At 42.3% G+C, this 84,300-nt stretch carries 69 protein-coding genes, 1 pseudogene and 1 CRISPR repeat array (1 of these 71 running past the window's edge); of the genes and pseudogenes, 49 read left to right on the top strand and 21 right to left on the bottom strand.

Features of this window, described 5'->3' with window-relative positions; translation table 11 throughout:
• The 6 genes from ACEN2L_RS12235 to ACEN2L_RS12260 all read left to right on the top strand — a co-directional run.
• A protein-coding gene (locus ACEN2L_RS12235) for a diguanylate cyclase domain-containing protein (protein ID WP_441744067.1) crosses the window boundary here: on the top strand, positions 1-682 show its 3' portion. It extends 221 nt beyond the left edge of the window; 682 of the gene's 903 nt are visible here — the last part of the coding sequence; its start codon lies off the left edge, out of view; its stop codon occupies positions 680-682.
• Between the two features lie 6 nt (positions 683-688).
• Complete coding sequence (locus ACEN2L_RS12240) at positions 689-1,696, top strand: AraC family transcriptional regulator ligand-binding domain-containing protein (protein ID WP_441744069.1); 1,008 nt, start codon at positions 689-691, stop codon at positions 1,694-1,696.
• 400 nt (positions 1,697-2,096) lie between these two features.
• Positions 2,097-4,232 carry a TonB-dependent siderophore receptor gene (locus tag ACEN2L_RS12245; RefSeq protein WP_441744070.1) on the top strand — a complete coding sequence of 712 codons (2,136 nt, stop codon included), beginning with the start codon at positions 2,097-2,099 and terminating at the stop codon, positions 4,230-4,232.
• 144 nt (positions 4,233-4,376) lie between these two features.
• Positions 4,377-4,661 carry a hypothetical protein gene (locus ACEN2L_RS12250; protein ID WP_441744072.1) on the top strand — a complete coding sequence of 95 codons (285 nt, stop codon included), beginning with the start codon at positions 4,377-4,379 and terminating at the stop codon, positions 4,659-4,661.
• A 5-nt stretch (positions 4,662-4,666) separates the two neighbouring features.
• Entirely contained in the window at positions 4,667-6,283 is a 1,617-nt protein-coding gene (locus tag ACEN2L_RS12255) for a PepSY-associated TM helix domain-containing protein (protein ID WP_441744073.1), read from the top strand.
• The gene (locus ACEN2L_RS12260) at positions 6,280-6,567 is read left to right on the top strand and encodes a hypothetical protein (RefSeq protein ID WP_441744075.1); all 288 of its coding nucleotides are present in this window, start codon (positions 6,280-6,282) and stop codon (positions 6,565-6,567) included. The genes ACEN2L_RS12255 and ACEN2L_RS12260 overlap by 4 nt, the downstream gene beginning before the upstream one ends.
• A gap of 631 nt (positions 6,568-7,198) precedes the next feature.
• Here ACEN2L_RS12260 and ACEN2L_RS12265 read toward each other — a convergent pair.
• On the bottom strand, positions 7,199-7,477 hold the full coding sequence (locus tag ACEN2L_RS12265; RefSeq protein WP_441744077.1) for a hypothetical protein: 279 nt from the start codon (positions 7,475-7,477) through the stop codon (positions 7,199-7,201).
• Between the two features lie 11 nt (positions 7,478-7,488).
• Between ACEN2L_RS12265 and tnpA the strand changes: the two genes are divergently transcribed.
• The 3 genes from tnpA to tnpC all read left to right on the top strand — a co-directional run bounded on the left by tnpA (position 7,489) and on the right by tnpC (position 9,211).
• Positions 7,489-7,800 carry an IS66 family insertion sequence element accessory protein TnpA gene (gene tnpA, locus ACEN2L_RS12270; RefSeq protein WP_441744080.1) on the top strand — a complete coding sequence of 104 codons (312 nt, stop codon included), beginning with the start codon at positions 7,489-7,491 and terminating at the stop codon, positions 7,798-7,800.
• Entirely contained in the window at positions 7,797-8,147 is a 351-nt protein-coding gene (gene tnpB / locus ACEN2L_RS12275; protein WP_441744082.1) for an IS66 family insertion sequence element accessory protein TnpB, read from the top strand. Before tnpA ends, tnpB begins: the two co-directional genes overlap by 4 nt.
• 86 nt (positions 8,148-8,233) lie before the next feature.
• The gene (tnpC, locus tag ACEN2L_RS12280; RefSeq protein WP_441744084.1) at positions 8,234-9,211 is read left to right on the top strand and encodes an IS66 family transposase; all 978 of its coding nucleotides are present in this window, start codon (positions 8,234-8,236) and stop codon (positions 9,209-9,211) included.
• 182 nt (positions 9,212-9,393) lie between these two features.
• Here the strand turns inward: tnpC and tal are convergent, their stop codons facing one another.
• Together tal and tkt are read right to left on the bottom strand one after the other, a co-directional pair.
• A complete protein-coding gene (gene tal / locus ACEN2L_RS12285) occupies positions 9,394-10,353 on the bottom strand; it encodes a transaldolase (RefSeq protein ID WP_441744085.1) in 960 nt (319 codons plus the stop codon).
• Between the two features lie 81 nt (positions 10,354-10,434).
• Entirely contained in the window at positions 10,435-12,435 is a 2,001-nt protein-coding gene (gene tkt, locus ACEN2L_RS12290; protein WP_441744087.1) for a transketolase, read from the bottom strand.
• 543 nt (positions 12,436-12,978) lie between these two features.
• Here tkt and ACEN2L_RS12295 point away from each other — a divergent pair.
• The 7 genes from ACEN2L_RS12295 to ACEN2L_RS12325 all read left to right on the top strand — a co-directional run bounded on the left by ACEN2L_RS12295 (position 12,979) and on the right by ACEN2L_RS12325 (position 22,768).
• The gene (locus ACEN2L_RS12295; protein WP_441744088.1) at positions 12,979-14,673 is read left to right on the top strand and encodes a ribulokinase; all 1,695 of its coding nucleotides are present in this window, start codon (positions 12,979-12,981) and stop codon (positions 14,671-14,673) included.
• Positions 14,660-15,355, top strand: coding sequence for an L-ribulose-5-phosphate 4-epimerase (locus ACEN2L_RS12300; RefSeq protein ID WP_441744090.1), 696 nt, complete (start codon positions 14,660-14,662; stop codon positions 15,353-15,355). Before ACEN2L_RS12295 ends, ACEN2L_RS12300 begins: the two co-directional genes overlap by 14 nt.
• Positions 15,356-15,391: 36 nt before the next feature.
• The gene (gene araA, locus ACEN2L_RS12305) at positions 15,392-16,894 is read left to right on the top strand and encodes an L-arabinose isomerase (RefSeq protein ID WP_441744092.1); all 1,503 of its coding nucleotides are present in this window, start codon (positions 15,392-15,394) and stop codon (positions 16,892-16,894) included.
• 60 nt (positions 16,895-16,954) lie between these two features.
• Positions 16,955-17,557: a beta-phosphoglucomutase family hydrolase gene (locus ACEN2L_RS12310; RefSeq protein ID WP_306021748.1), complete on the top strand. Its 603-nt coding sequence runs from the start codon at positions 16,955-16,957 to the stop codon at positions 17,555-17,557.
• 98 nt (positions 17,558-17,655) lie between these two features.
• Positions 17,656-18,894 carry an aldose epimerase family protein gene (locus ACEN2L_RS12315; protein ID WP_441744094.1) on the top strand — a complete coding sequence of 413 codons (1,239 nt, stop codon included), beginning with the start codon at positions 17,656-17,658 and terminating at the stop codon, positions 18,892-18,894.
• Positions 18,895-18,929: 35 nt separating this feature from the next.
• Positions 18,930-20,861, top strand: a complete 1,932-nt coding sequence (locus ACEN2L_RS12320) for a glycoside hydrolase family 97 protein (RefSeq protein WP_306021746.1) — start codon at positions 18,930-18,932, stop codon at positions 20,859-20,861.
• 26 nt (positions 20,862-20,887) lie between these two features.
• Positions 20,888-22,768 (top strand): family 43 glycosylhydrolase, encoded by a 1,881-nt coding sequence (locus ACEN2L_RS12325; RefSeq protein ID WP_441744096.1) that lies wholly within the window; start codon positions 20,888-20,890, stop codon positions 22,766-22,768.
• 78 nt (positions 22,769-22,846) lie between these two features.
• On the opposite strand, the gene ACEN2L_RS12330 is transcribed toward ACEN2L_RS12325, so the two are convergent.
• Complete coding sequence (locus tag ACEN2L_RS12330; RefSeq protein WP_306021744.1) at positions 22,847-23,794, bottom strand: glycoside hydrolase family 43 protein; 948 nt, start codon at positions 23,792-23,794, stop codon at positions 22,847-22,849.
• A gap of 33 nt (positions 23,795-23,827) precedes the next feature.
• Complete coding sequence (locus ACEN2L_RS12335) at positions 23,828-23,953, bottom strand: hypothetical protein (protein ID WP_306021743.1); 126 nt, start codon at positions 23,951-23,953, stop codon at positions 23,828-23,830.
• A gap of 151 nt (positions 23,954-24,104) precedes the next feature.
• On the opposite strand from ACEN2L_RS12335, the gene ACEN2L_RS12340 reads away from it, so the two are divergent.
• The 6 genes from ACEN2L_RS12340 (at position 24,105) to ACEN2L_RS12365 (ending at position 38,911) form a co-directional block, all read left to right on the top strand.
• Complete coding sequence (locus ACEN2L_RS12340; protein ID WP_441744099.1) at positions 24,105-27,530, top strand: LamG-like jellyroll fold domain-containing protein; 3,426 nt, start codon at positions 24,105-24,107, stop codon at positions 27,528-27,530.
• 100 nt (positions 27,531-27,630) lie between these two features.
• A complete protein-coding gene (locus ACEN2L_RS12345; RefSeq protein ID WP_441744101.1) occupies positions 27,631-30,540 on the top strand; it encodes a TonB-dependent receptor in 2,910 nt (969 codons plus the stop codon).
• A 628-nt stretch (positions 30,541-31,168) separates the two neighbouring features.
• On the top strand, positions 31,169-33,958 hold the full coding sequence (locus tag ACEN2L_RS12350; protein WP_441744102.1) for a TonB-dependent receptor: 2,790 nt from the start codon (positions 31,169-31,171) through the stop codon (positions 33,956-33,958).
• A 186-nt stretch (positions 33,959-34,144) separates the two neighbouring features.
• Entirely contained in the window at positions 34,145-35,482 is a 1,338-nt protein-coding gene (locus ACEN2L_RS12355) for an MFS transporter (protein WP_441744104.1), read from the top strand.
• 18 nt (positions 35,483-35,500) lie between these two features.
• Complete coding sequence (locus tag ACEN2L_RS12360) at positions 35,501-36,445, top strand: glycoside hydrolase family 43 protein (protein WP_441744106.1); 945 nt, start codon at positions 35,501-35,503, stop codon at positions 36,443-36,445.
• 63 nt (positions 36,446-36,508) lie between these two features.
• Entirely contained in the window at positions 36,509-38,911 is a 2,403-nt protein-coding gene (locus ACEN2L_RS12365) for a beta-L-arabinofuranosidase domain-containing protein (protein ID WP_441744108.1), read from the top strand.
• On the opposite strand, the gene ACEN2L_RS12370 is transcribed toward ACEN2L_RS12365, so the two are convergent.
• Positions 38,897-39,811 (bottom strand): LysR family transcriptional regulator, encoded by a 915-nt coding sequence (locus ACEN2L_RS12370; protein WP_441744110.1) that lies wholly within the window; start codon positions 39,809-39,811, stop codon positions 38,897-38,899. The two genes, ACEN2L_RS12365 and ACEN2L_RS12370, sit on opposite strands and share 15 nt — an antisense overlap.
• 109 nt (positions 39,812-39,920) lie before the next feature.
• On the opposite strand from ACEN2L_RS12370, the gene ACEN2L_RS12375 reads away from it, so the two are divergent.
• The 4 genes and pseudogenes from ACEN2L_RS12375 (at position 39,921) to ACEN2L_RS12390 (ending at position 45,164) form a co-directional block, all read left to right on the top strand.
• Complete coding sequence (locus ACEN2L_RS12375; protein WP_441744111.1) at positions 39,921-41,144, top strand: MFS transporter; 1,224 nt, start codon at positions 39,921-39,923, stop codon at positions 41,142-41,144.
• A 32-nt stretch (positions 41,145-41,176) separates the two neighbouring features.
• Positions 41,177-42,220 carry an aldo/keto reductase gene (locus tag ACEN2L_RS12380; protein ID WP_441744113.1) on the top strand — a complete coding sequence of 348 codons (1,044 nt, stop codon included), beginning with the start codon at positions 41,177-41,179 and terminating at the stop codon, positions 42,218-42,220.
• A 672-nt stretch (positions 42,221-42,892) separates the two neighbouring features.
• Positions 42,893-44,518 (top strand): annotated as a pseudogene (locus tag ACEN2L_RS12385) (aconitate hydratase).
• Positions 44,439-45,164, top strand: coding sequence for a hypothetical protein (locus ACEN2L_RS12390; RefSeq protein ID WP_441744115.1), 726 nt, complete (start codon positions 44,439-44,441; stop codon positions 45,162-45,164). The pseudogene ACEN2L_RS12385 and the gene ACEN2L_RS12390 overlap by 80 nt, the downstream one beginning before the upstream one ends.
• A 212-nt stretch (positions 45,165-45,376) precedes the next feature.
• On the opposite strand, the gene ACEN2L_RS12395 is transcribed toward ACEN2L_RS12390, so the two are convergent.
• Positions 45,377-46,414 carry an arabinan endo-1,5-alpha-L-arabinosidase gene (locus ACEN2L_RS12395; protein WP_441744117.1) on the bottom strand — a complete coding sequence of 346 codons (1,038 nt, stop codon included), beginning with the start codon at positions 46,412-46,414 and terminating at the stop codon, positions 45,377-45,379.
• 111 nt (positions 46,415-46,525) lie between these two features.
• Here ACEN2L_RS12395 and ACEN2L_RS12400 point away from each other — a divergent pair, with 111 nt between their 5' ends.
• Positions 46,526-47,551, top strand: a complete 1,026-nt coding sequence (locus ACEN2L_RS12400) for a glycoside hydrolase family 43 protein (RefSeq protein WP_441744119.1) — start codon at positions 46,526-46,528, stop codon at positions 47,549-47,551.
• A gap of 67 nt (positions 47,552-47,618) precedes the next feature.
• Here ACEN2L_RS12400 and ACEN2L_RS12405 read toward each other — a convergent pair whose 3' ends face one another.
• Complete coding sequence (locus ACEN2L_RS12405; RefSeq protein ID WP_306020892.1) at positions 47,619-49,247, bottom strand: sodium:solute symporter; 1,629 nt, start codon at positions 49,245-49,247, stop codon at positions 47,619-47,621.
• A 226-nt stretch (positions 49,248-49,473) separates the two neighbouring features.
• On the opposite strand from ACEN2L_RS12405, the gene ACEN2L_RS12410 reads away from it, so the two are divergent.
• The 3 genes from ACEN2L_RS12410 (at position 49,474) to ACEN2L_RS12420 (ending at position 51,886) form a co-directional block, all read left to right on the top strand.
• Positions 49,474-50,193: a FadR/GntR family transcriptional regulator gene (locus ACEN2L_RS12410; RefSeq protein ID WP_306020893.1), complete on the top strand. Its 720-nt coding sequence runs from the start codon at positions 49,474-49,476 to the stop codon at positions 50,191-50,193.
• Between the two features lie 83 nt (positions 50,194-50,276).
• Positions 50,277-51,056, top strand: a complete 780-nt coding sequence (locus tag ACEN2L_RS12415; protein WP_306020894.1) for an SDR family NAD(P)-dependent oxidoreductase — start codon at positions 50,277-50,279, stop codon at positions 51,054-51,056.
• 116 nt (positions 51,057-51,172) lie between these two features.
• Positions 51,173-51,886, top strand: a complete 714-nt coding sequence (locus tag ACEN2L_RS12420; protein WP_306020895.1) for a sulfite exporter TauE/SafE family protein — start codon at positions 51,173-51,175, stop codon at positions 51,884-51,886.
• A gap of 265 nt (positions 51,887-52,151) precedes the next feature.
• Here ACEN2L_RS12420 and ACEN2L_RS12425 read toward each other — a convergent pair whose 3' ends face one another.
• The 4 genes from ACEN2L_RS12425 to ACEN2L_RS12440 form a co-directional block, all read right to left on the bottom strand.
• A complete protein-coding gene (locus ACEN2L_RS12425; RefSeq protein ID WP_372340886.1) occupies positions 52,152-52,517 on the bottom strand; it encodes an SMP-30/gluconolactonase/LRE family protein in 366 nt (121 codons plus the stop codon).
• A gap of 333 nt (positions 52,518-52,850) precedes the next feature.
• Entirely contained in the window at positions 52,851-54,149 is a 1,299-nt protein-coding gene (locus ACEN2L_RS12430) for a type II toxin-antitoxin system HipA family toxin (protein WP_441744121.1), read from the bottom strand.
• Positions 54,149-54,397: a helix-turn-helix domain-containing protein gene (locus ACEN2L_RS12435; RefSeq protein WP_441744123.1), complete on the bottom strand. Its 249-nt coding sequence runs from the start codon at positions 54,395-54,397 to the stop codon at positions 54,149-54,151. The genes ACEN2L_RS12430 and ACEN2L_RS12435 overlap by 1 nt, the downstream gene beginning before the upstream one ends.
• A 345-nt stretch (positions 54,398-54,742) precedes the next feature.
• Complete coding sequence (locus ACEN2L_RS12440; protein ID WP_441744125.1) at positions 54,743-55,270, bottom strand: hypothetical protein; 528 nt, start codon at positions 55,268-55,270, stop codon at positions 54,743-54,745.
• Between the two features lie 201 nt (positions 55,271-55,471).
• Here ACEN2L_RS12440 and ACEN2L_RS12445 point away from each other — a divergent pair, with 201 nt between their 5' ends.
• The 4 genes from ACEN2L_RS12445 (at position 55,472) to ACEN2L_RS12460 (ending at position 61,286) form a co-directional block, all read left to right on the top strand.
• Positions 55,472-55,876: a MarR family winged helix-turn-helix transcriptional regulator gene (locus ACEN2L_RS12445; RefSeq protein WP_441744179.1), complete on the top strand. Its 405-nt coding sequence runs from the start codon at positions 55,472-55,474 to the stop codon at positions 55,874-55,876.
• 330 nt (positions 55,877-56,206) lie between these two features.
• The gene (locus ACEN2L_RS12450; protein ID WP_441744127.1) at positions 56,207-56,767 is read left to right on the top strand and encodes a hypothetical protein; all 561 of its coding nucleotides are present in this window, start codon (positions 56,207-56,209) and stop codon (positions 56,765-56,767) included.
• Complete coding sequence (locus tag ACEN2L_RS12455) at positions 56,758-58,197, top strand: hypothetical protein (RefSeq protein ID WP_441744129.1); 1,440 nt, start codon at positions 56,758-56,760, stop codon at positions 58,195-58,197. The genes ACEN2L_RS12450 and ACEN2L_RS12455 overlap by 10 nt, the downstream gene beginning before the upstream one ends.
• Positions 58,182-61,286 (top strand): hypothetical protein, encoded by a 3,105-nt coding sequence (locus tag ACEN2L_RS12460; RefSeq protein WP_441744130.1) that lies wholly within the window; start codon positions 58,182-58,184, stop codon positions 61,284-61,286. The genes ACEN2L_RS12455 and ACEN2L_RS12460 overlap by 16 nt, the downstream gene beginning before the upstream one ends.
• Before the next feature lie 430 nt (positions 61,287-61,716).
• On the opposite strand, the gene ACEN2L_RS12465 is transcribed toward ACEN2L_RS12460, so the two are convergent.
• The 7 genes from ACEN2L_RS12465 to ACEN2L_RS12495 form a co-directional block, all read right to left on the bottom strand.
• A complete protein-coding gene (locus ACEN2L_RS12465) occupies positions 61,717-62,067 on the bottom strand; it encodes a hypothetical protein (protein WP_441744132.1) in 351 nt (116 codons plus the stop codon).
• Positions 62,068-62,111: 44 nt separating this feature from the next.
• On the bottom strand, positions 62,112-62,414 hold the full coding sequence (locus ACEN2L_RS12470) for a hypothetical protein (protein ID WP_441744134.1): 303 nt from the start codon (positions 62,412-62,414) through the stop codon (positions 62,112-62,114).
• 88 nt (positions 62,415-62,502) lie between these two features.
• Positions 62,503-63,303 carry an HD domain-containing protein gene (locus ACEN2L_RS12475; protein ID WP_441744136.1) on the bottom strand — a complete coding sequence of 267 codons (801 nt, stop codon included), beginning with the start codon at positions 63,301-63,303 and terminating at the stop codon, positions 62,503-62,505.
• 17 nt (positions 63,304-63,320) lie between these two features.
• On the bottom strand, positions 63,321-63,908 hold the full coding sequence (locus tag ACEN2L_RS12480) for a DNA-binding protein (RefSeq protein WP_441744137.1): 588 nt from the start codon (positions 63,906-63,908) through the stop codon (positions 63,321-63,323).
• Positions 63,909-63,965: 57 nt separating this feature from the next.
• Positions 63,966-64,877 (bottom strand): hypothetical protein, encoded by a 912-nt coding sequence (locus tag ACEN2L_RS12485; RefSeq protein WP_441744139.1) that lies wholly within the window; start codon positions 64,875-64,877, stop codon positions 63,966-63,968.
• Positions 64,870-66,063 (bottom strand): Arm DNA-binding domain-containing protein, encoded by a 1,194-nt coding sequence (locus ACEN2L_RS12490; protein ID WP_441744141.1) that lies wholly within the window; start codon positions 66,061-66,063, stop codon positions 64,870-64,872. Before ACEN2L_RS12490 ends, ACEN2L_RS12485 begins: the two co-directional genes overlap by 8 nt.
• A complete protein-coding gene (locus ACEN2L_RS12495) occupies positions 66,056-66,298 on the bottom strand; it encodes a hypothetical protein (RefSeq protein WP_441744143.1) in 243 nt (80 codons plus the stop codon). The genes ACEN2L_RS12490 and ACEN2L_RS12495 overlap by 8 nt, the downstream gene beginning before the upstream one ends.
• 154 nt (positions 66,299-66,452) lie before the next feature.
• Here ACEN2L_RS12495 and ACEN2L_RS12500 point away from each other — a divergent pair, with 154 nt between their 5' ends.
• From ACEN2L_RS12500 to cas2e, 13 genes are all read left to right on the top strand, one after another.
• Positions 66,453-66,653, top strand: a complete 201-nt coding sequence (locus ACEN2L_RS12500; protein WP_441744145.1) for a helix-turn-helix domain-containing protein — start codon at positions 66,453-66,455, stop codon at positions 66,651-66,653.
• 364 nt (positions 66,654-67,017) lie between these two features.
• On the top strand, positions 67,018-67,749 hold the full coding sequence (locus ACEN2L_RS12505) for a WYL domain-containing protein (RefSeq protein WP_441744147.1): 732 nt from the start codon (positions 67,018-67,020) through the stop codon (positions 67,747-67,749).
• Positions 67,750-68,015: 266 nt separating this feature from the next.
• Positions 68,016-68,276, top strand: coding sequence for a hypothetical protein (locus tag ACEN2L_RS12510; RefSeq protein WP_441744148.1), 261 nt, complete (start codon positions 68,016-68,018; stop codon positions 68,274-68,276).
• Positions 68,277-68,284: 8 nt separating this feature from the next.
• Positions 68,285-71,035, top strand: a complete 2,751-nt coding sequence (cas3, locus tag ACEN2L_RS12515; RefSeq protein WP_441744150.1) for a CRISPR-associated helicase Cas3' — start codon at positions 68,285-68,287, stop codon at positions 71,033-71,035.
• A gap of 454 nt (positions 71,036-71,489) precedes the next feature.
• Complete coding sequence (locus ACEN2L_RS12520; RefSeq protein WP_441744151.1) at positions 71,490-71,768, top strand: hypothetical protein; 279 nt, start codon at positions 71,490-71,492, stop codon at positions 71,766-71,768.
• Positions 71,769-71,824: 56 nt separating this feature from the next.
• Positions 71,825-73,423: a type I-E CRISPR-associated protein Cse1/CasA gene (gene casA, locus ACEN2L_RS12525; RefSeq protein ID WP_441744153.1), complete on the top strand. Its 1,599-nt coding sequence runs from the start codon at positions 71,825-71,827 to the stop codon at positions 73,421-73,423.
• A complete protein-coding gene (gene casB / locus ACEN2L_RS12530) occupies positions 73,420-73,986 on the top strand; it encodes a type I-E CRISPR-associated protein Cse2/CasB (RefSeq protein WP_441744155.1) in 567 nt (188 codons plus the stop codon). The genes casA and casB overlap by 4 nt, the downstream gene beginning before the upstream one ends.
• 36 nt (positions 73,987-74,022) lie before the next feature.
• Positions 74,023-75,057: a type I-E CRISPR-associated protein Cas7/Cse4/CasC gene (cas7e, locus tag ACEN2L_RS12535; RefSeq protein WP_441744157.1), complete on the top strand. Its 1,035-nt coding sequence runs from the start codon at positions 74,023-74,025 to the stop codon at positions 75,055-75,057.
• Positions 75,058-75,066: 9 nt separating this feature from the next.
• Positions 75,067-75,813, top strand: coding sequence for a type I-E CRISPR-associated protein Cas5/CasD (cas5e, locus tag ACEN2L_RS12540; RefSeq protein ID WP_441744159.1), 747 nt, complete (start codon positions 75,067-75,069; stop codon positions 75,811-75,813).
• Positions 75,800-76,471 (top strand): type I-E CRISPR-associated protein Cas6/Cse3/CasE, encoded by a 672-nt coding sequence (cas6e, locus tag ACEN2L_RS12545; RefSeq protein WP_441744160.1) that lies wholly within the window; start codon positions 75,800-75,802, stop codon positions 76,469-76,471. Before cas5e ends, cas6e begins: the two co-directional genes overlap by 14 nt.
• Before the next feature lie 15 nt (positions 76,472-76,486).
• Positions 76,487-77,332 (top strand): KilA-N domain-containing protein, encoded by an 846-nt coding sequence (locus ACEN2L_RS12550; protein WP_441744162.1) that lies wholly within the window; start codon positions 76,487-76,489, stop codon positions 77,330-77,332.
• A complete protein-coding gene (cas1e, locus tag ACEN2L_RS12555) occupies positions 77,332-78,252 on the top strand; it encodes a type I-E CRISPR-associated endonuclease Cas1e (protein ID WP_441744163.1) in 921 nt (306 codons plus the stop codon). Before ACEN2L_RS12550 ends, cas1e begins: the two co-directional genes overlap by 1 nt.
• Complete coding sequence (gene cas2e, locus ACEN2L_RS12560) at positions 78,253-78,546, top strand: type I-E CRISPR-associated endoribonuclease Cas2e (RefSeq protein ID WP_441744165.1); 294 nt, start codon at positions 78,253-78,255, stop codon at positions 78,544-78,546. It begins immediately after the preceding gene.
• Positions 78,547-78,639: 93 nt separating this feature from the next.
• Positions 78,640-79,827: a CRISPR direct-repeat array (repeat unit 29 nt; unit sequence GTGTTCCCCGTATCCACGGGGCTGAACCG).
• Between the two features lie 575 nt (positions 79,828-80,402).
• Here cas2e and ACEN2L_RS12565 read toward each other — a convergent pair.
• Complete coding sequence (locus ACEN2L_RS12565) at positions 80,403-81,299, bottom strand: LysR family transcriptional regulator ArgP (protein ID WP_441744167.1); 897 nt, start codon at positions 81,297-81,299, stop codon at positions 80,403-80,405.
• A gap of 118 nt (positions 81,300-81,417) precedes the next feature.
• On the opposite strand from ACEN2L_RS12565, the gene ACEN2L_RS12570 reads away from it, so the two are divergent.
• The gene (locus ACEN2L_RS12570) at positions 81,418-82,014 is read left to right on the top strand and encodes a LysE/ArgO family amino acid transporter (RefSeq protein ID WP_441744169.1); all 597 of its coding nucleotides are present in this window, start codon (positions 81,418-81,420) and stop codon (positions 82,012-82,014) included.
• 358 nt (positions 82,015-82,372) lie between these two features.
• On the opposite strand, the gene ACEN2L_RS12575 is transcribed toward ACEN2L_RS12570, so the two are convergent.
• A complete protein-coding gene (locus ACEN2L_RS12575) occupies positions 82,373-82,846 on the bottom strand; it encodes a cupin domain-containing protein (protein ID WP_441744171.1) in 474 nt (157 codons plus the stop codon).
• Positions 82,847-83,252: 406 nt separating this feature from the next.
• On the opposite strand from ACEN2L_RS12575, the gene ACEN2L_RS12580 reads away from it, so the two are divergent.
• Positions 83,253-83,876, top strand: a complete 624-nt coding sequence (locus ACEN2L_RS12580; protein ID WP_441744173.1) for a tyrosine-type recombinase/integrase — start codon at positions 83,253-83,255, stop codon at positions 83,874-83,876.
• The last annotated feature ends 424 nt before the right edge of the window (positions 83,877-84,300 follow it).

The following is an 84,300-nucleotide window of genomic DNA, read 5'->3' on the forward strand; positions in this document are numbered from 1 at the left end:
AGTCATCGGTTTAAGCTGCTTTTTATTTTCTGCTTTATTGGATTTGTTTGACGAATTTGTGCATTACCAAGCTGCTGCAGCAGGCCTAAGCGTGATTGAGTCGATGCCTGCTGCCTTTGGTATGGTGATCATGAGTTATGCTTTGTATCAGTGGCATCAAGAACAACTCGCCTTAAATCGCCAGTTGCAACGCCGTGAGCTTGGTGTGCGCGAACATGAGCAAATCGACTTTATTACTCAACTGTATCGTGCTGACTATATGCGCGGTCAAATTGATATGCAGTTACGAACTAAAGATGGCAGTGACTTTTCTATTGTGATGTTGGACATCGATAATTTTGATGCTTTTAATCGGCGTTATGGCAGCAGCGACGGTGACCGATTGTTGCGTGAAATGTCAGAACTGATTTTGATGAATTTACGCAATACTGATTTGGCGTGTCGTTATGCTGGTGACCGCTTTGTTCTTTTATTGCCCGATACGGATTTGGTTGTGGCAGAAGAATTAGCCGAGCAAGTTAAAAGTGCTATTAACCATCTGGCCTTTAAACCTCAATCCTCTAATCAGGCGGTTTATCATAGTGTTACCCATGCCGCCGAAGTGGCGCAGCCAGCAGATGGGGTAGATGCACTCATTGGCCGTGTCAACCAACGGCTTAATCTGACTAAGGAAGGGGCATAAAAGTCGATGTCTCGCCGCCAATTAGTAAGTCTTGAAGATAAGTTTTTACCGGCGCATCAATTGGCGGCAAGCTTGATCGACTTGGCGATGTCGCGCGGCTTAGACAAAAACCGTTTACTGCGAGGCACGCGGATTTTTTATCAAGACATTAAAGGCGGTACTACGCATTTAAATACTGAGCAAATGTTACGTTTAATGGCCAATGCTCGTTCGTTGGTATCAGGCTTTGATTGTTCATTTCAATTGGGCAAACGGGTGTTTCCGGGCAATTACGGTGCTATATCAAATGCCTTATTGCATTGCCGCAATTTACAGGATGCTCTGCGTGTACTGAGGGTTCATGCCCAGCATATTTGCCCGTTTATGCACAGTTACGCTTATCAGGATGAGCAGCAATATCATCTTGTCATCTTTGACGCGGTGGGCTGTGGCGAACAATGGCAGTTTGTGCTTGAAACTTATTTTAGTGCACTGGTGTCTGCAACTAAATTATTACTTGGCCATCGTATCCCTTTTCATTTTGATTTTCCTTTTGCGCGTCCACGCTATATTCAAGAATATGAAACTAATTTGGGCCTTAGGCTCAATTTCTCTCAGTCGCAATTGCGCATTCGTTTTGATTTGGAATGGTTGAAAGCGCCCTTTGCGCAGCAAAGTCAGAGCTTGAAAAGGCATGCCTTACAACATATCAGGCAGCATCAGCCACCTTATCAAGGTTTTATTCAAGCAGTTCGCGACAGTTTGTGGCTCAAACGTCAACAAACGTTACAAGAAACTGCATTATTATTTGCCATGAGTCCGGCAACCTTTAAGCGCAAACTAAACCAACACGGGGTGCGCTTTCAGCAGATACAGGACGAGTTGGGTAAACAGCAAGCCTTGTACTTATTACAAGTACAGAAACGTAATAATGAAGACAGTGCCAGCATGATGGCTTTTTCAGATATTCCTAACTTTCGCCGCGCTGTTAAGCGCTGGACGGGATTAACCCCTAATCAACTCCGTTTAGGCTGAGATTACAACTTCAATAGTGTTGACGTTGACAATGTGCCTAGCGCTTTTTTAAGTATTGAATCTCGAATCCGTGATTTTCTGCCAACGCCCCACATGGATAAACGTAAACTGCAGTGTCAATTTTCATTTAATTTTTCTGCTCATAATTTTGGGGGGAAAATTCGTTTACGACATTTTCAATTAATCCAATTCCATTATTCACAAAAGACTATCTCAAATTAAAAGAAGATTTTAAAACCACCTAGCAGATTTCGGACAGTTAAAGTTCCATCTTACGGATAAGGAGACGGACAAGTCACAATTAAGTGATTGCAAATGATAATACTTATCATTTGCAATCACTGTTTGAGTGTTTATAATGAACGCGTTCTTCAAACACCTCCAAAATTTAGAGAAAACTATGACCTATAAGAAAATCTTTGCGCTATCTCCGATTATGCTGGCGTTGAGCATTCATGCACAAACAGCAGAATCAACCAATAAACAAACAGCCAAAGCCAAAGATGAAGATATTGAAACCATCCGTATCGTAGAAAGCCGAATCCAGCGTGTGAGTTCTGGGGCCACTGGTCTAGGTCTAGACAGTTTTGATACACCCCAGTCGCTGTCGATAATCGAAGGAGACACGATTGCTAATTACAATCTTAATGATATCAATAGTTTATTTAAACAAGTCACTGGCATAAACATTGACCAAACCGAAACGGATCGTACTTATTTTAGTGCCCGCGGTTTTGACATTACCAGCATGCATATTGATGGTTCAGGCATCCCCTTTGGCGATATTTTTGTTGGTGACCTTGATACGGCAATGTATGACAAAGTTGAGTTTATTCGCGGCTCTAATGGCCTTATTACTGGATTAGGCAATCCCTCTGGAACCGTAAATTACGTTAGAAAACGTCCAAGTAATGATACCAAGGCTAGTATGGCTCTTACCTATGGACGTTGGGCCAATATGCGTGCCGTTGCTGATGTATCCACGCCATTAACCGATTCGGGCAGTTGGGCTGCTCGTGCCGTAGTGGTTCATCAAGATAAAGAAAGCTGGTTAGATCTATACAAAAATAATCGAACCGTATTGTACGGTGTGGTTGATGGGCAACTAAGTGATGTTCTTACACTGACTTTTGGTTATACCTACCAGGACAATAACAGTGATGGTGGCACGTGGGGAGCCGTGCCTATGATCTATTCCGATGGTCAGCAAGTGGATTTTCCGACCTCCACAACGACTGCGATGGACTGGACCTATTGGGATACTTTAAATGAAACCGCTTTTGCAGAGTTAAGTTGGTATATCACTGATAATCTCAATTTAACCAGTAAGCTAAATTATATCAAATACGAGGAGGACTCTGAGCTATTTTATGCCTATTCAAATACCGGACTTGATCATGATAGTGGCTTAGGTCTGTTAGGTTATCCAGGCAAGTTCTCTGGCGAAGATGAAACGCTTATCTGGGACAATACGCTGCAAGGTACTTTTCAAGCATGGGATCTGGAACATACGTTCAACGTCGGTATAAGCCTTGCCGATTCAACAACCAGTGATCTTGATTCGGGAGCGCTAAGCGGTTTTGATGTCATGCCAGCTTTTCCTGGATGGAATAAAGCCCAGGTTACAAGACCAACCTGGGCCGTGCCCTATGAAGCAGGTTTTACCGATGTCACGCTGAATCGTTTTTATGGTTCGGTGCAACTGGCCGTGACAGAGAACTTTGATTTGGTCTTAGGAGCCAGCTTCGTTGATTATGAAAATGAAGGAGAGTCTTGGGGGGCGTCAACCTCAACCTCAGAAGACGGGAGTAGCCCATATCTTGGCTTTACTTGGGAAGTGGTGACAGACCTCAATGTCTACGGTAGCTACAGCGATATATACCAGCCACAGTATTATTTGAACGAAGATCTATTACCTCTAGGTTCGGCTGAAGGCCGTAGTTATGAACTTGGTGTAAAAAAACGTTTCGAAAACAACGTTTTAGTAAGTTTCGCCGCCTTTAGAACAGAGCAAGAAAATTTATATGAATTTCTCGGTTATGGCGATGGTGACGGAGTGGATGACGAGGATTATTCGGACGATTTTGATTATGCGCTATACAAAGGTGTCACTGTTGATTCGAATGGCTTTGAGTTGGAAGTATCAGGGCAAATAAACAAGGAATGGTCGCTGCAAGGAGGATTTACCGCATTAAACATGGACGATGAAAACGGCGATGAAGCCCGTACTTTTGTGCCCCGTAAATCCTTAAAGTTGCTCGCGGATTACTCACCCCAGTGGCAAGAAAAACTCAGCGCCGGTGTGTCTTTGCGTTGGCAAAGTGACATGTTCTACGATACAGCGTACGGGCGAATCTCCCAAGATAGCTATACATTGATTGGTGGATATGTGCAGTACAGCGTCAGCGAACAGATTTCACTCAGTCTGAATTTAGATAACATTACCGACGAAAAATACCTCAGCTCGGTGCGAACTGAGCAAGCATTTTATGGCTCTCCACTTAATTACAGTTTTACTATGCGTTGGGACTATTAAGTTCAAATCAGCCCCAACCAGGACTGATCTGAGTAACAGATAGTGTCCTGTTTATTATAATTTTCTGATTGAGTTTAAAAACCGCTCAATTTGAATATCAACCCAGCAACAGGGACGTTGTTGCCAAGCTATTAGGGGAAAATTATGGGAAAGTTTCCGCTGTTTTTTTTTAAAAGCCAACGTTTTTGGTTAAGTGGTCCGGCTACGCTACTGGTGTCACTGTTGATAATGTTAGCCATGGCGGTGTGGTTTCCACCGGGTGCTGGCAAGGTAAATAACATTATGCTGCCACTGGTTCTGCTTCCTCTAATTTGGGCTATTTTATTTTTTTACACTTACCTGACAACCAATATGCGCAAAGCGCAGTGGCTACTTGTGGGGTTATTTGCTGTGAATAGCGCCATTCTTACAGTTAAATTTTTAGGTTAACCTTTATGAATGATCAAACCCCTACGCTTCGTTCAAAAGCGAAAGCTTTACTTAGTCTGCATTCTTGGTCTGGCATCGTTTTGGGAATGTTACTTTACGCTGTGATATTCACCGGCACAGTTGCGGTGGTGGCAGACGAAATCGGAGAATGGTCAAACAGTAATTATCCTCAACACTTAATGCTCACTAGTGACATAGACGCAACGGTTAAACGTCTCTCAGCACAAACACCAAAAGAATACCTAGATGAAATTTCTACGTATGAAAATGACCGTCAACAATTAGTGTACTTTTTTCATACTCACAAACAAAATCCTTCTGGCGACATGGACGAATATGGCGTGCAATACGCGTTGAACGCCCAAGGCAAAATTGTTACTCAAAAAACGGGCTTTGGTAGCGACTTATACGCGCAGGATGATACGTATGCGCTAAGCCGGTTTCTGGTATCTATTCATACTGAGTTACACATTCCTTCTCCTTGGGGCCTTATCCTCACTGGGATTTTAGGGATGGCCATGCTAATTGCTTCAGTATCTGGGTTTATGATGCACCGCCACCTATTTATCGATATGTTTTCCATTCGTAAGCAGCGGGATGGTCAAACTCTCAAACGTGATTCACATACGGTTGCCGGTACTTGGAGTATTCCCTTTGCTATTTTGTTGGCATTTACGGGTAGCTTCTTTAGTTTTTCTACGGCATTCGGCATTCCAGCAATGGGGGTTGTTGCCTTTGGCGGCGACCAAGAGGCGTTAATGTATGCGCTGGTAGGTGAGCAACAAAACAAAAGCGAGGCACCAATGGCGTCAGCTGATTTGAATCTTATGCTCCAAGATGCGGTTCGACGACAATCTGCCGTTCCCTCTTTTTTATCCATTTCACATTTAGGAACCGAGTCTGCCAGTGTACTCGCCTTTTTTATGCCAAATGAAGGCAAGGTGGGATACGAACAATTAGTTTACAACGGAACAAATGGAGATTTTGTTGAATATAAGCCCATAGTGGGCACAGTGCCGTCATTGGGAAGTAATATTTTATCGCTGATTTACCCCATTCACTTCGGCACCTTTGCAGGTTTATTCTCAAAAATCATTTGGATAAGTTTAGGGGTAGCCGCCTGCTATGTCACCATTACCGGACTGCAACTTTATGCTCATAGAAACCAAAAAAACGACAGCAGTTGGCAATGGTTTAGCCGAATGTGTATATGGGGATTTTTGGGTCTTCCACTTTGCTCTTTAGCAAGTGCAGTGGGCTTTTTTGTGAGCGGCTCAATGGCAACAAATCAAAGTATTTGGACCCCATTATCCTTTGTTATTTCAGCCGTCTTAATCAGTATGCTAAGTGTATTCATTAAAAATACTCTCCGCCTGAAAAACCTACTGTTAGCAGGTAATGGCCTAGTTTGTTTACTATTACCTGTCCTTCGATATACCACTTCTGGCATCGGCTGGTTACAGGCATTACACCATCAAATGCTAGCGATGATGTTTGTTGAAATGACCTTACTGTTCTGCTCAGGTTGGTGCTTTTATGCCTTGTATAAATCAATGCAATTTGAAGGGCAAACTAACAATCAGACAGTCACCACGTTTGCTACCCAGGAGACAGCGAAATGAACCACTCTCTGATGACTCTCGCTTTTATTATGTACAGTTTAGTCATCGTTTTTCTCTTAGCTTATACCGATCCTAGGCGTAATAAGCTCTCTAATAAAAACGACAAACTGACTAACAAAAAAATGGTGTTATCCGTGACTGGTCGAAAACTGCTCGCATGGAGTTTAATACTGCCCTTTGTTCCACTTGCAGTTATGGCAAATTATGCAGGTATTTTAATGTACGCTGGGGCCGTTACTGTAATCGGATGGGCGATATCTGAATTACCGACATCTGTGGTTTAAACACAAAACCACAGGGATAATTTTATTGCTTGCTGTAAGATCTTTTAATTTAAAGAGTCAGGTGGCTAAACGCAGCATGGGCTAATGTCATCTTAGAAATCTGCGCTCACTTCGTTTGGAAATTTACTTCGATGAGTAAGCACGACAATGGCGCACCCGGCGAGATTCGAACTCACGACCTCTGCCTCCGGAGGGTACCCCTGCGAAAAGGTGTTAATCGATGTACCCCGGCGAAAAACGCCAAACCCTTGTGAATAAAGGCTTTCAGAGAGTTTTTGTTTGAGACCATTTATCAACGATTAACACCGATGGTCACGGACACGTCACGAAAACGCTTAAAAAGAGTGGTTAAAAATAACCAATATAGACCCCTGCGAAAACATATTTGGTATCTCAGATTATCGAGTTAACTTTCAATAATTAACCAAATAATGGTATTCAACAGATTTTAATTCATTCTTTTTAATGTCTGGAAATGACTAATTCATTTGTTTTCGATTGTAAAAGTGCCACCCAAAAAAATGGTAATATCATCTATTAGGAAACACTGTTTGGGAAACCTGCCGACTAATTTGATGGACGTTTAACGTTCTGAAATGACGTAATATGTTCACTTGTCTGAGTGAAGCAACTATTTAAGTTTCCTCAAGCATTGCCGCGCTTGTTCATCGATGACACTACCAATTTCCTGATTAAAATCTTGTGGTGCAAGCTTAAAAGTCTTGTCTAAAGCTTGTTCCGTTTTATCCAGCAAGTGATCAATTATTGATTGAATAAGATCCTCAAACATACCTAGATACTTTCCATGAGCCAACCAATGACGCTTTTGAATGTTGTACTGTAAGCGTCTAGCAAATGCTGTCTCCTCAATCCATATTTGATTCCGCACAATGTTTTCTTTGATAATCAATCGAGGTCATTATGCGTAGAGAACGTCGAACCACAGAAGAATGGAAAGCTATAATCGTCGACCAACAATCAAGTGGCGTTTCAGCTCGTGAATATTGTGCGAAACACAATATTCATCTTCAAACGTTTTATGCACGCAGAAGTGAAATAAATAAAAAGGCAGTTCAGACGACCAGCAAGTTGGTTAAAGTCCTTAAGTCCAAGTTACAATTAGTATCCACGATGCCACCTCTAACGATTATTCATAATGGGGTGACACTGAGTTTGGCTCAGCCAGTTGAAGCCATATGGCTTGCCGATGTCATGAAGGCATTAACATTATGAAGATGTTTTTAGAGCCTAATGATATTTATTTACACAGCGGCTTTGTGGACTTCAGAAAGTCGATCAACGGCCTGCTTGTTATCATTGAATATGAACTAGAATTATCCCCATTTAATGACGCCCTATTTATCTTCTGCAACAAAAAACAAGATAAACTAAAAATCGTCTACTGGGATAAAACGGGCTTCGCGCTTTGGTACAAAGTTCTGCAAAAACAACGATTCAAATGGCTTAAATTAGACGATCTGAAACACATCAGATTGAGAGAACAACAGTTGCATTGGTTACTAGGTGGCTTTGATGTCATTGGACATCGTACGTTGACTTACACGTCCACGGGCTTATAACCTCAGATCATAAGAACGGGTTAACGATTACGTTTTAATCTACATAAAATCAGTCATTTAGCCGCATATTGAGGTAAATATGCGGTATGAAAAACTTCCCTGAAACCCTCCCTACTGACGTCACCGCCTTGCAAGAAATGGTGGTGGCACTGCGTGCTCAGAACGATGATTTAATAGCCAAGAATCAGCGTTTAAGTGATATGTTCAGGCTGGCGCAGCAAAAGCGCTTTGGTAACAGCAGTGAATCGTATCCAGGACAAGGCGAGTTGTTTATTGAAGCTGAAGAGCTGGTTGAACAAACCGTTGAAGACGATGAAGAAGAAGCTAAAATGTCCCCCCGCAAAAAGGCAAAGCGCGAAAAGATATCTGCCGATATTCCTCGTGAGCGCGTGGTGCACGATATTGCGGATGAAGATAAGTTCTGTGATTGCTGCCAACATGCCTTGCATCAGATTGGCGAAGACACTAACGAAAAGCTGGAGTTTATTCCTGCGCAAGCAACGTTAGTGGGACGTATGGCACACGCCAGACGCAAGTTTACCGATGCACAAAAAGCCATGGGCAAACACAAAAGCGGCAAGGTAGACTGGGCACTCAACCATATTCAAAAGCTGTACCGGATTGAAACCCAAATCAAAGACAAAACCATTGATGAGCGATACCGCATCATGCATGAAGAGAGCTTACCGCTGCTTGCGCAATTCAAAACCTGGCTGATTAAATCTGAACAACAAGTCATCACAAAGAATGACCTCAGTGATGCTATTCAATATTATTTAAATCAATGGGAAAAGTTGGTCCGTTATACCCTTGATGGGAGGCTCAGCATAGATAACAACAGAGCCGAAAGAGCCATAAAACCGTTCGTGATGGGCAGGAAGGCATGGATGTTCTCGCAAACAGCCAAAGGTGCACAGTCAAGTGCCGTGCTGTATTCGATAGTGGAGTCGGCTAAAGCCAATGGGCTGACACCCTATGATTACATTACCCATCTGCTAGCGCAATTTAGTCAGCCAGAGCCTGACATCGAAAAACTGCTACCGTGGAATGTTAATCTAGGCTAGGCGTCTTTGCCGAGACGCTTATGATAGAGGGCTGTATTACTCAATCAGGGAAGGTTGGCTAGTTTGGTTGATTTAAAATGATACTGCAATGGTCCACCCGGCGAGACTCGAATTCAAGACCTCGCCATGCGGAAAGACTCTAACATTTAGTGAGCTCACCACATTTGCCACTGAGGTTGTTATTAAGGGGTATTGAAATAAGTAGATAACATTTCACCTAATGATTCCTGATCAATAGCAAAATTACGAATACCCTCCGCTAATTTTTCGGTCGCCATTGCGTCTTGGTTGTGTTGCCAACGAAATTCACTTTCACTCATTATTTTTGGCGCGGTAAGCGCTACAAAATCGTTTATCAGTTTTTGCTCAAAATGGTAAGAAGAGTTTGACAATTCCTCTAAAAGTTGGGGGCTGATGGTAAGACGATCGCAACCTGCAAGCTCAATTATTTGACCTGTGTTCCGGAAGCTTGCTCCCATGACGACAGTGTTATAGCCATGACTTTTATAATATTTGTAAATACTACTTACCGAAATTACGCCAGGATCCTCAGACGATTCGTAAGTCAGACTAGTTTTTGCTTTGTGCCAGTCTAAGATCCTTCCAACAAACGGTGATATTAGAAACACTTTAGCTTCACAACATGCTCTAGCTTGAGCGAAAGAAAATAACAAGGTTAAATTACAATTTATTCCTTCTTTTTCAAGTGCTTCTGCTGCTTTAATGCCTTCCCACGTTGCAGCTAGTTTAATCAGTACTCTTTCTTTTTTTACACCAGCAAGCTCATACAATTTAATCAGTTTTTTCGCTTTTTCTATCGAGCCTTTCGTATCGAATGAGAGGCGGGCGTCTACTTCAGTTGAAATCCTTCCCGGAATGAAATTTAATATCTCCCTACCAATATTAACGGCTAGTTTGTCTTCAGCTTCTAATATTTGAGTATGTTTATCATCAGATAAACTTTTTGCGTAGTTTACGGCGTCCTCTAATAAGTTTTTATATTTAGATAATTTTGCCGCTTTAAGTATCAATGTAGGATTAGTTGTTGCATCTTCAGGATGATACTTTTGAATTTCTTCGATATCGCCAGTGTCAGCAACAACTGTTGTGACGGTACGTAATACATCAAGTTGATTTGTCATATTTACTTCTTTTTTAATTAGTAGTTTAAAATTTGTGATTGTGTGAGTTGAAAATGGATAAATCTTTTAGTCTTAGCACATTTAAGGCTTGCTCTCTTCGCTAAGCTTAGTCAAAGCTTTAGCAACTAGATTTTCTGAAGTGAGACCAAATTTTACATATAATTGCTCTGCGCTCGCCGACGCGCCAAATTCATTTACACTTAATACGTCGTTTTCGTCGGCCACATATCTAGTCCAACCAAATGAACTAGCCGCTTCAATCGCTAGTCGAGGTTTATCTCCTAACACTTCTTGGTGATACTCATTAGGTTGTGCATCAAATAATGACCAACATGGCAATGAGACAACTGCTACATGAACGCCTAATTTTTCAAGTTTGACTGCTGCCTCGATCGCTATGGCAACTTCTGTACCCGTTGCAATTATTGTTAGGTCTCTTGGTTTCTGCGTTTCTCGTATCAGATATCCACCTTTTGAGACTAAATTGAGAGGTGTATGGGATAGTCTGACTGCTGGAGAGTTTTGCCTTGATAACGCAAATAGTGAAGGGCCTGTTGTTTTTAAGGCTATTTGATAAGCCTCTATAGTTTCAGTTAAATCAGCCGGCCTAAAAACCTTCATACCTGGAATTGCCCTCAAGCTTGCAAGGTGTTCAACTGGTTGGTGAGTTGGACCATCTTCACCAAGTCCAATAGAATCATGTGTCATTATATACAGAACTTTTGTTTGCATCAGGGCAGATAATCGGATGGCATTCCTCATATAATCTGAAAAAACAAGAAATGTACCTCCATAGGGTATTATGCCCCCATGCAGCGACATGCCGTTCATGGTTGCTGCCATAGCAAACTCTCTAACACCATATCTGATGTACCGTCCACTTTTTCCAGGATTAAAAGTACTGTCGGTAGCCGCTGTTTGAGTCAAATTTGAACCTGTTAAATCGGCTGAGCCGCCTATGAGTTCAGGTAAGTTTTTACCAACGACTTCTAGCGCTATTTGACTTGCTTTGCGAGTTGCTAGGCTAAGGAGTTCAGTTGGTAAGTTTAGTTTTGCTGTTTCAATAACGTCATCAAAATTTGATGGGAGGTTCCCCTCCATTCGCCTCACAAAATCTTCTCGGTCGATTTGGGGCATGGTAGCAAGACTATTTTCCCAAGTAATGCGAAGCGTCTGACTCATTGCGCCTGTTTTCCTCCAATCTTGTAATACTTCGCTTGGAATAGAAAACGGCTCTTCTACTAAATTCAAGTTAGATTTAGCTAATCTTGCTTCTTCGCTACCCAAAGGTGAACCGTGAATACCTGCGTTATTTGCTTTGGTTGGAGCCCCATATCCGATGATTGTTTTGAATAAAACAATGGAGGGTTTTGATAATTCTTGCTTTGCTTCTTGAAGCGCGCGGTCGATATCTTCAAAGTTATGGCCGTCAGCTATAATAGTATGCCATCCCATGGCTTCAAATTTTTTATTTGTGTTGTCGGTAAATGCAAGATCTGTATTCCCATCAATTGAAATACTATTCATATCATAAAGCACGTTTAGCTGGCCTAATTTAAGGTGTCCCGCCAAAGATGCAGCCTCTTGACCAACCCCTTCCATTAAACATCCATCCCCAACAAATACCCATGTCCGATGGTTACATATGTGTTCCCCAAACTCATCTCGTAGACGTTGTTCAGCCAATGCGAGACCAACTGCCATGCCTAACCCTTGACCTAGTGGACCAGTCGTTGCCTCTACACCAGGAGTGTGACCTACTTCTGGGTGCCCTGGGGTAATTGAACCTGCTTTTCGAAAGCTTTTTATGTCTTCTAATTCAACACCGTTTACTCCAATAAGATAGAGTAATGAATATAGTAACATCGCGCCATGTCCGTTGGACAAGACCACCCGATCTCGGTCGTGCCAATTCGGCGCGTCAGGATCAAATTTTAAATGATTGCGGTACAACATAGTAGCAATGTCCGCCATCCCTAAAGCAGCACCCGGATGCCCATGTCCGGCATTTTCAACCGCATCGATGACTAACCCTCTAATAGTATTTGATAATATTTGGTAATTAATTTTGTTGTTTCTCATTTGGTCTATTCCGTGAACGAGGTTTAAGTATCTTGTCTGCAAATATCATTAAATGACTTAACACATTTGATTGCTTACAAATGTGCTTTACAGTGACAGCATCTATACGCTTAATTGTAATACAATATTACCATATGATTTGTTTTATTTTTAAATTTAAACTGAAAATTTTTAACATTAGATGCACTTTGCTTTGAAATACTAGGATATCCAGCAAAATCTGGTGGCCATCAAAAGAATTTTTGATGTAACGAATTGTTCATTGCTGCTGAAGCTGAAATATCAAATATATTTTTCATCGTATAGAATTATTCACTCTTCAAACCTCTGCCAATAACATTATAAATAGACAATAAAACGGCAAGTGGTTCCTCCATTATTATTAAATAATACAACCATTATTAAGTGGTTACGGAGTTATTTAGACATTTATGCTTTTACATTCTCTTTACATTGGTATTTTAATGTTATTATAATACAATTAAGGTTTTTCGCTTGAGCAAATAATTGCGTACAAGTGATTTCAAGAAAGTAAGGGTGTTTATGTCGCGCTATGTTTTGGGGCTAGATTACGGATCAGACTCTGTCAGAGCCTTGCTGGTGGATACCAGTAACGGTAGGGAAGTCGCTGATCATATGGTGGTTTACCCACGTTGGAGTAAAGGTTTGTATTGTGAGCCGCAGCGGGATCAGTTCAGACAACATCCACAAGATTATTTAGATAGCCTTGAAGAAGTGATGGCTGGTTTGTGGTGGAAGGTACCAACTGGTATTGCCGATAAAGTCGTGGGTTTAAGTATTGATACTACGGGGTCGACGCCGGTGGCGATTAACAAACAGGGTGTGCCTTTGGCCTTGACCCCCGAGTTTAGTGAAAACCCCAATGCGATGTTTGTGTTGTGGAAAGATCACACGGCCATTAAAGAAGCGGCTGAAATAACCCAAAAAGCCACTGCCAATTCAATTAATTACATCAGTAATATGGGCGGCGTGTATTCCTCAGAATGGTATTGGGCCAAAGCCCTACATGTATTACGCAGCGATGAACAAGTTCGTAAAGCTGCCTATAGCTGGGTAGAACACTGTGATTGGTTGACCGCGGTTTTGACCGATACCACCGATCCCTCGGTATTTAAAATGGGCCGTTGTGCCGCTGGCCACAAAATTATGTGGAACGAACAGTGGGGCGGTTTTCCTCCGAATGATTTTTTTGTGGCTATCGACCCCCTACTTGATGGTTTGGTCGATACTTTAAATGCTGATACCCAGACTTCAGATCAGTTAGCAGGTAGATTGACCCAAGAATGGGCTGCCAAACTCGGTTTGCGAGTAGGCATTGCTGTGGGTTATGGCGCCTTTGATTGTCATATGGGCGCGGTTGCAGCCAATGTTAAACCCGGTGTGTTAACCAAAGTTATGGGCACCTCGACCTGCGACATTACCGTCGTTGCACCGCAGCAATTAGCGGGTGCCAGCGTCAAAGGTATTTGTGGCCAAGTAACGGGTTCGGTTATCCCTGACATGGTGGGTTTGGAAGCAGGTCAATCGGCTTTTGGTGATTTGTATGCTTGGTTTAAAAACGTACTCAATTGGCCAATGGCAAATATTAATCTCAATATTACGGGGGTTGATGCCAATGCGGCGGTGGCGATAAAACAACATATTGAACAACAAACTTTGCAAGCTTTGTCTGACAAAGCCAGTCAGATAACACCTAAAGCCACTGATGTTGTGGCGCTTGATTGGATCAATGGCCGTCGCACGCCGGTTGCCAATCAAGGTGTGAGTATGGCTATTCAAGGTATCAAGATGGGTACCGATGCCAGCTATATTTTTAAAGCTCTAGTAGAAGCCACCGCTTTTGGTTCTAAAGCTATCACCGACTGTTTTACTGAGCAGGGTGTGCCGGTTAATTCCATCGTGGTGATAGGTGGTATTTCGAAAAAATCTGACTACGTGATGCAAACATGTGCTGACATTTGGAATTGCCAAATAGATGTACTTAAAAGTGAACAAAGCTGCGCCCTGGGTGCTGCCATATTTGCCTCTGTTGCTGCCGGCGTTTTTGCTACGGTGAGTGAAGCACAAGCCAGCTTAGCCTCCCCTGTGTATAAAAGTTATCAGCCCAATCCCAAGCGAGTGCCGGTGTACGCGCAGCTTTACGCCAAATATCAGGCCCTAGGTTGTTACGAAAATGGGGCTGTTATAAAAAAGGAACTACAGCATGAAATATCGTGAATTAAAACGCGAGGTTTATGAAGCAAATATAGAGCTGCAAACCCGTAATCTAGTGGTGTATACCTTTGGTAATGTATCGCAAATTGACCGCCAAGCGGGGGTGATAGCCATTAAACCCAGTGGTGTGTCTTATGCCGATATGAAGGCCGACGACATGGTGATTGTGGATTTAGATAACAAGATAGTGGAAGGCAGCATGCGTCCATCGTCTGACACTAAAACCCATACACACTTATACCGTCATTTTGCTGATATTGGTGGCGTGACTCATACCCATTCCACTTATGCCACCGCCTGGGCGCAGGCTAAATTGTCTATTCCTTGTTTGGGTACTACTCACGCCGATTTTGTATTTGGTGAAATACCCTGCACAGCAGAAATGAGTGACGAACAAATCAAACGAGATTACGAAGAAGAAACCGGCGTGCAAATTACCGACTGTTTCAAACAGCGTAGTCCCAACGAAGCACCCATGGTGATCGTGGCGGGACATGCGCCCTTTACCTGGGGTAAAGATGCCGCTAAGTCGGTATATCACGCGGTGATATTAGAAGAAATTGCCAAAATGGCCTATCTGACTCGTACCTTGAACCCCACAGGTTTGTTGTTAAGTAGCGCGATTTTAAACAAACATTATCAAAGAAAACACGGTAGTGGCGCCTATTACGGCCAAAGCAACTAAGCCAACATTTATTTATTACGAGGTTTAAACATTATTATGCCTACTAACAGCATTAAAAACGTCTGGTTTGTGACCGGATCACAAGATTTATATGGGCCAAAAGTCCTTGCTTCTGTGGCTGAAAACAGCCAAGCCATGGTCAAAGAGCTTAACCAAAGCGCTGGTTTAAACGTTAACTTGGTGTGGCAACCCACGGTTAAATCACCAGAAGAAATTTATGCAGTGTGCCAAGCGGCAAATACTGATCCTAACTGTGTGGGTTTGGTATTGTGGATGCACACCTTTTCACCTGCCAAAATGTGGATCAAAGGCTTAAATGCTTTGAGCAAGCCTTGGTTACACTTACATACTCAGTTCAACGCGGCCCTACCTTGGGCTGACATTGACATGAACTACATGAACTTGCATCAAAGTGCCCATGGAGATCGTGAATTTGGTCATATTGGTACACGTATGCGTATCGAACGTAAGGTGGTTGCGGGTTATTGGCGCAATAAAGACGTGCAAAAACAAATAGATGATTGGTGCCGTGCGGCCAGTGGCTGGCATGAAAGTCGTCATCTAAAGGTCGCGCGTTTTGGCGATAACATGCGTCAAGTAGCGGTTACCGAAGGTGATAAAGTCGCTGCGCAGATCCAGTTTGGTTATGAAGTCAATGCTTACGGTATTCAAGATCTCGTTGATGTGGTTAATCAGGTCAGCGCCAGCGACATTAAAAACCAAATCGAATTATATAAAAACGACTACATCATCAGCGCTGACGCCTTGAATGATAGTTACCAATATAAAATGTTTGAAAACGAAGCGCGTCTTGAACTGGGCATGTTGAAGTTTTTAAACGACGGCAAATACAAAGCCTTTACTAACTGTTTTGAAAACCTAGCGGGCATGACGGGTTTACCCGGCTTGGCCACTCAGCGTTTGATGTCACAAGGTTTTGGCTATGGCGGCGAAGGTGACTGGAAAACCTCAGCCATGGTGCGCATCATGAAAGTGATGGGTGAGGGCAGAACAGGTGGTACCTCGTTTATGGAAGACTACACCTACAACTTCGGTGCTATTGACCAAGTATTAGGCGCTCACATGTTAGAGATTTGTCCGACTATTTCGCAAGCCAAAGCCCGTCTTGAAGTGCACCGTCATACCATAGGTGTTAAATGTGATGTGGCGCGTTTGTTGTTTACCGCGTCGCCAGGCCCATCCATTAATGTTTCACCCATCGATATGGGTAATCGTTTCCGCATTATCGTGAGCGAAGCAGATACGGTTACCCCACCGGCTGAGCTACCTAAATTACCTGTGGGCGGCGCAGTGTGGGAACCAAAACCAAATCTATCTGTTGCCTCAGCGGCTTGGATCCATGCTGGTGGTGCTCATCACTCAGCTTACAGTCAGACAGTCACCACCGACATGATCATAGATTATGCAGAAATGGCTGGAGTTGAAACTGTAGTCATAGATGCGGATACCACTATCCGCGGTTTCAAAAACGAGTTGCGCCAAAGCGCTGCTTATTACCACCTCAATCGCGGCTTGTAAAAGCTCTTGGAAAAAGCCAATCTGCGGATTGGCTTTTTCAACGATTAAACAAGGTAAAAAATGTTAGATCTCTCTCGTTACAGCGCCATTATTTTTGATATGGATGGCACCCTAATTGATTCAATGGGCGCTCATATACAAGCCTGGCGCATGACCTGTGAACATTTTTCTTATCCCTTTGATGGAGATTTTATGCATGGTTTGGGTGGGGTACCCACGCGGCAAACCGTGGTTTTGTTAAATGAAAAGTTCAATCTTCAGCACTCGCCTGATGATGTAGCCGCCAAAAAACGTGAATTTTGGTTAACCCTAGACGATTCTCCGCGCATTATTGAACAAACCCATCAGGTACTGCAGCACTATCACGGCAAACTAAAGATGGGCATTGGTACCGGGGCAGAACGCGCACACGCTGTTGATTTACTAAATAAAACGGGGCTTGATCAATTAGTTACTACCTTGGTTACTGCCACCGATGTTACTCACGGCAAACCCCATCCCGAAACCTTTTTAACGGTCGCCCAATTATTGGGGGTAGATCCCGCTAAGTGCGTGGTGTTTGAAGATACCTTAATTGGCAAAGAAGCTGCTACTCGAGCCGGAATGGATTGTATTTTGGTGTTAGATGGACAAATTCAACTAGAGAGACAAAGTCTGCTCTAGGCTTGATTACGTGCTATTGACTGGTCAGTTTATTTTATTTTTATCAAGACTAATTAATTGCCTTACTAAATTATAAAAACCTTACTACAGGATAAATTATGTCTCAGACCTTATTAAGCAAACACCACACTAGCCCTCTTGTTTCAAAAATATTATGCATGCGTGCACTTACTGTCGCTCTGGCGGCTTTATTTCTAAGTGGTTGCAATCCTGCTGGGCAAAGTACCAGCCAGACATCAAGTGAAAAAACAGCCGTAATGGAACAAACAATGAAAAGTACAAAATTTTCCGCTACTAGCAAGCCCTATGGGCAATTAGCCGATGGTACCCAAGTGGACATGATCACCTTAAGTAATCCCAATGGCATTGAAGTGGATGTGATCAGTTACGGCGGGATTATTACGCGTTTATTAACCCCAGATGCACAAGGCCAGTTGGGCGATATCGTCTTAGGTTTTGACAATCTTGACGATTATGTGAGTGCCAGCCCCTATTTTGGCGCTTTGATTGGTCGTTATGGAAATCGTATTGCCAATGGCCGTTTTACCTTAAATGGTGAAACCTATCAACTAGATACTAATGACGGAGCTAACCATTTACACGGTGGGGTGCAAGGTTTTGACAAAAAAGTATGGGCTATGAAACCCTTTACCACAGCTAACAGCGCCGGAATTGTCTTAACCTTAAATAGCCCAGATGACGACCAAGGTTACCCCGGTAATTTAGCCGTCGAAGTGACCTATGAACTGACTGCTGATAATCAGTTAGATATGCGCTTTAAAGCCAACACTGATAAAGCCACAGTGGTTAACTTAACCCAACACACTTATTTTAATTTGGCGGGCAAAGGCGACATTCTTGCTCACCAGATGCAAATCAATAGCGCTACTCTTACTCCCGTTGGCGCAGGTTTGATCCCTACCGGTGAATTAAGCTCGGTCGAAGGCACACCTTTTGATTTTCGTGCACCTAAAGCCATTGGCCAAGATATAGGCGCTGATGATGAGCAACTGGCTTTGGGCTTGGGTTATGACCACAACTACGTATTAAAAGCAGCGCCAAGTGATGAACTTGTGTTAGCGGCGACAGTGAGTGAGCTGACTACTGGCCGTGTATTAGAAGTGTGGAGTGAAGAGCCCTCAGTACAGTTTTACTCGGGTAACTTTTTGGATGGTACTTTACAGGGCAAAGGCCGTACTTTTGGTTTTCGCAGCGGTTTTTGTTTAGAGCCGCAGCACAATCCAGATTCGCCGAATCAGCCACAATTCCCAAGCACCACTTTGTTGCCAGAAGATACTTATCAAACTCGCATCGTTTATCGTTTTGCGACTAAATAATACGCATTAACAAAACTCAAACGGGAGCAATAAAGATGAAACTATGGGTCGCACTTTTATTGTCGACGTTTGTGTGTGGAACTCCGATGGCGCTCGCGGCGCCTCTGAGTAAAATCACTAGCCCAGACAATAATATTTCGGTCACCATTGATTTAGATGATGCGGGACAACTGAGTTATCAGTTGTTCCGTCAGCAACAGCCTGTGATGGAGCCTTCCGCTTTGGGGATAAGCCTGCATAACACTGATTTTACTCATGATTTGAGCTTGGTGAGCAAGTCGTCGCTGGAAACCATTCGCGAACATTATTCATTAAAAACCGGCAAAGCCAGTGAAATTGATTATGTAGCTAAAGAGCAGAGATTGCATTTCCGTAATGCGGCATCCCATCCTGTGGCATTGGTACTGCGGGTATCCAACGATGGTTTGGCCTTTCGTTATGAACTGGGTGGTGAGTCGCAAGATATACGGGTGGTGATGTCGGAGGCCAGTAGTTTTAACTTTTATGCCGACACTCAAGCCTGGTTGCAGCCTAAGTCGGTGGTTAAGTCGGGTTGGATGCAAACTAACCCTTCTTATGAAGAAAGTTATGAAATGGCCATGCCAGTCGGTACTGCCTCACCCACTCAAGCGGGTTGGATATATCCGGCCTTATTTCACTACAAAGATACTTGGATTGCTATCTCGGAAGCGGGCATGGATGGTCATTATAGTGGCACAAACCTAGCCCAAAACAGCCCAAGTGGTAATTATCAGATCCGTATGCCCCAAGCCGGCGAAGTGACCACCAATGGCGCCTTACTATCCCAAGCTAAACTGCCGTTTAATTCGCCTTGGCGGATTATCGCAGTGGGCACTTTGGCACAAGTGTATGCCTCAACCTTAGGCACCGATTTAGCCTTGCCTGAAGTTGAGGGAGACTTTGACTTTGTGAAACCCGGCATTGCAGCATGGAGTTGGGGTTTACTTAAAGATGACGCCACTGTGTATCCGGTGCAAAAAGAATTTATCGATTACGCCGCGACTATGCACTGGCCCTATGTGCTAGTGGATGCCGATTGGGATGTGAAAATTGGTTACGACAAAATTGCTGAATTAGTGCAGTATGCGGCAACTAAAAATGTGGCTCTGTTGCTGTGGTACAACTCATCAGGCGCATGGAACGACACGGTTTACACCCCAAAAAGTCGTTTATTGACTCGAGCCGATCGTCGTGCTGAGTTTGCGCGTATTCACCAAATGGGTATTCGTGGCATTAAAGTGGACTTTTTCCCTGGCGATGGCCAATCAGCCATGCATTACTATCAAGATATACTCGCCGATGCGGCGGATTTTAAGCTGATGGTTAATTTTCATGGCGCGACTTTACCCCGCGGTATGCAGCGCACTTATCCAAATTTTTTAACCTCGGAAGCCATCAAAGGTTTTGAAATGATCACCTTTGATCAAAAAACCGCCAATGCTGAAGCTAGCCACGCCACGACCATCCCTTTTACTCGCAACTTGTTTGATCCTATGGATTTTACGCCCATGGTGTTGGGTGATATTCCCAATATTGAACGCAAGACCACTAACGGTTTTCAGTTAGCACTACCGGTGATATTTACCTCTGGTATCCAGCATTTGGTCACCACGCCCGAGCAAATGTCGCAGGTCCCTGACTATGTCAAAACCTATTTGCAAAACATACCTGGTCAATGGGATGAAAGTCGCTTGTTAGATGGTATTCCCGGCAAGCTCGTGGTGATCGCCAGACGCGCAGGGAACACGTGGTATGTGGCGGCCATCAACGGTGAAGATAAGGCAAAAGCATTGCAACTGGATTTAGTCTTTATGGGCAAGCAACAGGGCAATATGCTTAGTGATGGCCCTTTGCCACGTAGCATGGTTGAGACTGACATCGACAGCAAACAAACCGCCTTTGCCCTGCCAGCGTCGGCTGGATTTGTATTAGTTTTTAATAAATAGTAGATAGGGATCCCATGAGAAATTGCATGAAAACCTTTAGTCAGTTGGCCGTAATAACACTAATTCTTGCTGTGACTGCCTGTAGTATTAATGAGGGAAAACACGCTGAAAAAGCGGGGGCGCCACAAAAAGGCAGCTTTACTAATCCGCTGTTTCCCAATGGAGCCGATCCTTGGTTGGAATATTGGGATGGTAATTATTATCTGACCACCACTACCTGGACATCAGAATTGGTGATGCGTAAATCGCCTACCTTAGCTGGCCTTGCCACTGCGGTTCCTATTAATGTGTGGTCGGCCACCGAAGCCCAGCGTTGCTGCAATTTTTGGGCCTTTGAGTTTCACCGTTTAAAAGGACCAAAAGGCTACCGCTGGTACATGATGTATACCGCGGGTCAAGACGGTACCTTGGATCACCAGCATCTTAATGTACTCGAAAGTGCCGGTGACGACCCTATGGGCCCCTATGAATATAAAGGTGCCATGATGCCGGATGTATGGAACATCGACGGTAATTACCTGCAACTAAAAGACAAACTTTATCTGATTTACTCCCAATGGCAGGGTGATGAGCAACGTAATTTGATTGCAGAAATGGATACACCTTGGAGTCTCAAGGCGGATACCAAACACGTGGTATTAACCAGACCTGTATTAGAGTGGGAAATAAGTGAACGTAAAGTCACCGAGGGCGCTGAAATTTTGCAGCACAATGGTCGCACCTTCATGACCTACTCAGGTAGTTTTTGTGATACGCCAGACTACAAACTGGGTTTATTAGAATTGGTGGGCGATGATCCTATGGTTGCAGCCAATTGGCAAAAGTCAGAAAAACCGGTTTTTGAGCGCACCGAGACCGTGTTTGGCCCTGGCCATAATGGCTTTTTTACCTCGCCGGACGGCACAGAAGACTGGTTGGTTTATCATGCTAATGCCTTGGAAACCGAAGGTTGTGGTGCTTCACGCTCCCTGCGCGCGCAAAAGTTTACTTGGCATGAGGACGGCACGCCCAATTTTGGCAAACCCATTACACCGGGTGTGATAGTTGCCCCACCTTCTGGTGAAGATGGTCCCTTAGAAACCATAGTTCAGGGTCAGACCTATTCCTTAGTTAACGCTACATCACAAAAGTGTTTGGATGTTGGTCCGAGTTTTGCCCTACAGGGCCAGTGTGCTGCCAGTAATAACGACTGGGTGCTGGACTCAACTACAGAAGGCTTTTACCGCTTAGCTAAACGTAATAGCAGACAATTTTTAGACCTTGCCCAATGTGAGGCCAAAGAAGGCGTGAATACCCAACTCTCACCTTGGCATAATAATTATTGTCAGCAATGGCAGCTTAAAGCCGCGGACGATGGTTTAGTCACTATTACCAATCGCGCCACAGGTTTAAATTTGTCGCTGGCTAATTGCTCAAGTGACCTTGGTCACGCAGTGCAACAAAATACCAATACTGAGTGCCAACAATGGCGTTTACAGGCTACTGGTGAAATGGCGATACTCAGTCAGCAAAGTGGCAAGGCCTTATCCATCGGCCAAAGCCCAGCTGAATTTGCCAGTAATGTTGAACAAAGTGCTTGGACCAATAACACCAATCAAATCTGGCAGATGACGGCCACAGAAGCAGGTTTTATGCAGCTTAAAAACAAAAATGCGCCACATTTGTGTGTGGGCATTGCTGATAATGCTGTGGTGCCAGGCGCTAACGTTGAGTTACAGCAATGCGTGGCACCAACCGCTCAATGGCGTATGCAACCGGTTAATGGTGGTGGCTTTAATTTGATTAACCGTTATAGCAAGCAGGCGATGAACTTAGCCAATTGTGGTTTAGCGCAGGGGACTAATATCGCTCAGGCTCCTTTGCTCGATAATAACTGTCAGGTGTTTCACTTACGCGCAACTCACTAAACTCTCTGGTTAATGAGCAAAAGGAAGCCCGGCAAGTGCTGGGCTTTTTTATCTCAATGGAATAGCAAATTAGAAGGTTTAGTTAATACCTTCGCTGGTCATAATTATCCGTTTTAGGCTGCCATCGGCATTGTAGTTCAGGGCGTCGATGGCAACTGAGCGACGGAAACGTCCACCACTAGGCTGACCATTAAGCGGTGGCACAGCGCCAGTGTGGTAAATAAAATAAGACTTACCTTTGAATTCAATTATGGACTGGTGATTGGTTTCACTGTTACCCGCTATTTCATTCAGAATACCTTTATATTCCCACGGGCCGTGAATGCTTTTGCTCATGGCGTAACAGATCTTTTCTGGAAATTCACAGGCGTAAGACAAATAATAATTGTCGTCTTTTTTGTGCACCCAAGCCGCTTCGGTAAACTTGGGTAAATCTAATGTTTTAATCTCACCATCGAGTTCGATCATATTGTCTTTGAGCTTGACGTATTTAGGCATTAAGTTGCCAAAAAACATATACACATCGCCGTTTTCTTCAATGTAAATCGCCGGATCAATATCGTCCCAGTCGTTGGGAGTTTGTTTGGTCATGTCGTCAGTGACGAGAGCCTTGCCTAGGGCATCTTTAAACGGCCCTGTTGGCGAGTCGGATACGGCAACTCCGATGGCAAAACCAGGTTTGTCATCTTTATGGCGCACTGTGGTGTAAAAGTAATATTTGCCCTTTCGTTTAACCATGTGAGCCGCCCAAGCTTCACCTTTAGCCCAGCTAAAATCAGTGGCTTGCATAATAGCTCCATGGGGCGTCCAGTGTTTCATGTCTTTAGAGGAAAACACTAACCAGTCATGCATTTCAAAAAACACATTATTGTCTTTGGCTTCATCATGGCCGGTATATAAATACACGGTATCACCGTCTACCAAAGCTGCAGGATCGGCAGTAAATACATCAACAAATAATGGGTTTTGTGCGGCCACTGCACTGCTTAATAATAAGGTCGCAGCGGATAAATAAGACTTAAACATAATAATTCCTTGGTATTTCACGTTTAGTTCAACTTACTGCAGCTTGGCTGCTTGTTTACCTTGCCAGTTCATCGCTAAGTCACGGAGAGCAAGCACTAAACCTGCGGCTTGTATTGGCAAACGTAAGTCAATTGTTAAAAAAAACAATATTAATTGCATTGCTAGTTAATCTTATGTAAAAATGATTTTAAATACTATAGTAATATTGTATGACAAGATTGTTTTGTTGTAACTAGTCAATCACAGTTAATGCGATATACCCGACTCAACCTTGATAAGAATTCGGACACAACACATGAGGCAAACCAAAATGAAACTTAAAACAGCACTCTTTTTGAGTGGGATAATAGCAGTTTCAGGATGCGGTGGTTCAGGAGACGATAGTAATTCTCCTCCATCTTATACAGCACCTGGCAACCAAACCGCAGTCGATCCTAACGCGGGCATTTCCGACAGCAGCCAATACAACGATATCGGCGTACATGATCCCTCCATAGTGAAAGTTGACGGCACCTATTATGTCTTTGGCTCCCACATGGCGGCGGCTAAGTCTACTGATTTGATGGGCTGGGAATACATTTCCAATTCAGTTGCAGATACGCCCTTGTTTAATACTTATGCCTCTGAAATCGCCGAAGGCATAGCCTGGACAGATGGTTTTGTTGGTAACTGGGCGGCCGATGTTATTCAGGCGCCAAACGGCAAGTTTTGGTTTTATTACAATCACTGTGGTCAAGACAACCCTGACACTCCTGAGTTTGATGAGGTGTGCTGGAACCGTTCTTATTTAGGATTAGCTGTCTCTGATTCGGTTGAGGGCCCTTATACCAATCAAGGTGTGTTTTTACGCTCAGGGTATCGTGCGGGAGAATTAGACACTTATCCGGTGGATGGTGTGACTGCTTACAATCCTGCGGTACACCCTAATGCCATCGACCCCGCTGCATTTTACGATAAAAACGGCAATTTGTGGATGGTTTACGGTTCGTATTCTGGTGGAATTTTTGTATTAGCCATGGACGAAACCACGGGCATGCCAGAAGCCGGACAAGGTTATGGCAAACATTTAGTGGGGGGTAACTACAACGCCATTGAAGGTAGTTTTGTTATTTATAGCCCAGACAGTGATTATTATTATTTGTTTTGGTCTGACGCGGGTTTTGCCGCTGATGGTGGTTACAACATTCGCGTAGCGCGTTCCCGCACTCCCGATGGCCCTTATTTAGATGCCGCAGGCAATGACATGGTTAATGCCACTGTCGCCAACGAAATGGGTAACAAAATGTTGGGTAGTCATTTATGGGCCTCTGCCTTTGGCGATCCATCAGCTCAATATGGTTACAACGCACCCGGTCATAATTCGGCTTCATATGATGAGCAACTAGGTAAATATTTGCTGTTTACCCATACTCGTTTTCCACAAGAGGAAGGCCGTTACGACAATATTGAAGCTCACTCTGTGCGTGTGCACGAAATGTGGCTCAATAAAGACCAGTGGCTGGTGGTTTCCCCTCATCGTTATGCGCCAGTAGACGGTGATAATGTGGTTGACCCTGCAGATTTAGCCGGTGACTACCGCCTGATCTTGCAAGGTAAAGACAGTAATGGTGATGAACATCAGTCGGTGTATGTGTCGCTAACTAATCAAGGCCGTTATATACAGGGTGATTTGAGTGGCGTGTATAAACTCTACAGTGATGAGCCCGGCAGAATTCGCCTTTCTATTGATGATGATACGAGCTACGAAGCCGTGGCTAAGTGGCAATGGAATGTAGAAGATCAACGTTTTGAAGTGGTTATTTCAGGTATGAGTGCTGCGGGTGAATCCTTCATGGCAGCTAAGTTACCCACTAAGTCGGTGGCGCAAATTGTAGATGATATTAATGCTGCCGTGGAGCAAACCTTTATCAATGAAGCTGATCCTAGTCAAACCTTGGCTGTAAAACAAAGTCTTACTTTTCCTGCCACTGGCGCACGTGGAGCTCAGTTGACCTGGTCTTCTAATAAACCCCGTTATATAGCGGCAGATGGCACAGTCACTCGTCCTAATGTGGGTGAAGGAGATCAAACAGTTACTTTGACTGCCACTATTGACGTCTTGGGCCAAACCATGACAGTCACTAAAGATGTCATCGTGGCCGAGCGTTCTACCTATAACCGTACTGCTTATTATCCCTTTGAAAACTCCTTAAGTGATAGTTCAATGCACTATGCCGACGCCATGGCGGCAACCAGTTTTGCGGGTGATTCACTGACCTCTGCAGTGTACATTGATGGCCAAGTGGGCAAAGCGGTTAATCTAGATGGTAGTTATGGGGTGTTATTACCTAATGACGTTATCGACAGTTACCAATACACAGTGTCATTTTGGCTAAATCAGAAAATGGCCGAGCAGTGGTTCCGCCCAGCCTTTTTTGCCGCACAGTCAGCTGATCCTGCTCGCTGGGCGAGTTTCCTGCCTAGAAGTTGGAATGGTGAGTTAATGTTATGGTCAAACTGGGTGGATGATAAAGGTAATGTATCCTGGTTAGACGGTTTTAGCGGTGTGACTTATCCAGTCAATGAATGGCATCATGTGGCCTTTGCCGTAAAAAATGGCGCTTTCCAAATATACTATGATGGGGTGCAAGTAGGTTCTGGTGCCAATTTGCGTGATATCTTCACCAATTCACCAGAAGGTACGATCATTACTCTAGGTCTTAATTTCTGGGATGCGCCTACGGTTGCCGCTTACGATGAATTAACCATTTATGATGAAGCCCTCACCGCCGCTGAAGTTAAAGCCCTAGAAGTGGACCGTTTACCCGCCGAGCAACTGTTGAGTATTGCCCAGCAGGCCTTATATTTGGGTAACTTAGATTATGTCATTACCGATCTTGTATTGCCTTATTCTGGACCCTTTGCTTCGGCCTTAAGTTGGACCTCGTCTAATACAACGGTGATTGATCCCACATCAGGTAAAGTCACCCGTCCAGTGCGTGGTGAGGCTGATGTCACTGTCACGTTGACCGCAACCATGACTTTGGCTGGTGAATCTACCACTAAGGAATTTGTTGCCAAGGTTATTTCCAAGACACCTCCTGCACCTGTTGCCCGCTTTAGTTTTGAAGACAACCTAGAGGATTCAGTAGGTAACTTTAATGCGGGCGAGGCCGCGGATAAAACGGCCGAAATACCTTTGATTACTCCTACCGACAAAGTGGTGACTTATGCTGCTGGCGCTGTCGGTAATGCCATTAAGTTCCTCGGTGATGCGGGTCCTGGTGTCAAGTTACCCAATGGTTTAATCACTGACTTTAGTTACTCAATATCCATGTGGCTCAATCCAACGGTCAAAACCCAATATACCTCGGCGTTTTTTGGTTATGCAGCGAGTAATAGTTGGATCAGCGTCGCGCCCTTTGGCCCTAGTGGCGACACCATGTTGTGGTCGGGTGAAGCGTGGTTTGACGGTAATTTAGGTTCACAAATACCGGCTAGCCAGTGGTCACACATCGTGATTGTGGTAAACGAAGGAAGCTTTACTGCCTATCTTAATGGACAACTAGTGACTAGCCTTGAGGGTTTCCCCAATGTGTTTACTAAGGTTGGAAGTGCGTCCGGCTTTGCGCTGGCCACTAACCTCTTTCCATGGGATGCCAACTACAACGGCATGATGGACGAGTTAGTGATCTTCGACGACCCGTTATCGCTCGAAGATGTGCAAGGGCTTTACGCTGAAGGTAATGTCCAATAATGACCCGTGCTGAGTGGCGAGCCTCTCAGTCAATAAACACCATTTATGTTGGCCTGCTGCAAAAACAGTGGGCCGCTCAAAAAAATTTGGGAGAACACCAATGTTTAAGCTCTCTTTATTAAGCTCGGCGATTGCGACTACCTTAATCACGCTCAGCCAGACAAGTTATGCACAAGAGTCAGTGGCTCCAGAAGACTCCATGGAAGTGATTGAAGTCACGGGTATTCGTGGCAGTTTAGCCAAAGCCATTGATATTAAACGTGAAAAAATTGAGCCTGTGGACTCAATTGTGGCCGAAGATATCGGTAAGTTTCCGGATAACAACGTGATTGAAGCCTTACAACGGGTACCTGGTGTACAGGTAACGAACCGCGACCGTGGTGAAGTAGGCACTTTATCCATTCGTGGTTTAAGCGACATCACCACCACCATCAATGGGCGTCAGATGTACATTGGTACTGGGCGCTTTTACACCATGGCCGATACACCTGCGTCGTTAATTTCGCGAGTTGACGTATATAAAGCCCGCTCTGCCGACAAGATCCCCAGTGGTATTGCCGGACAAGTAGATGTCATGACCCAACGTCCTTTTAACTTTGAAGGTGAAAAGTTTGTGGTTGCCGCCCGTGGCATATATTCGGATCAGGAAAAAACCTTTGATCCCAATATCAGCGCCATGGCCAGTAACGTGTGGCAATTAGATGCGGGTAAATTTGGTGCCTTAATCAACATCGCCTATGCCAAAACTAATTGGCGCGATCAAGGTATTACTGCGGGTGCGGTATTCCCTTATTTTACAGGCTCGCCAGAAGGTCAAGGTTTAGATCGTTTTGGCAATACTGGCGATTTCCCCGCTTATGAGAGGATTAACTCGGCCTATTGGGATCCAGGTTTAGAACAAGGCTTACCGAATACTGCCGGTTCAACCCTCAATACTAATGGCTATGAAAACGAATATATTTTGTCGCGGGATGCGGTGTTTGCCAGTGATTTATCGGGGCAACGTGAACGTCCAGCGATGAATTTATCTTTGCAATTTGCGCCTAACGATAAGTCTGAATATTTGTTTGAAGCTTTTTATAATGGCTACCGTGAAACGGTGCGTAATAGCTTGTTTTTTGCTTATCCAGACTCGGCTTACAACATCAACTTTGATGATGATATAAGTTTCTACGAAGGCACTAATATTGTTAAATCCCGTACGGTGTATGACGGTGATCCTCGTTATGGTACCTGGGAAACTGATTTTAACAGTACTGACGCTGACGTACGTCAAACCGATACCTATATGTATGCCTTTGGTGGTAAGTGGGATTTGACCGACAACTTCCGTTTAGAAGCCGAGGTAGTGTCACAAAAAAGCGTATTTACGTCTGACTTTTTTGCTGTGCGTTTGTTACATGATTATTACGCCATGACAGTAGATTTTAATACTGGCGAGGGCGATGCAGGTTTGGTTTTCCATGATAATCCCGCCACGGCGGATATTGATGAATCAGATTTATTAGATCCACGTATGTATTCTATGGGTCCAGCCTGGGATAACGGTAGTCGTGATGAAGGTAAGTCAGATGCTTTGTATTTAGATGCTAATTGGTTTGTAGAATTTGCCGGTATCACGCAAATTGATTTTGGTTTGTTGTATGAAAAACGCAATACCAATAATCGTAGTCGTGGTGCCAATATGCTGGTTGGACAATATGAAATCCCCATGACTAGCATGCCAGTGGAGTTTCTTGACGCAACAGAAAACTTCTTTGACGGTCGTGCGGCATTCCCCTCTGGTTGGTTGATTGGTGATATCGACTATATGGTGAATAACAAAGATTATTTCCGTGAACTTTATGGATTCACCGATGAAAACGGTGAGCCTGTGGATAATTATCTGACGGGTGGTGCATCGTTAATTTCACGTCGTACTTTTGAAGCTGAAGAAAAAACAGTCGATCTATATGTACAAGCAAAGTTTGAATATGACGTACCGGGCGGCATATTGGACGGTACGGTTGGTGTGCGTTACACCGATGCAAGTACACCTTATATATTTGACCGGGTGGATACCGCAAATCAGGTGGTTGAACAAGACAATGGTGAAAATACCAGTAGTGATCTACTTCCGTCATTTATCGCTCGTTATACCTTCGACGACAACTATGTGTTCCGCTTGGCTTATACGGAGACCATGCGTCGCCCAGACTTTGGCTCGTTGAATCCTTATACCACTTATTCAAAAGGTGTTACTTCAGTTGGTACCGGTACGGCTAATTCGGGTAATCCCAATTTAAAACCGGTTATTTCCAAGAACTTAGATTTGTCTTTTGAATATTATTTTGGTGAAGCCAATGCCATTTATGCCACTTTGTTTGATCGTAAGATTGAAGGCTTAGTGGTGGGTTCGCGTACCGAAATTTATTATGACTATCCAGATGACGTTGATAGCAATGGTAATGAAATAGGAGAGCTATTACACATCCTTAATCGTCCTGATAACTCGGCAAATGGCAAGTTAAAAGGTTTTGAATTAGGCGTGGTGTACTTCCCTGAAAGTCTACCAGGTATACTCGACGGCTTTGGTATTCAGGCCAGTTATACCTCTTTAGATTCCTCACAGGATTTACCAGTGTATGATCAGAATGATCCCACCAACCCTGATCCAATCGGGTACGACACGGTGGAAATGTTTGGTGTATCTGATGAGTCTTACAGTGTGGTATTGGCTTATGAAAAAAATGACTTTAGCAGCCGTTTATCTTATGTATGGCGTGATGCATTTCGTTACGACAACGAAGCAGCCATCTTTGCTAACCCCTTGGCCCGTTACCGTGCACCAGAAACCAGTTTAGATTTTCAATTGTCATATAACGTCACTGAAAATATGGTTGTTACCTTTGATGCCACCAATCTAACCGATGAGAAATTCCAAGCTTATTATCAGTATCCTGATATTTATAACTTCTCCTCAGGTATTTATAGTCGCACCTTTGCCTTAGGTTTGAGATATTCACTGTAAAATTTTAGCCTTAAATCGCCCCGCCTATGCGGGGCTTTTTTTGGCTTGCAATTTATGCACTGGGAGCACAGTTGTTCGGGTTGATGGCATTATTTTCATATCTGCATTATTTGTAATACAAATATATGTAAAATTAAACTTAATCGTTCTGAGCTGAACGAGCATGGAAATTGAGTTTTATTTGCTATAAGCACCAAATAGTAGATTAACTAAAATACATTGGCTTTTGGAGTGAGCTGAACTTGAAATAAACGCATTAAAAATAATGAGTATTTAATTAGTGATTGATATATAACATTATTATTTGGTTTGTTGGGGTTTTAATAAGTGTGAAACAAGCTAAGGAGCATTGCTGAAACTAGCCTTTATTGCTTTTAAATACGGCAATCATCTCTACCTTTAATTTTGAAAAAGAATTACCTGACGGTATTTTAAGCACTGAATGCTAAATTGTTAATTTCTTTATTGACAGTTTAAATGTCATACAATATTATCAATAAAAGATAACAATACGTTTACAAGTTGTAAGGCTTAAGTGGTAACAAACCATGCCAACCCAATGTAAATACACTTTTGCTTTTTGCTGCCTTTCGCCGCACAAAGGACACACACAAACCGGAGTCTACCCATGTTTAAACTTACTCAGATAACAAGCGCGGTTATATTAGCGTTTGTTAGCCAAGGACTGTATGCGCAAGAAAATAGCACTGCAGGTAATCAAACTGAAAATGACGGTGTTGAAGTCATTCAAGTATCAGGAATTCGCGGTAGTTTAAATAAAGCCCTGAATATTAAACGCCAGAGCATGAATTTAGTTGATGCCATCGTGGCAGAAGATATTGGTAAGTTTCCAGATAACAACGTGGTAGAAGCCTTACAACGTGTATCTGGTGTGCAGGTTACAGATCGTGGTGCCGGTGAAGTATCTAGTGTCTCCATCCGTGGTTTAACTGACGTAACCACTACCGTAAATGGCCGTACTATTTTCACCGCGTCTGGTCGCTCTGTTGCCTTGGCAGATATCCCCGCTAGTTTGTTAAGTGGAGTAGATGTTTACAAAACTCGCTCTGCAGAATTAATTGAAAGTGGTATTGCCGGGCAAATTGACATTCATACTCAACGACCTTTCGATTTTGAAGGCAGTAAAGTGGTGGTTGCGGCGCGGGGTATTTATCAAGAGTTGGCTGACAAGGTCGATCCTAATGTCAGTGCCTTACTTAGTAATCGTTGGGAGTTGGATGGCGGCAAAGAATTTGGTGCTTTACTAAACGTATCTTTTGCCCGCACTAATTATAAAGACCAAAGTATAACCCCTGGCGCAGTAGTTCCTTTCTTTACTGAAGATGTGCCTGCTGGTTTTGCCCCTTACCAAGCATTTCCATCAGAAAATGCTGATGGCAGCACGGTATGGCAGCGCGGAAGCGAGTCAGGTCTGCCTTTTACTGCAGGCTCGACACTTAACTTTGAAGGTCAGGACTATGCTTATGTATTAAGTCGTGACGCTATTTTTGCCAGTGATTTTACCGGTAAGCGTGAGCGCCCCGCGGTTAACTTATCATTACAATTTGCACCCAATGATACTTCTGAGTATATCTTTGAGGCATTTTACAACGGCTATCGTAACGAGTCTTTCAACTCACTGATGTTTACTTTTGTTGATTGGTGGGGCTCTTTAGGCGACAACCCTAGTCAAAGCATTGAGTTATATGACGGTACCAATATGGTGAAATCAAGAACCGTTAATGACGTATATGGCTTTAATAGTGGCGATTTAAGTGTTGGTAAAACCGATAGTTATGTTTACGCCTTGGGGGGAAAATGGGAATTGACTGATGACTTACAGTTAGAGTCTGAAGTGGTTTACCAAAAGAGCGAATTCGAAGACACCTTTTTTGCTATGCGTACCGACCGCGTTGCACCTGGGGTTAACGTTGATTTTAATCACGACAATGGCTTACCCGCCTTAGAATTTTTAGATAACGCCGCAACCGACGTCAATGAGGCTGACTTGACCGAAACTTCTTTGTGGAACGTTGCCCAGCTTTATGACAATGGTTCTTATCGTAAAGGTGACGCCCTCACTTTTACCGTTGATGGCAGTTATTATGCCGATTTAGCTTGGATAAAAAGTGTTAAGTTTGGCCTACGTTATGACGATCGTAGTGCCGAGGAAGGGAGTCGAGCCATTGACGGTTTTTTAGGCCAGTCCTTGAGCAGTTTAGATCCGGGCTTGGCTTACAACACCACTAATTTCTTTGACGGGCGCGCTGATATTCCTAGCGAATGGGTAGTGGCTAACGGCCATTATATTTATGCCAATGCTGACGAATTCCGCACTCTATACGGTTGGGAAAAAGAATCGAACGAGAGAAACTTTGATATTAGTGAAACAACTACCGCAGTTTATGCCCAAGCTAACTTCGAAACAGAAATTGCTGGTAAAAAACTCGACGGTCAATTTGGCTTACGTTATGTCAATGTAGAAACTGATTTGTCTTTTATCAGTGAAGCAACAGGCGAGTTCACTGACGATTCTGTTAGTGCCTCTAAGTTACTGCCTAGTTTGATGGTGAGATATAACTTAACTGACGATTTGGTTGCTCGTTTTGCCTATGGTGAAACCTTACGTCGTCCTAATTTTGGCGATTTAAACCCTAATATCACTTATCAAGAAGATGTAACTAATATCGGTTATGGTCAAGGCACGGGCGGAAATCCTAACTTGAAACCGACAGAGTCAACCAATATCGATGTAACGTTGGAATGGTACTTTGCCCCTACCAGTTCACTTTACGCCACTGTTTTTCAACGTGATATTACCGGGCTAGTGAGTAGCTTCCGTAATGTGCAAAACTTTGCTGGTTCAGATGATATCGAAGCAGGTTTATATATTGTTAGTCAACCTGATAACGCGTCTGATGGAGAACTAAATGGCTTGGAAGTAGGTTTGGTGTATTTCCCAGAAAACTTACCTGAAGTATTAGATGGTTTAGGTATTCAAGCCAGCTTTACCAGTTTGGATTCTTCGCAAGAGATCCCTCAGCTGAATCAAGCGGGCGAAGTGACGGGTGTAGATAAACGTTCAATTTTTGGTGTATCGGATACCTCTTATTCCGCCATCTTAATCTATGAAAAAGAAGACTTTGATATGCGTTTAACCTATACATGGCGTGATGATTTCTTAAATAACTATGAAGCGGCTTTGTTTGCTGCTCCCTTAGGTGTTTATAGAAAACCTGAAAGCAGTGTGGACTTCCAGTTAAGTTATGACGTGACTGATAATTTAGTCGTGACTTTTGATGCCACTAACTTAACGGATGAAGTGTATCAAAGTTATTATCAGTATCCTGATACCCACAACTTTGGCAATGCTATTTATAGCCGTACCTTTGCCTTAGGTGCCAGATACTCATTTTAGCTCCGTAGTGTCCCTTGCCCCGCACTTGCGGGGCTTTTTTGTTAATTGCGTTCAGTTAAATTAGAACGGATTGTTAGTGAAAATAAGGTAGTGCTAGTAGTAAAGTGTAACCCGCTGGTGTAGACATTTGTTATGTTTGGTGGGCTCAGCAGTAAATTGTCGTAAGACACTCACAGTGGAAAATCTATGTCTAATTTAAAATTATCTGTGGTAGAAAAAGTAGGGTTTGGTGCAGGTGATATGGCAGTGAATGTCATGGTAGCGGCACTGTTTTTCTTTATGTCGTTTTTCTATACGGATATCTATGGACTCGATCCGGTAGACATGGGGATCTTGTTTTTAGTCGCTCGTTTTGTGGATGCGTTTACCGACCCCTTAATGGGGATTATTACCGATAAAGTAAAAACCCGTTGGGGTCAGTTCCGCCATTGGTTTTTGTTTTTGTCCATCCCCTATGGTTTATCCGTCATGTTGTTGTTTACCACACCCGACTTTGACTACAACATGAAACTGGCTTGGGCTTATGGCACCTATTTGTTTGCCACATTGATGTTTACGGGCATCGCCATTCCTTATATTTCCTACATTGGGGTATTAACCGCTGATCCTAAAGAGCGTTTGTCGGCCAATGGTTATCGCATGTTTTTTGCTAAAATCGCTAACGTCATCATCGTTTTTTCGGTGCCGCTGTTAGCCGTAATGTGGGGCGGGGATGATTTAGCCAAGGGTTATCAGCTGGCCATGGTCTTGGTCTCCATTTGTGGCGTTGCCTTATTGTTGTTTTGTTTTTTTACCACCAAAGAACGTATTGCTCATAGAGTGGAACAACAAAGTTTATTGCTGCAATTCAAAGGTTTGTTGAAAAACGATCAGTGGTTATTACTCTGTGCAGCCTGTGTATTAGGCACCCTGGGTTACGCCATTCGTGGCAGTGTGGCCATGTATTACGCCAAATATTATCTTGGCGCGCCTACTTTGGCTGGTGTGTTTACCAGTGCCGGTATCGCCGCGTCTATTGTTTCTATGGTGGCCAGTACGTGGATCACCAAACGTTATTGCAAAATCAAACTGTTCCGCTGGTCACAAATCGCCGTGCTGTTTATCTCTGTTGCCATGTATTTTACGGTGGGGCCGGGCGACATCGTATTGGCTTTTGTTTTATATATTTTGTTGTGTTTTGTGGTGGATTTACATGCGCCAGTCTTTTGGTCGGCCATAGCCGAAGCGGTGGATTATGGCGAAATTAAAGATGGTGTGCGTGCCTCTGGATTATCCTTTGGTGGTATCTCATTTTGCCAAAAAGCCGGTGGTGGCCTGGCAGGTTTAACCGGTGGTTTATTGCTGGCGTTTTTCGAATATCAACCTAATGCAGTGCAAAGTGATTTTACCTTAACGGGTTTAGCTTTAATGCTGACCATCATTCCCGGGGTGTTTCATGCCTTACTGGGTTTTGTATTGTTCAAATACAAGATTTCCGACAACTACTACACCACTATGATTAAAACTCAGCGTTTGCCAGAGTAATATTTTTCAGGAGCTAAAATGAGTGCTTTACCTAAACCATTGATACCCCAGCGTGCCGACCCTTTTGTGTATAAACACACTGATGGTTATTATTATTTTACTGCCTCAGTGCCTAAGTACGATGGCATAGAATTACGCCGCGCTAAAACCTTGGCCGGATTGGCCACAGCGATACCTAAAATGGTGTGGATGAAACCTGCAACAGGTCCTTATTCTGAACTGATTTGGGCACCGGAAATTCATTTTAATGACGGTGCGTGGTATGTGTATTTTGCTGCCGCACCGAGCCGTGAAATTAAATACGATTTATTCCAACATCGCATGTATGCCATTAGTTGTGCTGATGCTAATCCAGTAGACGGAGAGTGGTCATTTTGCGGTCAAGTTGAAACCCCCATCGATACCTTTTGCTTAGATGCCACCACCTTTTATCACAAGGATGAATTGTATTATTTGTGGGCGCAAAAAGAGCCGGGCATACGTGGTAACTCCAATTTATTACTGGCCAAGATGGAAACCCCCACCAAGATCAAGGGCGAGATCACCCGCTTGTCTATTCCTGAATTGGACTGGGAAATCGTCGGTTTTTGGGTTAACGAAGGGCCAAACGTACTTAAACGTAATGGCAAAATTTTCTTGACCTATTCTGCCAGTGCCACCGACGAAAACTATGCCATGGGTTTACTCTACGCCGACTTAGATTCTGATCTTATGGATGCAACAAACTGGACCAAGGTACAGCAGCCCGTGTTTTGTACTAACGATGAGCTCAGCATGTTTGGTCCGGGTCACAACAGTTTTACTGTGGATGAAGAGGGTAATGATGTGCTGGTTTACCATTGCCGCCAATATACTGAAATTGAAGGTGATCCCTTGTGGAACCCCGATCGTCATACTTTTATCAAACGTTTGCATTGGGATGAACAAGGTATGCCCGTGTTTGGTGTGCCCGGCGAAGAATAAATAATTTAACCCAAGGCTGCATTTCGATGCAGCTTTTTTCGTTAAGAATCAACAGGATTTGTTATGTTAACTCGCACACTTAAATTGGCCCTTATCAGCGTAAGTATTGTAATCACGAACACTTGTGTTAGCTATGCTGCTGAGTTATTCCCTTTACAAACAGTGCGTTTAACGGCCAGTCCATTTTTAGTCGCTCAGCAGGCTAATGTAAGATATTTATTGGCGCTTGAGCCTGATAAATTACTCATGCCTTATTTACGTGAAGCGGGCCTTGAGACAAAAAACACTTCTTACGATAACTGGGAAAGTAGCGGTTTAGACGGGCATATTGGTGGTCATTACCTCAGTGCTTTGAGTTTGGCCTATGCTGCTACGGGAGAGGTAGAACTCAAAAAACGCCTTGATTACATGTTGGCCGAATTACGCAAAGCTCAGCTAAAAAATGGAGATGGTTATTTAGGTGGTGTACCGGACGGCAAGCACGCGTGGCAACAAATTCGCCAGGGCAATATTAAGGTTGATTTGTTTTCCCTTAATGAACGTTGGGTGCCTTTGTATAACGTGCATAAAACTTTATCCGGTTTGCGTGATGCCTATGAAATTGGCCACAGCGAACTGGCCAAGACCATGTTACGCGACATGACAGATTGGTTTATTGGTTTGGTGGCAAGTCTGTCTGATGAGCAAATACAGCAGTTATTGATTTCTGAACATGGTGGTCTGAATGAGGTTTTTGCCGACGTCTACGCTATCACTAAAAATGACAAATACCTGAAACTGGCTAAGCAGTTTTCTCACCAGTTAATCTTGCAGCCACTGTTGAAAAATCAAGACAAACTTAATGGCCTGCATGCCAATACCCAGATACCTAAAGTGATTGGTTTTTTGCGCGTAGCCGAATTGGATGGCAATAAAAGTTGGTACAACGCGGCGGATTTCTTCTGGCATGACGTGACCGAAAAACGCACGGTGTCGATTGGCGGCAATAGCGTGCGCGAACATTTTCATAATGCTGATGATTTCAGTTCCATGCTCGAGTCCGTCGAAGGGCCAGAAACCTGTAATACCTACAACATGCTGAAACTCAGCAAAATGTTGTATCAAGATTCTGATAATAATGCTTATTTGGATTATTACGAGCGTGCTACTTACAACCACATACTCTCGTCACAAAACCCCGAAACTGGCGGCTTGGTGTATTTTACTCCCATGCGTTCAGGCCATTATCGTACCTATTCACAAGTAGACACGTCGATGTGGTGTTGTGTGGGCTCAGGCATTGAGAACCATAGTAAATACGGTGAGTTAATTTATGCCCATGAAGATGAAGAATTGTTTGTAAACCTATTTATTCCTTCAAAGCTCGACTGGCAACAGCACAGCGCAGAGGTTGAAATAGACACCCTGTTCCCCGATCAAAATCAAGTCACCTTAAGCGTTAGCCCAAAACAAGGTAAACAGACTAAAATGCTCACCTTGAACATTCGTCAACCCAAGTGGTTGAGCGCTAAAACCATGGTGATCACGATAAATGGTAAAACAATAAAAACCGAGCAACTTCATCAAGGTTATGTGAGCATTACCCGCCAGTGGCAAGCTAAAGATAAACTTTCTATCGACATGAGCATCAAACCGCAATTAGAAGGTTTACCGGACGGCAGCCACGAATATTCAGTGGTCTATGGTCCTATTGTACTGGCGGAAAAAGTCCAACCCTTTGGGCAAGAAGACCTGCCGTACTTTGCCAATGATGGCCGCATGGGGCACATCGCCAGTGGGCCAACCTGCTCTCCCGAAGCATTGCCGGTAATAGTGGGTGACACCGAGGTTTTTCTTGCAGGATTAAAACGTATACTTGGTCCACATCTAGCGTTTTCCATGGGGGCAGGGATTGAGAGTGGCAGCGGCAAAACATCGCTAGAAACCTCGCAACTCATTCCATTTTTCCGTATCCATGAAAGCCGTTATCAAGTGTACTGGCCACAAATGCAGGCCGATGAATATCAGGATTTTATGTTGCAAGCTGAGCAGCGTACTCGAGCTGAAAAACAACTGGCAGAGCAAACCTTGGATCAAATTAACCCAGGAGAGCAACAACCCGAAACCGAACATGGTTTTGCTGGTGAAGGCAGTCGAGCAGGGGTGAATGGCCAACGTCATTGGCGAGACGCTACTCAGTGGTTTAGTTATCAATTAGCCGATCCACAAAACCAAGCCAAGATCTTACGTCTGACCTATTTTGCAGGTGATCAAGCCCGACATTTTTCAGTGTGGATCAACGACATCAAGTTAGCCGACGTGAGTTTAACAGGCGACTCAGAGCAGGCCTTTTATGAGGTGGACTATGTTATTAGCGAAGCCATACTCAAAGTGGCTAAAAATGGCAAACATGAGGTCAAATTTGTCGCCAAGAAAGATTCCATCGCTGGTGGTTTATATGGTGTGCGTTTGTTAAAGGCTAATTAATAACCAGTCTTCGTTATCCATGTGTTGTTGTAAAAAATCAATAAACGCTCTAACCCGCGGCGGAACCAGCCGTCGTTGTGGCATAACAGCATAAATAGAAGTATCCATATAATAATCAGGCAAGACTCTGATGAGTCTGCCTTGCTCAATATCCTTATTAATGTGCCACGTTGAATGCAGAGATATACCCAAATCTGCTAAAGCGGCATCACGCAGCGCGTCACCTAGGTTACTTTCTAACTGTCCGCTTACTTTTACATTGTGTTTTTGACCTTGAGAGTCTGTCAGTTTCCAGCGATCTTCTACGCCATGAAAACCCGCCAGTAACAAACACTGATGGGCGCTAAGGTCTGTTAGTTTTTGTGGTGTGCCTTTGGTGGCAAGATACTGTGGTGATGCACACATGATACGGCGATTGCACGCCAGCTTTTTGGCGACCAGTGCGGAATCTTGCAGGGTATCCGTGATACGAATGGCCAAATCGAAGCCATCATTAATGAGATCGCGCTTTTCATCGGTTAAATTCAACTGCACTTGCAAACGCGGATATTGGGCTAAAAAAGCGGGTAGCAAAGGCGAAATATAATGATGACCAAAAGACACCGCAGCAGTGATCCGCAAGGTGCCACTGACTTCTTTACCTGACTGACTTAGGCCAGTGGTTAGTGCTTCTAAGTCTTCTATTAGTGGCCGTCCTTGAGAAGCTAGCTCGTTGCCTTCGGGGGTCGCGCTGACTTGCCGAGTTGTACGATGTAGCAAACGTACACCTAGGTGTTTTTCTAAACTGATCAAACGTTTACTTGCTACGGCGGCACTTAAACCCAAGCTTCGTGCAGCCGCGCTAATGCTGCCGGTATCCAGCACACGGATAAAAATGGCAATGTCGGAGAGTCTATCCATATCTATTTTCAATGAATGGTTGAAAGTGATTCAATATTTGCACGTCTACTGGATTGAATGCAAGAGCTCTACACTAGCCGCCTCTTTTTGTTATTGAGCAACTTAAACAATGAATTTTTCGCGTTACTTTAAATATCCGGCGCTTTATGCCCTAGCAGTAGGGGCCTTTGGTATTGGCTCGACAGAATTTGTCATCATGGGCTTGTTAGAGCAAGTGGCTAATGACATGCAAGTGAGTTTGCAAGCAGCCGGTTTTCTTATTTCTGGTTATGCCCTAGGTGTAGTAATTGGGGCGCCAATATTTACCTGGCTCAGTGGGCGTTTCTCACACAAACGCACATTGATATTGATGATGTTGCTATTTACTTTAGGAAATTTAGTGTGCTGGTGGGCACCAAACTATGATCTTATTTTAGCGGCCAGAATATTAACCGCTTTTGCCCATGGTACTTTTTTTGGTGTGGGCTCGGTGGTGGCAACTAAGGTTGTTCCTCCTGCGCAAAAGGCCAGTGCCATCGCATTTATGTTTAGCGGTCTAACCTTAGCTACCATTTTAGGGGTGCCGGCTGGAGCATGGTTGGGGCAACATTTTGGTTGGCGTACTCCGTTTGCGGTGATCAGCCTTATCGGTTTTTTGTCGATGTTTATTCTTGCTTGGTTTTTACCTCACACTGCCAAAGATGCGCTTATTTCTGGTGCAAGCTCATCATTAAAACGACTATTGGGCTTAGACATTGTATTAAAGCTGCTGACTACCGTATTGGCCTTTGCCGGCTTTTTTGTGGTGTTTACTTATGTTCAGAGCATGCTGATACAAGTCAGTGGTTTCAGTCTGGATGCGGTATCGGCCGTTTTATTAGTGGTAGGTCTTGGTATCGTGCTCGGCAATACCTATGGCGGGCGCTTGGCCGACCGTCTACCGCAAAAAGCCAGCATGCTTACCCTGTTGATGTTACTGGCTGCCTTGGTTTGTTTGCCCTTTTTTCTACACAGTCAGGTAGGCACAATTGTGTTTTTAGGCTTACTAGGGGCGGGAGCTTTTGCCACTGTGGCCCCTTTACAAATGAATATGCTCAACGCGGCACAGGGTCTATCGCCCACCTTGGTATCTAGTCTTAATATCGCAGCCTTCAATTTGGGCAATGCCTTTGGGGCGTGGTTAGGTGGATTTGTGCTCACCAGGTATTTGAGCATCGCTTATCTCCCTTGGGTAGCGGCCGTTGTGGTGGTATTGGCTGTCATTGTTGCACTAATTGATTACCGCCGCAGTTGTTCAACCAGGGAGGAGTGTAAGGCAGTCAATTTTGCACAAACGAGCGAATGTCAGAGCTAACAATCAACAAACTAATTAAATCTGGAGTGAATATGCAGCATACAATCGAACAACGTTTTTTAGGAGATTCAGGTTTCAACTTGCCTGTTCTTGGATTTGGAGCCGGCACTTTTGGTGGCAAAGGCCCATTATTTAGTGCTTGGGGCAACTCACAAGTTGCAGAGGCTAAGCGCATGATTGATCTTTGCCTTGAACATGGAGTGAATTTATTTGATAGCGCCGATGTGTATTCAGATGGTGAGTCTGAAAAAATTCTGGGACAGGCTTTATCCGGCAGACGAGACAAGGCGATTATTTCTACCAAAATGACCTTGCGTACAGGGGATGGTGCTAACGATGTGGGGGCATCGCGTCATCATTTACTTAAGTCTACTGAACAAGCATTAAGACGCTTAAATACCGACTATATCGACATACTGCAATTGCATCACTTTGATGCACAAACGCCTGTAGAAAGTGTGATGAAAACTCTCGATGAATTGGTGACATCAGGCAAAGTAAGGTACATCGGTGTATCAAATTTTTCCGCTTGGCATATTATGAAATCACAAGCTGTCGCTGAACGTTATGGTTATCAAAAGTTTGTGGCTAACCAAGCGTATTATTCATTGGTTGGACGTGATTATGAGTGGGAACTGATGCCAGTGGGTATGGACCAAGGATTGGGGGCGATAGTTTGGAGTCCTTTAGGTTGGGGTAGATTAACCGGTAAAATTCGCCGTGATCAACCAGTGCCAGAGCAAAGTCGCTTACATGCAACTAAACAGTTTGCTCCGCCGGTTAGCGATGCGCATTTATATGATGTAGTGGATGTGCTGCTGCAAATCTCCCAAGAAACCGGCAAAACGGTAGCGCAAATAGCGATTAATTGGGTATTGAGCCGGCCCAGTGTGGCCTCCGTATTAATTGGTGCCAGAAACGAGCAGCAATTGCTCGATAATTTTGGTGCCTTAGGCTGGTCTTTAAATGCAAGCCAACTTATGGCTTTGGATGAAGTCAGTAACGTAACGATACCTTATCCCTATTATCCTTATTGGAATGGGCAATTTAGCGAACGCAATCCGCCAGTTTGTTAAAAACGGCCATCCGCTCAATAACCCGCGCGTTGCAGGTGATTGAGCGGAATTTGATGTTATTTATTCAGCAGATTTTAGTGTGTTCTTTTGGTTGTCTGAATATTCACGTTCAACTGACAATATGACTAGGTTTAACGCTGCATTCAACGGTAAACCAACAAGTGAAATTTGTCGCTCAGTAAAACTCACAGTGAGCTATTGTTATATAAGCAAGTCTTACATTTTAACCAGTAATTTTTACTATTCTGCTATGTTTTATAATGGAGTGAGGCGCTAAAACCCCCGATATTTAGTGTATTTCTTAACCGGTGTGAAACTTGCCCCCTATAAGCTCTATTGCGTCGATTGGGGCTAGAGAATTAAATCACTCTACGGCAGCGGTTCTAAAATAAAGAACTCACCACGCCTAAGTATCTGCAAACCTTGTCAGTGGATGACAAAGAGTATCAGTACTACAGTCTTGAAAGTCTGGCTGATGATTACCAGTTATCGCGCCTGCCATTTGCCGCTAAAATTCTGCTTGAAAATTTATTACGTCATCACGATCAAGCTTTTGTCCAGCCTGAGGATATTAGCAAACTGGCGAAATGGGATTTACTGGATACCACACCTACAGAGATCGCTTTTGTGCCGTCTCGCGTGGTACTACAAGATTTTACCGGTGTTCCAGCAGTGGTGGATTTAGCTGCCATGCGTGACGCAATGGTTAGTTTAGGTGGCTCACCACAAAAGATTAATCCTTTGAAACCCGTTGAGTTGGTTATTGACCATTCTGTGATGGTAGATTTTTTTGGACAAAGAAATGCTTTTAGTAAAAATACTGCCAAAGAAGTAGAGCGTAATAAAGAACGTTATCAGTTTTTACGCTAGGGACAAAATGCCTTTGACAACTTCAAAGTCGTGCCGCCTGGCAAAGGCATAATGCATCAGGTGAATTTGGAATATCTGGCTCGTGTGGTTTTTATGGACAAAGTCGATGATGCAGAACAAAGCGACGTGGCTGCTATGTTGTATCCCGATACTTTAGTGGGTACCGATTCTCACACCACTATGATCAATGGTCTAGGGGTCTAGGGGTCTAGGGGTCTAGGGGTCTTGGGTTGGGGAGTGGGTGGCATTGAAGCCGAAGCGGCCATGCTCGGACAACCCGTTAGCATGTTAGTGCCGGAGGTAGTGTGTATGAAGTTATCAGGCGAATTGCCGGCTGGTACCACAGCCACTGATTTGGTCTTAACGATCACTGAGAGCTTGCGTAAATTTGGGGTAGTAGGCAAGTTTGTCGAATTTTTTGGCGAAGGAGTAAAATATCTTACTATTGGGGATAGAGCCACTATCGCCAATATGGCACCTGAATATGGTGCGACTTGTGGACTGTTTCCACTGGATGAACAAACTGAAACCTAGCTAAAGTTGACTGGTAGAGATGAACATCATATTAAAGTCATAAAAGCTTATGCCCAGGCCCAAGGAATGTGAGGCAGCGAAGCTCAAGAATCAGCACAATATCACGCCACCTTAAGTTTAGATCTAGCTGAGGTAGTGAGTTCCATCGCAGGACCTAAGCGTCCACAGGATAGGATCCCCTTAACTGCAGCGGCCAGTCAGTTTAAACATTGGTTAGCTGAGCAGGACAAACTATTCATTTCTACCGACGATACTGAAAAAGGTCGTTTTGAAAGCGAGGGTGGCCAACAACCAACACCCGCAGATAATGAACCTCACTGTGACTACAATGGTCAGCAGTTTAAGCTTAAAAACGGTGCTGTTGTCATTGCCGCCATTACCAATTGTACCAACACCTCTAACCCTTCTGTGCTGGTAGCGGCAGGATTGTTAGCCAAAAAGGCCAAGGCATTGGGTTTAACCGTAAAACCTTGGGTTAAAACCAGTTTTGCGCCGGGCTCTCAAGTAGTCACCGAATACCTGGATAAAGCCGATTTAACGTCTGACTTAGAGGCAATGGGTTTTAATCTTGTCGGTTATGGCTGCACGACTTGTATTGGAAATTCGGGTCCTTTGCCTGAACCGATTAGCAATGCTATTCGCAAAGCAAAATTAAACGTCACCGCCGTTTTGTCGGGTAACCGTAATTTTGAAGGGCGTATTCATGCTGATGTCAAAGCCAATTACCTCGCGTCTCCGCCTCTTGTTGTGGCCTATGCCTTAGCGGGTAATATGAATATTGATTTACTTAAGGAGCCACTAGGGATCTCCACAGATGGTAAACCTGTTTATTTGCGCGATATCTGGCCCACTAACGACGAAATACAAAAGCTGGAATGCGCTGCAAATTGCTGACAGTGCACAATATGATTGGCCAGAATCCACCTATGTTAAAAAGCCAACATTTTTTGCTGGAATGGATATAAAACCAGCAGCGCTGAGCGACATCACGCAGGCTCGCTGTCTGTTAAAGCAGGGTGATTCTGTGACTACCGATCATATTTCTCCTGCCGGCAGTATCGACCCTGATGGGCCGGCTGCCGAGTATTTACGTGAGCATGGCGTTGAGGAAAAAGACTTCAACTCCTTTGGTTCACGTCGTGGTAATCATGAAGTGATGATGCGCGTTACTTTTGCCAATATCAGGCTTAAAAATCAATTAGCTCCTGGCACTGAAGGTGGTTGGACACGATTGCAGCCATCCGGTGAGCAAATGAGTGTATTTGCTGCCGCCATGCAATATCAGCAACAAAATATTCCCCGTATTGTGATTGCGGGCAAAGAATATGGTACTGGCAGTTCACGAGACTGGGCTGCTAAAGGTCCCTTATTGCTTGGTGTGAAAGTGGTACTGGCAGAAAGTTATGAACGCATTCACCGCTCTAATCTTATCGGTATGGGGATTTTACCTTTACAGTTTAAAAATGGTGAAAGTGCCGCAAGCTTAAAACTGGATGGCACCGAACAATATACTATTGAGGCTATAAGGCAGGGGCAATAAGAAGCAAGAGTGAAGGTGAAACGGGACAACACTGAATTTAGTTTTAGCGCTCAAATCAGGATAGATACCCCCAATGAGTTTAGCTATTTCAGCAATGGCGGAATTCTGCAATATGTATTACGCAGACTAAATTAGAGGGGGTTTGTTAGATGTATATCAGCGACTTTGCATGCAATCTACTGGAATGCAAAGCCGCTGTTAGTTGTTGCCGATTATTTTTGACTAGTATGCAATTGGGTTATACGGTTATTTAATTCAGTTGGGTCGACTACTGGCCAACCGTCTTGCCAGCTCATGGGTAAAATACGCAGTTTTTGTATGCCTTTATCGGCGGCTTCGTAGGCATGTAGTACCAAATAATCTTTGCCATCAAAACTATAGGCTGCGTTGTGACCCAAGCCCGGCCAGTCGTTGTTACCTTTAATGACCGGACTGCCAGCACCTTGCGCCATGTCTTTACCGTCCTTATCCAGATAAGGGCCAGTGACTTTTGTCGCGCGACCCACTCTCACGTTGTAGTCACTATTGGCAGCACGACAACATTTATCGAAAGAGACAAACAAATAGTAATAATCGTTTTTATGGAAAATATAAGGGGCTTCGATAGCGCCGTTTCTCTCGCCTTCAATCTTTGATTTTGCATTGCGCGGACGGGCAGCAATAGAGTGCCATACTTCCGGCTGGGCGATTCGCGTTAAGCTAGAGTCTAATTTGACTAATTTTAATCCTGCCCAAAAGGAGCCAAAACTCATCCAATAATCGTTATTTTCATCTTTGATGATGGCAGGATCAATAGCATTCCAGTCATCCCGTTCGGGCACCGATTGAAGCACAATGCCTTGGTCAATCCAAAGATAATCTTTAGCCTTTGGGTCGAGTGTCTTATTAACTGTTACGCCTATACCAGAGGTGTTTTTACCAAAGGCTGATACCGAGTAATACAGGTAATATAAACCATCTTTTTGAATGATATCGGGAGCCCATAAATGACCACCAAAACCCGGTGCAACTCGCTGAGCCCAGCTGGGCTCGTCTTTAAATACTCGTCCACTGAGTTGCCAGTTCACTAAATCTTTAGATTGATAGTAGGTAATGCCGGGGCCGGTGCTAAAAACGTAGTAGGTATCACCTTCTTTGGCCATAACAGGATCATGTACTTCAACTTGTTTGGCCTTGCTCACATTGCCTAAACAGCACAGGCTCAAACTAATAAGGCTAAGAATTTTCCGGGATTTTTGCCCTAGTGACATAAAACTATCCTTTTACATGGTAATTAGCCGTTAATGTTAGCATAATTGTAATACAATATTAACAATGTATTTTATGAAATAAGCTGACAATTAAACCAAGAGTATTACTTTATGTTATTTAAAAATGCCAATAAACATTGCTTGAATCTGTGTCTATTACTTGCCTTTAGTCCTCTGTCGAGTGCTGCCACTAATTCTCAGTTAAATATCGATAACCCCATTGTATTGCAACGTGCCGACCCTTGGATTTATAAAGACCCAAATACGGGCTGTTACCAGTTCATTGGTACCTCACCTTTATTTGATGAAATTGAAATACGCAGTGCCTGTCGTATCAATGATCTTAAACTGGCCGAAGCAAAAGTGATCTGGCAAAAACATATAGAGGGCAATATGGGCGCGCACATTTGGGCGCCAGAATTACATCGTTTTGACGATAGCTGGTATGTCTATTTTGCCGCAGGGGATGTTGAGGAACCATGGCGCATACGAATGTATGTATTAGCTAACAAAAGTGACGATCCCAGGGAAGGTGATTGGCAAGAGCTAGGGCAAATCAAGACTCCTGATGATAGTTTTGCTTTGGATGCCACTACTTTTGAGCACAAAGGAAAACGTTATTTAATCTGGGCACAAATGAACGTTCCACGTACCTATAACTCTGCTTTACTAATGGCCGAGATGGATGGCCCATCGAGCATTACTGGCCCTGTGATTACCTTAACTGAGCCCACTTTAGAGTGGGAAGTACAGGGGTATAAGGTTAACGAAGGCGCTGCGGTACTTATCCGCCATGGCAAAGTATTTGTTACTTATTCCGCTGCTGCCACCGATCATCGTTACGCCATGGGCATGTTATGGGCCGATGTAGAGAGTGACTTAATGGACAAATCAAGCTGGCATAAATCACCACAACCGGTATTTAGCTCTCAGCCTGAATTAGGCCGTTTTGGTCCAGGTCACAATAGCTTTACGGTGGCAGAAGATGGTATTACCGATTTGTTGATTTACCACAGCCGAGAATATCTTGAGCTAAAGGGCAGCCCTTTAAGTGATCCTAATCGGCATGCCAGAGCACGACCTATTTATTGGGATGCGCAGGGCTTTCCGTTATTTTTTAATGGGCAAGGAGACTGATTTTTAAGCGCTAATAAAAAAGCCCCTGTTGAATTCATCAGCAGGGGCTTTTTTTATGGAATTTGATTTACCAAAAGCGGTAGTAGATTAGTACCGTAATACCTAGGATACCCGCAGTATGCACGTAGTCCCAAATGTCCATACTTTCTGCGACTTCTTTTAGTCTGGCTTTACCTAAACAACCAAAAGTAAGTCCATCAATTTGCTCATCTGTGGCTTGTTTGGTAAAGATACTGGTTATGATCATCACAGCACAGACTAATACAAACAGTAAAATACAGAAATACAACCAGTTCATATCGGTGACTGGCGCCAAAATGGTGCCTTGCAAAGAGTCTTTAAAGGGTAGTAATACAAGGCGGAACATACCTAATACAAAACCCGCTACTAAGCCGACAAAACCGGCGGCTGGGGTGATTTTTCGGGTAATTAAGCCAAGTAAAAATACTGCCGCAATACCAGGGGCGATGAGTGATTGCACACTTTGCAGATATTCATACAGTACATCAGCAATTAAGCTCATTACCGGTATCCACAACATACCTAAAATTACCACCACTACGGTTGCCCAACGACCCACTGACAATAGGTGTTTTTCAGAAGATTCTGGTTTGAATTTTTTATAAAAATCGATGGTAAATAAGGTCGCTGATGAGTTAAATAAGGATGCTAAAGAACTCATCAATGCGGCAAAAATACCACCTATTACTATGCCTTTTACCCCAGAAGGTAATAATTCAGCCACCAGTGTTGGGAAGGCCTGATCGGCACCATCGTAATGAATCAGTCCTTTTTCTTTTAAAGCAAAGGCAATCATACCTGGGACCAAAAAGATAAAGACCGGTAGTAGTTTTAAATAGCCAGCTAACATAGTACCGCGGCGGGCTTCTTTAATGCCTTTTGCCGACAATACCCGTTGCACGATATATTGGTCGGTACACCAGTACCAGAAGCCAATAATGAAGGAGCCAAAAATAATACCAGGCCAAGGGAAGTCTTCGTCAGTGGCTGCGCGGATCAAGTGCATGTTGGCGCCATTTAAACGTTCTACTTCGGCCCAACCACCCACTTTATCTAGGCCAACCACAAGGATAACAACCGAACCGATAATCAATACAGGAGTTTGCAAGACCGAGGTCCACATAATGGCTTTCATGCCGCCTAATACGGTATAAATCCCGGTAATGCCCACTAAACCAAAGGCACATATCCAAAAGAAATCAATGCCATAAATAGTATCGATGCCTAGGATGGTTTGTAAGGCAATGGCTCCGGCATAAACCGTTACGGCTACCTTGGTGAGTACATAACTGACTAATGAGATAATCGACAAAAAAGTACGTGAAGCAGAGTTATAACGACGTTCTAAAAACTCCGGCATGGTGTAAACTTTGCTGCTCCAGTAGAAAGGTACAAATACCCAACCTAATAACAATATGATCCAAGATTGTAATTCCCAGTGAGCCAGTGCCATACCTGACTGAGCGCCTGCACCCGACAAACCAACTAAATGTTCAGAACCAATATTTGATGCAAATATCGATGCACCTATTACAAGCCAACTCGCGTTGCGGCCTGCCAAAAAATAGTCTTCGGTATCTTGGCCTTTTTGGCGCATAGATACCCACACCACCCCTATAAGTAATACAAAAAAGCCGGCTAACACCAGCCAGTCGAGTGTACTCAGTTCAATCATCTTGTTGTTCTCACAGATTGTGCATTAGTTATTGTCGTTGTTTTACAGTTTTGAATATTGACATATTGTATTACAAATGAGAAGTGTTACATGGATGTTAATTAAAAATAAACTTCAAAGTGAAGTTGTTTATTTGTCTGTGCTTTTAATCAAAGTCGTTGACCTTACATCTTTTAAAATTATGATAAGATAATCAAACAATGGATATTTGAAGTGAAGAGTAAGCATGGCTTTAATTGAAAACCTGAATTTATCAGACAAAGTAACTCAAGAGTTAGGCCGTGCAATCATTTCCGGTGAATATTCGAACGACTCAGGTTTCCCTAGCGAAGCAAAGATGTGTGAAGACTATGGTGTAAGTCGCACCTCCATCCGCGAAGCCGTAAAGATGTTAGGAGCCAAAGGCCTCATCACCTCTCGCCCCAGAAAAGGCATAGTGGTAGAACCTGCCAGTAAGTGGAATTTGTACGATACAAGTGTGCTCAAATGGATGCTTGAAAGTAGCCCGTCTTTATTTGTATTACGTGAGTTTTTACAAATGCGTATGGCGATTGAGCCTCAAGCTGCGGCACTTGCTGCACAATTTGCCACAGATGAGCAAATCAAGCAGATTGAACAGGCGTTAAAAGGTATGGAAGCGGCTGGTAGCGATCCTACCCTGTCCTTACATGAGGCCGATATTGCCTTTCATACCAGTATCTTAGCTGCCAGTAATAATCGGTTTATTCTCCAGTTACGTGATTTTGTTAGCACCGCATTAAATGTCAGTATCCAGCACACCACTCCGGCTAAAGGCAGTATCAAAGCTATTATTGAAGAGCATGATAAAGTGTATCGGGCTATTAGCTTGCGCCAGCCAGAAAGAGCAAAAAGCATGACTGCTTACCTGATTGACGAGGCCATCATTTTTATCGATGCTGAAATTGCCAAACAAGAACAAAAATAGTCGCTGATACTGCCGGAAAAGTTGCTTATTTTTCGTGTAGAACAGACCCATAAGCTTAATAAAAATACCTTTAAGAGCATTTAATGTCTGCTAATAATGAACAGATAAGCCAATATCCAAGTCTCAACAATAAACATGTTTTTATAACGGGTGGAGCCACAGGTATTGGTGCCGAAATTGTGCGTGCCTTCTACCAACAAGGCGCTAAAGTCAGCTTTATAGATATTGACGAACCGGCCAGCCAACAATTATGTGCAGAAATGGGTGGTAGCGATGAGCAACGAATTCAGTATTTTGTATGTGATATTCGCAACATTCCCCATTTATTAGAAACCATTAATCTCGCCAAAAGTCAATTTGGTGATATTGGGGTGTTAGTGAATAACGCCGCAAATGATGCTCGTCATGATACCGAAAGTCTGTCGGTAGAGTATTGGGATGACCAAATGGCGGTAAATTTACGTCCAAACTTTTTTACTGCACAAGCAGTTGTCACCCATATGAAACGTTTAGGTGGTGGCAGTATTATTAATCTTGGCTCTATTAGCTGGCGCATTAAACAAGACTTTATGCCGGTTTACACCACGGCTAAAGCCGCTCTAGAAGGTATGACACGTACGTTGGCTAAACATCATGGCCGTGACAATATTCGCGTAAATACCTTAATTCCGGGCTGGGTAATGACAGAAAAACAGCTTTATCATCGCCTGCAAGCCAGTGATTTTGAAGACATTCGCAAAAACCAATGTATTAAAGAAACTCTCGAATCTACACATATTGCCAGCGCCGCGCTATTTTTAGCCGCTGACGACAGTAAGATGCTTACCGCTCAATCCATTATTGTTGATGGCGGTTGGGTTTAATATTAAGCTATTTACGGTATTTGGTTTGAGTGGGGGTATAAGCATTGTATAAAGCCTAAACTCATGATATTCATAATACAATATGTCAAATGTCAGTATGCGCAGCAACAGAATTGATGATTTTAGCTTTTCATGATTGGGCTTTAGTTTATCTAATACTCATTACAGGTGCCTGCTTACAAGGGCTTATTGGCTTTGGTCTGGGCTTGTTCAGCGCACCTCTTTTATTTTTAATTGCACCGCAATTAGTTCCCGTACCTATGATCCTAAATGCCTTGGTTGTTACTTTGGCCTTGTTATTGGCAAACCGTAAATATATCAACAAACAGCTGGCGTCATTTTCCATTCTCGGTGGTAGTGTTGGGGTTTTTCTTGCCACAGCTGTAATTACTTATGTGGATTTAGGCCAGTATCAAATTTTATTTGGACTGTCGATCGTCTGTGCGGTGTTATTGTCAGTGGCTGGGTTTACTCCTCAAGTATCTGGTGTTACCAGTGCTGTTGCGGGTTCTTTGTCTGGTTTTATGGGAACTTTAACCTCGGCAGGTGGCGCACCTATGGGTTTGTTATATCAAACCGCTCATAAGGAACAAATCAAAGCAAACCTAAGTTTGTTTTTTGTCTATATCAATGCCTTAAGTATAGTGTCACTGAGCATGGCTGGGGTGGTGGGTAAACAAGATCTCTGGTTGTTTGTTTATAGTGTGCCAGCAGTGATAGTAGGCTATTTGTTATCTTTGTTTTTAGGTCGTTTTTTTAATCTCAATATGATCCGGCCCCTTATCCTGTTTATTGCTTTTTGCTCAGGATTACTGTGCATCTTTAATTAAATTTAGCTGAGCATGTTGGTTAATAATCACATATGTCGTTGTTTGAAAGTCTAATCATTTGAATGCAATAAACTGAGTTTGTGTCTAGCAAAATGGAATTCATCTGTGTGGCAGTAGAAAATATATGGCTGTCTAATCCTATGGCCTCTGACCTAAAAATAAGCAAACTACCGGCTAGCGGTTGTTCTGCTTTTTGTGCTGCCGAAAGTTCGCAGGTAGCTGTTGTGACAAACATTAAATCATTATTATCACCACCAAAAGTGATTCAAGTAGGGTGGCTCACTGGCATCTCAAAAACTCTTTCAGCTCCATTTACTGCGTAACAACTAAGGGAAGTTCCGCCCCAATTTGCGCTCCAAAGATTGTATTTACTATCAACGCTAGCACCGTCTGGAAAAACATTGGTAATGGTACTAGCATAAATTCGCTTGTTACTGATTGCGTCTGTAGCGTTATTAAAATCACACTGAAAGATTGTTTGTAAAGCAGAGTTAGCCAAATAAAATAAAGATGCGTCACTACTCCAAGCAATACCATTGGCGATGTTAATATTACTTATTATCTTTTCTACGCTTAGCTCTGTATTAACTCGGTATAATACCTCCCGAGTGCTAAGAAAAACGAGGTGTATTAATTGTTTTTAAATGTGCTCAATCTGGCGATAACCATTGTTAATATTCTTAACTATTTGTTTTACATAAAGATTAATAATCCCATTTTGTGCCATATCATACCGTTTAGATGAGTCACAATTTTAAAAAATAACGATGTGGCCCCCACAATTTTCAATCGTTAATCAGAATATTTGTCACGAGGTGGTCACATATCTTTGCGTCAAAACATAGATATTTGCAACCTTTAAATTCATATGGGGGAAACACTTTTCAATAAAATATCCGTTAGGTGTTTTGGCTATTTAGCGTTCTTATTTGACGTAATCTGACCTCATGCATAGATAATATAACTAGCGTAGTTTGTCCAAACATTGGCACATTTGTTCAGCGATGGCTTTACCTAATTCCAGATTAAAATCTTGCGGTGCAAGCTTAAATGTATTTTCCAAAGCGTGTTCTGTTTTGTCTAATAAGTGATCAAATATTGATTGGACGTTTTCCTCTGGCATACCTAGATACTTTCCATGAGCCAACCAATGATGCTTCTGAATATTATACCAATGATAGTGATTGTTTTTACTGTGGACTTTCATCGCCATTTTGATTTTCTTTTTCTGAATATTGCCTTGTCCAAAATAAGGGTAGGCACTCATCACATCGTAAAAGGGCGTTAGGCGATAACCATCCGCTTGTAAAAATAGACTGAAATTTTTTGCGTGGCCATCAATCGCGCCGAGTAACCAAAATACAATTTGGCTCATCAGGAAATTGTACCGGTCTTGTATTGCTGAGCTAGAAAATTTGAGTAAGTCCATGATAGCTAGCGCTCCGGGCCCACCTTTTTCTTCATATTTACTGCCACTGACTCTACCTAATGCTTGGCACATATCTTCTTGAGGAAGCCGGATTATTTGGCTATCCGTAATACGTCGGTCAAAGCGTTCAACGACCAGCACTCGTTGATCTTCAAAGCTTTGAATAGCTACTTTTGCAACAGGCAATCCTAGATTAGCCAAAAAGGTCAGGCAGAACCATTCATTATCAACACTACTAGATAAGTCTATGTTCATCTGTTGATGGTGAAAGATGGGTGGTTTAAAAATATGGGTTGTTGCTGTCTGACCTTGCGGCTTGTGCCATTGACCTTTCCATAGTGTCAACGCGGTTTTTTCTTGGGCACCGGCTAACGAAATACGAAAATCATCATCACTGTGCATGCCCAGTACATTGTCTACTCGAGTGTCTCGTATCGTTTGGGCAATATCTGCTTCGTTTATTGCTTTGAGTGAAATGGCTGGTAAGGCCTCAAATGGTGGTTCGTTGCTTAAAGATATTGCGCCGATGCAATCACCGCCGACTGTGGCGAGTAAATCAAAGGGAGATGTACTTTGAGCACCTAAGCGGTCAACCATATATTTACGGATAACATCATTGTCGGGTAGTAAATTATCAAAATAGGCATGAACTGCATCAGATTTAATTTCACTCGATTGCAGCGGGAGGCTTAGTGATAGCGCCCGAGTCCCTATGACAGTTAACCATTGAGGATCATACTGAAAACTCATTCTGCCTTTGTTCAGTTTAAGTGTTCCAACAAGAACATTATTCATAGAGCAATAAAGCTGTTTGGTATGAGATTTACGGCCCATCAGAAATCCAGCACCTTGCGCTGATTTAGGTCACTCTTATTATTTGCTGTGGCTGACAATTTAATATCGAGCGCACTACATACACGTAAGAGGGTTACCAAACTGACCTTATCAGGGCTTGTTTCAATACGAGAAATATCTTTTTGAAATAGCCCTACATTTTTAGCTAGCTGAGCCTGCGTCCAACCCTTAGCTTTGCGTGCATCACGTATTATCGGACTGATATCAGCAGGAGTGTTTACTTTCATAAGGTTATTTACATACTAAAATTGGTATAATACTAGGATATACCCTTTATAGTATAAATCAAGTTTATACTATATTTGGTTTAAAAAAACATACACTAGAACTAAACTTTGAAAATCACTTTTAATCTCGGCCACATCACGAAAACCCTTTCAAACAGCGCTTGTAAAACGAACTAAAGTAACGTTGAACGCCCAGCCTCAGATTAGTTGTTGAATTGAAATACCTCAGCAGAGAGTTTTCTAAAATTCTGTGTCAGCGAGAGCTTTTAGAGAGCTCTTATTGTTACAATGGATCTAGCGAGATTAAAACATCCCGCTAGATTTATAGCTTTTCAAAAATCGCCACTAAAATCTTAATGGCAGGGGATATGGCAAATCTATCCACGACTCAGGACAGTATCTTGAATCTAGTATTCGATTGATCAATCTCGACTTTGGCCTGTGTGACAACAGTATAACGATAAAGTCATCGGCAAACTGACGTAAACTATGTTTGAAAATTGCATCAATCATTTCGTCAGCAGGAGTTGTTTCGTAAATGTCTATCAAGTGAATCCAAGACAGAACTTCGATTTGCTTGTTAGTTATATTACGAACCTTGAGAACTTCCAATCGGAATGACTGCGGGGCATTGATATACGCATCTTTCATAATACAAGAGTGCGAAATTGCCATGTAGTTTCGATTATGTTTTGCAACTAACGGCATAGGCAGGCACAGTGGGTTTTCAATCTCCAGTTGCACGTTAAAACCGAATGATTTCCGCAGCTCTGCTATATTTAAAAAGCAAATAAATGCTGGTTCAGCGAGCGGATGTATGCCGATGTCTTTTACTTTGATTGCGCCCATTTTTACTTCCATATTGTTAAACATTTTTTTCTCCTTTTTGGTTAACGATGTTTAACTTAGTCGATTTCAAAAAAAAGTGGAAAAAGCTCGAAATGGGAGTCAAAAGAGCTTAAAAATGATAACCGCTCTCATGATTGTTGCATTTGCAACTATTTATTATCACAATGAAATTGTCGATATTTGAGGAGTGACTTAGAAAAAATGTTTGATCTTAGACATAACATAATGCCATCACACTTTCGGAACATACTTGCTTTGATCGAGAAAAACCTCATTCCGGCCTATCAACAATTCGATCTGACTGAAAATCAATTCCAGATATTGAATGCACTCCCTAGCAGTGAGATGTCTGATAGAGGAGGGGTTGGTCAAAAATTATTAGTACAAGTAACTGGATTTCCGAAGCATCAAATAACAAGAGAGTTGGCCAAATTGGAAACAAGAGGATTGCTGAGAAGAACTGTAGATCAGCAGTCACGCAGATGTAAAAATATCATTTTGACTAAGGAGGGGAGCAACTTAGCCGGTGATATTTCTTTGATATACAACAACGTGCTCAGAGACGTCTTTTCGGTCTTAAGTGACGAAGAATGCTCGACTCTGCAAAAACTACTCTTAAAAGTATACTGAAAATAGCTTAAATTTTACGATGGCTTGTTTTCATATTTAGCCACACATTTTAAACATTTTAGTTTTGCTGAAAGTCCCTAAATTACTAGCGTCGGTAACATTTTATTGGCGTTGATAATATTCTAATTTATCGAAAGTTTTTGTAGTAAAAAATGACGATACAAAGCTAACAATCCACCCGTACTACTTATCATTTTGAATCAAAATAAGCAAACTGTTGCAAATGCAACTATTTCATCAATTATCATTTTGAAATTTTTTTCATATGAAGCGGAAAACTGAAGATATCGTGTCACCATGAGTTGTGAATTTAATAAAAAAGGATGTTTTATGCAGCTTAATTCACAAATACAGCAGATTGCTTATGGACGAATCAGAATAGCCAAAGAAGCCACTGACGCATTTATTTTAACGTCGAGTTTTAGATATCAGATAGATAACAAATTACTGAGTACAAAACCCACTTTATCGGAACTCAGTAATTTTGAACTTCCGCTTGCATACAAAAATGAATTCGGCATGTACCGAGTTTTTGCAGGGTGGATTGTACTTCAACCCCCATATATGAGTTCGAAAGAATTGGATAAAAAAATATCTGTCATTGTATTTGATGCTAAACCGCCAAAAATAGAGGCGATAGCTTGGGAATATGTTTCATTCATTCTCTCTCGCACACATCATCGAAATGCTGTTTTGTCTCAAATTTTTCAAATGCTGATTACGTGCCCCCCTCATATTTTAGAGAGGCTGACAGGCGCGAGTCTCAGTAAGCAGCCTGAGCCAGCAACAATGAAGCTTTGCTCGGAATCGCGGCAAGCCGTCCGAACTCAAATGAAAAAAGGGGCAACAGCCAAAAAAGCAGAAGAAATGGGGGAGATGTTATGGATTTAGATTCATCTAAAACTAGCAAACATAACTCGTATAGCTTGGCTCACATCGTCAGACGTAAAAAGTGTCTTTTGGGTGATGTTGGTTGTTTAACCAATGATGTAGTCACAACAGTTCTGCAAAGATGCGAAAAGCAGTTAGAGTCAAATCCTGCAGTTGGGTTTGTGATGGCAAGTTTATTTTCAGGCCGAAACCTATCTCAGTTGCTTGAAGCAGAAACTTCCCTCCCAAGTAACCCTCGTGCGGAAGATGTCGAAAATGGTTTTTTTATTAACTCAATTTGGCAGTATCCAGAACTTAAAATACCCTCTATTCACAAATATTTATTTAGAGTTGCCGACGGTCCTGGGCAAATTCTTCTTCCGTTGAAACTGTTGCCAGCTTTCCAAGCTGCTAAAGAAGACGCTCAAAGCATTGAAAACTTAAGCGAGTACGTTACTCAATTCTGCAAACAATATTTGAGAGGTCTATTTCAACATGTAAACATAACTCGGCTGCAATTGCACTTAGCACATAGTGCTCCAAAATATAACTTAAATCGTGCTGAAGTCGCATATATTGCTGACCATGATCTTAAGTACAACAACCAGTGTGCGTATGGTTTATTTGATTCAAACAAAGTTGTCCAAAAACATATTCACTTCATAAATTCGCTTACCACAGAGGCAAGTTTAACAACCTTTCAAGTGCAGACTCTCGAAAAAGAATGTTTCGTTGGCAGTTGCCGGGTTGCAAACGATTCAGCTGTTGAAATGCTATTTAAACATTGTTGTAATTTTATAAATCCTAAGCCTACCACTCAAAATGAAATCGTTAATACATTTAATTTTTACACGATGTACGTCGTTTTTTTTCTCGAGTTATGCACGCTGCATCGGCCCATCGTGTCAGAGTTTGGGACACTTAAACATTTCGATCTTATTTCAGGCAGTCTGGTGATATGCGACAAAGGCAGCAAAAGTACGCGACTTGTTTACCTTCCAGTTATCGCAATTGAAATTTTGCATACTTATCTGAGTTTTATAAGAAACTTAACGTATAAATTGCAATTTATTTATCCACATATTTCTAATACGCTCTCAAGAATACTCAGTGGTCAGACTAATTTATTCAATCTCTGGAATAGCAGTGGTTTGAGGCCATATCACGCTAAACATGCATTTTCTTTGATTGGCGCTAAATTCCCTTTTCCAGTGAATTGGGCGCGTCACTTTGTTGCAACATTTCTTATGCAAAAAGGTTTTTCAAGAAATGAGCTAGAAGTCTTCATGGGTCATGCACCAGCCCCGGATACTTTGCACTCTGCATTTAGTTCATATAAGTTTTCGACAAATCGAGCAATCAGTAGAGAAATTGAAAACTATATAGTGAGCACATTAGAGCTACCACTCATTGTTAACAGTATGGAAGTCAAATCATGGAAGACACGCTAAAAACTAATCAAAGCGTACAAAATTTTGATAAAAAACTGATTGAAGACATTTTAGACGCCATTAAGTCAGGCTCAATAACTGAGAACAAAAGTAGTTTACGAAAAGCTGCATTGAAAATTTTATCGGTTAGCTGTGACACAATTTCAGATGCACTTCAGATAGCTTTAAATGCAAAAGAAATAAAGCTTCTCAAGATTAATTTTCAGGCAGTAAATGAGTTTATTAACTCAAAGTCATCAAAGAATAACGGAATAATTCGCGCTTTACTCTGGGAGATAAAGTTTCTATACGACCAAATAATAAAAAACAGTTCAAGCGTAAAGCTTAAACACGAACTGGATCTAAATCTCGAAATTCTAGCAAATTCAGTAAGTCATTTTCTAACTCAAAGAGCTGAATTAATTGTAAGAACACCCGACCCCTCAATTGAATTTATTTTAGAAAACGTCGTTATTTTTGCTGCGTCGCAAGGGGGACTTGCATTTGAAGAAGCTCTAAACAGTTTGGTTAGTATCTTACAAAAAAATGTTCACCCCATTTCAGTCGTAAACCAAGAAATATTCATCGATCTTATATATGAAAAGTCGGGGCACCCCACAAATATTCGCAATGAAGAAACACGGACTACTGTGCGCCGCTGGTATCCAGATGTGTTGAGCAAAGCCGCTATTATAGCTTACTTGTCAGCGAGGACTTCTTTTCCAGATTTAGAGACAGTAACGCTCAAAACTTTATTAAAGAATTTAGTTTCAACGTTTAATAAGACCTCTCAATTGACCTTTACTAAAAACAGTAAATTTTTGCAAGCATGCTTTAAAGCTGGAATTAGACGTAACGATTCTCCTCTTCCTTACTTTATGGAACATTACGCCACGGGAGAACTATACAGTCCTTCCATGCCCTTAGAGTCATTATTAGCCTTTCATAATAAGAAGTTAAAAGTTAATAGCGAACATGCGGTGAATAAGCTGAACACCAGCCTTCAACATTCAGTAAGTATTAATATTCGTCAGCTAAAAAATAATGCGGTTGAGTACTGTAAAGATCACGAAATTATTGAGCAGATGAAAAACATTTTGCGAGCTGAAGTCGATGAAGATCAATCTAGATTGGTTACATTAAACAGGCTTAAACAGTTACACGTAATCTATGATTTCAACGTACAAGTCGAAATTATTCATGAATGGGTGATGGATGGCTTGAGTTCGAATCGTTGGAAGCATGCCCGTGGTACGGGTATAAGATACATGAATGCGATCGCTAATGTCTGGGTTGAAACTTGGAAAAGCACCAACATCAAAGAATGCGGCTCTGATGAAATGGATTCATTTTTTGAAGAGATGGTACTACAACGAGCCGAACAAGATTCTACAGTTAAAGACACACTAACTTTACTATTTATATTTATTGCCGAGAATTATGCGTTGGCCGTTCCGGAATGGATATCTGAAGAAGCCCAGTCGTTTCATGTTAGAAGTGAACTAATTCCTGAGCACCACTTTGAAAGATTACGGGTAGACATAGCAGAGTTCTATTTTACTGAATCCGATAGTTTCAAACAAAGTTTAGACGTATTTATTATTTTTCTTCGCCGTGGATTTTTTAGGCCATCGGAAGTATTTAAATTGCAAATGAGGGATATAGAATCTTCAAATATTTTGTGGGTTTATTTAAGGCGTAATGCTTTTGGTGGTCTAAAAACCGCTAGTTCAAACAGAAAGGTGCCGCTAGGAGTCTTACTCAAACCGGCGGAGTATGAAACAGTTGAAAATTTTATCAGACAACGAAAAGTAGAAACCGAAGGTAGAAAAAATGCACTGCTATTTTCGCAGCAAATCAATCATGACGTCATGTTTAATGACAGTAAAATTAGAAGCCAAATTACTGAGTTACTATCAAGTTATGGTGATTTAAGAATCGTGTCTTATCAATTTAGACATACTAGCATTTCATTCCTACAGTTAATAATTTTTAGCGATATTGAGACAACAAGGCGGTACACCGGATATACGGAGAGTCAGATCAAGCAGATACGGCGTTATTTCATAGCTCATCAAAATGACCTCTACTATCAAATTTCAAGTGTGGTCGGGCACATAAGTCCCAGCACCACCATAACAACATATTCACATTTCACCGATCTTTTACTTAACCAATATTTGATGAAGTCAAATATTACGGAATCCATTCAATTTTGGTCAAAACTTTCGGGTTTTTCAGAAACGAGAATATTGAGTCAATTGGCGGAGAAAGTTGAATTGAATCAAAACATAGACGCGTGCCAACTGATTGGATTCTTCGATAAACAGTTAAAAAAATATTCTACCAACATTGGTATTAAAATGAACACTCCTATTAGCCCCTCTCGTACTCTAAATGGCGCATTTGAACCTTCGCTTGCGCATTGTGAAAGAATATTGAAAGAACATAGTAATGGGAACACTAGAAGTGATATTTCAGCTACGCTAACTTTGTCTACAAAATATGTTATTGCTGTGATTGAAGCAGCACAATTAATAAAACGGCATTCTGCTTATCAAACCAGTAGAGGAAAATCGCGGTTAGTTAATTCTACTTCAGACAGTATTCGGCCGACAAAAATGCAAACTAAAGCCGAAGACGTTGACCGTCTGCAGATTTGTGAGCTGTTATTGAAAAATTTTGCAAAATCCCCCAAATTTACTAAGCAGCTAATTCATCACCTTCTTTCTAATGTTGCCAATGATCATAGTTATTTATCGTTAAACACTGTTAAACGTACAGGTCAATTTATCCACTTTTTTCAAGCCTTGTTACCTAAAGAACGTTGGTACATTATTCTTCACCCTCCCGCTGATTATTCGGACATAGAAAAGTGGCAAAGCATCAAAGCTAAAGTGAAACAAATGGAAGTCAGTGATCAAACAAAAAACAATAAAAACATGTTTCCCCAAGGGCAAGCCAAATTATATCTAATGCATCCAAACGCCTTTGATATCAAAAACAAAAGACCTCAACAGCAGATGAGTAAGTATTCCACCAACTCTTTGAAAAATGCATGCCATTGGGTTGCAATTCATCTAAAGTCGCTTCAACTTTATACAGAGTAACCAATATCAATTCATCAGTTCACTATTTAGTTTATGGCATTGAGCTATGTGAAATATTATCTGTATTAATATTATCGATTTGGTGTCAGAAGCTCCAGAGCAAACTTTGCTTTACAAAAATCGTCCAGATCTCATGAATTTTGTGTAGTAACTTCTGCGATGGGTTTACTGTTTCTTGTTATTAGAGTGTGAGTCCAGTGCTTGGACTCAAATTTGCGTAGTACACAATTTAAATTTCGTTTGAATAGTGATATTGGGTATATTGCGTCGTACTTTTTTCTATTCATTGTGACCACTTATCTTCCTCTATCCTTGTAGACACTTTTACTCAGAAACTTAAACAAGTCTGCCAAATGTTAATGACTATAATCTACTATTTGGGATCGTTCATTTATCGTTAAATAACGATTAAAAATCGGTACATTGCAACTTAGTATGACCTTTCAAAATGCGCTAAAACTTTGATAGAATAGTAAACAGAATGAAGTCCATCCAAATTCTCGCCAGCTAAATCAACCGGTCTTTTACCGTTGAATGGCGGGTTATGGTTGATCATTGTCATATAGCCATAAATGTTAGCCGGATTGGTGAATAGGTGGCGTAGCTCTGAATGAATATTTAGTAAAAGTGATAAACGTTGCTCTTGATCTGGCGTGATTTCAGAAGGGATATTTTTAGGATCAAACCCAAGAACGATAAGTTTTTCTGCCTCGCTTAGTTGCCATTTTCCAACAAGTTTTATTACCGATAGAAGGATATTATTGAGTTGTTTGTAGCCCAAGCAAATGCGCTCCTATGGTAATCAAACTGTTGGATTCGATCCTATCATCTACTGCAACGCTCTAAATCGAATCCAAATTTTTCGTCAGGTAGATTGTGTTCATCATCAAACATTACTAGTACTCTTCTATGCTCTTTCAACGCAGACAACGCTATTTTGAAGCAGCTTTCACATAAATCAACATGATACACATTTCCATCTTCTCCTGAGCCATAGCCGAAAGTGGCTGTTAAATTCGCATTCACTTCGCTCTTTTTACCTTTGATATTTGTGCTAACACTCTGCTCACAAACGTCACAAGTTATGTCTAATACAGTATCCATAAGTCTTTTTTCTATAATTTTCATCTTTAAAACTCAGCTTTTATAGTTGATTTCTGATGAGATCAAAATCGCGAACACAGTCGTGAGTTGGTCTGCGATTGTTACTAGATTTTTATTTCAAATCGACCAAAGTACAATCAACAAAGTAACTTTTGAATTCATTTTCTGGCGCTGGGAGAAAACTACCAACCACTAAAACAGTGCCTTTGTGGTCTTCGTTGAGAACGAAATTACGCAGTAGCCCCAATTCAAAAAGTGTGTGTAGTTGTGAGGACTTTGGTTGAATTATTCTAGCCTCAACATCACCCAATTCCGTGTATGCGACGAATAAAAGATGATGAGATTCTTGAGCCCAGTATATATTGCTGTCGGCGGCCCAAACTTTCAGCATGTCTAACATTGAGTGCTTTGCTGATTGAAACGCTAGCAGATAAGTCGCAAGCTCAATCAATTGGTTTGAAGCCTTGTTACAAGAAGAAATGAGTTTTTCACACCATTTGAAATATTCATAGCATTTTTCTGGCGTCCAAGATTTGGGGAGGGCACTTAAATTACTGATCAGATCAGCAAGTTTGATGCAGTGTGCGTCTGAACTCAGTGCTTCCATTTTATTCAGTGCATTAGCTTTTCGCTCGCGCAGTGGCAATGACTTGTCGTCAGTTAAGCCCTTTACTAAGTCCAACACATGTTGTCCAAATTTCTCAACAATGGTTTCTGCGGTTACGCTGGTATCTTCAAGAGTGTCGTGTAATAGCCCGGCAATTAACACCACCTCATCGTTAATACCAAAATATTGCAGTATTTTAACCACCTCTAAAAGGTGGTCGATGTATGGGGAGTCATCAAATTTTCGTGTTTGACCGCTGTGCGCAAGCTTCGCAAGTTCCTTCGCTTTTAATAGTAATTCACTCATACTGATTCCTTATTTTGCTAGATAGAGTTTTGGGCATGGGCGCCCGATGGGTTGGTCTGTTTAATTGCATTTGGCAGTGAGACTTTAAAAGCCGCAACTTGCCCGCTTAATTTTGAATTCTCGATAAGTAAGTTGGCATTCTGCTTCGCTAGTATTTTGAGTTCGCTTTGCAATTCGTTGATATCAGTTTCAAGTAGTTTGATTGACTGATCTGCGCTGGTTTCATAGTCTTTGTAAAAATTCAGAGACTCTTGATGTTTTAATATCAAATCATCAGCACGTTTTTCATATAATTTTTGACAACGTCTAAACGCGCTGATAACTAAAAACTCTAACTGTTCTCGCTGACGAGATATCATCTGAATTGCAGCATCTGAAATGTCTGAGGGTAAATCGTCTAACGATAATTCCTGACTGTCTATTTCGCCAAAATTCCCCACGCGTTTGGCAGTATAGGTATCCCATACATCGCGGATCCTGATTAGGCCACCTCTAAAACCTAATGATGCACGAATAGCCCCTGGATTGGGTGTTTTTCCCTTTAGCTCCAATGCTAAAGCCGCTTCGATTATTTCTTTTTCTTTAACTTCTGGATGACGAGCCATTATTCAATTCCTTTAATTAATTTAATTAGTTGCATTAATTTAAATTTTTAACCTGCATCATTGCGACATAAGCTCAATAGCCTGAGGTACATATCTGCCTTTGATAGCCGCCAGCGTCGATTGCTGTTTTGGTCTACTTTCAGATAAATAATCTAGACATGAATAGAAATTATTCACGTTAAAGCTGGCGTGCTTACCGGCAAAGCCATAGGTAAGTAAGTAGCGCATTTGATAGTGCAAAACCTGTGATTTTTTCGCCAACTCTTGCAAAGCTGAGCTGCAAATAGCTAATGACAGATCGTCAATGTCGGCTCTCAATCCAATAGCAGATAGTGTTGAGTCAGAGGTATATTTATTGACTTTCCCCACTTCGTGCACGATTGTAAAAGCAATGGCTAAATCTCGCTGTTCAATATCAAGACTTCTGTTTTTTAATAGGTTTTTAGCTACAAGTAATGTTTTTGAAAGCAAGCAATTGTCAACACTCTGCTTGCGTCCTGCACGGGTAGGGCAGTTTATATACTTTGTGGCAATGTCACTTTGTAAAAGTGTTTGCGAAACAAATCGCTTTAAATGCACATTATCAATAGTTTGAAACAAATCGACGATGTCGGTTAGTAGTGCAGGAAAAGGACACAACGCCGATGGCAGAGAACTAATATTCAAATTATTTATCAGCTTGTCTCTGGCAACAGCCTCTAAATACACGCAACGTAAATAGGGTTTACCAAGGTGTGTTTTAATACATACCTCGACATGTACAAGCGAGTTAGCTTTAAAAGATGAAAAGAAATGGCCTTTGTCGAAGCAATAAACTTTTAACGAAGTTGAGCTATCTGACAAGCAAATTTCCCAGTAAGGCTCTCTGTTTTTGGTGTGTTTCTGCAAGCAAGCCACCATAAAATATTTACCTTTAAAGCGTTTGAATTTTTTTGCATCTAAAAGCTTAGGCTGAACGGAATTAAGCATATTCATCTCCTTTGTCTTCGTCAGAAGTTAAAACCCGCTCAAGCATACTTTCGATAGCGCTGCCGTCTTTTCGAGTTAAATTGGGCACATAGCGTGAATAAACCCGAAACAGCATTTCAGTATTAGAGTGCCCCATTTGGTTTGCTATCCATTCTGGAGATTCGCCCGATGCCAGCCATAGTGTGGCTGTGGTATGGCGCATTTGATAAGGGTTGCGCTTAGGTAATTGCAAAGCACGAAGTAAGGGATACCACACACGCTTTGTTACTCCATTATGATCAAGTGGGTTGCCAGCTCGGTTAACAAAGACATACTCAAATTTTTGGGTGCGAAGCTTCATCAGTAAAAACGCGTTGTACACAGGCTCACTCATATATATTTCGCGCTGGCTAGAGTCATTTTTTGTGTAGGTGACTTCCCCTTCAACAAGAGTTTCTCGAATATGAATACGACGATTGGCAAAATCGACGTATTTCCATTTTAATCCATCGACTTCGGCGGTTCGCATGCCAGTAAAAAACCGTATGAGGAAGTACTCACGGAAATCTTCACGACAGTTAGCCAATATCAAATTGATTTCTTCTATTGTGAAAGGATTAATGTCTGACTTTGCTACCTTTAATGGCTTAATACCTCGGTAGCATGAGGTAAATGCAAAACGATCTGCCGCTTCTAACAGAATGGCCCTCAGCAACTTCATATGTCGATTAACATGTGTAGGTGACAACAGATCGCCATTCTTCTTTTTCAATTTGCAAATGTGAGTGCGAAAAGCTAAAACCTGTTGCTTGGTTATTTGGTCGACAGGTATTCCCTTGAAGAAAGGAATTATCCGCCCTTCAATAATGTTGGTCACAGAATTGGTATAGCTTTTACGCCACAAGACTTTGTTTTCGTTAAACCACAAATCCGCAAATGCTTCCATGTGCGGCAGTTGTGTTACCGTTGATGCTATTACAGACGCAGTCGCCTCTAGCTTTTGCAAATTACTGCTATTCGGGAATGTCGACCGATAATCAAATAGGCCAAGCATGATTTCTGCTTGTACCCTGTCCAGCAAGTTTTGCGCTCGCTTGCGATTCGTTGGCGTGTCTTTTAATTCAGTCTGCTCACGACAACGGATATTTCTAAATCTAAAATCTAGGAACAACTTACCCGTGTCTTTTCTTACGCTAATACTAGCCATGGCTTACACCTCCGGCTGTCATTGGAATGGCCATGGCATTCTTTGAAAATCTGCACATATCCTTTTGGATTGCTTCCCAAACGTAAAGGATCTTTCGTCCACCAAACGGGCGGATGTAATGGATCCCTTCTATTAAAACCGAATCTTTGAGACGCTCACGTATGGTGCGAGTGTCGTATTTTATGCGTGCTGACAGTTCAGACGTTGTTAAGTACAAATTAGAATTACTGTTCATTGATTTCTCCTTACGACAGTGTAAAATCAAATGACATGTTGCTATCTAAAAATACAATTTGTCATTCTAAATGGCATTATGCATGACAAAATGTAATTGTCAATGCCTTTTTGTTATTTTAAATGACATTAATTTATCTTAAAGGTTATTAAGTATGGTTAAATGTCATCTTGCGCGCTTAATGGGCGAAAGAAAAATGAAGATTATGGATGTAGCCAGAGAAACTGGCTTGAACCGAAATACTGTGACTTTGCTCTATAAAGAGACCGCCCAACGCATCGATTTAGAGGCGATTGATAAGCTTTGTGACTTGTTTGAGTGTGAAGTGGGCGAGTTACTTGAAAAAATCAAATGAGTAATTAACGCATGATAAATTCACATGAAAAAGATTTTATGGGTTACACCATTTATGTTGAAAAATAAGCAGATCGCTATAACTCAGGATTTAACTGGTCTGTTTGTAAAGATGAAATAGAGTTTGGGTCTAGCTTTGCTTTCACCCACGAATACGCGGTCACGGGTGCTCAAGAATCGAATAGAATCCCTATCCAAATTCCAGCCTAATAACAGCTTTTTATTTACAAATTTAGCTACATGATTGAATCACTTTGAACGTAAATCCTAATTCTAATGATGGAGTAGATTTTTAATCGATAAGTTTATTGACCAATATGCTAATTTTTTGCATAGTTCTATAAATTCTACGAGCGTGTTAATTAATGAAAGACGAAAGGGATATTCATTTTCAACTAATAGAGCTACTTGCCTATTGGGAAGGTAGAGTAAATTCTACCGACATAACTAAGCATTTTTCGTTGTCGGTGACTCACTCAAAGTCTTATCTAAAGTCTTATCAAACCCTGTGCCCCAATAATATTGTTTACGATAAAAAACAGAAATGTTTTGTGCCTACTGAGCAATTTAGTGCGCAATTTATCAGTACCCAAGTAAATGAATATCTTGATTGGCTGACTAGTCAATCCAGTAATCCACTTAGCCAACTCCAATGTTCGCGCCAACCTACTTACACTCAACTCGCTGTGCCCCATCGGGCGGTATCACCGCAAATAATGCGCGTGCTCATCGCGGGTATTAAACAGCAAAAACGGGTAGATACTGAATACGTTTCACTTACTACACCCATTAACCAAGGGCGTATTATTCATCCTCATACCTTTGTTAAAACCGGCTTACGTTGGCATCTTCGCGCTTACTGTGAAGACAAAAAAGAATGTCGAGATTTTGTGCTCAGCCGATTTCGCGGCGAACTAAGTTTGTTAGAAGGGGAAGTGGTTACATCAGATAAGGATGAATTGTGGAACACACCAATCAACCTGATATTTATTGCTAATCAACGCCTTACCGAAGTTAAAAAACGCATCGTAGAGCAAGACTACAATATGCAAAACGGCCAGCTCATTATCCCAACCACAGCCGCACTCGCCCAATAGGTTGTGCAGGCTTTGCAAGTTAGCACCAAGTATTTCGACATCACTCCCGAATCTCAACAGTTAGAACTAGCCAACTTAGTTGACGTAAAACCCTGGTTATTTAATACCTAAATGGCAACAAACTAAGCAAACAGGGTAACTCAGTTTACTGGTTATATTTCAGGGATTGTTAAGTTGTTATTAGTAAGCAAAATGTTCAACAAGTAGTCAGGTTGTAGGAATTAATTGATGCATATTCATTTTGTAATATCAGCAGAAATATAACCATGTTTATCAATCAGCAAGGTCAGTATGTGTATAAAACCAAACCTCAGCGCTGCCGTCACTATGCAAGTAAAGCAATCGCAAGTTATGTATTTGGCTTTCCTGTTGATTTTGTATTTGAGGATCAAATGTTACCTAGGCTGCAACAACAATATCAAATTGGAGGCTGTGCCGTTGAGCTCGGAGAGTTCGAAAAGTCGTGGCATTGCAAGAATTGCGGAATGGATTTTTATAAGAAAAACAATAATGTATATAGGGAATAAGCTAAATAATGAATGACATTCCATCCTATTTTAAATATTGGGGTAAGGCGAAAAAAGATCCTACTAACGGCGGTGCGGATTACCATTTGTTGGTTTACCACTGCCTGGATGTGGCGGCGGTGGGTATGCTATTACTCGCACCGGAAAAGAAGCTCACTAGGGATCTTGCTGATTTCCTGAGTGTGTCACCAAAACAATTACAAAACCTTTTTTGTTTTATGTTGGTACTGCATGACTTAGGAAAGTTTGCCTCAGCATTTCAGCAGTTGTATCTCCATAATAATGATTGTTTGCTTAAACCACGATGTCGTAATCCTTATGATGGTAAAAATTTCCGCCATGATCGGATGGGATTATTTTTTTGGGATGATCTTAAAACTAGTAAACTGACGCAATTGTTAGACATTGAGCATCTGCATCCACGGCTGGAGCGAAAAGCTATTTACGATTCCTTAATGGTACTGGTGAACTGCGTACTCGGGCATCACGGTCAACCGATCAATACAAAAAATAAAAATGAAATAGAAGATTTTACCGAATCTCACAATACTGAGGCTGCCCAATTATTTGTTGAACAGATGTTTGAATTGTTACAACCGGATATTCCTTTAGATAAATTATTGTCTGTTGAATGGCGTTGTCGCTTGGAGCAAGTTAGTTGGCAATTAGCTGGTATAGCGGTGTTGTCTGACTGGATAGGCTCTGATAATGAGCATTTTAAGTACCGTTCTGAACCTGCCGCCCTAGACGACTATTGGCAATATGCACTGCTCACGGCAGGTATTGCTTTGCAAGCTACAGATCTTAATAAAATTCCGAAAGTTCGACCTTTTTTATCTATTAAACAGCACTATGGATATGAGCCAACGCCTTTACAGCAATGGGCCGAACAGGTTGATGTTGATGACTCTCCCCAACTTTTTATCTTAGAAGATGTGACTGGTGCAGGTAAAACCGAAGCGGCCTTAGCGCTCACTCATCGTTTAATGCATGTTGGAGCCGCCGACGGCTTTTATTTTGGTTTGCCCACTATGGCAACATCCAATGCGATGTTTAAGCGTATTGCAACACATTACGGACAGATGTTGGCAATGGAAGATGGTAAGCAGCCGAGTATCGTTTTGGCACATGGTGCCCGTGAAATGAATGACTTATTCCGTGATGCAGTGTTAGCTTCTAAGGGTACCGATCAGAACTATGAAAAAAACGATACTACGGCCACAGCCCAGTGTAACGAATGGCTAGCTGATTCCCGCAAAAAAGCACTATTAGCACCCGTTGGTGTGGGGACTATTGATCAGGCGTTGTTGGCTGTTTTGCCACGTCGTCATCAATCCCTGCGTTTATTGGGCTTAAACAGAAAAGTACTTATTTTTGATGAAGTGCATGCTGCTGACGAGTTTATGTTTGAATTGCTGGAAAGTCTGTTGGCTATGCATTTGCATCAAGGTGGTAGTGTTATTTTACTGACCGCAACTTTGTCACAAAAGCAACGTAAACGTTTAGTCGCTATTTGGCATAATGCTGCTGGAATAACATCGTGCGTGCCCAAACAATCAGCATTTCCTCTAGCCACAAAAGTATCAATTAATCCTGCCATACCGTTATTAGAGCAGCCATTAAAAAGTCGAGTCGATGTAAGCAGAGAAGTGAAAATCAAATTCCTGCATAAGTTTGATGATTGTATCGAGACGATTTTGAATGCAGTAACACAAGGCAAATGTGTGGTTTGGGTGCGCAATACCGTAAATGATGCCCTTGACGCCTTTCAATCTATCCAACAGAAATTGGCAAATCCTGAGAATGTTCTGCTGTTCCATAGCCGCTTTGTTCTGCAAGACCGAAAAGACATTGAGAGTCGTGTGCTGGAAATTTTCGGCAAATATGCTGACAGTAATATACGCCGAGGCAAAATACTGATCTCAACACAGGTTTTTCAGGAAAGTTTGGATGCCGATGCCGATTTGATGATTTCAGATATTTGTCCCATAGATGATTTGATTCAGCGAGCGGGGCGTTTACATCGTCATACCCGAGATATCAATGGAAAATATCAGCCTGATATTATTGATACTCGCTCATCACCAGAACTGTGGTTGCATGCACCACAATGGCAGGATAATCCCCAAACCGATTGGTTAAGTGCCAATTTTATTAATACTCAATATGTGTATCGTTCGCCTGGTCGCTTATGGCTGGGAATGCGGGAGTTAATAACACTCGGGGCTATCAGAATGCCAGCAGAAGCTCGGCAATTGATAGAAGCTGTATATGGTGAAGATTCTTATGAGCAGATTCCGGCAACCCTTCGACATCAGGAAAATACCGTGATTGGTAATGAACTTAGTCTTGCCGCTAAAGCCAAAGCCCAATTACTGCAATGGGACAGATTTGGGTATACCGATCAAAGTGCCATTGGCTGGTATGAAGATAATACTGAAATCAGTACCCGGCATAGCGATCTTGAAACAGTTGAAGTGCTGTTACTCAAACAAACCACCAGTGGTTCTCTGTTGCCGTGGAATGATGACACGCAATTCGCTGTACAGCTTAGTACGGTGAAATTATCCAAAAATAAATATGCCGATAAATTGGCACCTATACCAGCACATCTTGAATCAGCGTTAGCTTTGTTAGAGCAACGCTATAAACAGATTAAGTACCTGCAATGCTGGCTACCTGAACTAGATCCGAATTTTATCTACCACTCAACAACAGGCTTTTGTGAAAAATCCCCGCTAGTGCGGGGAACGAGCTAAACGATTGATTGAAAGTTTACAACTAATCGGTTCATCCCCTAGTAAGTAGAGGAACTAGTACATTGTAAAGAGTATTTATTGGTAATTGAATATATTGATTGGTAGTAGTGTTAGAAACGCTCGGCGTTACTTTTGGATATCGGTGTAAATGTAATTTTAGCAAGTACTAACTATGTAAGTAGTAACAACAGTATTCAAGCTCGTTAGTAGGAACGTAACTTATATATGTAGTAATAGCGTATTACAACACAAAATAGATTACATCTAATCTTGTTGTAATTTGACGCTAATGTTTTTATCGGTTATTTTATGACCTGTCGAAAGGTTGGGCGCAAATGAGGCGGCGAACCGACCCCACAAGCGCACCGGTAGCACAGTGATGTTAAGTGGTTTCGGCTCTGTAGGCAAATACTTGTCGCAGGTTAATCGCCTCTTTGATACGAGGAATAGACATATGTCAAATAATTTATTTATTTCATACGATTTACATGTGGTTGGTCAGAATTACACGGCGGTTGCCGAAGCCATAAAATCCCTGGGAAGTTGGGCAAAAGTTCAGCAGTCGGTTTGGTATGTAAACTCTGCCTTTACGGCAGCGCAAGCAGCCAAAAAAGTGTGGGGGCATATGGATAATAATGATTCGCTTATCGTAGTGGATGCTACCAATAACGATGCATCTTGGTACAACTTATCGGATGAAGTTGCGCAACATATTCAACGCAATTGGAAGTAATTAAGGAACCTACAGGGGCAAGGATGCCAAACATCTCATACTTAAAATAAGGAAGAATGATGAACTTAGTAAAAGATCCCTGGCTGCCTTTCCGACTAAAGGATGGTTCGGAACAGCGACTACCTATCAGCGCAATTTGTGATCCCAATGTGGTGGATTTCGCCTTGCCCCGTGCCGACTTTCAGGGGGCGGCTTATCAGTTTGCCATTGGCTTATTACAAACCATTTTTGCTCCTAAAACTGTCAATGACTGGCATGTTCTACATGAACAAGCCCCTAGTGCTGAACAATTGCAAGTGGCTTTTGACCTCGCTGCGCATGCCTTTAATACGGTAGGTGACGGGCCGCTGTTTATGCAGGATTTCGATGCTCTCGACAGTCTTAAGTCGGCCACAGTGGCGGGGCTGCTGATTGAAGCGCCCGGTGCTAACGGTATTAAACTTAATACCGACCATTTTATCAAACGTGGAATAGGCGAGGTGATGTCGCTGGAAATGGCGGTATTAGCATTATTTACCCTGCAAATTAACGCGCCATCAGGTGGTGCTGGCCATCGTGTGGGGCTACGTGGTGGTGGACCGTTAACCACGTTAGTTTTGCCTCAGCAAGCAGATAGTACGTTGTGGCAAAAACTTTGGCTGAATGTGATCAATATGGATTTTGCCCGCTACGACATTCCTGATTTAAACAGCGCGCAAATATTCCCTTGGTTAGCTCCCACTAAAGCAAGCGATAAAAAAGGGACTGAGATTTATGCCTCTGATGTTCATCCTTTGCATATGTATTGGGCAATGCCACGCAGGATCCGTCTGGAAGTTCAGCAGGGGGAGCAGGTTTGCCAAATCACCGGTGAAAAGTTGACTCAGTTTGTATCTAGCTACCGCACGCAAAACTATGGCAATAATTATTCAGGCACCTGGGCACATCCATTAACACCTTATAAGTGGGATCCTAAAAAACCGGATGAAGAACATCTATCGATAAAAGGCCAACCGGGCGGCATTACCTATAAAACCTGGGATGTATTAACCCTCAGTAGTGATGCTGAAGGTCAAAATTGTGCGCAGGTGGTAAGCCATTTCACAACCTTGGTCGATGATTTTGCAGAGCCTCAAACTCAAACACCGCGTGTATGGGCTTTGGCCTACGATATGGACAATATGAAAGCACGTGGTTGGTACTCGACCACCATGCCGCTATTTTCAGTATCAGTAAAAGAGCAGGAACGATTGGTCAGACGGGTCAAAGAAATACAAAAACTGGCATCGAATGCCTTGTGGCATTGCAGAACCCAAATTAGAACCGCTTGGTTTGAGAAACCAGGCGATGCCAGTGGTGATATGTCCTTTATTGATTTGGCTTATTGGCAACGCACTGAAAGTGCATTTTATAAGGCAGTCTCAGAATTAATTGAAAACACTACTAATGGCAATGCCGATCTCAGTTCACCCCAGGCGTATAAGTGGCTCACCGCATTGCGTAATACGGCTATTGATTTGTTTGATGAATATGCGCTGGCTGAATTAGGTAATGAACGTTCAATGGCAAAACGTATTAAAGCCCGTCAATCACTCACCGGTTGGCTATTTGGCGGTAAAGATATTAAAGACTTTATTGCTATACATAAGATTGAACAAACTAAGGAAATTGCATGATGGACGAACAAACCAGAGTAACGCTGTTACGTTGGTGGCAAAGCATGATGCTGCCACCAGGCCAGCTAAAAGAAAAAGGTATTCTACCTGCCCCTACCGCCTATAAAGCACAGATTCGACGTTGTGAATCTGCCGATAGCACCATGCTGACCGAAGGATTCAGAGCCTTGTGGCTTAAATTACCAGATGAAATCACTGAGTCCAAAGAATCAAGTATCATTGAATGTTGGGCGACCATCGCTACGGTTTTGGTGCATGTCAAAACTGATAGTCCCAATAAGTTGGCGGTAGCTGCCGGTAAAAAAGGTGATGGTGACAAGTCTGTCGTCAGTGAATTGCGATTTTCACAGCTACAAAATGCTAAAACGCCAGACGATTTTCTGCGCCGTATGCGCCGAATTGTTAAGCAACTGAAAGGTGAAGTCTCTGTTGTGGGTTTGGCAAAAGATATTCATCGCTGGTTTGCTGAGCAAAATGAATCGTTACCTCGAAAAGCATCTAAACGCATTGGTGTTGAGTGGGCAATGGACTATTACCGTGCCGCTTCAAGCAAAGCTAAATAAAACTATTACATTGAATTAATATTAAGGAAAGAAATCATGAGCCAATTTATTCAACTGCATTTATTAACCTCTTATGCTCCATCTAATTTAAACCGTGATGATTTAGGTCGTCCTAAAACAGCTAAAATGGGTGGTTTTGATCGTCTTCGTGTTAGCTCGCAAAGTTTGAAACGTAACTGGCGGATTTCTGATTTATTTGAGCAAGCAATGAGCGGTCATATTGGTACACGGACTAAAAAGTTTGGCGTGAATATCTTTGATGCCTTAGTTGCTGGAGGAATTAAAGAGAAAGATGCACAACAATGGGCGATTAAAATCGCCGGAGTATTTGGTAAGGGTAAAAAAGACTCTTTGGAAATAGAGCAACTGGCACATATCAGCCCGGCAGAACAACAGGCTGCGATGGCATTAGTGCAGTTATTAATAACGGAAAACCGTGAACCCTCAGAGGACGAATTAAAACTACTTAAAGCAGACCAGACTGCGGTTGATATTGCGTTGTTTGGCCGTATGTTGGCGTCTAGTCCGGCATTTAATGTCGAAGCGGCTTGTCAGGTTGCGCACGCATTAAGTGTGCATAGTGTTGTTATCGAGGACGATTACTTTACTGCAGTAGATGATTTAAATGACGGCAAAACAGATGCTGGCTCTGCTCATATCGGTGAGTCAGGTTTTGCAGCAGCGCTTTTTTATAGCAATATTATTCTTAACAAGAGCCAATTAATTGAGAATTTAAATGGCGACGAGGCATTAGCTAATCGTGCGATTCAAGCACTGGTTGAGGCGGCTGTAAAGGTGAGTCCTAAAGGTAAACAAAATAGTTTTGCATCTAGCTCTTACGCCAGTTTTGCCTTGGCTGAAAAAGGTGCACAACAACCTCGTAATTTGTCTGTGGCTTTTTTAAAACCAATTAACGATGCAGATCAAGCAACTGCAGCAATTGAAGCCTTGCAAGGGCAAGTAAAACGCTTTGACGAAGTCTATGGAAAGTGCGCGGATAGTCGTTATCACTTTGATGTAAACAAAGGTGAAGGCACTTTAACTGAGTTACTTGAGTTTGTAGCCAGTTAAGGAGGCGATATGAAAGAGTATTTGGTCTTTCGTTTATATGGACCTTTAGCAAGTTGGGGGCAGGCGGCAGTAGGTGGAGACCGACCTACTGGTATGCAGCCAACACGTTCCGCTATTTTAGGGTTATTAGGTGCTGCACTTGGCATTAAGCGAGAGCAAGAAAGTCAATTACATGCTTTGCAAACTAGTGTGAAAATTGCAGTTAAGCAAAGTGTACCAACAAGCTTACTGCGTGATTATCATACTACCCAAGTCCCTAGCCACAGTAACAAAGTGATTCATCGGAGCCGTAAAAGTGAACTGAGCGAAGACAAACTTAATACCATTTTGTCCAGCCGGGATTATCGTTGTGATGGCTTGTGGATTATTGCTATATCACTGACGGATGAAACAAGTTGCTCCTTGGCTGAATTACAACAAGCCTTAAGCACTCCTGTTTATTCACTCAGTTTGGGGCGTAAATCGTGCCCTTTAGCAATACCAGTGACACCAAAAATTGTGCAAGTTGAGAAATTAAAACAAGCACTTGATATCGAGTTTCCTCCGTTAACTAACTCACATAAGGAAGACCAATTTAGATTAAACGATAATGGTTGGGTTAGTTATTTTTGGGAAGGTGCAAAGGATGAGTTCGTTGAAACAGGAGTGGTAACCACCCAGCCCTGGGATGAGCCTATAAGCCGAGACCGTTGGCAGTTTAAACAAAGAGTCATGCATCAAATATCTATTAGGGAAGAAAGCCATGTTTCTGTCTAAAGTCACATTAGTATCTTCAACTCAATCCGCTATTGAGCTACTTAAGTTGGCTGGAAATGGGGTTTATGCTTCTCATCAATTGTTGTGGCGTTTATTTCCTAACGAAGATGATCGCAATTTTTTATATCGAGAAGAACAAGGAGATAATGGTCGGCCTGTTTTTTTTGTTTTGTCTGAAAAGCAGCCACAATCACTTGATACTATATTTGAAATTAACTCTAAGCCGTTTAATCCTCAGTTAGAAATAGGTACCCGACTTGCGTTTAAGCTTAGAGTTAATCCTACAATTTGTATCACGGACAATGAGGGTAAAAGTCGTCGGCATGATGTGATGATGCATGCCAAAACGAAAGCTAAATCTGCAAACATCAATGATGCAGAGCTAAAAGTATTAATGAAACAGGCTGCAATTAATTGGATTAGCGATGATAAACGTTTGGACCAATGGGGAATAACCTTAGATTGCGTGCCAGATATTGAGAGTTACGAGCAACATGCGAGTCAAAAAAGGCACACTCAAGGTATAAAATTTTCTAGTGTTAATTTTCAGGGATTATTGACCATAGCTGATCCTGAGTTATTTCTGAAAAAATATAAACAAGGTTTTGGAAGAGCCAAATCACTAGGCTGCGGATTGATGTTAATTCGCAGAGTTTAAGTAAAGGAGCAATGCATGGCAGCGAAACTGACGGTACTCGAAAAAGAAATAGCTACCTTCAAACTAGGTGATATTGAATACATTAGTATCACCGACATTGCTCGATTTAAAAATACGGCTCGCACTGATGATCTTATACGTAACTGGTTGCGCAATCGTAACACTATCGAGTTTTTAGGTATTTGGGAGCAGTTAAACAATCCAGATTTTAAACCCGTGGAATTCGACGGGTTTAAAATGGAGGCTGGATTAAATAGCTTTGCGTTAACCCCTAAACAGTGGATAGAAGCGACCAATGCCGTTGGCCTCATCTCTAAAGCGGGTAGATACGGTGGCACCTATGCGCAAAAAGATATCGCCTTTGAATTTGCCAGTTGGGTATCAGTTGAATTTAAACTCTATTTGATTAAAGAATTTCAACGTTTAAAAGAGCAAGAACTACAACAACTGGGTTGGGACATTAAGCGTAACTTAGCTAAAGTGAATTACTTAATTCATACTGATGCAATAAAAGAAAACTTAGTTCCCGATGCTGTAAGTGCCAGCCAGATTGCTCAAGTTTATGCAAACGAAGCAGACTTACTGAACGTTGCTTTGTTTGGTGTTACAGCAAAGCAGTGGCGCGCTCAAAACGCAGGGCTGGTAGGCAATATGCGAGACCATGCCAATGTACATCAATTGGTCTGTTTAGCTAATTTAGAAAGCTTAAATGCGCATTTTATCCAACAAAGATTATCTCAAGCTGCACGCCTCGCTAGCTTAAATACCTTAGCCATAAAGCAAATGAGCATTCTCACAAACTCACTTATTCCGCGATCTCTGCATATCGATATTGAAAACCAAAATAGCGATATTGATTGATGGCGTACATACCATTAAAACCTATTCCTATCAAAGATCGCAATTCGATGATTTTTATCGGCATGGGGCGAATTGACGTAAAAGACGGTGCCTTTGTGGTGATCGATGAAGTAAATGGTGAGCGCATGCATATTCCCGTTGGTTCGGTAACTTGTTTAATGCTTGAACCTGGAACGCGCATATCTCATGCGGCAATAAAGTTAGCCTCTGAAGTCGGTACCTTAATCACTTGGGTTGGGCAGGGTGGTGTACGTTTTTATGCGGCGGGTCAGCCAGGCGGCGCGCGTTCAGATAAACTGCTTTATCAGGCTAAGTTGGCACTAGATGAAAATTTACGCTTAAAAGTGGTGCGTAAAATGTTTGAATTACGCTTTGGTGAAGAAGCGCCTCTGCGACGTAGTGTTGATCAGCTACGCGGCATTGAGGGCGCGAGGGTTCGTAAAATCTATCAATTGTTAGCCAAACAATACAACGTCGAATGGCAAGGCCGCCGTTATGATCACAAAGATTGGGAAAAAGGTGATATTGCTAATAAGTGCATTAGTGCCGCCACATCTTGCCTGTACGGCATTACCGAAGCGGCAATTTTAGCTGCAGGTTACGCCCCTGCAATAGGTTATTTACATACTGGTAAGCCGCTAAGCTTTGTCTATGATATTGCCGATATTATTAAATTTGAGACAGTGGTTCCTGCGGCCTTTCGTATTGCCGCTAAACACCCTAAAGAACCGGATAAAGAAGTGCGTTTAGCCTGCCGCGAATTATTTCGCACCGATAAAACCTTAAGAAGGTTGATCCCCTTAATAGAAGAAATTTTAGCCGCGGGGGACATTACACCACCCGAAGCCTATCCCGATGCCCAACCGCCAGCCATTCCTGAACCTGAGTCCATTGGTGAGCAAGGCCACAGGAGTAAATAAATGAGTATGTGCATGGTGGTGACAGAAGCAGTTCCGCCAAGATTACGTGGTCGTTTGGCTGTGTGGTTACTTGAAGTAAGAGCTGGGGTTTATGTGGGGGATGTAAGCCGCAAAATCCGCGAAATGATTTGGCATCAAGTAAATGAAATGGCCGAACAAGGCAATGTGGTCATGGCATGGGCAACCAATACTGAGTCTGGTTTCGATTTTATTACCTATGGTGATAATCGCCGTATGCCAATTGATTTTGATGGTCTGCGTTTAGTGCGTTTTTTACCTGTACTGGATAAATAACAAGGCTCTTTAATAATCTGGAAAATAACTTAAAAAGTTGGTAGATTTGACAGACTAAATAATAGTCTTATAAATCAATACTATACTTTTAGAGTGTTCCCCGTATCCACGGGGCTGAACCGCCCTTACTATGTGGGCAGGTCATGTTCGAATCGTGTTCCCCGTATCCACGGGGCTGAACCGGCGTCGGGCTCGGCTTCGCGCATAACTCAGGCGTGTTCCCCGTATCCACGGGGCTGAACCGTCGTATTTACCCTGCACAAATGCCCTGACGCCGTGTTCCCCGTATCCACGGGGCTGAACCGAAAGAGGTAATCAGCCCACGCTTATAACCTCAGTGTTCCCCGTATCCACGGGGCTGAACCGGTAAACATACTGGCTTACCTACTGGCATTGAAGTGTTCCCCGTATCCACGGGGCTGAACCGGGTATCCCTTTTGTGGCGCGTTTAACGTGCAGGTGTTCCCCGTATCCACGGGGCTGAACCGATCCAGTTGGCTGTTTTTTAGATGCTGAAAGGGTGTTCCCCGTATCCACGGGGCTGAACCGAGCTATCAATTCACAAAAAGCATACGTCAATAGTGTTCCCCGTATCCACGGGGCTGAACCGATTCTGGCGAAATTTCTAATCTGCTAACTGATGTGTTCCCCGTATCCACGGGGCTGAACCGCAAAAAATGCACAAAGCCATTAAAAAGATAGCGTGTTCCCCGTATCCACGGGGCTGAACCGTATCCAGCATTATCGGGTATTTAGCGCTTCTTGTGTTCCCCGTATCCACGGGGCTGAACCGCGCAAGAGACTCTTAGACTTTACCGATTTTATGTGTTCCCCGTATCCACGGGGCTGAACCGTTGATTAGGTTCTTGCCTCGTGACTTGGATGAGTGTTCCCCGTATCCACGGGGCTGAACCGGGGAAATTTAACCTTAATCTCTTGCATACCTTGTGTTCCCCGTATCCACGGGGCTGAACCGCTCTAACGCCTGTACATGGGTTCTTTGTCACAGTGTTCCCCGTATCCACGGGGCTGAACCGATGGTGCAAAGAAGGTGAATTACTTAATCTTGGTGTTCCCCGTATCCACGGGGCTGAACCGCCATCCAGTCCATCATCGGGTTTTTATCCTTGGTGTTCCCCGTATCCACGGGGCTGAACCGTCAGGAAATTTAAGGGCTACAGCGAAATAAATGTGTTCCCCGTATCCACGGGGCTGAACCGGCTTGGCGTTTTAGTTGCTCGGTGGCGCTGCCGTGTTCCCCGTATCCACGGGGCTGAACCGGCATTGTTATCAATAGCATTGACGATCCTCTTGTGTCCCCGTCCCGTATCCACGGGGCGGCATTGTCAACTCAACGCATTTAGATGATAAGAACGAATTTTTAGTTGTTTATGCCAAACTCTGAACGCAACTAACCTTAACCCATTCCTTAAATGCTCGAGCACGTAATGTCCTATAATTCGGTGCCTTCAACAAATGGCGTCCAAGCCTGAATAGGTTATTAACAGTGCCATGACACGATAAAAACCGTTGAACCTGCCCTTGTGATTTAAACCGCCGCATTTGCCGTTCATTTTGTCAGATGTTAACACCAAGCGATTGAGTTTAATGGCACCTGAGTGCCCAGATTGTGTAAAAACTTCAACAACCCAATTAATTACGCAATGCTACGTAAAATGTAAGTTTCCTTAGTTATGAAACTTGGTCAGATTTTAATGTAAGACACATATTTACATTTATTTTTGTTCAAGTAATGAGCTGAAAATAGTTTTTACACAGCTTGTGCCAGAAGCGGACTTTTCCAATGTGCATTTTATGCACATTGCTTCTATCAGCAATGTGCCAATAAGAGACATTTAGACAATCTGATACAGCTTTTTTGAAGCAATAGTAATGGCATGACTCCTAAGCATTTCTAGTTGGATACTTTCTGTTTCCCAGCAATGCCAATATAAAGGCGTATCTAAATAAAACTCTGGCATCAAATTGACCAATTCTCCTTTTTCTATTGTCTCACCCAACTGTAAACTTGGAAGCAGCCCGTAGCCTAGACCAGCAATCATTGCTTGTTTAAATCCTTCTGATGATGGACAAATATGAGTATATTTAGGCAAAGAACCATTCAAATGTGTCAGAAATTGATGTTGTAATTTGTCATGTTCATCAAAGACTAAACAGGGTAATTCTGTAAGTTGATGCAATGATTTTATGTTATAACGCTGTTTAAACGCAGGGCTACATATGACAAGGTAGCGCAATGCACCTAATTCAAATACCTTGCCTCCATTCACTGGTTTATCAATTGAGCATATTGAGATCATTACTTCACCAGCCTTCATTCTGTTTAAGGCTATCGTTTGATCTTCCGCTATTATCTCGAATCTATATTTAAAATCACAGTAATCTTCAGGCACAGATAAAGCTTCTGGAAGCCACGTTGCCAAAGAGTCAGCATTGGCGGATATTTTAACTGACACAGGTAGTTGTTTATCAACGAATTCACTGCTGCTCTGTAAATTTAGTGATAACTCAAGCTGCTTAACTTGTTGTAAATGAGTTAATAATTTTACACCAAGCTCTGTTGCTTTAGGTGGTTTCGTTCTAATTAAGACAGGCTCACCTAACAGCGACTCCAGTTGGTAAATACGCTTACTTACAGCCGATTGCGTAATAAATAGAGTTTGTGCAGCTCTGTCAAAGCCCTTTTCTGTAACGACTGCATATAGTGCTTGCAGCAACTGATAATCAATCATGAATTTCTCTCATGTAACAATAAAATCATTCATTAGATTCATGATATTTCAAGAAGTAAGATTACACCAATATTAAGATCAATTTTTTACTTAATAACGCCATAAGGGGGGCGCTAACGTGTCATTTATTTCAGGTTTAATATTGGGCCTTAGCTTAATCGTGGCTATAGGTGCTCAAAATATATGGGTTTTAAGCCAGAGCATGGCTGGAGCAAATAGATTGGTTATTGCTGTGGTTTGTATAGTTTGTGACGCTTCGTTAATTGTTTTTGGCGTTTATTCAGCACAAGAATTACAGCAATGGATACCTGAGTTTATTCCTTTGTTCACTTGGGGAGGAATTGCTTTACTACTATATTTGGCATACGGCTCTGCTAAACGAGCCTATATAGGTTCATCAGGAATGAAACTTGACGAAACCGTAACAGTTGACTGGAGAAAAACAGCCTTAACAGCTTTGGCAATAAGCTTACTGAACCCTCATGTTTACTTAGATACGGTAATTTTACTAGGTAGTGTTGGTGCTTTACAACCTAGCCCAACATTATTTGCTGTAGGAGCGTGCATCGCCTCTGCTTTGTGGTTTGGAAGTTTAGTTATATTTTCACCAAAACTTAAACGCCTACTAAGTTCACCTAAACGATGGCGTATATTTGACTCAACAATCTCTATTTTACTCTGTGTTGTTGCGGCTCAACTTTATACATATACATAGTGTATTAGTAACTCGATTTTGAACTAGCTCGCTCACGCTATAAGTAAGTTAACGTCCCTTATTCGCTCGAAGCCGAATATCGGCAATGTGCCATTTCCCGACGTTATTGAGGTCGCTCTTGACTGGCTGTTGTCATCCAAAAGCAGCTGTTCGCAGTTACCGCAATAGTATCCTCCAAGATTATAATTAGTCACATGGAAATTTTTTATATGCTAAAACATGCCATAGGGAAGGAACCTGACTAACATTTAGAATACGTCGAATGGCACTTCTAATAATATGACTGAATGATTCGCATTGCTTGTTTCTAGGCTTATGAAACTCATCAGTCGCTGAGTTATCTGCCAAATATTCCAATTTACTGTGAAAGCATCGTTGCTACGTTATCATAGTATTCTTGGCTAAGAACCTCAGTCCAAACAGTAGGGGTGGAATTACTATATATCGCTAAGTACGTAACGTCCCTATATTTGGTTGATGAATGCCAGTGCTCCTTATCTGCCTCGCATTTAATCACATCTCCAGATTTGAGGATTATAGGAGCCTGTCCTCGTTCTTGATAATACCCTTCTCCATCAAGATAAATTAGAACTTGTGGTGCTGAATGTTTGTGCCAGTCTAACGTAGAGTTTGCCTTAAATGTAGCTTTTGTAACATTAAAACCATTATCTTCTTTGGCTTCTACAATGCTTCTTAACCAAGCATCACCGATGTAGTGTGTGTTTGGTGCTCTACTCCCTTTTTGTTGAAGTGAAGAAATATTATATTCGTTATTCTGAGCCAATGTGGATAAAGAAGATAAACACAATATTACCGTTAATAAATGTTTCATCGCCGCCGTCCTATCAATACATTTTTATACATATAAACTAAGAGTAATACATCAAGCTGTCACTCAATATTCTTTGGAATTAGTGTAGTCGGCTTGTAAAATAGAAGCTAGGATAAAATGAGTTGGTATAATGAACTTCCCTCTATCAAAATTGATCTTTCGGGTCTTTTGAAATTCAGTCTCAATTTATATTTTATGCAAACTAGTGCGGTAACCTGCTAATTCCAATTCAAATTAAAGATGCAAATTTTGAAGGATATGACAGTCCGCTTTCTGCCACATAGAAGCCGTTCAAAAGTATAAGGTCGAGTGACCGCAATTCGCTCAAACGCCTCGTTCGCATTTCATACTAAAGACTATTCGCAGGCTACTAAACTTAGATCTCCATTAACGTAGGAGATTCAAAATGTATCAATTAGCAATTTACCATAAAAAAGAACCTTGGAATAAAGACAAGCTAGTAGGACAAAAACTACCGCTTAAACTTCAACAAATTTGGGCGATTCGAATCAGATTAGAGTTGTTCAACAAGATCAGAGATTTAGCACTTTTTAATTTAGCCATCGATAGTAAGCTTCGTGGTTGCGATTTAGTCGCTTTGAAAGTTAATGATATTGCGCACGGAAAGACTATTCAGTTGAGGGCTATTATTGTTCAGCAAAAGACAGGCACACCAGTTCAATTTGAAATAACAGAAAGTACACGACTTTCTCTTTCAGCCTTAATCGACCATTATAAACTTACCTCATATGACTATTTGTTCAAATCCAGAATCCAATCATCCGAACATATTTCGACTCGGCAATATGGGCGCATAGTAGACAATTGGGTTTCAAGCATTGGATTAGATCATACACAGTACGGCACTCACTCAATGCGAAGAACCAAACCGTCTTTGATTTACAAGAAAACAAAGAATCTGAGAGCGTGCCAATTGCTCCTAGGTCACCGAAAGCTTGAAAGTACCGTTAGATACCTAGGTATCGAGGTTGATGACGCCCTTGAGGTCTCAGAGAGCATTGATTCATAGAAAGTGAGCCAGACTTTATCACGGAGTCTGGCTCAATCGTGCCAGAAGCGGACTTTTCCAATGTGCATTTTATGCACATTGCTTTTATCAGCAATGTGCCATTTGCAGCCGTTGAGTAGAAGTTCTCTGGAAGGCAGCTGTGAACCTAAGCGGACAGTCGAGCGTTAACCCTGACTGAGATTCTGTGTCATTTGCGGATCTTCATTCGACCTTGATTGAGTTGGTGGTAATTGTAGCGTTCCGGACAATCAGCTTCTTATTGGTGAATACACAATTCAGTAGTCATTATCAGTTGTTTTGAATTTCCAGACGAAGAGCACCGTATCGTATGCAATACGGTGCCCAATAATCACACTTTGGTTGATTTCGAATGCATCATCCGATACAAAATAGGCAACACTATCAATGTTAAAATGGTGGAAGA

The organism is Flavobacterium sp. W21_SRS_FM6 (genome assembly GCF_052119645.1).
Classification (GTDB): domain Bacteria; phylum Pseudomonadota; class Gammaproteobacteria; order Enterobacterales; family Alteromonadaceae; genus Paraglaciecola.

Bases quoted from the DNA above. Each gene is read 5' to 3' on its own strand.
- ACEN2L_RS12495 (WP_441744143.1), bottom strand. From the start codon at position 66,298: ATGAACAGTAATTCTAATTTGTACTTAACAACGTCTGAACTGTCAGCA.
- ACEN2L_RS12405 (WP_306020892.1), bottom strand. From the start codon at position 49,247: ATGATTGAACTGAGTACACTCGACTGGCTGGTGTTAGCCGGCTTTTTT.
- ACEN2L_RS12345 (WP_441744101.1), top strand. From the start codon at position 27,631: ATGTTTAAGCTCTCTTTATTAAGCTCGGCGATTGCGACTACCTTAATC.
- ACEN2L_RS12520 (WP_441744151.1), top strand. From the start codon at position 71,490: ATGTCAAATAATTTATTTATTTCATACGATTTACATGTGGTTGGTCAG.
- ACEN2L_RS12240 (WP_441744069.1), top strand. From the start codon at position 689: ATGTCTCGCCGCCAATTAGTAAGTCTTGAAGATAAGTTTTTACCGGCG.
- ACEN2L_RS12315 (WP_441744094.1), top strand. From the start codon at position 17,656: ATGTCTCAGACCTTATTAAGCAAACACCACACTAGCCCTCTTGTTTCA.
- ACEN2L_RS12490 (WP_441744141.1), bottom strand. From the start codon at position 66,063: ATGGCTAGTATTAGCGTAAGAAAAGACACGGGTAAGTTGTTCCTAGAT.
- araA (WP_441744092.1), top strand. From the start codon at position 15,392: ATGCCTACTAACAGCATTAAAAACGTCTGGTTTGTGACCGGATCACAA.
- ACEN2L_RS12470 (WP_441744134.1), bottom strand. From the start codon at position 62,414: ATGAAAATTATAGAAAAAAGACTTATGGATACTGTATTAGACATAACT.
- ACEN2L_RS12460 (WP_441744130.1), top strand. From the start codon at position 58,182: ATGGAAGACACGCTAAAAACTAATCAAAGCGTACAAAATTTTGATAAA.
- tal (WP_441744085.1), bottom strand. From the start codon at position 10,353: ATGACAAATCAACTTGATGTATTACGTACCGTCACAACAGTTGTTGCT.
- ACEN2L_RS12370 (WP_441744110.1), bottom strand. From the start codon at position 39,811: ATGGATAGACTCTCCGACATTGCCATTTTTATCCGTGTGCTGGATACC.
- ACEN2L_RS12250 (WP_441744072.1), top strand. From the start codon at position 4,377: ATGGGAAAGTTTCCGCTGTTTTTTTTTAAAAGCCAACGTTTTTGGTTA.
- ACEN2L_RS12245 (WP_441744070.1), top strand. From the start codon at position 2,097: ATGACCTATAAGAAAATCTTTGCGCTATCTCCGATTATGCTGGCGTTG.
- ACEN2L_RS12335 (WP_306021743.1), bottom strand. From the start codon at position 23,953: ATGCAATTAATATTGTTTTTTTTAACAATTGACTTACGTTTGCCAATA.
- ACEN2L_RS12380 (WP_441744113.1), top strand. From the start codon at position 41,177: ATGCAGCATACAATCGAACAACGTTTTTTAGGAGATTCAGGTTTCAAC.
- ACEN2L_RS12400 (WP_441744119.1), top strand. From the start codon at position 46,526: ATGTTATTTAAAAATGCCAATAAACATTGCTTGAATCTGTGTCTATTA.
- tnpC (WP_441744084.1), top strand. From the start codon at position 8,234: ATGAAAAACTTCCCTGAAACCCTCCCTACTGACGTCACCGCCTTGCAA.
- cas3 (WP_441744150.1), top strand. From the start codon at position 68,285: ATGAATGACATTCCATCCTATTTTAAATATTGGGGTAAGGCGAAAAAA.
- ACEN2L_RS12480 (WP_441744137.1), bottom strand. From the start codon at position 63,908: ATGGCTCGTCATCCAGAAGTTAAAGAAAAAGAAATAATCGAAGCGGCT.
- ACEN2L_RS12575 (WP_441744171.1), bottom strand. From the start codon at position 82,846: ATGAAACATTTATTAACGGTAATATTGTGTTTATCTTCTTTATCCACA.
- ACEN2L_RS12500 (WP_441744145.1), top strand. From the start codon at position 66,453: ATGGTTAAATGTCATCTTGCGCGCTTAATGGGCGAAAGAAAAATGAAG.
- tkt (WP_441744087.1), bottom strand. From the start codon at position 12,435: ATGAGAAACAACAAAATTAATTACCAAATATTATCAAATACTATTAGA.
- ACEN2L_RS12565 (WP_441744167.1), bottom strand. From the start codon at position 81,299: ATGATTGATTATCAGTTGCTGCAAGCACTATATGCAGTCGTTACAGAA.
- ACEN2L_RS12430 (WP_441744121.1), bottom strand. From the start codon at position 54,149: ATGGGCCGTAAATCTCATACCAAACAGCTTTATTGCTCTATGAATAAT.
- ACEN2L_RS12475 (WP_441744136.1), bottom strand. From the start codon at position 63,303: ATGAGTGAATTACTATTAAAAGCGAAGGAACTTGCGAAGCTTGCGCAC.
- ACEN2L_RS12485 (WP_441744139.1), bottom strand. From the start codon at position 64,877: ATGCTTAATTCCGTTCAGCCTAAGCTTTTAGATGCAAAAAAATTCAAA.
- cas6e (WP_441744160.1), top strand. From the start codon at position 75,800: ATGTTTCTGTCTAAAGTCACATTAGTATCTTCAACTCAATCCGCTATT.
- ACEN2L_RS12260 (WP_441744075.1), top strand. From the start codon at position 6,280: ATGAACCACTCTCTGATGACTCTCGCTTTTATTATGTACAGTTTAGTC.
- cas5e (WP_441744159.1), top strand. From the start codon at position 75,067: ATGAAAGAGTATTTGGTCTTTCGTTTATATGGACCTTTAGCAAGTTGG.
- ACEN2L_RS12415 (WP_306020894.1), top strand. From the start codon at position 50,277: ATGTCTGCTAATAATGAACAGATAAGCCAATATCCAAGTCTCAACAAT.
- ACEN2L_RS12350 (WP_441744102.1), top strand. From the start codon at position 31,169: ATGTTTAAACTTACTCAGATAACAAGCGCGGTTATATTAGCGTTTGTT.
- ACEN2L_RS12450 (WP_441744127.1), top strand. From the start codon at position 56,207: ATGCAGCTTAATTCACAAATACAGCAGATTGCTTATGGACGAATCAGA.
- ACEN2L_RS12295 (WP_441744088.1), top strand. From the start codon at position 12,979: ATGTCGCGCTATGTTTTGGGGCTAGATTACGGATCAGACTCTGTCAGA.
- casA (WP_441744153.1), top strand. From the start codon at position 71,825: ATGATGAACTTAGTAAAAGATCCCTGGCTGCCTTTCCGACTAAAGGAT.
- ACEN2L_RS12420 (WP_306020895.1), top strand. From the start codon at position 51,173: ATGATTTTAGCTTTTCATGATTGGGCTTTAGTTTATCTAATACTCATT.
- tnpA (WP_441744080.1), top strand. From the start codon at position 7,489: ATGCGTAGAGAACGTCGAACCACAGAAGAATGGAAAGCTATAATCGTC.
- ACEN2L_RS12455 (WP_441744129.1), top strand. From the start codon at position 56,758: ATGGATTTAGATTCATCTAAAACTAGCAAACATAACTCGTATAGCTTG.
- ACEN2L_RS12510 (WP_441744148.1), top strand. From the start codon at position 68,016: ATGTTTATCAATCAGCAAGGTCAGTATGTGTATAAAACCAAACCTCAG.
- ACEN2L_RS12355 (WP_441744104.1), top strand. From the start codon at position 34,145: ATGTCTAATTTAAAATTATCTGTGGTAGAAAAAGTAGGGTTTGGTGCA.
- ACEN2L_RS12395 (WP_441744117.1), bottom strand. From the start codon at position 46,414: ATGTCACTAGGGCAAAAATCCCGGAAAATTCTTAGCCTTATTAGTTTG.
- ACEN2L_RS12390 (WP_441744115.1), top strand. From the start codon at position 44,439: ATGGTAAACCTGTTTATTTGCGCGATATCTGGCCCACTAACGACGAAA.
- ACEN2L_RS12320 (WP_306021746.1), top strand. From the start codon at position 18,930: ATGAAACTATGGGTCGCACTTTTATTGTCGACGTTTGTGTGTGGAACT.
- ACEN2L_RS12440 (WP_441744125.1), bottom strand. From the start codon at position 55,270: ATGTTTAACAATATGGAAGTAAAAATGGGCGCAATCAAAGTAAAAGAC.
- ACEN2L_RS12255 (WP_441744073.1), top strand. From the start codon at position 4,667: ATGAATGATCAAACCCCTACGCTTCGTTCAAAAGCGAAAGCTTTACTT.
- ACEN2L_RS12300 (WP_441744090.1), top strand. From the start codon at position 14,660: ATGAAATATCGTGAATTAAAACGCGAGGTTTATGAAGCAAATATAGAG.
- ACEN2L_RS12410 (WP_306020893.1), top strand. From the start codon at position 49,474: ATGGCTTTAATTGAAAACCTGAATTTATCAGACAAAGTAACTCAAGAG.
- casB (WP_441744155.1), top strand. From the start codon at position 73,420: ATGATGGACGAACAAACCAGAGTAACGCTGTTACGTTGGTGGCAAAGC.
- ACEN2L_RS12360 (WP_441744106.1), top strand. From the start codon at position 35,501: ATGAGTGCTTTACCTAAACCATTGATACCCCAGCGTGCCGACCCTTTT.
- cas7e (WP_441744157.1), top strand. From the start codon at position 74,023: ATGAGCCAATTTATTCAACTGCATTTATTAACCTCTTATGCTCCATCT.
- cas1e (WP_441744163.1), top strand. From the start codon at position 77,332: ATGGCGTACATACCATTAAAACCTATTCCTATCAAAGATCGCAATTCG.
- ACEN2L_RS12445 (WP_441744179.1), top strand. From the start codon at position 55,472: ATGCCATCACACTTTCGGAACATACTTGCTTTGATCGAGAAAAACCTC.
- ACEN2L_RS12310 (WP_306021748.1), top strand. From the start codon at position 16,955: ATGTTAGATCTCTCTCGTTACAGCGCCATTATTTTTGATATGGATGGC.
- ACEN2L_RS12375 (WP_441744111.1), top strand. From the start codon at position 39,921: ATGAATTTTTCGCGTTACTTTAAATATCCGGCGCTTTATGCCCTAGCA.
- ACEN2L_RS12340 (WP_441744099.1), top strand. From the start codon at position 24,105: ATGAAACTTAAAACAGCACTCTTTTTGAGTGGGATAATAGCAGTTTCA.
- ACEN2L_RS12435 (WP_441744123.1), bottom strand. From the start codon at position 54,397: ATGAAAGTAAACACTCCTGCTGATATCAGTCCGATAATACGTGATGCA.
- tnpB (WP_441744082.1), top strand. From the start codon at position 7,797: ATGAAGATGTTTTTAGAGCCTAATGATATTTATTTACACAGCGGCTTT.
- ACEN2L_RS12365 (WP_441744108.1), top strand. From the start codon at position 36,509: ATGTTAACTCGCACACTTAAATTGGCCCTTATCAGCGTAAGTATTGTA.
- ACEN2L_RS12580 (WP_441744173.1), top strand. From the start codon at position 83,253: ATGTATCAATTAGCAATTTACCATAAAAAAGAACCTTGGAATAAAGAC.
- ACEN2L_RS12330 (WP_306021744.1), bottom strand. From the start codon at position 23,794: ATGTTTAAGTCTTATTTATCCGCTGCGACCTTATTATTAAGCAGTGCA.
- ACEN2L_RS12550 (WP_441744162.1), top strand. From the start codon at position 76,487: ATGGCAGCGAAACTGACGGTACTCGAAAAAGAAATAGCTACCTTCAAA.
- cas2e (WP_441744165.1), top strand. From the start codon at position 78,253: ATGAGTATGTGCATGGTGGTGACAGAAGCAGTTCCGCCAAGATTACGT.
- ACEN2L_RS12325 (WP_441744096.1), top strand. From the start codon at position 20,888: ATGAAAACCTTTAGTCAGTTGGCCGTAATAACACTAATTCTTGCTGTG.
- ACEN2L_RS12505 (WP_441744147.1), top strand. From the start codon at position 67,018: ATGAAAGACGAAAGGGATATTCATTTTCAACTAATAGAGCTACTTGCC.